Origin of the sequence: Streptomyces sp. NPDC056296, from assembly GCF_042268605.1 — a bacterium.
GTDB lineage: Bacteria > Actinomycetota > Actinomycetes > Streptomycetales > Streptomycetaceae > Streptomyces.
On record NZ_JBHJRX010000011.1, the window covers coordinates 1 to 111,321 of the forward strand.

The following is a 111,321-nucleotide window of genomic DNA, read 5'->3' on the forward strand; positions in this document are numbered from 1 at the left end:
GCAAAACGCTCGGCTGGGATACCCCAGCCGAGCGTCTACGTGATCTACTCACCACCTGAAACCAGGCGGTGTTGCGACGACCCCTTGAACCCAAGGCCGGTGGGGGCCCTTCACGTACGTACGGATGTGGCTCAGACCGTCCGGAACGCCAGCACCACGTTGTGGCCGCCGAAACCGAACGAGTCGTTCAGCGCGGCGATCCGGCCCTCGACGGGCAGCTTCCGGGCCTCGCCCCGGACGATGTCCGCGGCGGCCTCGGCCTGGGGGTCGAGGTTCTCGACGTTGATGGTCGGCGGCGCCACCCGGTGGTACAGGGCGAGCACCGTCGCGACGGACTCCACGCCGCCCGCGCCACCGAGGAGGTGACCGGTCATCGACTTGGTGCCGGAGACCGCCATGTGGTCGACGTCGTCGCCGAGCACCTTGCGCAGCGCCTTCAGCTCGGCGATGTCACCGGCCGGCGTCGAGGTGGCGTGCGCGTTGACGTGCACGATCTCGGCCGGGTCCAGGTCGGTGTTGTCCAGCAGGTGCTGCAGGGCGTGCGAGATGCCGCGGCCCTCCGGCTCCGGCTGCACGATGTCGTGGCTGTCGGCGGAGATGCCCTGGCCGACCGCCTCCGCGTAGACGCGGGCACCGCGTGCCGCGGCGTGCTCGGCGGACTCCAGGACGAGGACGCCGGCGCCCTCACCGAGGACGAAGCCGTCGCGACCGGTGTCGAAGGGGCGGGAGGCGCCCTGCGGGTCGTCGTTGTTCTTGGACATCGCCATCATGTTGCCGAACGCGGCGATGGGCAGCGGGTGGATCGCCGCCTCCGTGCCACCCGCGACGACGACGTCGGCGCGGCCGGTGCGGATCATCTCGATGGCGTAGCCGATGGCCTCGGCGCCCGACGCGCAGGCGGAGACCGGCGTGTGCACGCCCGCCCGGGCGCCCACGGCGAGGCCCACGTTGGCCGAGGGGCCGTTCGGCATCAGCATGGGGACGGTGTGCGGGGAGACGCGGCGGACGCCCTTCTCCTTGAGCACGTCGTACTGGTCGAGCAGGGTCGTCACGCCGCCGATGCCGGAGGCGATGACCGCGCCGAGCCGGTCGGGGTCGACGCTGCCGCCCTCGGCCGCGGCCGCCTCGCCGGCCTTGCCGGTGAAACCGGCGTCCTTCCAGGCCTCCTGCGCCGCGATCAGCGCGAACTGGGCGGAACGGTCCAGACGGCGGGCCTGGGGCCGCGGAATGACCTCGGAGGGGTCCACGGCGACCGGTGCGGCGATGCGGACCGCCTGGTCGGCGGCCCACTCCTGCTCCAGGGGCTTGACGCCGGACTTGCCGGCGACCAGGCCTTCCCAGGTAGAGGCTGCGTCGCCACCCAGCGGTGTGGTTGCGCCGATACCGGTGACGACCACGGTGCGATTGGTCGAGCTCACGGGAATTCTTTCTCCAACGGGATACGGATTCGTACGGCGCCACCGCCGGGTGGCGGGGCAGTCAGCCCAGAGGCAGTGATCGGGTGATCAGCCCTGGTGCTTGAGGATGTACTCGGTCGCGTCGCCGACCGTCTTGAGGTTCTTGACGTCCTCGTCCGGGATCTTGACGTCGAAGCGCTCTTCGGCGGCGACGACGACCTCGACCATGGACAGCGAGTCGACGTCCAGGTCGTCGGTGAAGGACTTGTCCAGCTGGACGTCCTCAACCGGGATGCCGGCGATCTCGTTCACGATCTCGGCGAGACCGGCGACGATCTCTTCCTGAGTGGCGGCCATGATGGCGCTCCTTCGTTGTTTTCAGAGGGTGTGGCGGCCCGCCGCGTCGGCGGCAGGTGTTGCTGGTCTCCGTTCCGGACCGCGTGATCCGGCACGGAGTGCCTAGGGGAGGGTAACGACCGTCGCGGCGTAGACGAGACCCGCCCCGAAGCCGATGACGAGCGCGGTGTCGCCGCTCTTGGCCTCGCCGGTCGCCAGGAGCCGCTCCATCGCGAGCGGAATCGAGGCGGCCGAGGTGTTGCCGGTGGTGCGGATGTCACGGGCGACCATGACGTGCTCCGGCAGCTTCAGCGTCTTCACCATCGAGTCGATGATCCGCACGTTGGCCTGGTGCGGGATGAAGACGTCCAGGTCGTCCGGGCTGATTCCGGCCGCGTCCAGCGCCTGCTGCGCGACCTTCGCCATCTCGAACACGGCCCAGCGGAACACCGCCTGGCCCTCCTGCGTGATCGCAGGAAACTTGACGTTGCCCTCGGAGTCGAGGGGCAGCTCGGAGACGTCGCCGATCCGGAAGCGGTCCCAGGAGACCGTCTGCTTGATCGTCTCGGACTTGTCGCCCTCCGAACCCCAGACCGTCGGGCCGATCGCCGGCTCCTGGGACGGGCCGACCACGACCGCGCCGGCGCCGTCGCCGAACAGGAAGGCCGTGGCCCGGTCCTCCAGGTCGGTCAGGTCCGAGAGCCGCTCCACGCCGATGACCAGGACGTACTCCGCCGAGCCCTCGACGATCATGCCCTTGGCGAGGGTCAGACCGTAGCCGAAGCCCGCGCAGCCCGCCGAGATGTCGAAGGCGGCGGCCTTGTCGGTGCCGAGCTTGTCGGCGATCTCGGTGGCGACGGCCGGGGTCTGGCTGAAGTGCGACACGGTCGAGACGACCACGGCGCCGATCCGCGAGGCGTCGATACCGGCGTCCGCGATGGCCTTGCCGGAGGCCTCGATCGACATCGCCGCGACGGTCTCCTCGGGCGACGCCCAGTGCCGCGTCTCGATGCCGGAGCGCGAGCGGATCCACTCGTCGGACGAGTCGATCTTCTCGAGGATCACCTCGTTCGGCACGACCCGGGTCGGGCGGTAACCGCCGACGCCGAGGATGCGCGCGTACGGGGCGCCCTTGCTGGGCTTGATCTTCGACATGCTCTCGCGCTCCTTGTCAGGCCTGCTGGCCGTGCTCGGCGACGAGCTCGCGAGCCGCGTCGAGGTCGGCGGGTGTCTTGAGGGCCAGCGTCTTCACCCCGGGCAGCGCGCGCTTGGCCAGCCCGGTCAGCGTGCCGCCCGGGCACACCTCGATCAGCGCGGTGACGCCCAGCTCCTTGAACGTCTCCATGCACCGGTCCCAGCGGACCGGATTGGCGACCTGGCCGACGAGGCGCTCCAGCACCTCGGCGCCGGTGGCGACGGCCCGCCCGTCCTTGTTGGAGACGTACGTCACCTTCGGGTCGGCCGGCGTGAGCGCCTTCGCGGCCTCGGCGAGCGCGTCCACCGCAGGCGCCATGTGACGCGTGTGGAACGCGCCGGCCACCTTCAGCGGGACGACCTTGCGCACGCCCTCGGGCTTGTCGTCGTTCAGCGCGGCCAGCTGTTCCATGGTGCCGGCCGCCACGATCTGACCGGCGCCGTTCACGTTCGCCGGGGTCAGACCGAGCTTCTCCAGGTGCGCCACGCTCACCTCGGGGTCGCCGCCGAGCAGCGCCGACATGCCGGTCTCGGTGACCGCGGCGGCCTCGGCCATGGCCAGGCCCCGACGGCGTACGAGGGTCAGCGCGGCGGTGTCGTCGAGGACGCCCGCGAACGCGGCGGCGGTGATCTCACCGACGCTGTGGCCCGCGACCGCGCCCGGCGCGAGGTCCGTCCCCGCCGCGTCAGCGGCAAATGAATACGTACCGAGTGCCGCCGCGGAGAGGATTCCGGCGGCGACCAGCAGCGGCTGGGCGACGGACGTGTCACGGATCTCGTCCGCGTCGGCCTTCGTGCCGAAGTGGGCGAGATCGAGTCCAATGGCGTCGGACCACGCGGCGACGCGGTCCGCGGCACCGGGAAGGGCGAGCCAGTCAGTCAGGAAGCCGGGCGTCTGGGCGCCCTGGCCGGGAGCGACGAGTACGAGCACTCTCACACTCTCTCTTGAGGACGGCCACGACCGCCCGTGAGGACAGGGACGAAGAACACGAGGGGGTTTTGTGGGCCCCCGACAAAAGCTTAGAGTTGCTGATCTCTATCGGCCAGACGCCCCAGGATGAGCGCGATCCGCAGTGTGAACGCAGACCGTACATCAGAGGGTGACCATCCGGTGACGTCAGTCACACGTCGGAGCCGGTAGCGCACGGTGTTCGGGTGAACGAAGAGCATCCGGGCGGCGCCCTCGAGACTGCTCGCCTGTTCGAGATAGACGCTGAGCGTCTCCAGCAGCGCGGCCCCGGCCTCCTCCAGTGGTCTGTAGATCTCCTCCACCAGCTGCACGCGGGCCGAAGGGTCGGAGGCGATCGCGCGCTCCGGCAGCAGATCGTCCGCCAGCACCGGGCGCGGCGCGTCCGGCCAGGCGGTGCACGCCTTGAGCCCGGCCGCGGCGGCCTGCGCGGACCGGGTGGCGGCCAGCAGGTCCGGCACCACCGGACCGGCCACCACGGCGCCCTGCGCGAACGGCCCGATCAGCGACTTCGCGACCGCCAGCGGGTTGTCGCTGCCACCCGCGATCACCACCAGCCGGTCCCCGAGCACCCCGGTCAGCACCTGGAGCTTGGCGTGCCGGGCCGCGCGCCGGATGGCCTCCACGGTCAGCTCGGAGTCACCGTCGGGAGCGGTGCCCAGCACCACGCACACGTGCTCGGGCGAGTTCCAGCCCAGGGCGGCGGCCCGGGAGACGGCCCCCTCGTCGGCCTCCCCGCTGAGCACGGCGTTCACGACCAGGGACTCCAGCCGCGCGTCCCAGGCACCGCGTGCCTCGGCGGCCTGCGCGTACACCTGGGCGGTCGCGAAGGCGATCTCCCGGGCGTACACGAGCAGCGCCTCGCGCAGCACCGACTCGTCGCCCGGGGCGGCGACCTCGTCGATCGCGGACTCCATGACCTCGATCGTGGTCCGCACCATCTCGACGGTCTGCCGCAGCGTGATCGCCCGGGTCAGCTCGCGCGGCGCGGTGCCGAAGACGTCGGTGGAGATGGCCTGCGGGGCGTCCGGGCGCCGGAACCACTCGGTGAAGGCCGCGATGCCCGCCTGGGCCACCAGCCCGATCCAGGAACGGTTCTCCGGTGGCATGGCCCGGTACCACGGCAGCGTCTCGTCCATCCGCGCGATGGCCTGCGCGGCGAGCGACCCGGAGGACTGCTCCAGCCGCTTCAGGGTCGCGGTGTGCGGGTGGACGGCGTGCGCCCCGGGCTCGGGCATGCTGGTTTCGGGTTCGGGCACGTGGACAAGACTGCCTTATCGGGACGGGTGAGCGTGTCGCCGGGTCTACGGTGGACGACGTGATGGACGTACGGCGCGCCGACGAGCGCTATTCCGGAGGCGACGCGGCGGCCGGCATCGAGTCGCGGCACGCCTTCTCCTTCGGACCCCACTACGACCCCGGCAACCTGCGCTTCGGGGCGCTGATCGCCTGCAACGAGGAGCGCCTCGCGCCCGGCGCCGGCTTCGACGAGCACCCGCACAGCCACACCGAGATCGTCACGTGGGTGGCCGAGGGCGAGCTGACCCACCGCGACACCGCGGGCCACGAGACGACCGTGCGGGCCGGGGACGTGCAGCGCCTCAGCTCGGCGGGCGGCGTCCGCCACGTCGAGCGCAACGAAGGCCCCGCGCCCCTGACCTTCGTCCAGATGTGGCTGGCCCCACGCGACCCCGGCGGCGACCCCGCCTACGAGATCGTCCGCGGTATCGCCGACTCCACCCCGTACGCCGTCCCCGAGGCGGGCGCGATGCTCCACGTGCGCCGCCTCACGGCGGGGGAGCGGACGGCGGTGCCGGACGGGGCGTACGTCTACGTCCACGTCGTGCGGGGTGCGGTGCGCCTGGACGGCGAGGAACTGGGCGCGGGCGACGCGGCGCGCGTCACGGACGCGGAGGGGGTGGACGCGGTGGCTGTGGTGGACGGGGAGGTGCTGGTGTGGGAGATGGCGGCGGGGTGACAGGGGGGCCCCGCTGAAGTCGGTACGGCTTCGCTTCGACGGGGCCGTGAAGACGCCGGGCGGTCTCGACCTCAGTCGTCCTGCTGCTGACGCGCCGTCAACCATGGCGAAAGGGCAGCACGGAACTCCTCGTCTGTTATATGCGTGTCTCCCCAGCCGAATCGCTCCCATGCCTGAGCGCGCTGCAATACGGGTAGAGGGATGCCGAACGCGTGACGGAAGGCGGCAACGAATGAGATGACGCCGAACGTCGCTCCCATTTTCTCTCGGGAAAGCAAGGCAAGTTCCACCGCGTCCATCCCTTCGGCGTGGGCCGCTTGCAGCTCGCCTGCAATCTTCTCCAGCTCGTTCATCCTGGACTCAGCCTCTTCTTGTGTGCTCTTGAGTGATTCTAAAGTGTGCCGGGATGGGCTCCATCCGTGTGAAGCCCATCCCGACACATGCGTGGCAGTTTGTGATCGGGTGCTCTCTACCGGAAGGCCGCGCCCACGTTCGTGTAGTGGCCTGGCATGCCCCTGAGCTCAGTTATCTCCACATTGGAGAATCCCGCTCTCTGGGACATCTTTCCGGTGAACGTCGCCAGTGCCGCCTCTTCGAGTGACGCGCCACCTCGGACGGCGGCGTTGAAGGAATCGAGATTATCGCTCAGGTCGCCGCCATTCTGCCAGTACGCCTTGACTCCCTTCACATTGTTGCCGTAGTGGGCGAGTGCAGCGTTGAACATTTCACTACCCCTCGGTGTATCTTTGCCCGCCTTGATCACGAACGAGACGAGTCCGTCCTTGTCGATGTCGGCGACGATCCCAAGTCCGCTCGGATAGACGTCGATGTAGGCGGGACAGTTGACGTTACGAGCGAGGACGGGAGTCTCTCCCGCGGGCACGTGAACGGGCTGGAGACCGCGTGTCTTTGCGGGCAAGCTGCCTTTGAAGCACAGAGTCCTCAGCTGCTGGAAGGACGCTCTGGTGATGCCTGCGACGGCGGCTTCGGGCAGACCGAGTGAACGCAAGGCCTTGTAGGCGTCAGTGAAGCGGATACCGGTCTTCGCGGCGGCGTCGACCGCCTTGACCGCGTCCGCGATGGGCCGGAGGATCTTGCCGGCGAACAGGCTCGCGACGTCCACCAGAGCCCAGGCGCAGCCGCTTCCGCTGCCACTCGCGCCGCCCGGGGCGATCTTCTGGGCGCACTTGATCCAGCTGCCGAAGAGGATGTCGACCGGGTCGACGCCCTTCTGGTACTCGGCGATCGTGATGGTGTGGGTGACCTCGGTGGACAGTTCGTCGGAGGTGTACTCACCGAGGTAGACCGTCGCGCCGGAGGGGCACATGTACTGCGAGGAGTCCAGGTCCTCCGCCGTGCAGAGGTAGAGGTCGAACGTCTGCTTGTAGCGGAGCTTCGTGGTGAGGGTGCAGTCGCCGTTGTAGAAGAGTTCGTCGATCAAGCCCTCGCAGCCGTCCGACTGCTTCACGACCTGCGGCTCGCCGATCTTTTCGATGTGGTCGACCACGTAGAACAAGTTGCCGATGGGAACACCGGCCTGGTCGACGACCGTTCCCTTGTCGATCTGTTCTGCGTTTGCCTCCTTCTCGGCCTGCTCGGCCGCCTGCTGAGCCGACTCGGCGTACTTCTGGGCGTCCTTGGCGGCCTCCTCCGCCGCCGCTGCCTCGGTTGCGGCGTGGTCGGCGGCGTCCCGGGCGTCCTTGGCGGCCTGTTCGGCCTCGGTTGCCGCGGTGCGGGCTGCCTCGGCGTCCAGGGCGGCATCGTCGGCGGAGTCGCGGGCGTCCTTCGCGTGGCCCTCGGCCCGGCCGGCCGCGCCGGCTGCCGCTGCCGCGTCTTTGGTGGCCTGGGTGTCGTAGGCGATGGTGCGGGTGAGTGACTGTGCCGCCTGGGATGCGTAGGAGGCTGCTTCCGCCGAGTACCCCAGAGCCTCCTTGGCGGAGTCGCGGGCGTCCGCCGCGTAGCCGAGGGCCTCGGCGGCCAGCGTGTAGGCGGCCTTGGCGTCACCACTTGCCGCGTTGGCCACGCTCTGTGCCTGGGCGGCCGACTCCTCCGCGTTCTGTGCGTGTGCCTCGGCGACGGCCTGCTGCTGTTCGGCGATCGTCTTCGACGACTGTCCGGTCAGTACAGCGAGTCCGGCGGCCGAGTCGGTGGTGACATACGGCGACCCGAGCTGGATGGCGTCGTTCGCGGGCGCCGCGACTTGGGCGGCCGAGTTGCCGGCGTCCACCGCCGCCTGCGCGGTGGTGTAGGCGTAGCCCGTGGACTCGTTGGCGCCGGCGAGCGCGGCGGCCGCTTCGCCCTTGGCCGCGTCCGCCTCCTTCTTGGCGTCGGCGGCGTGCTGCTCCGCGTCGTCGGCCAATTCCACCGCCGTACGGGCCGCCGTCGCGGCGGTCTTGGACGCCTTGATGGCATCGGCCGCCGCACTGGTCGCGGTCCTGACCGCGGCGTCCGCCGTCAGCTTGGCGGCCTGGGCGGCGTCGGAGTGGGCTCGGGCCCGTTTGGCCGCGGCCTCCGCCTTGGTGGCAGCCGCGTCGGCATCCGCCGCGGCCTGGGTCGCTTTGTCCGCCTCGGAGCGTGCGGCGACGGCCGCCGTCTCGGCGTCGTCGGCGGCGGCATCGGCGTCGTCGGCTGCCTTGCGGGCCTCCGTCGCATTGTCGTCGGCCTCGGAGGCCTGGGCGTACGCCTCCTTGGCGTCGGCCTTGGCGCGGGCGGCGTTCGCCTTCTGCTCGGCGTCCCAGGCGTCGTCGCGAAGGCCCTTCGCCTTGTCGCGGGCCGCCTCTGCGCCCTTGCGCTTCTCAGTGGCGGTGGTGTCGGCGGTCTCCGCCCGTTCCTTGGCGTCCTTGGCCTCGGTCGCGTGCTGCTGGGCCTTGGTCTTGTGCTGCGCGGCCTCGGCCTGCTTCTGCGCCGCGGTCTCCTTCTCCGCCTTGGCGGTGGCCTCTTCCTTCTCGGCGGCGAGTCGCTCGGCGTGGGCGGTGGCCGCGGCGGCCTTCGCGTCGGCTTCCGCGTTCTGCGTCTCGGTGAGCTTGGCCTTCGCGGTGTCGCGGGCGGCCTTGGCGTTGCTCGCCTGGACGGCGGCTGCCTCCGCCGCGGCCTTGGCCTGCTCCTTGGCCGCCTGGGCGGCGGCGGTGCGGAAGGCGGCCTGGGTACCGGCGGCCTGCGTCACTGCCCGTGCGGCGATGGTCGCGCTGTCCCCGGCGGAGGCCTTGGTGGCGGCCAACGCCGTTTCGCCGGCCTTGATCATTGCGTTCAGTGCGGCGGAGGACGCCTTGGTGACCTGGTCCTTCTGCTGGCCGATGAGCAGGGCTCGGCCTCGGGGAGAGCCCGCGCTGTCGGCGATGGCGTATGCGGTGTTCAGGGACTCGCCGGAGTCTGCTGCCGCCATGCCGGCGATCTGAGCCTGCCGCCTGATCAACCCGAGCTGCTCGGCGGCCTTGGTCCGGGCACCAGTGATGCCCTTGGTCGCCTGGGCGAACTGACCGGATGTCGGATAGTCGAGATCGTCCGTGCCGTTGTGCCCGGACGGCACGATGTCGAACTTCTGCGGGTCGGTGCCGTTGCATCGCCACAGCCACGCGTCCTGGCTGTTGGCGTAGGTGTGCAGGTCCAGACACTTGCCACTGCCCGTGTTACGCAGCTGGGTGGTGCGGTTGGGGGTGAACTCCCACCCCTGGGCGCCGTTCTGCTTGCACGTCCACTGCTGGATACGCGTGCCGTCGGCTGTCCCGTCGCGGTTTACGTCCAGGCACTTGCCGGAGTTGACGTTCACCAGTGAGTTGCCGTCGACCCGCCACTTCTGGTTGGCGCCGCCGTTGCAGGTGTACATCTGCACCACGGCGCCGTCGGCCTTCGAGTTGCCCGCGACCTCCAGGCACTTGTCGGAGGCGGCGTGGATGTGGACGATCATCGGGCTGTCACCGATCCAGCCCGCACCACCGGCTGACCAGTAGTCCTGTCAACGGGCCAGGTGGTCGGCGGTCCAGGACTGGCCCAGCATCTCCCCGAGTGCTTTCGCACCCGTCGCCAATGCCTTTGTCGCGTCCCGGTTGGCGTCGACGATCTCACCGCGCTGGACGGACTGTGCGGAGATCTCCTGCTGCCACTCCGCCGACGCCGTGGCCACCACCTTGCCGAGCACCCTGCTCGGGTCGATCGGGTTGCGCCACGCGCAGGCCGCGAACCGCGTCTTGAGGTCCTCGACAGCCAGACGGAACGGCAGACTGCCGGGCTCGGGGGCGGTACGAGGGAAGCCACCGGAGGACAGGAAGAGCCGAGCGTCGTCCGCCCCCATCTCGTAGCGACCGTCGGTCAGTTCGCCGAACGCCTGCTTCTCGGCGTACGCCTGCTGCCACTCGTCACTCGGCAGAGACGGATCGGGGTCGCCGTAGAGCGGGGCTCCGAGCTTCTTCACCGCCTGGACGGTTGCCTCGTCGGCCACCGGGGTCGGATCCTTGTAGAAGAGGCTCTCATCCTTCCAGTACTGCTCCCCGAGCCACTTCGAGTAGCCGACCTGGCCGAAGAAGTCCTCACCGGAGGGCACACCGGGCGGCCAGTAGAAGTCGGCCTCGGACGTGAAGCCGCCTGGGTACGACAGCCCGTCCAAGGGCTCCTGCCAGGCGTTGACCCGTACACCGAGCGCGCTGTTGTTCTGGTCGAAGGCGGTCTTGTCCTTCTGGAAAGCCACTGCCAGCGGAGAGTCGGTCCAGTACTCGCGATTCGCCGCGAGGCGCAACTGTTCCGGCGTCCTGTCCAGCGCGTTTCGCGCCAGGGTGTGCATCTGCGGTCCGCCGAGCCGCAGGGAGTCGGCCATCAGGCACTGGTCCTGCCGCAGTTGCTCGGCGGCATCGGCGTCGAAACCGTCGTAACTGTCGGCGACGGTACTGGAGCCGGGCAGAGGATCGTCGGAAGGGGGTTCCGGGCCGATGAGTCCGGCGAGTACGGCGCCGATCACCGTCAGGGGTACGAGGGGCAGAGACGCAACATGCAATCGCCGGGCGCCGGATCTGCCGGGCGGGCCGTCAGATGGTCTGCGGGGACGTCTGAGACGCACTGGAGCATCCTTCGTCGAGGACAGAGACGGACGAAGACGCCCCGGACGAAGAGACGGAAGGCACGACGAAACTCCCTCACCACGCCTGCGGCGGTCCACGGCCGTCCAGTGACCGCGCACCGGGAGAGAAGGCCTCCCACCCGGCACGCCGGGTTACTTTAGGCACGCGTCATGATCACGTCACAAGATCGCGAGCGGGATCCGACTGAAACGCGACTGTGGAGAAGTGGTGATGGTTACGTGTGGGTCCCGTGTTTCACCTGCGGGAATGCTGTCCCGGTCGGCGGAGTCGACCGATGGAGGTTGTCCGGAACGCGCCTCTCGGTACCGTCGGCCGACAGGCGCTGCCCGGACTACCGCAGGCCGTTGACGAACGCCTGCCAGGCGTGTGCGCCGACGGTGACGACCGGACCGGCCGGGTTCTTGCTGTCTCGCACGGGAACGGAGCGGGTGGGGCAGTTCTCGGCGACCTCGACGCATTCGCCGCCGTTGCTTCCGCTGTACGAGGAGGTGCGCCAGGCGGCACCATCGGTGACGGTGCACTCGACGCAGTCACCGCCGTTGCTTCCGCTGTAACTGGACTTGCGCCACTCAACGTTGCTCAGTGCTGTGCGGGGTCGCATAGCGTTCCTCCATCACGCGGGTGATCAGTCTCGCCGAGTCCTCGGGGGAGAGGGCTGAGGCTTGCAGCCGAGCGTAGCCGAATGAGCGTTCCTTGATCACGTGCGGACTGGCGGTCATGTGCCCACGGTCGTACCCGTCCATGTAGAAGAGGTCGGGGTCGGCGTCGAACCTCAGCAGCGTGAACGTACCCATCATGCCCGCGTGTTGGCCCGTGGCAAGCGGCAGGACCTGGATCTGGACCCAGGGGGCGGCTGCGAAGGTCAACAAGTGCGCGAGTTGCCCGCGCATGACGTCCCGCCCGCCGATCTCCCGCAGCAGGGCGGCCTCGTCCAGGATGGCCCAGAGCGCGGGTGGCTGCTCGCGATGGAGGATGCGCTGGCGTTCCATCCGGGCGGCGACCATCTCGTTGCCGCCTTCCACGCTGAGCACCGCCCGCGCGTATTCCTCCGTCTGTAACAACCCGTACACCAGTTGCGCCTGGTACGTGGAGATGTACGCCGCCTTCGCCTCCATCTCCGCGTACGGCTGGAACCACGTGGGGAGTTGGCTGCGCAGGACCAGACCGATCAGCCGGGAGAACAAGCCGTCCGTGCCCAGGGCGGCGTCCACCCGCTCGGAGAAGTCCCGCGTCGGGACCTTCTTCGTGGTCTCGATCTGGCCGACCAGTGAGCCGGTGCAGAAGATGATCTCGCCGAGCTGCCCCTGCCGGAGGCCGTGCGCCTCGCGCTGGCGGCGCAGTTCCCAGCCGTAGTAGTCGAGCGGGGACGCGGTCGGGTCGAGGGACTGGATGTTGGCCACTGCGGCACCTCACTCCGGGACTGCGGACGGCAACGCCTCACGGCGTTCGCTTCCGTGCGTAGTCGAGCGTACGCAGTGCGTCGCAGCCTTGTGGCGTGAATCACATAACCGGTCCGCAGGCGGACGTTGAGAGTCGGACGCCGCCGAGCCGGCGCCCACGGAGCTGGTCGCCAGGCGGGGCAAGGCGGTGTGCTTCGAGTGCGTCAGCCTCGTACCTCGGCGAGCACCGCGTCCGTGAAGGGCGGCCACACCTCGGCCGCCCAGGGGCCGAACGCGCGGTCGGCCAGTGCCACGCAGGCGAGCTGGGCGTCCGGGTCGATCCACAGGAACGTGCCCGACTGACCGAAGTGCCCGAAGGTGCGCGGCGAGGACGACGCGCCCGTCCAGTGCGGGGACTTGGCGTCGCGGATCTCGAAGCCCAGCCCCCAGTCGTTGGGGTTCTGGTGCCCGTAGCCCGGCAGTACGCCCTTCGTGCCCGGGTACTGCACCGTCATCGCCGCGGCGACCGTGCGCGGGTCCAGCAGCCGCGGCGCCTGCACCTCGGCGGCGAACCGCAGCAGGTCCTCGACCGTGGACACCCCGTCCTTCGCCGGGGAGCCGTCGAGGGCGGTGGCCGTCATGCCCAGCGGCTCCAGCACGGCCTGCCGCGCGTACTCGGCGAACGGGATGTCCGCCGCCTTCGCGATGTGGTCGCCGAGCTGCTCGAAACCGGCGTTGGAGTACAGCCGGCGCTCCCCGGGCGGGGCGGTCACCCGGTGCTCGTCGAAGGCCAGGCCCGAGGTGTGCGCGAGCAGGTGACGGACCGTCGACCCGGCGGGACCGGCGGGCTCGTCCAGCTCGACGGCGCCCTCCTCGTACGCGACGAGTGCCGCGTACGCCGCGAGCGGCTTGGTGACCGAGGCGAGGGGAAACCGCTGCCCGACCGGGCCGTGGGTTCCCAGGATCGTGCCGTCGGCTCGTACGACACCCGCCGCGGCGGTGGGAACCGGCCAGTTCTCGATCAACGCGAGGCTCTTCAAGGACATGCCACCGAGCCTAAGGCTCACAGGTACAGCCTCATCGACGGGGTCGTGTCGCGGGTGAAGCCGAGGGACTCGTAGAGGGGCTCCGCGTCGGGGGACGCGGTGAGCATGACGTGCCCCGCGCCCCGCTCCCGGAACCACTCCAGCAGCTCGTCCATGCAGGCGCGGGCATACCCGCGGCGCCGGGCGTCCGGATCGGTCGCGACGCTGAAGACGTACCCGAGCAGCCCGCCGGGTCTGTTCGGCCCCCCGATCCGGTACTCCAGCGTGCCCACCACCAGCGCCGCCAGCTCCTCCGGCCGCTCGGAGTGGTCGACGACGAACGCCGCGAACTCCCCGTCCGGGTCGGCCAGCCGCGCCCGCAGGGCGGGCAGGGACGCGGCCTGCCAGTCGGTGAGGGAGGCGGGGCTCACCGAATCGATCATCACCTGACGCAGACGGAGCACTTCCTCCGCGTCCTCGGCCACGGCACGGCGTACGAGACTCATGCCGGCACGCTAGTGACCGGCCGCGGCGCGTGTCCTGCGGATTTCCCGCGGTGGCCCGCCCACCTTGCCCGCGGCGGCCCGCTCACCGTCGCTTTCTTACCGTGGCCGCTTGCTTGGAGTGCACTCCAAGGCCATAGCGTGGAGCGCATGACGGTGATGCAGACCACGGCCGAGACCCTCGGGCCGAACGCCACCAGAACAGACATCTGCTCCGCCCCGCCCCGGCGCCACCCGCGCCCCGACGGGCAGGACCACTACACCATCAGCGAGGTCGTCGCCTTCACCGGACTGACGGCCCACACGCTGCGCTGGTACGAGCGGATCGGCCTGATGTCCCACATCGACCGCTCGCACACCGGGCAGCGCCGCTACAGCAACCGCGACCTGGACTGGCTCGACTTCGTCGGCAAACTGCGCCTGACCGGCATGCCGGTCGCCGACATGGTCCGGTACGCGGAGCTGGTGCGCGAGGGCGAGAGCACCTACCTCGACCGGCGGGAACTGCTGGAGTCCACGCGCCGCGACGTGCTGACGCGGATGGCCGAGCTCCAGGACACCCTCGCCGTACTCGACCGGAAGATCAGCTTCTACGGGGACGCCGGACGCACCCGTGAAGAGGAGAGGACCCGATGACCGACAGCAGGATCCCGACGGTACGGCTCGGCGACGACGGCCCGGAGGTGGGCGTCCAGGGCCTCGGCTGCATGGGCATGAGCTTCGGATACGGCCCATCGGACGCCGACGCATCCCGGACGACCCTGGAACGGGCGCTGGAGCTGGGCGTCACGCTCTACGACACGGCCGACGCGTACGCCGCCGGCGAGAACGAGCGGTTCCTGTCGCCGTTCTTCAAGGCCCACCGCGACGAGGTCGTCATCGCGACCAAGTTCGCCCTGGCGATCCCGCCGGACGAGCCGACGAAGCGGATCATCCGCAACGACCCGCCGTACATCCGCCAGGCGGTCGAGGCGAGCCTGCGCCGCCTGGACGTCGACGTGATCGACCTCTACTACATGCACCGGCGCGACGTGAACGTGCCGATCGAGGAGACCGTCGCCGTCATGGCGGACCTGGTCCGCGAGGGCAAGGTCAAGCACCTGGGCCTCAGCGAGGTGACGGGCGACGAGCTGCGGGCCGCACAAGCGGTGCATCCGATCGCCGCCGTGCAGTCGGAGTGGTCGCTGTTCAGCCGGGACATCGAGGCGGGCGTGGTGCCGGCCGCCCGCGAACTCGGCGTGGCCCTCGTCCCGTACTCGCCGCTCGGCCGCGGCTTCCTCACCGGCTCCTTCGCCAACGCCGACCAGGACCTCACGGCCGGCGACTTCCGCCGTCAGCAGCCCCGCTTCACCGGCGACAACGCGGCGGCCAACGCGGCCCTCCTCGACCCGGTCCGCACGGTCGCCGAGGCCCACGACGCCACCCTCGGCCAGGTCGCCCTCGCCTGGGCCCAGCAGCGGGCACGGGTGCACGACCTGCCGGTGATCCCGATCCCGGGCACCCGGAAGCCGGCGCGGGTGGCGGAGAACGCGGGTGCGACGCGGATCGTCCTCACCGAGCAGGAGCTGTCCCTGCTGGAGCCGATCGCGGACAAGGTGGCGGGGGACCGCTACGCGGACATGTCGTTCACGTCCGCCGGACGTGAGTAGTCACAGCTCCGCCAGCAGCTCCGCCTTCTTCGAGGAGAACTCCTCGTCCGTCACCAGCCCCGCCTGATGCAACTCCCCGAGGTGCCGAATCCGCTCGGCGATGTCCGCGGGATCCCGCCGGGGAGCGGGCACCGGAACCGGCACCGCGGGGCCGCGGTCCCGCACCGCCGCCAGCACCGCCGCCGCGAACGGCAGTGACTCGTGCACCGGCCCGTACCCGAGCCCGAACACGACCGAGGCGGGGTCCTGGTCGGCCTGCGGAGCGAGATCCGCGGCGTCCCGCGGCAGCAGCCGCAGATACCCCTCGAACACCTCCGGGGACCGCCACTCCACCCCGCCCAGGTCGGCGACCGGGAAGGTCTGGTCGCCGGCCTTCCACTTCGCCGACGACGCGCCCGTCCAGAACCACCGGAAAGTCACCGACGTCCCGTCGAAGGACGCCTTGCCGTCGTACGCCTTGAAGTGCAGCGGTGCCTCGGGCGCCGGGACCAGGTACCGCTCGGTCTTGCCGGACTCGCTCAGCAGGCCCCGCAGCTCGTCGGCGTAGTACTCCGCGAGCGTCTCCCGCTCGGCGGGCAGCACCAGCCGGTACGGGTCGCTGCCCTCCTTCAGCTGTCCGGCCGCCGCCTCCATCAGCGGATCGGCGCCCGGGCGCGGCTCGACGCGCAGCACGACGGTGCCCCGCCTGCCGGGCGTGAGCGTCACCCCGGCGATCGCCTCCAGGGGGACGCGGCGTTCCCCCAGCGCCTGGAACAGCTTGGGTGTTCGAATCCCCCGTTCGTAGCGGATGAGCACGGAGTCGGACTCGAACTCCCAGGCGGCATGAAATCCGGCCAGTACGTCACCCATGCGGCTCATCGTATGCGGCACGAGCTCCTCCGTCCCTCCCCGTGCAAACCGGAGTTTCTGCGCCTCTACGCGCGTCCGGCCGTCGCTGCTGCGGACAAACCCGCCCGGCATGTGTCGTCCTGTGCGGCGCAGGCCAGCGTGCGGTACGCGCCAACGCCGATCTGCGCGAAGTTCCGCAGGCTCTCCGTGCCCGGTACGAAGTAGCCGCCGTGCCCCTGGGCGCCCCGCGCGGACAGCACCCGCGCCCCGAACGCCGCGGACACGGGATCGGCGCCGTGCCCGAGGCCGCCGACCTCCATGTAAGGCACGTCCTGGATCCAGTCGTCGGCGTCCCGCATCGCCCACACCCGGGCCGAGGTGCGCAGGCCGGTGGCCTTCTCGACGCGCATGCCGGGGCTGCCGGCCACCGCTATGTCGGTCACCCGGCCGGGCAGCGTGTCGGCGGCGAGGCCGCACACCACCGAGCCGTAGCTGTGGCAGAACAGCGAGACGGGGGAGCGGCCGGGCAGTGCGCGCAGCAGCGCGTTCAGCCGGACGGCCCCGTGCTCGGCGCGCGTCGCCGTCGCCGCCTCCATGCCGAGGCCGCTGGGGGAGGTGTAGTCGGCCCAGGCGATCACGGCCGTACGGGTGTCCGGGCTCGCCGTGCGCTCGGCCGTGTACAGCGACTCGGCCATGCCGACGGGCGCCGAGTACTTGCGGTCGGTGCGCTGGAAGGTGAGCAGTTCCGTGTCGACGCCGGGCACGACTACGGAGACGCGCTCGGCGCGGTTCAGGTTCCCGAACACCTCGGCGACCTTGCCCGAGCCCGCCGGGTCGAAGGCGAGGATGTGGCGGCCGGGGTTCAGCAGTGAGTCGTAGCCGTGCGCCCGCCGGCCCGCCTCGCGCTGCCCGGACAGGGACAGGCGCTTGTCATGCATGCGCAGTCGCTCCACGGCCCGTGCCTTGCGGATCGCCGCGCGGTTGGCGAGGTAGCGCAGTTCGACGGGGGCGCCGTTCATGTTGCCGACGGCGAGGGAGTAGCGGCGGGCCAGGCTCGCGCGCTGCCATTGGGTGAGCGAGGCGAAGAAGCGGGTCAGCCGGGCGGGAGCCGCCTGCGCGTCGGGCAGTCGGCGTCCGTCGATCCGGCCGTGCTCCCAGGCCGTGACCGACGCTTCGAGGGCGGTGGGACCCCGCTGGTTGCGCAGGGCGGTCCAGCCGGTGGTCGCCAGCATCACGAACACCACGGCCAGGGCGAGCAGTGCGCGCCAGACGTTCAGCTGCGGGGAGGTGTCGAAGGAAGTCACTGGGAGGACACACTAGGAGAACGGGACGGTCTCGCGTGAATCCAGTGACATGGATCACGTTTCGGTCGTGTGCTACGGGGTTGGATCCGCCCGTCCGGGCTGTTCGGCGCCGCCGGAGCCGGAGCCGGAGCCGGAGCCGGAGCCGGAACCGGAACCGGGGTCGCTCCGCCAGTTCCCGGTGAGCGCGGGTTCCACCTGATCGAGGTAGGAGGCGGTCAGGTCGCGCAGCGCCGCGAGACTGGCGTCGTCCCGCGCCGACCAGATCCGTTCGGTCACCCGCATCACCGCGCCGAAGACGGCCACGACCACGCGCGGCCGCGGGTCCGCGTCCACGTCCAGTCCCTCGCGGTCGGCGACGACGCGCGCGATCTCCTCCTCCAGCTCCGTCGCGCGCCGCAGATGGGCGGCGAGCAGCGCGGGCGTCGACTCGATCACCCGGTAGAAACGCATGTGCAGTTCGAGCGGGATCAGTTGCTCGACGGCCTCGCCGATGGTGTCCCAGCTCGCCACGAGGGCGTGGCGCATCGCGTCCAGCGGCGCCTCGCCGGGCGGTCGGCCGCGTACGGCCTCGACGAAGTGCGACTCGGCGAGCCGCGACACGAAGAAGGCCGCCTCCTCCTTGCTGGCGAAGTAGCGGAAGAAGGTGCGCTGCGAGACGTCGGCCGTCTCGGCGATGTCGTCGACGGTCGTCTGCTCGTAGCCACGCTCGGTGAACAGTTCGAGGGCGGAACGCAGCAGCGTGTCCCGGGTGCGCTGCTTCTTGCGTTCGCGCAGGCCCGGTGGGGTGGCTGTGTCCGCCATGTTCAAGAGGTTCGCTCCTCGGGTCGGCGCCGGCGTGTTGCCTCGCCGTTCGTTTCCGCAGTTCAGGCTATCGGGAGATGTCGTGTCAGTTACTGACTGGTGAAATGGTTTGTCAAGTGTCAGCGGCTGTCATTAGCCTCGAATGTATGACTAGTCAGACCACCATCGACAAGACGGGGGCGGGGGGCGGGGGAGCGTCATCCGGCCCGTTGGGCCCGGCGCCGGCCAGCGGACTGCGCGGCCACCCGTGGCTCACCCTCATCACCGTCGCTGTAGGGGTCATGATGGTGGCCCTCGACGGCACCATCGTGGCCATCGCCAACCCGGCGATCCAGGTCGACCTGAAGGCCAGCTTCGCGGACGTCCAGTGGATCACCAACGCCTACTTCCTCGCCCTCGCGGTCTCCCTGATCACCGCGGGCAAGCTCGGTGACCGTTTCGGGCACCGGCAGACCTTCCTCATCGGAGTGGTCGGCTTCGCCGCCGCCTCCGGTGCCATCGGCCTGTCCGACACCATTCCGCTGGTCGTCGCCTTCCGCGTGCTCCAGGGTGTGTTCGGCGCTCTGCTGATGCCGGCCGCGCTCGGCCTGCTGCGGGCCACCTTCCCGGCCGAGAAGCTCAACATGGCCATCGGTATCTGGGGCATGGTCATCGGCGCCTCCACCGCGGGCGGCCCGATCCTCGGCGGCGTGCTGGTCGAGCACGTCAACTGGCAGTCCGTGTTCTTCATCAACGTGCCGGTGGGCATCCTCGCCGTCGTCCTCGGCGTCATGATCCTGCTGGACCACCGCGCGGAGAACGCACCGCGCTCCTTCGACGTCCTCGGCATCGCGCTGCTCTCCGCGGCGATGTTCTGCCTGGTCTGGGCGCTCATCAAGGCCCCCGAGTGGGGCTGGGGCGACGGCAAGACGTGGTTGTTCCTCGTCGTGTCCGTCGCGGGCTTCGGGCTGTTCGCCTTCTGGGAGACGAGGGTCAAGGAGCCGCTGATCCCGCTGGCGCTGTTCCGTTCCGTCCCGCTGTCGGCGGGTGTCGTCCTCATGGTCATGATGGCGATCGCCTTCATGGGCGGCCTGTTCTTCGTGACGTTCTACCTCCAGAACGTGCACGGCATGAGCCCGATCGACGCCGGCCTGCACCTGCTGCCGCTCACCGGCATGATGATCGTCGGCTCGCCGCTCGCCGGCGCGATGATCACCAAGGTCGGCCCGCGCATCCCGCTCGCGGGCGGCATGGCGTTCACCGCGCTCGCCATGTACGGCATGTCCACGCTGGAGACGGACACCGGCAGCGGCATCATGTCGCTCTGGTTCGCCCTGCTGGGCCTGGGCCTCGCGCCCGTCATGGTCGGCGCCACCGAGGTCATCGTCGGCAACGCGCCGATGGAGCTGTCCGGCGTCGCGGGCGGCCTCCAGCAGGCGGCGATGCAGATCGGCGGCAGCCTCGGTACGGCCGTGCTGGGCGCCGTGATGGCCTCCAAGGTCGACAGCGACCTGGCGGGCAACTGGGCGGACGCCGGCCTGCCGAAGCTGGCGCCGGAACAACTGGACCAGGCCTCCGAGGCGGTCCAGGTCGGCGCGGCGCCGGTGGCCGAGGGTATGCCGGAGCAGATGGCCGCGAAGGTCACGGAGGTCGCGCACGACACCTTCATCTCCGGCATGAGCCTGGCCTCGCTCGTCGCCGCCGGTGTCGCGGCCGTCGCCGTGCTGGTCGCGTTCCTCACCAAGCGTGGTGAGAACGCGGAGGCGGGCGCGGGCGTCGGCCACATCTGACGGAACGCCGGGCGCGTCCGTCCCTCTCCGTGCCGCTCCGTCCCTCTCCGGCCCTGTTCGCCAATCCGGGTGACAGGGCCGGAGAACCCTCCCCTTCGACGGACCTCGCAGGTCACAGTGGGTCAAGTCCTCCGCAGGGCACGGGGGCGAGAAGCTGCGGCGCGCTGCTGGAGGGGGGCAGCGCGCAGGCAGCGCGTTCGCGGCAGGCATAGGGCGCCGCACCGGGGTACCCGAACTCTACGAGGAGTTCAGGGAGTTGACGATGTCGAGCTTCGGACAAGGATCGCGCGGGCACCCCCGCTCACGTGGCCGGACGTGGTCACGGACCGGGCCGGATCGCGCGACGCTCGCGGTCGTCGGAGTCATCTGCGCGGTCGCCGGGTTCTTCGTGCTGGGGATCGTCCTCGGCCCCGTCGCCATAGTCTGCGGCTGGCTCGCCATGGGCCGAAGCTGGGCGGGTTCCCGCCCGGTACCGGCCGTGGTCGCCCTGGTCCTGGGCATCATCGACACGGTCCTGGCGGTGCTCCGGCTCATCGGAGCGGCAACCCCGGGCTACGGCATGTTCTGACGAGCCCGGCCTGACCCGCCTGCCCGCCCCTCGGCGACACGGGGGGCGGCACGCGTGGGCGCCGCGGCACCCCCGTGGCGCCGGGCCGCACCGCGCGCCCCCGCCCCGGCACCGCTCACGCTGCCGCGCCGGGCTGCACCGCGCGCCCCCGCCCCGGCACCGCTCACGCTGCCCACGAAGTCGCCGTGAACAACCGTCCACCACATCACCCGGCGCGAGGATGTTCCTCCGCGGCGGCCGTCCCACCCGCACCGCGGAACCCCGCACGGCCGTCCCACTCGCACTGCGGAACCCCGCACGACGAAGGGCGGGGGCGGCGGAGCCCGCAGCCCCACCGCCCACCGTGTCGCCTGTCCCTACGCGCTACGCGCTACGCGCTACGCGTCGCCACCCGCGACCCCCGGGTCGGCCGCCGCCACATCGAGCAGCCGGTACCGGTCGATAGCCTGCTTGAGCACCGACCGGTCGACCTTCCCCTCACGCGCCAGCTCGCTCAGCACGCCCACCACGATCGACTCCGCGTCGATGTGGAAGAAGCGCCGCGCCGCACCGCGCGTGTCCGCGAAACCGAACCCGTCCGCGCCCAGCGACTGGTACGTCCCCGGCACCCACCGCGCGATCTGGTCCGGAACCGACCGCATCCAGTCGGACACGGCCACGAACGGCCCCTGCGCGCCGGCCAGCTTCCGCGTCACGTACGGCACCTGCTGCTCCTCCTCGGGATGCAGCAGGTTGTGCTCCTCGCACGCCACCGCGTCGCGCCGCAGCTCGTTCCAGGAGGTCGCCGACCAGACGTCGGCGCGCACGTTCCACTCCTCGGCGAGGATCCGCTGCGCCTCGACGGCCCACGGCACCGCGACCCCGGACGCCATGATCTGCGCCGGGATCGAGCCGCCCGTGCCCTCGCTGAAGCGGTGGATGCCCTTGAGGATGCCCTCGACGTCCACGTTCTCGGGCTCGGCCGGGTGGCGGATGGGCTCGTTGTAGACGGTGAGGTAGTAGAAGACGTCCTCGCCGTGCGGGTGCTGCTCGTCCGCGCCGTACATGCGGCGCAGGCCGTCCTTGACGATGTGCGCGATCTCGAAGCCGAAAGCCGGGTCGTACGCCACGCACGCCGGGTTCGTCGAGGCCAGCAACTGCGAGTGGCCGTCGGCGTGCTGAAGGCCCTCACCGGTCAGAGTCGTACGGCCCGCGGTCGCGCCCAGCACAAAACCGCGCGACAACTGGTCGCCCATCTGCCAGAACTGGTCGCCGGTGCGCTGGAAACCGAACATCGAGTAGAAGACGTAGACCGGGATGAGCGGCTCGCCGTGCGTGGCGTACGCCGACCCGGCCGCGATCAGCGAGGCCGTGCAGCCGGCCTCCGAGATGCCGTCGTGCAGCATCTGCCCGGTCGGCGCCTCCTTGTAGGCGAGCAGCAGGTCCCGGTCCACGGACTCGTACTGCTGCCCGAGCGGGTTGTAGATCTTCGCACTCGGGAAGAACGAGTCCATGCCGAAGGTGCGGTACTCGTCCGGCGCGATCAGCACGAACCGCTTGCCGAGCTCCTTGTCCCGCATGAGGTCCTTGAGCAGTCGCACAAACGCCATCGTCGTGGCGATGGACTGCTGACCCGACCCCTTCTTCACGGTCGCGTACGTCTTGTCGTCCGGTAGGGCGAGCGGCTTCGACCGTACGACGCGGGTCGGGACGTAGCCGCCGAGGCCGAGCCGGCGGTCGTGCATGTACTGCATCTCCTCCGTGTCCCGGCCGGGGTGGTAGTACGGCGGCGGGCCGGACTCCAGCTCCTTGTCGGAGATCGGCAGGTGCAGCCGGTCGCGGAAGCGCTTGAGGTCGTCGACCGTCAGCTTCTTCATCTGGTGCGTGGCGTTGCGGCCCTCGAAGTTCGGCCCCAGCGTCCAGCCCTTGATCGTCTTGGCCAGGATGACCGTCGGCTGGCCCTTGTGCTCCAGGGCCGCCTTGTACGCCGCGTAGATCTTCCGGTGGTCGTGACCGCCGCGCCCCAGGTGCAGGATCTGGTCGTCGGTCATGTTCTCGACCATCGCGCGCAGCCGGTGGTCGTCGCCGAAGAAGTGGTCGCGGATGTAGGCGCCGGACTCGGTGGCGTACGTCTGGAACTGCCCGTCCGGCGTGGTGTTCATCCGGTTGACCAGCACACCGTCGCGGTCCTGCGCGAGCAGCGGGTCCCAGGTGCGGTCCCACACCAGCTTGATGACGTTCCAGCCGGCGCCCCGGAAGACCGACTCCAGCTCCTGGATGATCTTCCCGTTGCCGCGCACCGGGCCGTCGAGGCGCTGGAGGTTGCAGTTGACGACGAAGGTCAGGTTGTCCAGGCCCTCGCGGGCGGCGATGGACAGCTGGCCCAGCGACTCCGGCTCGTCCATCTCGCCGTCGCCGAGGTAGGCCCACACGTGGGACTTCGACGTGTCCGCGATCCCGCGCGCGTGCATGTAGCGGTTCATCCGCGCCTGGTAGATCGCGCCGATCGGCCCGAGGCCCATGGAGACCGTCGGGAACTCCCAGAAGTCCGGCATCGACCGCGGGTGCGGATACGACGACAGGGCGTTGGGCGCCGCGGACTTCTCCTGCCGGAAGCCGTCCAGGTGCTGTTCGCTCAGCCGGTCCAGCAGGTACGCGCGCGCGTAGATGCCCGGCGAGGCGTGGCCCTGGAAGAAGACCTGGTCACCGCCGTCGCCCTCGTCCTTGCCCCGGAAGAAGTGGTTGAAGCCCACGTCGTACAGGGAGGCCGAGGAGGCGAAGGTGGCGATGTGGCCGCCGACGCCGATACCCGGCCGCTGCGCGCGCGAGACCATCACCGCGGCGTTCCAGCGGGTGGCGTTGAGGATCTTGCGCTCGATCTCCTCGTTGCCGGGGAAGAACGGCTCGCTCTTGGTCGGGATGGTGTTGACGTAGTCCGTGCTGCGCATCTCGGGCACGGCCACGCGCTTCTCGCGGGCCCGCTCGATCAGCCGCAGCATCAGATAGCGGGCCCGGTCCCGGCCGCGCTCGTCGACGGCGGCGTCGAGGGAGTCGAGCCACTCCTGGGTTTCCTCGGGATCGAAGTCAGGAACCTGACTCGGGAGGCCGCCAATGATGATCGGATTGCGATCACTGCGATCGGATGCGGAAGCCACGCTGTTCCTTCGCTGTCAGAGGGCCACTTTGCCGGTGTCTACGCCGATTCCCCGCCGATTCCCCATCGTGTACCTCGCGGGGGCAAACGTCATCTGTACCGTGGGGTAACCGGTTCCCCCATGGGAATCGGGGGCACGTTCATTCGAGTCTCGTACCCACACGTGGTTCCCAAATACGCAAACGGGGCAGAAAGGTGTGGTGTACGTCACCTTCGGTCTGGACGGCATGGCTGGAGTTGCGGCGACACGGCCGGGATCGTCACCGTTTCGGCGGTCCCAGTCGCCGGGTACTTGCGCGATCCGTCCCGCCCGTGTGGACTACGGCCAATGCTGCGCGCACGCGCGTGGCTGAGATATTCACCAAGACATGATCAGGAGGCAACCCGTGAGCGCGACCGCGGACCACGCGGAGGAGCGGACGAACCCTGCCGTCAGGCTGGGGTTCCAGCCCGGGCAGGTGGTCCAGGAGATCGGCTACGACGACGACGTCGACCAGGAGCTCCGCGAGGCCATTGAGGGCGCCGTCGAGGGCGAGCTGGTGGACGAGGACTACGAGGACGTGGCCGATGCCGTCGTGCTGTGGTTCCGTGACGACGACGGCGACCTGACGGATGCGCTGGTGGATGCCACCACGTACATCGAAGAGGGCGGGGCGATCCTGCTCCTCACGCCGAAGACCGGCCGTTCGGGGTACGTCGAGGCCAGCGACATTTCGGAAGCCGCGACGACCGCCGGACTGACGGCGGCCAAGAGCGTCAGCGTCGGAAAGGACTGGAGCGGCAGCCGGCTGGCTACGCCCAAGGCCGCCAAGTCCAAGCGGTAGCCGGCCAGGCTCCGCACCACACCCGGACCCCGTACGGGCCGACCGCCGTCGGCCCGTCCGCGGACCCGCGATGACTCCTGCGTAGGGTGGTTCCAGCGAACCACCCTACGAAGGGACGAACAGGACATGACGCTCCAGGTCGGCGACAAGGCCCCCGACTTCGAACTCAAGGACAACCACGGCGCGACCGTCCGGCTGTCCGACTTCCGTGGCCGGAAGAACGTCGTGCTGCTCTTCTACCCGTTCGCCTTCACCGGCGTGTGCACCGGTGAGCTGTGCGAGGTGCGCGACAACCTGCCGCAGTTCTCCGACCGCGACACCCAGGTGCTCGCCGTGTCCAACGACTCCATCCACACCCTGCGCGTATTCGCCGAGCAGGAGGGCCTGGAGTACCCGCTGCTGTCCGACTTCTGGCCGCACGGCAACGTCTCGCGCGCGTACGGCGTCTTCGACGAGGACAAGGGCTGCGCCGTCCGGGGCACCTTCATCATCGACCAGGAGGGCGTCGTCCGCTGGACCGTCGTCAACGGCCTGCCGGACGCCCGTGACCTGGCCGAGTACGTGAAGGCGCTCGACACCCTGTGATCGAGACGTGATCGACACCGTGTGATTTGTCGGTTCCAGGGCCTGCGGGGGGCGGGAACCCGTCACTAGGATCGAATCGTTGATCCGATATCCACGCACCACGGGGCTCCCCGCCCCAGGACACCAAATGGAGGACTCGTGGGAGTCAGCCTCAGCAAGGGCGGCAATGTCTCGCTGACCAAGGAGGCCCCCGGCCTGACCGCGGTCATCGTCGGTCTGGGGTGGGACATCCGCACCACGACCGGCACCGACTTCGACCTCGACGCCAGCGCGATGCTGCTGAACAGCGGCGGCAAGGTCTCGAGTGACGCGCACTTCATCTTCTTCAACAACCTGAAGAGCCCGGACGGATCGGTCGAGCACACCGGCGACAACCTCACCGGTGAGGGCGAGGGCGACGACGAGCAGATCAAGATCGACCTCGCCACCGTCCCCGCCGACGTCGAGAAGATCACCTTCCCGGTCTCGATCTACGACGCCGAGAACCGCCAGCAGTCCTTCGGCCAGGTGCGCAACGCGTTCATCCGCGTCGTCAACCAGGCCGGCGGCGCCGAGATCGCCCGGTACGACCTGAGCGAGGACGCGTCCACGGAGACCGCCATGGTCTTCGGCGAGCTGTACCGGCACGGTGCGGAGTGGAAGTTCCGCGCCATCGGCCAGGGCTACGCCTCCGGCCTGCGCGGCATCGCGCAGGACTTCGGCGTGAACGTCTGAGTCACCGATACGTCCGAGGCGACAGCCTCGACCGTCCGGCGCCGCACGGTTTACGTGCGGCGCCGGACGTGCAGGAAACCCGAGAACCATCACCCGGGGAGGGATCACCATGGGCGTCACGCTTGCCAAGGGAGGGAACGTCTCCCTGTCCAAGGCCGCACCGAACCTCACACAGGTACTGGTCGGACTGGGCTGGGACGCGCGTTCCACCACCGGAGCACCCTTCGACCTGGACGCCAGCGCACTGGTGTGCAGCAGCGGCCGGGTGCTCGGCGACGAGTGGTTCGTCTTCTACAACCAGCTCAAGAGCCCGGACGGGTCGGTCGAGCACACCGGCGACAATCTCACCGGCGAGGGTGACGGCGACGACGAGTCGGTACTGGTCGACCTCTCCACGGTGCCGGCTCAGTGTGACAAGATCGTCTTCCCGGTCTCGATCCACATGGCCGACGAGCGTGGCCAGACGTTCGGCCAGGTCAGCAACGCCTTCATTCGCGTCGTCAACCAGGCCGACGGCCAGGAACTCGCCCGCTACGACCTGAGCGAGGACGCCTCCACGGAGACCGCGATGATCTTCGGAGAGCTGTACCGCTACCAGGGCGAGTGGAAGTTCCGTGCGGTCGGGCAGGGGTACGCGTCGGGGCTCCGAGGCATCGCCCTAGACTTCGGAGTCAACGTTTCGTAAAGCCGCGTACGGCGCGGGGGAGCCCCGTACAAACACGATTGGGTAGCCAGTGGTTCTGAAAACCTTCGGGTGGTCGTTCGCGGTCACCGCGCTCGGCCTGGTGGCCGCGATCTTCTACGGGGGGTGGGCCGCTTTCGGCATCGTGGCGATCCTGTCCGTCCTGGAGATCTCGCTGTCCTTCGACAACGCGGTGGTCAACGCCGGGATCCTGAAGAAGATGAATGCCTTCTGGCAGAAGATCTTCCTCACCATCGGCATCCTGATCGCCGTCTTCGGCATGCGCCTGGTCTTCCCGGTCGTGATCGTGGCGGTCAGCGCGTCGCTCGGGCCGATCGAGGCCGTCGACCTCGCCCTCACCGACAAGGACCGCTATCAGGAGCTGGTGACGGACGCCCATCCGTCGATCGCCGCCTTCGGTGGCATGTTCCTCCTGATGATCTTCCTCGACTTCATCTTCGAGGACCGGGACATCAAGTGGCTGGGCTGGCTGGAGCGCCCGCTGGCCAAGCTCGGCAAGGTCGACATGCTGTCGGCCTGCATCGCCCTGATCGTGCTGCTCGTCTCCGCGATCACCTTCGGCGCCCACGCACACCAGCACGGCGGCACGCACGCCGACAAGGCGGAGACGGTCCTGCTCTCCGGTATCGCGGGTCTGATCACCTACCTGGTCGTCGGCGGTCTCTCCGGCTTCTTCGAGGACAAGCTCGAAGAGGAGGAGGAGCGGGAGCACGAGGCCGAGGAGCAGGCCGAGCGCGCCGGCAAGCCCAAGTCGGCCGTCAAGCTGGCCGGCAAGGCCGCGTTCTTCATGTTCCTCTACCTGGAGGTCCTGGACGCGTCCTTCTCCTTCGACGGCGTCATCGGCGCCTTCGCCATCACCAACGACATCGTCCTGATGGCCCTCGGCCTCGGCATCGGCGCCATGTACGTCCGTTCGCTGACCGTCTACCTGGTCCGCGAGGGCACCCTCGACGACTACGTCTACCTGGAGCACGGCGCCCACTACGCCATCGGCGCCCTCGCCGCCGTCCTCCTGGTGACCATCCAGTACGAGATCAACGAGTTCATCACCGGCATGATCGGCGTGGTCCTGATCGGCGCCTCCTTCTGGTCCTCCGTGCGCCGCAACAAGCGGCTCGCCGAGGCCGGGGGAGACGGCGGCAAGGAGAAGGCTGAGGTCTCCTCCGGGGTGTGAAACCCCGCTGTTCCCGGGCCGGGTTCGCTCCCGGTGCGCCTGCTCCTTCGGTGTGAACACGGCCCGGGTGAGGAACGCTCTGTGCGGGGCGGCCGACGAGGACGACTCCTCGGGGCCGCCCCGTCGGCGGTTCACGGTCGGCGGTTCGAGCGAAGGTGGGGGCGGGAATGGGCTTCTTGGACGGTCTGTGGCGCGGTCGCGAGTCCGAGTTCGACTCGGGCAGCGCGGCGACCAACTCCATCCAGCTGACCAAACGGCACAGCCAGGTCTCCCTGACCAAGCAGGGCGCGGCGACCGGCAACCTGCGCGTCAATCTCTCCTGGCGGATGCGGACCTCGGACATCATGGGCACGCAACGCGAGAGCCTGCTGCGGCACCCCTTCAAGGCGCTCAAGCCGCCCGAGGTCGTCGGCCACAGCCAGTCCATGGTCAACGTCGACCTCGACCTCGGCTGCCTCTACGAGCTCCAGGACGGCACCCGCGGGGTCGTCCAGCCACTGGGCGGCTTCCTCGGCGACGTCAACGGCCCGCCGTACGTCAAGCTCAGCGGCGACGACCGGTTCGGCTCGGCCTCCGGCGAGACGATCTACGTCAACCTCGACCACAAGGACGCCATAAAGCGCCTCCTGCTCTTCGCCTACATCTACGACCAGACCCCGGCCTTCGACCGGACGCACGCCATCGTCACGCTCTACCCGAGCAACGGTCCCCGCATCGAGATAGGCCTCGACGAGCGCCATCCGCAGGCCCGGTCCTGCGCCGTGGTGATGATCGAGAACATCAAGGGCGAGATCTTCGTCCGGCGTGAGGTGAAGTTCGTGTACGGCTTCCAGGGAGAGCTGGACCGGCTGTACGGGTGGGGCCTGCAGTGGGGCCGGGGGCACAAGAGCAAGGCGGACCGCTGAGGCTCCGCCCGTACCGCTGAGGCTCCGCCCGTACCGCTGAGGCTGCGCCGTGCCGCCCGGCGCGTCTACCGCCCGACGAACTGCGGCCCCTGCGGTGGCAGCCGGAAGTCCGGGTCGGGTGCCCCGGTGGCCGGCGGCGGATAGCCGTAGCCGGACTGCGCGCCGGTGACCCCCGCCGCGGCGGGCGCCTGCGGATATCCGTACGCGGGCCGGCCGGTCGGCTGCGGGTAGCCGTAGGCCGGCTGTGTCGTCGGCGGCTGCTGCGGATAGCCGTACGCGGGCTGTGCCGGTACTCCGGCGGGCTGCTCCGGGGGCAGCGGCCGCGAGACCTCCGGGAGGGGCTGGACGGTCGTCGGCTGATCGGGGCCGACCGCTGGCGGGGCCGGCGTGGACTGGGCAGGCGTGGACTGAGCGGGCGTGGACTGGGCGGGAGTGTGCGGGACGGGTTCCGGCCGGGGCGCCGACACGGGGTCGTTCGCCCCCTCCGACTCGTCCACCGAGATGCCGAAGTCGGTCGCCAGACCCTTGAGCCCGTTCGAGTAGCCCTCACCCAGCGCCCGGAACTTCCAGCCCTCCCCGCGCCGGTACAGCTCGCCGCAGATCAGCGCCGTCTCCTGGCCCGTTTCCGGCTTGACATCGAAGTAGGCCAGCGGCTCCGCGTCGGCGGCCGCGGCGTCGTGCAACAGGATGCGCAGCGACCGGACCCGGTCGAAGGCGACGCCGTCCGCCGAGGCGACCAGCAGGATCCGGCCCACGGACGGCTCGACCCCGGAGAGATCTGTCTGGATCGTGTCGGTCAGACCCTCGTCGACCCGCTTCTTGCCGAGCCGCCAGACCTGACCCGAAGGATGCCGGGGCTGGTTGTAGAAGACGAAGTCCTCGTCGGAACGCACACGGTCGTCGGGCCCCAGCAGCAGAGCGGAGACGTCGATGTCGGGGACCCCCTGCCCGGGTGTCCAGCGCAGCACGGCGCGTACCGTGGTGGCTTGCAGCGGGACGTTCGACCCCTTCAGCATCGCGTGCGTCATGCCGTCATCCTGCCCTCTCGGTCCTGGTCACGACAACGCGGGGGCGGGTACTCGGGTCGTGCCCGCTCACCTCGGGTCGCCGCCGTCGACACGGCCGGGTTACCTGGAATTCATGCCCAGTGGGAACCTCCGACATGGATACGTACGTACTATTACCGGCCACCTTTGGACAGTTCACAGGTCGCCCAGACACGCGGGGGAGTTTTAATGCGTCATTTTGGACAGATTGCCCCTGATGTGCGGAAGCGTCTCTTCCACCAGGAGCCCTGCGCCTTCACGGCGGACTCTCCGGCCCGGCTGCTGTCCGCGGCGCTGGGCGCCACGCTCTACAGCCCTGCCACCCGCCCCAGACTCGCCGACGACATCCTCAAGCAGGGCGCGAGCGGTGTGGTGTCGATGGTGCTGTGCCTGGAGGACTCCATCGACGACGCCGACGTGCCGGTCGGCGAGGCGAACCTCGTCCGCCAGTTCACCGACCTGGCGGCCCGTTCCGTCGACGACATCCCCCTGCTCTTCGTCCGCGTCCGCACACCCGAGCAGATCCCCGACCTCGTACGGCGCCTCGGCCCCGCGGTGCGGCTGCTGTCCGGCTTCGTGCTGCCGAAGTTCACCGAGGAACGCGGCGTGCCCTTCCTGGAGGCGCTCTCCGCCGCCGAGGCGGCCGTCGGCCACCGGCTCTTCGCCATGCCCGTCCTGGAGTCGCCGGACCTGCTGTACCGGGAGTCCCGCGTGCAGACGCTGGAGGGCATCTTCCGCGCGGTCGACAAGTACCGCGACCGCGTGCTCGCCCTGCGTCTCGGCGTCACCGACTTCTGCTCCTCGTACGGGCTGCGCAGGGGCCCCGACATGACGGCGTACGACGTCCAGATCGTCGCCTCCGTGATCTCCGACGTGGTGAACATGCTCGCCCGGGCCGACGGCACCGGTTTCACGGTGACCGGGCCGGTATGGGAGTACTTCCGCGTCCAGGAGAGGATGTTCAAACCGCAACTGCGGCAGAGCCCCTTCCTGGAGGTGCAGGCCGTCGAACTGCGCCAGAAGCTGATCGCACACGCCATGGACGGTCTGCTGCGGGAGATCTCCCTGGACCGCGCCAACGGCCTGCTGGGCAAGACCTGCATCCACCCCTCGCACGTGCTGCCCGTGCACGCGCTGTCCGTGGTCAGCCACGAGGAGTTCAGCGACGCCCAGGACATCCTGCGGCCGGAACGCGGCGGCGGGGGTGTACTGAGGTCCGCCTACACGAACAAGATGAACGAGGTGAAACCCCACCGCGCCTGGGCCGAGCGGACGCTGCTGCGTGCCGAGGTCTTCGGGGTGGCGAACGAGGACATCGGCTTCGTGGAACTCCTCGCCGCCGGCCTGTCCGACTGACCGCCCTGTCCGACTGAACGCAAGGAATCCATGACCGACGCAAGGGCCCATGCCGCGGTGGACAACGGGAGGCACGAGTACATGACCGAGAGGGCGCGCGCCGAGGGGCGCGCCGGAGTCTGGTCCGGCAGCTGGGTCGCCGAGCGGCTCGGCGTCGAACTCGCCGGCGACGACACACTGACCGGCCTGCTGGGACTCGCCCTGCGCCGCAACCCCAAGCGGGCGCACCTGCTCGTCTCGAACGTGCTGGGCAAGCACGTCCCGCAGTCGCCCGCCGTCGTGTACGGCCACGGCGTCGCCCTCGGCAGGCGCGTCCGTGAACTTCTCGGCGCCGAAGCGGCCGAGCGCGCGGTCGTCCTCGGCTACGCGGAGACCGCCACCGGCCTCGGCCACTCGGTCGCCGACGGCCTGGGCCCGGCCCCGTACCTGCACTCCACCCGCCGTCCGGTAACCGGCGTCGCCCGGGCGGGCGGCTTCGAGGAGTCCCACTCGCACGCGACCTCCCACCTCCTGCTGCCCGAGGACCCGGCGCTGCTGGCCGGCGACGGGCCGCTGGTCCTCGTCGACGACGAGTTCTCCACCGGCAACACGGTGCTCAACACCGTCCGCGCCCTGCACGAGCGCTACCCCCGCAAGCGGTACGTCGTGGTGGCCCTCGTCGACATGCGCTCGCCCGCCGACGCCGGCCGGCTCGATGAATTCGCCCGGGACATCGGCGCCCGCGTTGACCTGGTGACGGCAGCCTCGGGCACGGTCAGGCTGCCGGAGGGCGTACTGGAGAAGGGACAGGAACTGGTCGCCCGGTACGAGACGCGTGCCGCTGAACCGACCCGGGACAGCCCGGTCGGCGAGGCGCCCGCCCCGACTTCCTCCGGCTCCGTCACCCACGTCGACCTGCGGTGGCCCGATGGGGTCCCCGACGGTGCACGGCACGGGTTCACTGCCGCCCAGCGGGACCGGCTGGAGAGCGCCCTGCCCGGCATGGCCGAGCGGATCGCCGAAGCGCTGCCCACAGACACCCGCCGCGTGCTCGTCCTCGGCTTCGAGGAACTGATGTACGCCCCGCTGCGCCTGGCCCACACGCTGGAGCAGACCACCGACGCCGACGTGCGCTACTCCACCACCACGCGTTCTCCCGTCCTCGCGGTCGACGACCCCGGCTACGCGATACGCACCCGCCTGGTCTTCCCCGCACACGACGACCCGGCCGACGGCCCTGGCGAGCGCTACGCCTACAACGTCGCGGGCGCCGGCTTCGACGCCGTCGTCGCGGTCGTCGACTCGGCCGCCGACACCCCCGCACTGCACACGCCCGACGGACTGCTGGCGCGGCTCGCAGCCCACGTCCCGCACGTCCTGCTCGCCGTCGTGCCGTCGTACGTCCCGCACGCCTCCGAAAGGCCTCCCATGCTGCCCGAGCCCCTGCGCGGCCCCGACTTCTCCTCGTACGCGTCCGACGAGGTCGGCTGGCTGCTCCAGGACCTCTCGGACGTGACGCTGGAGGCACCGACCGAGGAGCGCGAGGAGGCGATCCAGAGCGGCGGCGCGCACTACGCGGAGTCGCTCCCCGTCGAGTACCAGCCCAGCGAGCAGTACCAGGAGCTTTTCCACGCGGCGCTGGAGACGTCCGCGACCCGGCTGGCCCGCGCGGTCGGCGCCGTCACCGAGATCGTGCTCGCCGAGCGGTCGCCCCGCCCCGTCCTGGTCTCCCTCGCCCGCGCGGGCACTCCTGTCGGCGTTCTCATACGCCGCTGGGCGCAGTTCCGTCATGGTCTCGACCTCCCTCACTACGCCGTGTCGATCGTCCGGGGCCGCGGCATCGACGCCAACGCGCTGCGCTGGCTGGCCGACCGTCACGACCCCGCCGACGTCGTCTTCGTCGACGGCTGGACCGGCAAGGGCGCCATCACTCGCGAACTCACCGCCGCCCTGCGCGACTTCGAGGTCTCCGACGGCGTCACCGGCTTCGATCCCGAGATCGCCGTGCTCGCCGACCCCGGTTCCTGTGTACGCACCTACGGCACCCGCGACGACTTCCTCATCCCTTCCGCCTGCCTCAACTCCACTGTTTCCGGCCTGATATCCCGCACCGTGCTCCGCGCCGACCTGGTCGGCCCGCACGACTTCCACGGCGCGAAGTTCTACCGCGAACTCGCCGGCGCCGACCTGTCGCCGGACTTCCTCGACGCCGTCTCCGCCCGCTTCCCGGACGTCGCCGACACGGTCGACGCCCAGGCCAAGGAGCTCCTCTCCGCCGACCGCACCCCCACCTGGGAGGGCTGGGCCGCCGTCGAGCGCATCAGCGAGGAGTACGGCATCCACGACGTGAACCTCGTCAAGCCCGGCGTCGGCGAGACCACTCGCGTGATGCTGCGCCGCGTGCCGTGGAAGGTCCTGGCCCGGGCCGGCGCCGGCGCCGACCTCGACCATGTACGCCTGCTGGCCGAACAGCGGGGCGTGCCCGTCGAGGAGGTCGATGACCTCCCCTACACCTGCGTCGGACTGATCCACCCCAAGTACACGCGGGGCGCGACCGGCGCCGACGGCAAGGCGGTGGCGCTCTGATGCCGGTGCTCGTCGCCAGCGACCTCGACCGCACGCTGATCTACTCCGCCGCCGCGCTCGGGCTGACCATGCCCGATCTGCGGGCACCCCGGCTGCTGTGCGTCGAGGTCTACGAGAGCAGACCCCTCTCCTACATGACCGAGACGGCGGCCGGGCTGCTGACCGACCTCGGTGACACGGCGGTCTTCGTGCCGACCACAACCCGGACCCGCAAGCAGTACCAGCGCATCAACCTCCCCGGCCCTCCGTCGAAGTACGCGATCTGTGCCAACGGCGGTCACCTGCTCGTGGACGGTGTCTCCGACCTCGACTGGCATGCGCGGGTGACCGCACGGCTGGCCGACGAATGCGCCTCGCTGGCCGAGGTCCGCGACCATCTGATGAACAACGCCGACCCGCTGTGGGTGCGCAAGCACCGGGTCGCCGAGGACCTCTTCGCCTACCTCGTCGTCGAGCGCGAACTGCTGCCCGAGGACTGGGTGAAGGAACTCGCCGTGTGGGCCGAGAACCGCGGCTGGACGGTGTCTCTCCAGGGCCGCAAGATCTACGCGGTCCCCAAGCCGCTCACCAAGAGCGCCGCCGTGTACGAGGTCGCCCGCCGCACGGGCGCCGATCTCACCCTCGCCGCCGGAGACTCCCTCCTCGACGCCGACCTGCTGCTCGCCGCCGACCGGGGATGGCGCCCCGGCCACGGCGAGCTGGCCGACTCCGACTGGACGGCTCCGGCGATCAGCGCTTTGCCCGAGCGCGGCGTGCTGGCCGGTGAGCGGATCCTTCGGGAGTTCCTGCGCGCGGCGAGCCCGGCTCGCTGACCCCTCCGTCCGGGTCCCCGGCACCGGCCCCGCCCCGGGTGTCGGGGCGGTCGTCGTCCTCGGCCGGCGGCCGTATGTCCTGTCCGCGGTCGCGGCCCCGGCCCCGCCTGCGGTGGCCGGCCCCCGGCCGCATCAGACGCATGCCGATGAAGACCAGCAGCGCCAGGGCGGCGATCGCGAGGATCACCTTCGAGTATGTGGAAGCGATGCCCGAGACCTCGGACCAGTTGTCGCCCAGCAAATAGCCCGCGAGGACGAACACGGTGTTCCAGATCGCGCTGCCCAGCGTGGTCAGAGCGAGGAAGACGGGCAGCCGCATCCGCTCCACACCCGCCGGTACGGAGATCAGGCTGCGGAAGATCGGGATCATCCGGCCGAAGAACACCGCCTTGGTCCCGTGCTTCAGGAACCAGGCCTCCGTCTTCTCTATGTCGGACACCTTCACCAGCGGCAGCTTCCCCGCTATCGCCACCGTGCGGTCCCGGCCGAGCAGCGCGCCTACCCCGTACAGCGCGAGCGCGCCTATCACCGAACCCGCCGTCGTCCACAGCAGGACGGCGATCAGGTTCATCCGGCCGGAACTCGCCGCGAACCCGGCGAGCGGCAGGATCACCTCGCTCGGGAGGGGAGGGAAGAGGTTCTCCAGAGCGATGGCGAGGCCGGCGCCCGGTGCGCCGAGCGCGTCCATGAGGTCGTTGATCCACTGCGGTGCCGCACCGCTGTCCGCGGCCGTCTGCGCTGCGATGGCTGTCATGACGACCACGCTAGAAAATCGCGGCTGAAGGGACCCTGAGGAAGACCGCAGGATCGACTGCGGTGTACCGCAGTCGGGAATTGCGGTTTTCCGCAGTGTGCGCCGCTGCCGCCCCCGGCTAGCCTCGCGATCATGCGAGACATGGCGCGACGCGTAGTGCGGTGCGGGGTGGGCCTCATCATGGGGACCGCCACGGCCACCGTCGAGCTGCTCTTCGCCCTGCTGGCCGGCGCGGCCCTGCTGCCGGTTGCGGCCTGGCCGGTCGGCCGACGTGCCGTACTGCGCCCGGTCCTCGCGGGCGCGCGGAGACTGGCTGAGTTGGAACGGGGCCGGCTGGCGATATGGCTGGACCTCCGTGTCACGCCCGCGTACGAGGATGTGCGGGCACTGCGGTACGTGGCCTGCCACTGGGCCCTGGGCGTCCTGGGCGGGGTGGTGATGCTGACCGCCGCCATCGGCCTCGGGTACGGCACCTTCGGGATATACGGCTGGCTCCTGCTGGACGGCATACGCAACCCCGGTTCGTTCGTCCTCGGCAGTCTCGGTGGCTTCTTCCTCGTGTTCCTCGCCGTGCAAGGAATATTCGGGGTGGTCGGACTGGAAGGGCAGCTGGCGCGTCACTTTCTCGGCCCCCGCCACCAGGAGGAGCTGGAGCGGCGTATCGCCGAGCTGTCCGCCAGCCGCGCCGCCGTCGTCGACGCGGTGAACGACGAACGACGCCGCATCGAGCGAGACCTGCACGACGGCGTTCAGCAGCGTCTCGTCGCCCTCGGCATGCTGCTCGGCCGGGCCCGCCGCAGTCAGGACGCCGGTCGCCGGGACCGGCTGCTGGGCCAGGCCCACGACGAGAGCCGCCGCGCCCTGGACGAGCTCCGTGAGGTGGCCTGGCGGATTTATCCGACCACGCTGGACGAGGCGGGACTGCGCGCGGCACTGGAGACGGTCGCCGAGCGGGCGTCCGTGCCGGTGGGGGTGGAGTACGACCTGGCCGAGGAGCCCGAGCAGGCCGTGGCGACCGTCGCGTACTTCGTCGTCTGCGAGGCGGTCACGAACGCGGTCAAACACGCGGCGCCGACCCGTATAAGCGTCGCCGTCAGAGCGGAGGAGGAACGGATGTACGTGAGCGTCCAGGACGACGGCTGCGGCGGGGCGAACGCCGCCGGCAGCGGACTGTTCGGGCTCGCCCGGCGAGTCGCGGCTCTCGACGGCAACCTCAGTGTGATCAGTCCGCCGGGCGGGCCCACCCTCGTGGCCGCGGAGCTGCCATGCGGGTGATCCTCGCCGAGGACTCCACCCTGCTGCGGGAGGGGCTGGTGCGGCTGCTGGCGGAGGAGGGGCACGAGGTGCTCGGGGCCGTCGGCAATGCCGAGCTGCTGCTGAAGGCGGTCGCCGAGGATCCGCCGGACGTGGTCGTCGCCGATGTCCGGATGCCGCCCACGCACACGGACGAGGGCCTGCGCGCGGCCCTGGAGATACGCGAGCGTTGGCCGGAAGTCGGGGTGCTGGTGCTCTCGCAGTACGTCGAGAAGCGGTATGCGACGGAGTTGCTGACCGGTGAGACGGAAGGAGTGGGTTATCTGCTCAAGGACCGGGTGGTCCAGGTCGACGAGTTCCTGGACGCGCTGGAGCGGGTGGCCGCCGGCCGCGCGGCCTTCGACCCGGAGGTCGTCCGTCAGCTGCTCGGCCGCACGACACACACCGACCTGCTCGCCCGGCTCACCGCGCGGGAGCGGGACGTGCTGGCCGAGATGGCGCAGGGCCACACCAACGCGGCGATCGCGCGGCGGCTGCACATCTCCCAGAGCGCGGTGGAGAAGCACATCAACGCGATCTTCGACAAGCTGGAACTGACCGGGGGTGAGGGCTATTCACGCAGAGTGCTGGCGGTGCTGCGCTATCTGGGGAGCTGAGAGGAGCTGAAGGGCGCCGAAGGGGCCGAAGGCAGCTGGGCAAGGCCGAAGTGCCGGCGCGGTCGCACCGGCACGGCACCGGCAACCACCTGGGCCGGTAGGTCAGCCGCAGCAGCCTCCGCCGCAGCAGCCGCCTCCGCCACCCGACGAGGGTGTCGGGGCCGACGCGGAGGCCGAACCGCCGACCGCGACCGTCGACAGCAGCTTCACCGTGTCGTCGTGGCCCACCGGACAGGCGGCGGGAGCGGAGGACTCGGCCATGGGACGGCTCAGTTCGAAGGTGTCGCCGCAGCTCCGGCAGCGGTACTCGTAGCGAGGCATGCGCACAGGTTAACCGGCCCGGCCCGGCGCCCCGGCCCGACGGCGGAAACCCGGTCGGACCCGGAGCCTGGATCACCGCAGTCGCTCGGCGGTCAGTGACCGGCCCCGCGCTCCTCCCGGATTCGGGTGACCACGCCGGCCACCGTCTGCCGGACCGCTTCGGTCTCCGTCAGGAAGTGCCAGTAGTCGGGGTGGCGGCCCTCCAGCGTGGTGATCGCCCGTTCCAGCCGGGCCACGGCGTCGTCCAGCGGACGCGCGTGACGGGGGTCGGGGGTGTTGCGGCCCGCCATGGCCAGGCGCTGGGCGTCACGGATGGCGAAACGGGTGCGCTCGATCTCCTGCTGAGGGTCCTTCTGCACGGCGTTCAGCTGCCGCAGCCGGTCTCCGGCGGCCGAGACGGCCTCGTCGGTCGCATTCAGCAGCGCTCGCACCGTCGACAGGAGGGCGGTGGCGTCGGGCCAGCGCTGTTCGTCGCGGGCGGTCTGGGCCTCGGTCAGTTTCCGCTCGGCCTGCCGGACCGATTCGGTGGCCTGGTCCGGCACCTGCTGGAGATCCTGCCAGCAGGCGGCGGTGAATCGCCGCCGCAGCTCGCTCAGTACCGGTTCGACCTGTTCGGTGCGGGTGGTCAGGGCCTGGGCGCGGGTACGCAGGGAGACCAGCCGGTGGTCGATCTCGGCGGCGCGCTCGGGCAGCCGCTCGGCCTCGGCGCGGACCGACTCGGCCTCCCGGGTGACCCGTTCGGCCCGCTCGAGGGTCTGGGGCACGCCGTGCTGCCCCGCGCCCTGGTTCAGCCGGGTCAGCTCCGGACCGAGGGCGGCGAGCCGGGCGGCCAGGTCGTCCGCCTTCAGTCCGGCTTCCCGTGCGGCGTCCAGGGCGTTGGAGGCGGCGAGCAGGGCCTGCCGGGCGCGTTCGACGGTGGGCGCCAGCCGGGCCAGCTGGGTCTCGGCCTTGCCGAGCAGAGGGCCGAGGCCGTCGGCGAAGCGGTCCAGTTCCTGCTTGACTCGGCCGAGCTCGTTCTTGGCGGCGGTCAGTTCGCCGCGGGCGCGGGCGGCGGCCGACGCCTCCAGATCGTCCCGGTCCAGGTCGTGGGCGTCGACGGCGCTGATGTACTGGTGACTGACCTCGTCGATCCGCCGGCCGAGCGCCTCGAAGTCGGTGACCGCGCGCCGGGCGGCGGGGGAGGCGTCGACGGCCGCGATCGTCTCTATCGAGATCCGCAGGTCCCGTTGGGCGGTGTCCAGGTCGTAGAAGGCGGCCGCAGCGTCGTCCTTCGCGGCCTGCGCCTCCGCCCGCTGGCTCTCGGCCCGCCCGCCGAACCAGCGCCGGGTGCCGCCCCCGGCGAACGCGGCGGGCAGCGCGAGCACGGCGAGGAGCGGCAGGCCCAAAAGAGTGAGCGCGTCACGGACCGGGCCGGGCGCGCGGCGGCGGTCGGGGCGGTGCGGCAGGCGCTGCGCGCGCGCCACCATCGGCGAGTACGGCTGCGATGGTGTCGCCGTCACATCCCTCTCCCGTGTCGTCCGTCCTGCCCGGGTTCATTCTCCCACCCGTAAGGGACGAACACACGGGCCGGTCAGTTCGCGGTTCGGACCGTGACTTTGCCGTCACCGGTCCGGGCGTTCACCACATGGCTGCTGGCGTCGTCCCGCGGGACGGACACGTCGACCCCGCCGTCACCGGTTTCGGTGGACACCTTGTACGTGGCCCGGGGCAGCGTGATCGTCACGGAACCGTCGCCGGTGCGGGACTCCACCAGGTCGGGCACGGTGCCGAGTTCAAGACGGACCGAGCCGTCGTTGGTGTGCGCGTTCACCCGGCGCGAGGAGACCTCCGCGCGCACGGACCCGTCACCGGTGCGCAGCTCCAGCGGGCCGGTGGAGTCGGTGACGTGCACGGACCCGTCGCCGGTACGGATGTTCAGCGCGTCCCGGAACCCCCGTGCCCGTACGCTGCCGTCCCCGTCCTTCACCTTGACGGCGATGCCGCGCGGCACCTCGATGCGGTGCCTGGCCTCGCAGTCGGCGACCACGCCGGAGCAGTTCATGCGCAGCACCAGCCGGTCGTCGTCCATCTTCCAGGTCACTTCGGGATCCGAACCGACGGCGACCGATCCGGAGAACCACCGGGTGACCTCGACCTTCCCCGACGTGTGGTCGTCCGAGGCGACGATCTCCAGGGCGGAGTCGTCGGAGTCGACGGTGAGGGTGCGGCCCTGAAGGGCGAAGGACCGGTGCTCGGGGTCCTTGTCGTCCGAGGCGGAGGCACAGGCGCTGAGACCCGCCACGAGAACGGCGACGGCGCCGACGGCGGCGAACGTGCGAGCGGAAACGGTGCGGGCGGCCATGACGATCTCCCCCTGGGACGGCTACGAGGTGCCGCGTCCGGCCCTTCCGGAGCGGAAGAGGCCCTTGTTCGACGAGGCTCTTCGACCGTACGGAGCACGGGCCTGCGCCGGGATCCGGGCCGCTACCGGATCGAGGGTGGGGTTAACCCCCGGCCGCCCGGCCGAGGTGGTATGGGCGTCAACACGTTTGCCGGGCAGTGCCCCGGGCCATGTAGGCTGTCGACTCGTCCTGGGTGCGTAGCTCAGGGGTAGAGCGCCTGCCTTACAAGCAGGATGTCGGCGGTTCGAAACCGTCCGCGCCCACCAGGACCGGCGCCGCTGTCGTCGGGCGAGACGCCCCCGGAGATCTCCGGGGGCCTCTCGCGTGTGCGCTTGCCGGCGGCCTCCCCGCTGGTGGTCCCCCCGCTGATGGTCCCCCCTCTGGTGGTCTCCTCGCGGATGAGCCCCGGAACGCCGATATCACTGAGATGAGCGAGTCGTCAGGCGTCCTCGGGCGGGGTGTTTCCGGCCGGGGCCTCGTGGGCGCGTTTCAGCTCCGAGCGGGCGCTCACCTGGTCGGGGCCGGTGATCTCCGACCAGTAGCGATGGGTGCTGACGAACACGGCGAGTTCGCGCTCGCGCTGTCGGAGTTTCTCCACCTCGGCCTGCTCGTCCGCCGACCAGCCGGGGGAGGCCGGCCGTTCGACCTTGCGCCAGCCGTTCTCGTCGCTGAATCCGTCGAGCGGTTCGACGGACCAGGGAAGTCTCTTCAGCAGGGCCGACAGCTCGGCCCGGACCTGATGCAGTTCCTCCTGACCGGCGAGGAGGTCACTGGGGAAATCATAGGTCGTAGCCACGTGCCAATGATACGCCTGTTCGATTTTGAGGCGCGCGTTCCCTTCGATGGTTCACGCGAAAGGGTGGCCGCCGCCACCGGGGCCGACTGTCAGACCCCTGCCCTACCGTGAAGAGCATGGATGGCGTGGACGAGCGGGCGGGAGAAGGCGGGGAGCGGGTGCGCCTGGTCCCCTGGGCGGAGGTGGACCTGTGGCTGCTGCGCAGGACCAACAGCCCCGAGATGACCGCGCACCTGGGCGGCCCGGAGACCGAGGAGCAGCTCGCGGCCCGGCACCGGCGGTACGCCGAGCTGGGGCCGGGGCGGATGTACCGGGTCACCCTGGCGGACGGCGGTGAGACCGTCGGCTCGATCGGGTACTGGCAGCGGACCTGGCAGGGTGCGGAGGTCTGGGAGACCGGATGGGCGGTGCTGCCGGAGTTCCAGGGACGGGGGCTCGCCGTGCGGGCGGCCCGTGCGGTGCGGGAGGCGGCCCGTACCGACGGGACGCACCGCTATCTGCACGCGTTCCCCAGCGTCGACCACGCCGCCTCCAACGCGGTCTGCCGCGGGGCCGGGTTCGCCCTGCTCGGACAGGCCGACTTCGAGTATCCGAAGGGCCACTGGATCAGATCGAACGACTGGCGTGTGGACCTGGAGAGGGGAGACTGACGTCATGTGCCGCAGCATCAAGACACTGCGTCCGCCCGTGCTGGCCGAGGAGGCCACCGAGGACGAGATCAGGGCCGCCGCCCTGCAGTACGTGCGCAAGGTCTCCGGGTTCCGTGCGCCCGCCGCGCACAACCAGGAGGTCTTCGAACAGGCCGTGGAGGCCATCGCCGGGGCCACGGCTGATCTGCTGGCCGGCCTGGAGGTACGGGGAGGCGCGCGGCGGGCCTCGTGACACCGGCAGCGTGACATCCGTGGTCCGTGGTCGTCCGTGGTCCGTGGGTGCGTGCCGGAGGCCTTTCCTCGGGTTGCGGCTCCGCGGGCCTGCGGTTGCCGGATGTGAGGGGGCTTCGCGCGGTTTGCGGCTCCGTGGGCCTGCGGATGCTGGGGGCGAGGGTTCTTTACGCGGTCCGCGACTCCGTAGGGTCTGCGCGTGCCGCGTGCCGCGTGCCGCGTGCCGCGCCGTGTGTGTGCCGTGCGCCGCGCCGTGTGTGTGCCGTGCGCCGCGCTGTGTGGCGTGTGCCGTGTGCCGCGCCGTGTGGCGTGCCGCGCTGTGTGGCGTGTGCCGTGTGCCGCGCCGTGTGGCGTGCCGCGCCGTGTGGGGTGTGCCGTGTGCCGCGCCGTGTGGGGTGTGCCGCGCCGTGTGGGGTGTGCCGCGCCGTGTGGCGTGTGCCGTGTGCCGCGCCGTGTGGCGTGTGCCGCGTGCCGTGCGCCGGGGGTCGTTGCTCGGGTTCGGGGCTCGGTGGGCCTGTGTGCGCGGAGCCGTTGCTCGGGTACGAGGCTCCGTGGGGCCCGTGTGCCGGAGGCCTCCGCTCGGTGCGCTCCCGTGTGCTGTTGCCGCAAGGCCTATGTGCGTGCCGTGCGGTGGACCCGGCGTTCTACGAAGCTTCCGTCGGTCGGGGCTGGCGGCGCATCAGGTACGCGGCCCCCGCCCCCGCGCCGAACAGCGCCACCAGCGACACCCCTGCCGCCAGCCAGGTCGCGCCCAGCCACTGGCCGCCGAAGTAGCCGAGGGCGACGCTGTAGGCGGCCCAGGCCAGTCCGGCGAGGGCGGACCAGGGGAGGAACTCGCGGATCCGGCGGTGGGCGGTGCCGGCGACGAGGGAGACGACCGAGCGGCCGGCGGGGGCGAAACGGGCCAGCACGACGAGGGCGCCGCCGCCTCGGGCGAGGGCTCCGCCGAGACGTTCCTGCGCCGTGGTCAGCCGACGGGAACGGGCGATCGCGCGGTCCAGGCGCGGCCCGCCGCGCCACGCGAGGCGGTAGACCGCGAGGTCGCCGAGGACCGAGGCGGTCGCCGCGCACAGCGTCAGGACCAGGATGTCGGGGACGTCCTGCGGAACCCGCCCGGCAGCCGCCGCGCCCGCGCCCGAGCCCGCGGCCGCCGCCGTGGCCGCCGTGATCACAAGGACACCGCTCGGCAGCACCGGCAGGAAGATGTCGAGGAGCACCGAGACGGCCACCAGCGCATAGATCCATGGGCTGCTGACCAGCGAACCGATACTGCCGAGACTCTCGACCACCACAACTCCCCGTTACTCCCCCGTGGGCCGGGCCATGCCGCGAGACGCGGGGACGGCAGGAGCGGCCGATGACAGCCATACAGCGTACGCCCGGGGTGTGACAGACGATTCACAGGGGCCTCGTGTGTTCGCCACGGAGCGTTCACCCGCGAATGGGCATTCACGCCCGCGTGCGCGTCCCGTGGGATGCGCACTCACGAGGTGCGCACGTGGGATGCGCGCCCACGAGGTGCGCACGCGGGGTGCACGCCGACGGGATGCACGCCGACGGGATGCACGCCCGACGGGATGCACGCCCGAAGGGACGCACACGCGCCACGAGTGGGGCGATCGTCGGCGGAGAGGAGCGTCAGCGGCGCCCCCCGCTTCAGGGAAGGCGCCGTTCCGGTTCGGCTCAGGCCGTGACCGGTGTCTGGCGCTCCACGGCTGCCTTCTCCTGCTCGGACGTGCGCCGGGTGAACAGGCGGTCGAGGCCGAAGGCGCCGGAGCCGGTGAAGGCCAGCAGCAGGAAGGCCCAGCAGAACATGGCGGAGGCCTCGCCGCCGTTCTCCATCGGCCACAGGGCGCCCGGCTGGTGCACCTTGAAGTACGCGTAGGCCATCGAGCCCGAGGAGACGACCGCGGCGGCGCGGGTGCCGAGGCCGAGCATGACGAGGCCGCCGCCGACCAACTGGATCACGGCCGCGTACCAGCCCGGCCAGGTGCCGGTCTCGATGGTGCCGCCGCTTCCCGACGCGCCGCCGAGGACCCCGAAGAGGGAGGCGGCGCCGTGGCAGGCGAAGAGGAGGCCGACGACTATGCGGAACAGGCCGAGAGCGTAGGGCTGGGCGCTGTTGAGGCGTCCGGACATGTGGGGGGAGCTCCTTCGGTCGGGCCGGCCCGTCGAGGCCGGTGGGGGACGAAACCGAGTGGGCCGCCCACATTAGGTGAGCCTAATGAGTACTTGCAAGTTCAACATTTGGCCATGGCTTGACGCGTGGTCACCCTCTCCCCGGGACAGCCACCGCAGGTGGGAGCGCTCCCACAAAAGCGGCGGAGCCCGCCGATGTGACTTGATTCATACCCGGCTCCGCCCCCGGCCTACGCCAGCTCCCTGTCCGCGACCAGCCGCAGGGCGGTCGTCCCGTCGCGCTCCGCCCGCGCCTGCTCCAGGCGCAGCCGGGCCGACCTCCCCCGCAGGGTCAGCGTCATGAGCTGGTTGCCGAACCAGGGCCCGCCGGTCTTGCGCCAGCCGACCGCCGGCGGCGCACAGCGTCCGTGCCGGGCGACGCGCCGCCCGAGGGCACGCGCCGGGGCGCTCCAGCCGAAGCGGAAGCCGAGACGGATGGAGAGCGGCACGGAGTTGTGGACGGGGGAGCAGGTCAGCTGGGCCACCATGGCGTCGGGCGTGCGGCCCGGCCAGGACGGCTCGGCCACGTAGGCGTGGTGGACGTCGCCCGACAGCACGCTCACGGTCGCGGGCGCCCCGGGCCCCGTACCGGCCTCGGCGATCAGGTCCGCGAGGGAGTCGAAGGAGGTCGGGAAGGCCGACCAGTGCTCCAGGTCGGCCCCGCGCCTGATCCGCTCCCCGAGCCTGGCCCAGCGCGCGCCCCGTTCGCCGACGCACATCGCGGCGCTCCATGCCTCCACGTCGTGCACGAGGTGGGGCAGCAGCCAGGGCAGGGAGGTGCCGATCAGCAGATGGTCGTAGGAGTCCCGTTCCTCCAGGAGCTGTTCGCGCAGCCAGGCGGCCTCGCCCGGGTCGAGCATCGTGCGGCTGTCCTCCTTGAGGACGCGGGCCGCGCGGGAGTCCACCATCACCAGCCGTACGCGGCCGAAGTCGCGCCGGTAGCTCCAGCGGACGGCGGCCGGGTCGGCGTCGGCCCGCGCGGCGAACGTACGGAGCGCGTCGGTGCCGTCGGGGGCCTCGCGGACGGCCTGGTAGAGGGGGTCGGCGGCCAGCTCGTCGGGGGAGAGGTTGCCCAGCTGCTGGTACACCCAGTAGGACATCAGCCCGCTCAGCAGCCGCTCACGCCACCAGTCCGTGGCCCGCATGTCGGCGAGCCAGGCGGCGGAGGTGTTCCAGTCGTCGATGACGTCGTGGTCGTCGAAGATCATGCAGCTGGGGACGGTGGACAGCAGCCAGCGCACATGGGGGTCGCTCCACGACTCGTCGTAGAGACGGGTGTACTCCTCGTAGTCCGCGATCTGTTCGCCCGGAGGCTCGGACAGGTCGCGGCGGCCGGCGATCCAGCGGCGTGTGGCGTCGGAGATCTCGTCGGCGTACACCTGGTCGCCGAGCAGGAGCAGTACGTCGGGTCGTGTGCCCTCCGGGTCGGCCGCGATGCGGGTGGAGAGGGTGTCCAGCGCGTCCGGGCCCACCGGGTCCTTCTCGCCGGCCGGCGGCGCTGCCCAGCGGCAGGACCCGAAGGCGACGCGCATGCCCTCGTCCGCCGGGGACGTGGCGATCACCGAGGGAGGGAAGGGCGAGTCGGGCGGCGGCCATACGCGGGCGCCGTCGAGGAGCACCTCGTACTCCGTCGCCGTGCCGGGTGTCAGGCCGCTCACCGGGACCAGGGCGTAGTGGTGGCCCGCGATCTGGAAGGTGCGGGTCGTGCCGCGGGCGCCGTCGGCGCAGCGCACCTCGGTGGTGCAGGGCCGGTTCGTCTCGACCCAGATGGTCGCCGACGAGCCGTCGGTGTATCTCAGCAGTGGTCCCAGGCGCAGTCCGGCCATGGTGATCCCCTCCTCCGTCGCCCCGTACGGTACGGAACGACGGAGGCCGACGGGGAGGCTCCGCGCCGAACACGCGATGGACGGGACGTCAGCAGTTCGCGAGGTTGTTCTGCAGCGTCGACTTCTCGGCGGAGTCGACCGAGAGGTCGTAGTAGTACTTCACCTGTACCCAGGCGCGGACGTATGTGCAGCGGTAGGCGCTGCGCGAGGGCATCCAGGTGGCCGGGTCCTGGTCGCCCTTGGACTGGTTGACGTTGTCGGTGACCGCGAGGAGCTGGGGACGGGTCAGGTCGTTGGCGAAGGACTGGCGCCGGGAGGTGCTCCAGGAGCCGGCGCCGGAGTCCCAGGCCTCGGCGAGCGGGACGAGGTGGTCGATGTCGACGTCGGAGGCGGCGGACCAGGTGGCGCCGTCGTAGGGGGAGTACCAGCTGCCCTTCGTGGCGGCGCAGGAGGAGTCGGTGACGACGCCCGAGCCGTCGCGCTTGAGGACGGTCTCGCGGGTGTTGCAGGAGCCGGACTGCGTGATCCAGTGCGGGAAGAGGTCGCGGTCGTAGCCGGTGCGGCTCTCGGTCTCCACGGTGAGGGAGGCGAGGTAGGAGCGGGCGGTTGCGGCGCTGACCGGGGTGGGGAGGGCGGCGGAGGCGGCCGGGCCGTTGAGGAGCCCGGCGGAGGCTATGAGTCCGGTGAACGCGGCGAGGGTGGCGAGCCGTCGACGCGCGTAGAACTTCGGCATGCGAACTCCCTTGGATTGTGGGGGTGTTGGGACGCGGGCAGGGGAATGCTCGCGACGCCGCATGGCGTACAGGTGTGCGGTCGGTAAGAAGTTAGTGACGTGTGCATGGCACGTCTATGGGCGCGACGGGACTCGTGACGGAACGTCCCGGGACTTTCGCCCCTCGGGCACGCCGGCGGGGCTCGCGTACTATGGACGGCGCAGAAGGGGAGTAGCTCTTCGCCGGACCGTCGACATACTGCTCAGCTCGTCTGAGCCGGCGCCCGGAGGCAGGCCTCGCACGCGGGGCCGGCCAGCGAGACCTTCGGCAAGCAGTGCACGCCCGTGCCGTACGGCGGGGGCGACCGTGTGCTGCCGTGCCGAGGTGTCCGCAGCGCAGGACCAGCACTCTCGGTGGGGCGGCCCCGACCGATAGAGGATCCCTTGATCAGCCTGACCGTGACGGCAGTCGTCTTCGGCGTCGTCTTCCTCGCCGAACTGCCGGACAAGACCGCGCTCGCCGGCCTCGTCCTCGGCACCCGTTACCGGGCCTCGTACGTCTTCGCCGGCGTGGCCGCCGCCTTCCTGCTGCACGTCGTGCTCGCGGTCGCGGCCGGCAGCGTGCTGACCCTGCTGCCGCAGCAGATCGTGCACGCGGTCACCGGTGTGCTCTTCCTGGGCGGCGCCGCCGTGCTGCTGATGAAGAAGGACGACGAGGACGAGGAGATCCGCAAGCCGGAGGACCAGTCCTTCTGGAAGGTCTCCGGGGCGGGCTTCATGCTCATCCTGGTCGCCGAGTTCGGCGACCTCACGCAGATCATGACCGCGAACCTCGCGGCCCGCTACGACGACCCGCTCTCCGTCGGCCTCGGCGCGGTGCTCGCGCTGTGGGCGGTGGCCGGGCTCGGCATCGTCGGCGGAAAGGCCCTGATGAAGCGGGTGCCGCTGGCGCTGATCACGAAGGTCGCGGCGCTGCTCATGCTGGGCCTCGGGGTGTGGAGCCTGTGGGAGGCGATCGCCGGCTGAGTGTCGGCCGGGCGGGTCCGGTGCCGTGCCGGCCGGTGGCGTGTGAACTGAACGGTTCGTGGACGTGTGAACTGAACGGTTCGTGAACGTCGGGCGGTGCGGTGGCGCGATCCCCGGTCTGTTTTGTACCGTGGATGAACAAAGTGGCTCCCACCCGTTCTCCCTGACCGGCGGGCGGGGCCGCCTTGTTCCCTCCCCGCGCCTTGGAGTCTGCCGATGACGGCCACCACCACCGTTCTCACCGCCCGTGCCCTGCTGCTGGACATGGACGGAACCCTCGTCAACTCGGACGCCGCCGTCGAGCGCGTCTGGCGGCGCTGGGCCGACCGGCACGGGCTGGACGGCGACGAGGTCATGAAGGTCGTCCACGGACGGCAGGGCTACGCCTCGATGGCGCTGCTGCTGCCGGACCGGCCCATGGCGCAGAACCACGCCGACAACGCCCGCATGCTCGCCGAGGAGACCGCCGACACCGAGGGTGTCGTCGCGATCCCCGGGGCGCCGGAGTTCCTCGCCTCGCTGCACGGGCTGCCGCACGCCCTGGTGACCTCGGCCGACGTGCCGCTGTCCACCGCGCGGATGGCCGCCGCCGGGCTCGCCCAGCCGGACGTGCGGGTCACCGCCGAGTCGGTCGGCGCCAGCAAGCCCGACCCCGAGGGTTTCCTCAAGGGCGCCGCCGAGCTGGGCATCGCCCCCGGTGACTGCATCGCCTTCGAGGACTCCGGCGCCGGCATCACGGCCGCGCGCGCCGCGGGGATGCAGGTCGTGGGCGTCGGTCCGCGGGCAGGTGTCCACGGGCCCGACGTGGTCGTGGAGGACCTGACGCGGGTACGGGTGGAGGCCGGCGCGGACGGGACGCTGCGGCTGCACATCGGCTGACGGCCGGTGCGGGCCGGGACGACGCGGTATCGCCCCGGCGGACCGTGACTTCCGGGCTGACCGCAACGGCCTTGCTCACCGCAACGGCCTTGCTCACCGCAACGGCCTTGCTCACCGCAACGGCCTTGCTCACCGCAACGGCCTTGCTCACCGCAACGCCCTGGCGGACCGTAGCGGTCCTGGAGGACCGTACGGCTGCCCCGGCGGACCGTAGCGCCCCGGCGGACCGCAACGCCCCGGCGGATGCGCCCGTGAACGTCGCCTACGGCTCCCGTGTCTCCGACTCCAGCCGGCGCCGGGTGTCCTGTCCGTAGACGCCGAGTTCGTCGTCGCGGACGCCGCGGGCCCACTGGTAGGTGCGGACCGAGTCCTCGACCTGACGGTTGTAGTTGCCGTTGATGTCGCCGGTGTAGAGATGCAGCTGGGTCAGACGCTGCTGGAGTTCGACGACCTCGGGTCCCCGGTCGCCGCGGTGCAGGGGCACGCCTCCGTCGGGGGCGCGGTCGTCGTCCTCGGACTCCTGCGTGGGCTCGTCGGCGGGCTTGGTCGTCGTGCTCTGCGTCGGTTCGGCCGACGGGGACGGCGTGGGAGAGGCGCTCGACGCCGACGGGGACGGCGAGGGCGACGGACTGGAGCTGGGGGACGCGGAGGCGGACGGGGGCGGCGACGCGGAGGTCTCCGGGGCCGACGGTGCGCTCGACTCGGGGGTCGCGGAAGCCTCACTGGTCGACGGGTCCGGCACACTCGCCCGGACCTCGTCCGGCAGCGCCCCGTCCCGCGAGGGCGTCTCGTAGGAGAACAGACCGCTCGCGTACCCGGCCGCGCCCACCACGACCACGACCGCTCCCGCGGCACTGAGCAGGGCGCTCCGGCGCCGTCTGCGCGGCGGACGTCCGCCGGTACCGTCCGCACCGGGCTCCACGGGCTGCACGGACACGAAGGGGGCGGCGGACGAGTCGGCAGAGGTCTCGAACAGGCGCAGGTCGTGTGCGCTGGGCGCGCCGGCCGAGGGTGCCAGGGGCGTGGGCAGAGTGGAGGTCGTCTCCGTGGTCGCGCCGGGCGGCTCGGCGCCGACGGCGCGCAGCGTCATGGTGGCGTCCGGGTCGGGCGGAGAGGGCGGCACGGACGCGGACGGGGCCGCCGCGGACGCCGGTTCGGAGGAGGGTGTTCCGGACGTGGGCGTCCCGGACGCGGGTGCTCCGGACGTGGTTGCTCCGGGCGCGGGTGTCCCGGACGAGGAGGCCCCCGAGGGCGCCACCGCCCCCGGCGTCCCGTGCGTCCCCGGCGTCCCGGGCTCCCCGGCCCCGTCCAGGTCGACGTACGGCCGTATGCGCAGCGGATCGAAGTCCTCCGCCGCTGCCGCCTGTGCCGTACGCGCGTCGCGCAGGGCGTCGGACGCCCGCGATCCGCAGGCGCAGGAGGGCGTGTTGTCCGCCTCCCTGGGCGTTCCGCACTCCGGGCACGAGTGCCCCCGGGGCCGCTCCTGCGGCTCCTGTGGCGGCTCCTTCTGCTGTTCCACGTGTTCGTCCCTCCCCTCGCGACTCCCCTCGCGAACTCCAGAGATTATGCAGATCTTCTCCACAGTCCCACGCGCACGCCCCCGGAATGCCGCCTTCCCACAGGACTGAACCGGCCATAACTGGTCACACCGACCCGGCCAGCCTCACCCGCCCAGCCCCACTCGCCCGTCAGGCAGCGCGCGGGAGCTGTTTCACGAACCAGTGCTCGGCATAGGGGTCCTCCTTGTACGCCTCGGTCTCCGTGTAGCCGAGCCGGGTGTACAGGGCGCGGGCCTCGACGAGGTCGCCGCGTGTGTCGAGGACCATGCGCTCGGCCCCGAGGGTCCGTGCGGCGTCCTCGGCGGCCCGTACGAGCAGTGCGGCGCCGCCCCGGCCGCGCATCCGCTCGTGCAGGAACACCCGGGTCAGCTCGGCGGTGGCGTCGTCCCGCAGCCGTACGCCCGAGGTGCCGGCCGGTTCGCCCCCGTACCGCGCGACCAGCAACCGCCCCCGGGGCGGCACGAGGTCGGCGCCGGAGTGTGCGGCGATCTCCCGCTCCAGTTCGCCGGGGTCGGTGGTCCGCCCCTCGTGCAGCAGGTAGTAGCGGTCGCTGACCTCCGTGTAGTACGCGCGCCAGAGGACGGCGGCGACGGGGGAGTCGTACGGTTCCGGGGCGACGGTCCAGGTCATGACCGGCATTGTCGGGACGGCACCCACCCCGTGTGCAAGCGTATTTTCGCACCGATGCGCCGTCGGTGCGCGCTGTGCGCCGTTTGAGGGCGGAGTCCGGGGCAACCCGAACAGCGAACCGGCCCGATCGGAGAGCCGGTAGGGCCGAGAACCCGGAAGGCACTCATGTCCACAGGCGTGATCATCGCTTTGATCGTGATCGTGGCGGCCGTGCTCGTCGTAGCGGCCGTACTGGCCCTGCGCGCGCGGGGCCCCCAGCACGGCGGAAGCCTGAAGCGGCGCTTCGGGCCCGAATACGACCGGGCCGTGGCCCGGCACGACGGCGACACCAAGGCCGCCGAGCGCGAGCTCGCCGAGCGCGTGGAACGGCACGGGTCGCTGCACCAGAAGCCGCTGGACCCGGCCGAGCGCGAGCGCTTCGAGGCGCGCTGGACCGCGGCCCAGGAGCGCTTCGTCGACTCTCCGCGCGAGGCGGTCGGCGAGGCGGACCGGCTGCTCGCGGAGCTGGCCGACGCCCGGGGCTTCCCGGACGGCGGACAGTACGAGGAGCAGCTCGCGGCGCTCTCCGTGCACCACGCCCACCACGTCGACGGCTACCGGCGCGTGCACCGCGTGACGCACGCGCGCGTGGACGGCGCGCAGGACAGCGGCGCGGGTACGGAGGAGATGCGCGAGTCCATGGTCGAGGCCCGCGCGCTGTTCGACGACCTGGTAGGTCCGGACCGCCACGACGCCGGCCGCCACCGGGCCGGAACGGGCGGCGACGGATCCGCGCCCGCCCACACCCGCCCGCACCACTCCTGGTCGCTCAGCAAGCGCCAGCCGAAGGAGAGTTGAGGCACATGTCCGATGTGACCCGAGACCCCGGCGGCATCCCCGTCGAGCGGGACAGGCAGACACCCGACGTCCGCCGTGGCGAGACAGCCCTCGGCACCGACCGAACCCCCGACGCGCAGCCGGCCCCCGGCACACGCGCCGACGAGGCCCCCGGCACACGCGCCGACCTCACCCCCGATCCGCGAACGGAGAGCACCACCACCCCGGCCGCCCGCGGGGGCACGCTCCTCCCGCACGAGGAGTGCGACAAGCTCGGGCAGCGGCTGCAGCACGCGGTGGCCGACTTCGTCGACGCGCCCCGTGCCTCCGTCGAGGAGGCCGACCGCGTCCTGGAGGAGATCACCGCCCGCTTCACGGACGCCGTGACGCATCGCCGCCGCACGCTTCGCACGTCCTGGCAGGACACCGGCGGGGACGACCGCGCGACGAGCATCGACACCGAACAACTCCGCCTGGCCCTGCGGGACTACCGTGAGCTGGCGGACCGCCTGATGCGCCTGTGAACCACGGGCGTCACCGCTCCGCCCGGCGCTCCCGCCACTGCCGTACGACCTCTTCGACGTCGTAGGGCTTCAGACCCAGCGGGGGGCCGGGCGGTGGCTTGAACATGACGTCGCGGATCTTGACGTTGATCTCCTCGACGATGCGGCGGACCACCCGTTCCGACGGGGCCTTCGCCGCCGCCTCCAGAGCGTCCTCCGCCTCCTTGCGCAGGGCCAGGGTGGGCGGCAGCACGGAGAAGCCCTCGCGGGCCATCTTCCGCTTGACCCACCACAGTTCGTCGTAGGTGCTGTCCACTTCGCTCGGCAGGGGCCTGCCCGCGCCGGGCAGTTCCGCGAACTCGCCGCGCGCGTCCGCATCACGGATCTGTTTGTCGACCCAGGACTCGAAGTCGACGCCGGGTGGCTTTCGCTCGGTCATGACCCCATTGTGCCGGACACCGCGCCACCGGCCGATCTATCATTCGGCGGCGACAGCCAACGACGGACGTCTTGAGGTCTGCGAAGGAGCGCACGTGCTCGAACTCACCATGGCCGCCGTCACCGCGGCGGACGCGGGTGCCACGGCCGGCATGCAGATGGCCGACGCGCCCAGCGAGCCCGAAGCGGTGCTGCGGGTCGGCCGGGACAAGTCCGTGTGCCGGCTGTCGACGCCGGACGACTGGCTGTTCGTCTCCCGGGTCCATCTGGAGTTCCGGTGCGGTCCCGACGGCACGTGGCGGCTGACCTGGCTGCGGGGCTCGCAGCCGGACCCCTCCTCCGAGGTCCGGCTCACCGTCGGCGGGCACGCGCAGCCACTGGCCTACGGCGGCACCGTGCCGCTGCCGAGGGGCGGCAGCGGCGAGATAGTGGTCCAGGACCGCGCGGAGCCGCGCAGCGTCAACGTGGGCTTCTACCACGAGGCGTGAGGCCGCGCGCTCGTCCTCGGGCCGGTCTGCCGGTCTGCCGGTCTGCCGGTCCTCAGGCCAGCACCCGGGCCAGCGCGAACCCGTCGTACCCCTTGCTGCCGACGGTCTGGACGGCCGTACCGCTGAGCCGCGGGTGGCTGCCGATCAGCTCGATGGCGGCGCGGGTGCCGCGTACGTCGTCGGCGGTGTCGTCGGCGTCGGCCACGCGGCCGCCGCGGACCACGTTGTCGAGGACGATCAGGCTGCCGGTGCTGGTGAGTCTCAGGGCCCACTCCAGGTAGTGGGGGTTGTTGCCCTTGTCGGCGTCGATGAAGACCAGGTCGAAGGGCGGCGGGTTCTCGTCGGCGAGCTTCGGCAGCGACTCCAGGGCGGGACCCACGCGTACGTCGACGAGGGCGTCGAGGCCGGCGCGGGCGATGTTGCGGGTGGCGACCTCGGCGTGCCGGGCGCTGTACTCGAGCGTCACCAGGCGGCCGTCCGCGGGCAGGGCGCGGGCCAGCCAGATGGTGCTGTAGCCGCCGAGGGTGCCGATCTCCAGGATGGTGCGGGCGCCCTGGATCTGGGCGAGGAGCTGGAGGAGCTTGCCCTGGTTGGCGGCGACGTTGATCCGCGGCAGCTGGGCGGCGTCGCTCTCCCGCAGGGCGGCCTCCAGGGCGTCGTCGGCGGGTGCGAGGTGGGTGGTGAAGTAGGCGTCGACGTCGTCCCAGAGCTGCGACTCGCTCATGCCGGGGCCTCCCGTGTGCGTCGTTAGCTTTTCTAAGTAGATGTGCTAACGAAGATAGCCGGGGTGGCCGGCCGGGGCAGGGCGTTTCAGTCGACGGCGCGGCGGAAGAGTTGCCGGGGGCCGCCTTCCGGGCCCGGGGCGACGGTTTCGGCGGGGGTGAAGCCGAGACGCTCGTAGAAGACGCGTGCGCCGCTCGCCGAAGCGCCGGGGTGGTCGGCTCCGAAGGTGACCACCTCGATGTCGGCCGGTTCCCGCACCCACCTGCGCATCGCGTCCCGCATCAGTTCGCGGCCGACACCGCTCGCCCGGGCCTGCTGCGACACGACGAGCCAGTGGACGTGGTAGACCGGCGCCTCCGCGCCGAACAGGAGCCCGCCGAGGAGTTCGTCGCGGGGGCCGCCGAGAGGGCCCGGCTCCGGGGAAACGGCGACGAGGGCGGTGGACCGGCGTATGTGTTCGTGCACCGCGTCATGGAATCCGGCGTCCTCGACCATCGGCCCGAACCAGTGCTCGACCTGGGCCGCGAGCCCGAGGAAGCCGGGGAAGTCACGCTCTTCCGCGAGTCTGATGATCATCCGAGCAGTCTGGCAGAGCGGAAACGCGAAAACGAGGGGCGGCCAAACGAGGGGCGGCCAAGGGGGGCGGCCAGGGGAGGCCGCCCGTCCGCCTCGCCCGTCCCCGAACCGGCGCCTAACGCCCGTCGACCGCCGGTGCCGAGCCCGGCAGTGGGCGGCCGGCCGACTCCGACATGAACCACACCGCCACGCCGCCGATCACGGCCGCGGCCATCATGTAGTACGCGGGCATCATCATGTCGCCCGTCGCCCCGATCAGCGCCGTCACCACCAGCGGAGTCGTCCCGCCGAACAGGGACACGGACACGTTGAAGCCGATCGACAGTGAGCCGTACCGCACCCGCGTCGGGAACAGCGCCGGCAGCGCGGACGGCATCGACGCCGTGAAGCAGACCAGCAGCAGTCCGAGCGCGGCCATGCCCAGCCCCACCGCCAGCAGGCTGCCCTCGCGGATCAGCAGCAGCGCCGGGACGGAGAGGAGCAGGAACCCCGCACAGCCCGCCGCGATCACCGGCCGCCGCCCGACCCGGTCGGTCAGCGCGCCGGCGAACGGCTGGACGATCATCATCAGGGCCATCACGGCCAGCACCACGAGCAGGCCGTGTGTCTCGTCGTACTTCAGCTCGCTCGTCAGATAGCTAGGCATGTAGGACAGCAGCATGTAGTCGGTGACGTTGAAGACCAGCACCAGGCCGACGCAGAGCAGCAGTGCCCGCCACTGACCGGTGATCATGTCCCGCAGCGGTACCTTCGGCCGCGTGGCCTCCGCCTTGTCCAGCTCGGCCGCGAACGCCGGCGTCTCCTCCAGCCGCATCCGCAGATACAGCCCGATGATGCCCATCGGCCCGGCGATCAGGAACGGGATCCGCCAGCCCCAGGACGTCAGGTCGCCGTCGGACAGCAGCGCCGTCATCAGGGTCACCAGACCCGCACCGCCGATGTACCCGGCCAGCGTGCCGAACTCCAGCCAGCTCCCCAGGAACCCGCGCCGCTTGTCCGGCGCGTACTCGGCGATGAAGGTGGACGCGCCCGCGTACTCACCCCCGGTGGAGAACCCCTGCACCAGCCGCGCGAGAAGCAGCAGCACCGGCGCCCAGACGCCGATCGTCGCGTACGAGGGGATGAGCCCGATGGCGAACGTACCCGCCGCCATCATGATCATCGTGAGGGCGAGGACCTTCTGCCGCCCGACCCGGTCGCCGAGCGGCCCGAAGACCATGCCGCCGAGCGGGCGGACCAGGAACGCCGCCGCGAAGGCGCCGAACGTGGAGAGCAGCTGGGCGGTCGGGTTGCCCGACGGGAAGAAGACCTTGCCCAGCGTCACGGCGATGTAGCTGTAGACGCCGAAGTCGAACCACTCCATCGCGTTGCCGAGCGCCGCCGCCTTCACGGCACGCCTGACGAGCGCGGGGTCGGTGACGGTGGGTGCGCCGGCGGCGCGTGACGGGGACGCGGGGGGCGTGCGGGACGGGTGAGCGGCGACGGGGGCGGCCGACAAAGCTTCGCTCGCCTACCTTTCGACGGGGACGGGGACGCCGCGACCCGCACGGCGGCACTGTCGCCGGGCCGGAAGAAGCCCGCGGCACTCGGCCACGGGCAGAAAAGCGACCATAGGCGCTGATGCGCCGCTTACGCCCGGTATGCTTTTCGTTGCACAGTGCACCAAAAGGGCGTACACGCAGGGACATCCGCGCGCCACGGAGCGCGCTGCTCCCTCGTGACCTGTGATCCTTCTCGCTCCCAGCGGAGGCGTCGACACCGCTCCCGCACTATCGTCGTCCGAACAAACGGCCGGGCGGTCGGGAAAAGACGGGGCGAAGAGCGGGCGGCGGTCAGGTTGAACGGGGGTTGCCTGCGTCTCCCCCCGGGGGTGGTGCGAGCCTCATAGGGTTCGCAAGGACAACACACCGCGTACACGGGCGCGGTACGAACGGGGCGGGAGGCCGACGAGGCGTGGCGAATGCGGAGCACAGTGGGCGACCGGCGGAGACTTTCGGAGCCCCGGCCGTCGATGCGACCAGAGCACGGCTGCGTGTCGCGCGCCTCGGCCTGTGGCTGGTCGCCGCCGTCCTCGCCGTACGGCAGCTGGCCACGGTGCTCAGCACCCCGAGCGGGGAACGGCTGACGGACCTGGAGACCTGGGTCGGGGAACACGGGGTCCTCCACGTGGAGGGGTCCCTCTACGAGTCCACGCAGTTCACCGGCACGCCCTTCGTCGGCCTGGTCCTCAAACCGTTCACCCGCGCCGCCGAACAGGCCCTCGGCTGGGGCTGGACCTTCGGCTCGCTGCTGCTCGTCGTGGCCCTCGGCCTGGTCGCCGCCCGCGCCCTGCCGAAGCCGGTGGGCCGCCGTACGGCACTGCTGGCGGCGCCCGTGGCCGTCAGCCTGCTGATGGTCTCGCTGCCGGTGCGCAACGCGCTGTGGCTCGGCCAGACCAGCATCATCCCGGTCCTCCTCGTCCTGCTCGGCTGCTTCGCCGTACGCGGCCAGCACGGGGACCGGATCGGCGGCGCGCTGATCGGCGTCGCCGCCGCCTTCCAGCCGACCGTCCTCCTCTTCGTCCCCCTGCTGTGGTTCACCGACCGCAGACGCGCGGCCGTGTCCACCGGCGTCGCGTTCCTCGCCTGCACCGCCGTCGCCTGGGCGGCCATGGCGCAGGACTCCTACACCTACTGGGTCCACCACATGGCCGGCGTGGGCCTGGGCGGCGAGGCCGACGACCTCGCCAACCAGTCGCTGCACGGCGTCCTGCTGCGGCTCGGCCTCTCCGGGCCCCTGGAGATCGCCCTCTTCCTCCTGCTCGGCGCGGCCGTCGCCGTCCTCGCCCTGCGCCGCGCCGTGCGCTACGCCCGCGACGGTCAGCTGCTGCTCGCGGTCGCCATCACCGGCTGCGCGGCGGTCGTGGTGTCGCCCGCCACCTGGCAGCACCAGCTGCTGTGGGTGCTGCCCGCGCTCGTCGGCCGGGTCGGCAAGCGGGCCTCCGACCGGTACGTGTGGCCGGTCGCCGTCGTCCTGGTGATGACGCTGCCCGCGAAGATGATCCTGCCGAACATGGCGGCCCTCCACCCCCTGCGCGACAACGTCGTACTGCTCGCGGCGCTGGCCGCCGCCGTCGCCGTGCCGTTCCTGTCCCGCGCGTCGCCGTACTTCGACGCGCCGGTCCCGACGAGCTACGCGCCCCCGGTCCCGGCCCGCTTCAAGCACGTCCCCCTGCTGCCGTTCCTGCGCAGGGTCCTCACCCGCCCCAACCTCCTCCTGGAACTCCTGCTCATCCGGGTCACCTACGCCGCCTACTCCCAGGTCCGCCTCGCGGCGACCGGCGGCAGCAACTCGGCGGGCCGCGCCCGCGCGGAGGAGCACGGCTGGCAGATCCTCGACATCGAACGCTTCCTGCACATCGACATCGAGCACGCGATCAACCACGCGGTGGTGGAGATCGGCTGGCTGCGGGACTTCTTCGACTTCTACTACACGTCGTTCCACTTCATCGTCCCGATGGCCGTCCTCGGCGTGCTGTACTGGCGCCGCCCGGTCGACTACCGCTGGGCCCGCGCGTCCCTCGGCTTCGCCACGCTGCTGGCCCTGGTCGGCTTCTGGCTCTACCCGCTGGCACCGCCGCGCCTGATGCCGGGGTACGGGATCATCGACACGGTGCATGGCGTGCAGGACTTCTCGAAGCCGGACTACGGCACGCTGACGGCCCTCACCAACCAGTACGCGGCGATGCCGTCGCTGCACTTCGGCTGGTCGCTGTGGTGCGGGCTGGTGATCGCGATCATCGCCCCGAAGGCGTGGATGAAGGCGCTCGGCCTCCTGCACCCCCTGTTCACCGTCGCGGCGATCGTGGCGACCGGCAACCACTGGCTGCTGGACGCGGTGGGCGGCGCGGCCGTGGTCGTCGCGGGCTTCGGTCTGGCGTACCTGTTCCAGGGGCCGAGGGCGCGGATGATCACCGCGACCGCGGCCAAGGACCCCACCCCGGCCACGAAGGTCATCCCCGCCCCCGCCCCGCCCCCGGCCGAGGACAACGCCCCGCCCGCCGAGGGGATCAGCAGCGACCCGCCGGCCCCGGCGAAGGACCGTACCGGCCGCTGATCCGGTACTCGCCCGGCGCCTCGACCGTCAGGCGGGTGAACTCGCCGTCCTGGGCGAGGCACCCGCCGTCGGCCCGCAGCCACGGCGACCAGGCGACCCGCACGGTCACCGGGCCGGGCCGGTCCACGCGGAGCACCAGCTCGGCGCTGGTGGTCGTCACGACGGTGCCGGGCTCGGAGACGAGCGGTACGGCGTCCCGCACCCGGTACACCCGCCAGTGCTCGTCCTGCCATACGGGCTCCAGCCACTCGGGCCGCAGGTCGCCGTCCCGCACGAGCCGCGCCTCCTCCTCGGCGGGCCCGTCCGGCTTGCCGAGCGGCAGGACGACGAAGCCGACCGCCCAGCGGTCCAGCCAGTCCCGGTAGGTGGCCGCGGAGAAGGTGCCGTCGTAGAAGAGGCGGGCGCGTTCCACGTCGAGCTGCCGGTTCCAGCCACGGGCCAGATTGACGTGCGGCGCGAGCCCGGCCGCCTCGCGGTGGTCGCGGGCCGGCACCACCTCCACCCGCGTGCGGTCGGCCCCGAGCCCCTCCAGCGCCCGCACGACACCGTCCGTCTCGGTGGCCCAGGCGGGCACCACGGTGTACTCCTTCAGATCGTCGGCGGTCTTCTTGCCCATCCACCCGACGGAGAAGACGAGGGCGACGATCAGCAGATCGCGGGCGATCCGCCGCGTCCGGTCCGTGCCGAGCAGGGCCGCGAGCAGCACGGGGGGTGCGAAGTACTCCGCGAACCGTTCGACGTTCGTGCCGACGGCGGAGGCTATGAGATACGTCAGTACGGTCCCCACCGCGTACACGGCCCCGCTCCACCGGGCGACCCGCCAGTCGCGCGGGGCCAGCGCCGTGACGGCGAGGCCGAGCACGACCGGCGGCCATATTCGGGCCGCCGGCATCGGCTGCTCCCCGGTGAACGGGAACAGCAGCGTGGTCAGCCCGACGACCGCGGCGGGCGGTACGAGGAGCACGAGGGCACGCCCCCAGTCCCGTACGAGCAGGAAACCGGCCCCCACGACGGCCAGGTACAGCCCGGCCACCGGCGACGCCATGGTGGCCAGGGCCGCGTACCCGGCGGCGAGGACGAGCCGCCGCTCCCGGACCAGCACCACGCAGGCGGCCAGCCCGAAGGCGACGCCGAGCGCGAAGGTCGTACGCCCCGAGGCGACGTTGCACCACAGGGCGAGGGAGGCGAGCACGGCGGGCCACAGCGGCCTGCGCACTCCGGCCCGCATGATCAGCACGGCCGCCAGCCAGGAGGCGGCCAGCCCGGACACCACGGTGACCGTGCGCACACCGAGTGCGGCCATCAGATACGGCGAGATCACGCTGTAGTTGGCGGTGTGCGTCCCGCCGTACCAGAACAGCCCGTACGCCGAACCGCCGTGCCGCGAGACGAAGTCGGCCCATGCCTCCTGCGCGGCGAGGTCGCCCCCGCCGGTGGCGAGAAACACCCACCACACCGCGTACAGCGGGATGGTGGGCAGCGTGGCGAGCAGGGGCACGCGATGCCGGTGCGCGAAGGCACGCAGGGCGTCGCTCGGACGTCTCTCCCGACGCCGTTCGGGTCGTCGGGGGACGGTGAGTTCGGCAGGGACCACGGTCGGGGTTTCCGTTCGGCGTCATCGGGGTGCACGGCTGGGGCACGTGCGAAGACGATAATTCGAACAGAAACGTTGACCGGCCCCGGGCCGGATCACCGGGAGGGCATCCCCCGCCCCGGAAGCGGGGGATGCCGGGTCGTCACACCGCCGCGGCGGTGCGCCCGGTGATCGGGCAGGCGCCGGCCGTCGCCGTCGCCGTGCCGAAGGCGGCGGTCTTGGCGGTGGGCGCCGTTCCGCCGATCTGCTGGAGGATCTCGTCGGAGAGCAGGTCCTCCTTGCCCTTGAGGGCGTCGGCGACCTTGAGGTCGGTGTTGAAGACCATCTCGGCGGCGACGTTGTCCTGGACGATGCGCGCCAGGTTGTCCAGGGCCACGAAGATCGGGTCCGAAGGCGTCTCCACGGTCGGCAGGTCGATCAGGTGGGTGTCCACCTTCGCCTGGTTCATGGTGCGGCGGATGATAATGGACGCCTGGTTCAGCTCGGCCGTGGTCCAGATCGACAGCACCGTGACGTAGAGATCGCTCCACGCCTTCTCGCCGATCAGCGTGCGCCACCGCTTCATGAGTCCTTCGATGCCGGTGATCTGCGCGGTGGCGGCGAAGGTCATGTTGACGCGGATGGACGGGTAGACGGTGGCGGCGAAACGGTTGAACGACACCATGTCGAACGACTGAGCCGTGACGGAGGCGTCGATGAACTTGACGGCCTCGCTCAGGATCTTGTCGCAGGAATTCTCCAGGTCGAGGGGGAGGTTCGCGGTGCCGAGCTTGGTGTGCGCCGTCTGGAGCGTGGACTTGAAGGCGTTCAGCGGGGTGATCCAGCCCTTGTCGCCCGGTGCCTTGGTGACGACCATGTCGAGGTCGTGCGGGTCGATGCGGTCCGCGTTGGGGATGTTGGGGACCTGGTCGCTGAGGTAGGCGGCGAGTACCGAGAAGAGGCCCAGGGGGACGTGGGCGATCGACTTGGCCAGTTCGAAGTACTCCGGGACCGGGTCGACGGTCTCGACCTGCTTGCCGCCGTTGATGAGGGTGAAGCGTCCGCCGACCGCGTTGTTCGAGACGACGACGACCGGACTGAGTTGCGTCGTCAGTTCGCTCTTGAGGGTCGCGTAGTTCGCGCGCATTCTCGTGTTGACCGCGCGTATCGCGTCGCGTGCCGCCTTCTCGTCGGTCGCGGTGATCCCCGCGGTCGCCGCCGAGGCGGTGGTGGCCGACTGGCCGGTGAAGAGAGTCGCCGCCCCGACGGCCGACGCGGTACCCAGAAAACCTCTACGTGTTGCCATGCCCCGTTGTCTGCTTTCTTTGGTGAGCGGAAGTGCTCTTGCGATGTGGGGGGGAACAGCGTGGGGGGAGTTCAGGGTGGGGGGACTTCAGTGTGGGGGGAGATCAGTGTGGGGTGGGGTCGGTGGGGTGGAGTCGGTGGGGTGGGGGTGGTCGGTCGGTCTCAGGTCAGGGACTTCTGCGACGGGACCACGACTCCGTAGAGGTCCTGGACCGTGGCGAGGGCGGCCTCGTGGACCTGCTGCGCGGGAATGCCGTTCGGGTTGCCCTTCAGGGGCAGCGGCCGGGTCGCCGATGCGTCGGCGACCACGGTCGGAGCGTTGCCGTTGAGGAACGCGCCCTGGGCGGTGAACAGCGTGCACATGTTGGTCATGAACCCGGCGACGATGACGTTCTTGTTGCCGGCCTTCTTGACCTGCTCGGCGAGATCGGTGCCGTGGAAGGCGTTCGGGACGCTCTTCTCGACGACGGGCTCGCCCTTGGCCGGCTTGAGCGCCGGAATGATCTGGCCCGCCTTCGACTTCAGGTCGTAGCCCTTGTCGACGATGTGGATGACCGGGGTGCCCGCCTCGCGGGCCCGCTTCAGCAGGGCTTCGGCGTTGTCCACCGCCGGCTTCCACCCGTCGAGCTCCATCACGCCCTCGGTGTAGGTGTTCTGGTAGTCGACCAGGATGAGTGTGGCGTCGGAGAGCGTGGCCGGGGTCTCGCCGAGACCGTTGAGCTTGCGCAGAGTCGTCGTGTCCTTCGCGACGTTCTTCTGGGCGGTGGCGGCGGCCGACGGCTTGTCCTCGGAGGTGGCGGCCTCGGAACTCCCGCCGCACGCGGCGACGGTGACCGAGAGGACGGCGGCGGTGGCGAGGGCGACGGCCGGGCGGAGCAGCTTCATCAGGAGATCTCCTTCTGGGACGGGACGACGACCCCGTAGAGGTCGGCGATGGTGGCGAGGGCGCTGTAGTGCACCTGGTGGGCGTCCAGTTCGAGGCCCGCGACCGGTAGCGCGCGGGTGGCGCTGGCGTCGGCCACGACCGTGGGGCGGTTGCCGCGCAGGAAGGCTCCCTGGGCGGTGAAGGCCACGCACATGTGCGTCATGAACCCGGCGATGACGAGGTCGCTGTTGCCCGCGGCGTCGACATGCTCGGCCAGGTCCGTACCGACGAACGCGTTCGGCGCCTCCTTGACGACGACGGGCTCGCCGTCGACCGGTGCGACGCTCGGGTGGATGGCGCCGATCTCGGCGCGGATGTCGTACGGGGTACCCTCGCCGCCGTCGTTGACGACGTGGATGACCTTCGCGCCCTCCTGGCGGGCCCGTGCCAGCAGTTGGGCGGCGGCGTCGAGTGCGGCCTGCCAGCCGTCCAGTTCCATCACGCCGGTCGTGTAGGTGTTCTGGTAGTCGACGAGGACCAGGGTGGACTCAGCGAGCTTCGCGGGGGTGTCGTCGAAGCCGTTGAGTCGGCGCAGCGTCGTTCTGGGCATGGGAAGTCGCCTAACGTGCTTGTCGGGGGAGGTTGTTCACCGGTGCGGTGGCCTGTGCCCATGACGCTATGACCCACCGGCCTGTGTCGGCAATGTCGTCTAACATGCAGAAACCGACATGGCGCCGCTGTCGCCGAGCTAGGGGGTTGGGCTTTCTTGAGCACCGTGAGACGACTGATCGTCATAGTCCTCTTCGAGGACGTCGACCTGCTCGACGTCACCGGACCACCGGAGGTGTTCTCCCTCGCCCGGCGCGAGACGGACGAGGCGGCGGGCTACGAGGTGGTCCTCGCCGCCGAGACCATGGCACCGGTCACCACCGGCGCCGGGGTCCGGGTCCTGCCCGACGCGACCTTCGACGAGCTGTCCGAACCCTCGGCGAGGAGCATCGACACCCTGATCGTGCCCGGCGCCGTCGAGGTGGACGACCAGCGCCGCGTGCACCCGCTCACCGACCCCGCGGTGGTGGAGCGGGTGAGGCAGCTCGCCGGCCGGACCCGCCGGGTCACGTCCGTCTGCGTCGGCGCGCACATCCTCGCCGCCGCCGGACTCCTCGACGGCAAGCGCGCCACCACCCACTGGTCGACCGCGCGGCAACTCGCCGACGACCATCCGGCCGTCGAGGTCGACGCCGATCCGATCTTCATCCGGGAAGGCGACGTGTGGACCGGCGCGGGCATCAGCGCCTGCCTCGACCTCTCACTCGCCCTCATCGCCGACGACCTGGGCGAGGAGGTGGCGCTGCGCGTCGCCCGACAGCTCGTGATGTACCTGAAACGGCCCAGCGGACAGAGTCAGTTCAGCGTCCCTCTGGAGCAGGTCTCCGCGACACGGCGCATCGAGGACCTCCGCCACCACATCATGCGCAACATCGCCGAACCGCTCACCGTCGCCGACCTCGCCGCGTGCGCCCACGTCAGCGACCGGCAGCTCACCCGGATCTTCAAGACCGAACTCGGCACGACCCCCCACGCCTACATCGAGTCGGCCCGCGTCGAGGTGGCGCGCCATCAGCTCGAATCCACCGACGCCACGCTGGAACGGGTCGCCTCCACGTGCGGGTTCGGCACCGTCGACACCCTCGTCAGGGCGTTCCGCCGCAGACTCGACACGACACCGACCGAGTACCGGCGCCGGTTCCGGACCGGTTCTGGCTGAGAACAGGGTCTGGGTACGTCCAGTGGAGGCGTGCGCGTATACACGGACGTATACTGCGGATATGAGCGATGCGATGATTCGGGTTCCCGCCGAGGTCCGGGACAGGCTTGCCGTGATCGCGGAGGCCCGGGGGACGTCGATTCGATGCCTGGTGCAGGAGTTCGCGGAGTCGACGCTGACCGAGGAGGAGCGTCGGGAGCGGGCTGAGCGGGCCCGCACGTACCTGGCCGAGCACTTCGGGGTCGAGGTAGGCGACGAGGAGAGCGCAGCGATGGGGCGCAGGCTCCGGGAGGCGTTCGTCCGGCAGCAGGGTGAGGCGGCGTGATCCTGCACCATCTCGTCCTCGACGCGCCCACGCTGTTGGCGCTGTCGGGTAATCGACAGGTGTCCGCGCTGATCCACCGGGCCCACTTCGAGTCGGAGATCCGCCTGTGGACCCCGACGCTCTCCCTTCTGGAGGCGGACCGCGAGTTCCTCGGGATCGCCGAGCATGTCGGGCAGCAGGAGGTGATTCACACGGTCGACCTCGACTACCCCGCCGCGCTGGCGGTCGCCCGGCTGAGTCGCGATGGTGTGCCGCCGGGTGTCGGAGCCGCGATCCACGCTGCCCGCCACCTGCCCGAGTGGGGCGCGGACGCGCTCGTCGCCACCGTGGACCCGAAGGCGTACGAGGGGCGGGGGCTGCCCGTGCTGGACCTGAACCGCTGACGCCGCACGCACGAAGGCGACGGACTCTGGGATCAGGGGACGCCGCCTTCGGTCGGTGGAGAGCGAACGGAGCGTAGGTGGTCCGGGTCACGCGGAGCGGCCGGTCTCGTCGGTCTTCTCGAACGTGACCGGGGTCTCGAACGCCGCCCGGCGGGTGGCGCGGCGCAGTGCCTTCAGGACCGGGGTGCCGAGCGCGAGGGTCAGTACGACCGTCACGGCGGCGCGGCCGCCGTCCCAGCCGAGGGACGTGGCCAGGCAGTAGGCGAGGAAGCGGGCCAGGTTGTCGGGGATCGACGCGTCCGGGTCGAAGGCGATGTTCGAGGCGAGCGTGTTCATGAAGGTCCAGCCCGCCAGGTTCATCACCGTGCCGTAGGCGAACGCGGCCAGGAAGCCGTACACGGCGAGCACGAGCAGTTCCGGGCGCCCGCGCAGGCGGTCGGGGAAGGGCAGCAGACCCGCCCCCATCGTGAACCAGCCCATCGCCAGCATCTGGAACGGCATCCACGGGCCCACCCCGCCCGTGAGCAGCGCGGACGCGAACATTGTGACCGAGCCCAGGACGAAGCCGAAGCCGGGGCCCAGGACTCGGCCGCTGAGGACCATGAGGAAGAACATCGGCTCCAGGCCGGCCGTGCCCGCACCGATCGGACGCAGCGCCGCGCCCACCGCCGCCAGGACACCGAGCATCGCCACCGCCTTGGGGCCGAGGCCCGACTCCGAGATCGTCGCCGCCACCACGGCCACCAGCAGCACCAGCAGGCCGGCGAACAGCCACGGCGCGTCCTGGGCGTGCGCGTTCAGCGAGGCGTCCGGCGGGGCCAGGAAGGGCCAGCCGAAGCCGGCCACGCCCACCGCGCTGACCAGCACGAGTGCGGCGACGGAGCGGGGGCCGAGGCGGACGGCGCGGGCCTGGCGATCACGTCGGGGACCGGTCATGCCAGCGCCTCCCGGACCTGTGCGACCGTCAGCCACTTCCGCGGGGCCAGCACCTTGGCGACCTGCGGCGCGAAGGAAGGCGAGGCCACCACCACGTCCGCCGCCGGACCGTCGGCGATCACCTCGCCCTCGGCGAGCAGCACGACCCGGTGGGCCAGCTCGGCGGCCAGCTCTACGTCGTGCGTCGCCAGCACGATCGCGTGCCCCTCGGCGGCCAGCCCGCGCAGGATGCCCGCCAGCCGGGCCTTCGCCGCGTAGTCCAGGCCGCGGGTCGGCTCGTCCAGGAGGAGCAGGGGCGGGCGGGCGGTGAGTACGACGGACAGGGCGAGGGTGAGGCGCTGGCCCTCGGAGAGGTCGCGGGGGTGGGTGTCGTCGGTGACGCCGGGGAGCAACTCGGTGAGCAGGGCGCGGCAGGTGCCCTCGGCCGCCTCCGCGTCCCGGTCGGCGGCCGCGCACTCGGCGGCGACCGTGTCGGCGTACAGCAGGTCGCGCGGCTCCTGCGGGACCAGGCCGACCCGGCGTACGAGGTCGCGGGGCGCCGTGCGGTGCGGTACGGCGTCGCCCGCGCGGACCGAACCGGCGGACGGTTCGACGAGGCCGACGAGCGCGGAGAGCAGGGTGGACTTTCCGGCGCCGTTGCGGCCCATCAGGGCGACGGTCTCGCCGGGGGAGACGGTCAGATCGACGTCGCGCAGCGCCTGGATCCGGTCGCGGCGGACGGCGAGGGAGCGGACCTCGGCGGCGTACGGGGTGGGACCCGAAGGGACTTGCGGGGACTTCCCACGGCGGCGCCAGCGGGACGCGGGGGCGGGCCGGAGCGCGGGCAGGGGCGGGAGCGTGGCGGTCGTCGGCGTGTGGTCCGGAATCTCCCGGTCGGCCAGCCGGTCCCGCAGCGGGGCGGCGCGGCGGCGGGCGTCGCGGATCGTCAGCGGCAGCGGGGACCAGCCCGCCAGCCTGCCCAGGCCCACCACCGGCGGGTACACCGGGGACACGGCCATCACGTCCGCCGGAGGCCCGAGGAGCGGCGCCGCGCCCGGGGACGGGAGCAGGACGACCTGGTCGGCGTACTGGATGACGCGCTCCAGGCGGTGCTCGGCCATCAGGACCGTCGTACCGAGGTCGTGGACCAGGCGCTGGAGGACGGCCAGCACCTCCTCCGCGGCGGCGGGGTCGAGCGCGGAGGTGGGTTCGTCCAGGACCAGTACCCGCGGGTGCGGGGTGAGGACCGAGCCGATCGCGACCCGCTGCTGCTGGCCGCCGGAGAGCGTGGCGATGGGGCGGCCGCGCAGGTCGGACAGGCCCAGCAGGTCGAGGGTCTCCTCGACGCGGCGGCGCATCACGTCCGGGGCCAGGCCGAGGGACTCCATGCCGTAGGCGAGCTCGTCCTCGACGGTGTCCGTCACGAAGTGGGAGAGCGGGTCCTGGCCGACCGTGCCGACGACGTCGGCGAGTTCGCGCGGCTTGTGGGTGCGGGTGTCGCGCCCGGCCACCGTGACCCGGCCGCTCAACGTGCCGCCGGTGAAGTGCGGCACGAGGCCGCTGACCGCGCCGAGGACCGTGGACTTGCCGACACCGGACGGGCCGGCGAGGAGGACGAGTTCACCCTCCGGGACCTCGAAGTCGACGCCCCGGACGGTGGGTTCGGCCACTCCGTCGTACGTCACGGAGACATCCTCGAAGCGGATCACGACGGCTCCTTGACGGGTACGGGGTGGGGGGCTGGGGTGATGAACGCCGGGAGCAGGCCCACGAGTACGGCCGCCGCCGGCCACAGGGGCAGCGTGGGGGCGACCAGCGGGACCACGCCCGGGTTCAGCGCCGCCGGGTCGCGCGCGGCGGCCAGGAACAGCAGCGCCGCGACCGCCACGCCCGAGGCGGTGACCAGCCAGGCGCGGGCGTCCCACCGGTCCGGACGGTAGCGGGTGCGGACCGTCCGGCGACCGCCGAGCCACAGCCCCGCGAGCGCGGCGGCGACACCGGCCACGAGGACCGGGATGCCGTACGTGCCGCCCGCCGCGGTCAGCAGCCCGTACGTCCCCGCGCAGACGCCGAGCAGGCCGCCCAGGGTGAGCGCGGCGGTGGTACGGCGGACGGGGGCGGGGACCTGGGCGGTACGGCCGTAGCCGCGGGCGTCCATCGCGGCGGCGAGGGCGACGGAACGCTCCAGGGCGCCTTCCAGCACCGGGAGCCCGACCTGGAGCAGACCCCGTACGCCCTTGTCGGGGCGGCCGCGCAGACGGCGGGCGGCGCGCAGGCGCTGGACGTCGGCGATGAGGCTCGGGGCGAAGGTGAGGGCGACGACGACGGCCACGCCCATCTCGTACAGGGCGCCGGGGAGGGACTTGAGGAGACGGGAGGGGTTGGCGAGGGCGTTCGCGGCGCCGACGCAGATGAGAAGGGTGGCCAGCTTCATCGCGTCGTACAGGGCGAAGGTGAGGCCCTCGGCGGTGACCCGGCCGCCGAGGCGGATGCCCTGCGCCCAGTCGGGGAGGGGGACTTCGGGGAGGATGACGAGGGTGTGCGTGCCGGGGATGGGGGAGCCGAGGATCGTGGTGAAGAGGAGGCGGATGACGAGGACGGCGAGGGCGAGCTTGACGAAGGCGCCGTAGGAGCGGGACCAGGGGGCGTGGGGGCGGCGGGTGATTACCACGTAGGCGGAGACGGCTATGAGGAGGGCGAGGAGGAGGGGGTTGGCGGTGCGGGTGGCGGCGGTGCCGAGGGCTAGTGCCCAGAGCCACCAGGCGCCGGGGTGCAGGGGTGGGCGGTACCGGTGGCGGGGGGCGGGGGTGGGTGCGCTTGCCGGCGCTGACAGGGTGCCGCCTGCGCCCACCCTCCCCCACTCTCGGCTTCGCTCGAGCGGGGGGACCCCCATCGCCCCAGCGGCACGACTGCCCGCAGACGGCGCGGCACGACTGCCCGCAGGCTGGGGCGGCGCGGGGCGGATGCCCGCAGGCTGGGGGCCCGCAGGCTCAGTCGGTGGCATTCCTGCGCCGCCTTGCCTGCCAGGTTGCCGCTCCGGCCAGGGTTGCCACGATGGCGATGCCCGCGTAGAGGCCGACCGAGGGGCCGTCGTCGTCCGACGCGTCCTTCTGGGCGGCCGGGGCCGCGGTGGGCGTCGTCGGGTCCTCCTCCGTCTTCGAGACCTGCTCCCCGCAACCCGACTTCGGGTAACCCGCGATCCCGCACAGCAGGGCGTTGGTGTTGTAGCGCAGCGGGTCCGCCACGGCGGCCAGGGCGTCGGCCGTCGTCGCGTCGGGGGAGACCCGTGCGCAGGCCGTGCGCGGGGCCGGCGGGGTCTCGCCGGACGGGGCGTCGGACGCCGTACCGAAGTCGAGGACCAGGGCGACGCGTTTGCTGCCGTCCTTGGCGGGCGTCTTCGCGCAGATCGACGCGAAGTCCGCGGCGCCGCGCGGCTGGGCCGCGTCGCCCGAGTTCTCGCTCACCGCGAAGCGGAAGCCCTGGACGTCGCCGTCGGAGGGGCGGACGAGGGACGGGCCCTGGGTGGCGTAGACCCAGCGGTCGCCGTCGCGGTCCCAGTAGGACCAGTAACGGTAACCGGCGGCCTGCGCCTGGCCCGCGCTCCCGATCAGCAGGAACGCGGCCAGAAGGACTGGGACGACGCGGACGCCGCGGACGACGCCGCGGGTCACGGCTGCTGCTTCTTGTTGCGGCCGCTCAGCAGGAAGCCGATGCCGATACCGAAGACCAGGCAGACCCCGACGAACCACCAGACGCCGAAGCCGGAGTCGTCCTTGTCGTCGTTCTCCTGCGCGGCGTCCTCGGCGCTCACGGTCGCGCTGTCCCGCACCTCGCCGCCCCGCGGGCTCGGCCCCGTCGCGTTCAGCTGTGCCACGAGGTCGGTGCCGCCGAAGGCACGCGGGTCGGTGCCCGTGGCGTGGGCGGCGAAGATCAGCTGGGCGTAGGCGGCGGGGCCGCTCTGCTCGGCCCACTTCGCGGCGTTCTTCTTCAGCCACGCCAGCGGCTTGGCCGCCTGCTCCGCGCCGCCCTGCGCGGCGAGTGCGACGACGGCGTCGGCGGTGTTGCCGTAGTCGGGCTGGTCGGCGGAGCCGCCGAGGGCCGACTTGAGGTGGCCGTCCTTGGCGACGGCACCGGCGAGATACGCGGCGCCGTTGGCGGCGGCCTGCTCGCGGGTCGGCTTCTTCGCGTCGGCGCAGGTGGCGTCGTCCGTCGCCTTGCCTGCCTCGGTGACCAGGCCCGTGCCGAGCGCGCCGAGGACGCCGGCGGCCGTCGCGTCCGCGTTGGCGAGCAGCTTGCCGTCCTTGTCGGGCTGGAAGGCGAACGCGCCGGAGCCCTTGTCCTCGGCGCAGGGCAGGGCGAACGTCAGCAGGGCGTCGTACGGGGTCTTGCCGCCCTTCTCGACCTGCTCGGGCTTGCTGTCCGTGGCGGTCAGGGCGCCGATGACGATGGAGGTGGAGTTGGCGTCGCTGGGGCCGCCGGGGGTGTAGCCCCAGCCGCCGTCCTTGTTCTGTACGGACTTCAGCCAGGTGAGGGCGGACTCGACGACGTCACCGTGCCCGCCGACGGCCCACAGTGCCTGGATCGCGGCGGCCGTGTTGTTGGTGTCGACCATGGTCTTGGCGTCGCAGGCCTTGGCGGGGTCGGCACGGTACGGGGCGAAGGCGCCGCTCGCGCACTGCTGGCCGGTGAGCCAGTCCACGGCCTTCGACGACGGGGTCACGCCCACCGTCTTCTGCGCGAGCAGGGCGAGGGACTGGCGCCAGACACCGTCGTACTGCGGATCGGCGGTGCCGTACAGCCCGGAGGACTCGGGCGCGGACGGGGCGGACGCGGACGGGGAGGACGACGGATCGGCGGCGACCGCGGGCGCGGCGGCGGCGCCGATCACGGCTATGGCGGCGAGGGCCGCGGCGCTGCTGCGACGGCGGACGTTCATGAGCGGCGGGTGCCTTTCCCTGTGCGGGGCCGGGCAGCACGGGGCACCCCCGGCGGCTCGGCCCCGTATGCCTCGACGGTGCCCGTGCGCCGGCGGGTGCCGGGCACGTGAGCCGGTCACGTCCGCGCGGGGCAGTCCGGCTCACCGTCCGGTGCAGGTCCTCAAGGGGCCATGGTGGACGGCTCACGGTTGCGGGTCAGCGCCGGAATTGCACCGGCTTCCCCCCGTACGGGTGTGATGACGACGTCGCCACTTTACCCGGAGGCTACGGAGCCCGGCCGGGGCGCCTGCCCGTGGGCCCCGGCCTCCGTCACGTCGATCAGCCGGCACACCGTCTCGACGTCCACCCGCACCTGGGCGAGGGAGGCGCGGCCGGCGAGCCAGGTGATCAGGGTCGAGAGCCAGGTGTGCTCGATGACGCGGATGGCGGAGAGCTGCTCGGGGGTGGGATTCTCCAGGCCGCCCATCGCGTCCAGGATGATCGCCGTGGTCTGGCGGGAGACCTGGTCGACCTCCGGGGAGACGGCGCGGTCGGCGAAGGTCAGTGCGCGGGCCATCGCCTCGGCCAGCCGGGGTTCGCGCTGCAGCGCGCCGAAGGCCCGCATCAGGGTCTGCGCCACCCGGTCGGCGGCCGTATCGCCGGTCGGCGGGCTCTTGCGCAGGGTGCCGTGCAGCCGCTCCAGCTGGTCGTGCATGGTCGCCACCAGCAGATGGACCTTGGACGGGAAGTAGCGGTACAACGTGCCGAGGGCGACCTGCGACGACTCCGCCACCTCGCGCATCTGCACCGCCTCGAAGCCGCCCCGGCAGGCCAGCCGGGCGGTCGCGTGCAGGATGCGGCGGCGGCGCTCCCGCTGCCGCGCGGTGAGGGGCGGGGCGGCGGCGCGGGACGGCGGGCCGGACGCGTTCGCTGCCGGGTTGTCCACCTTGGTCACCTTCTCCCCGTTGCCGTGGCGTGAATCACCTGATCCACTCGTCACGGCGCCCCTACCTGCCGGTAGATTCGGAGCCTCCGAACGATCAAGTCTGAAACTTGTTCTAGATTAACGTCCCGGCGTAGTGTCGCGGGACAGCGCAGTGAGAAGGGGGCCCTGAGTGACCGCTGAGGCCAGTCAGACGGGTCCCCGTCCGGAGCCCGCCGCCGACGGCTTGCGACCGCTCCGTATCGCACTCCTCACCTACAAGGGAAACCCGTTCTGCGGCGGCCAGGGCGTCTACGTCCGCCATCTCTCCCGCGAACTGGCCCGCCTCGGCCACCGCGTCGAGGTCATCGGCGCCCAGCCCTACCCCGTCCTCGACGAGGGCCTCGACGAGGGCCACGACGAGCGGCTGTCCCTCACCGAGCTGCCCAGCCTCGACCTCTACCGCCAGCCCGATCCCTTCCGCACCCCGAAGCGCGGCGAGTACCGCGACTGGATCGACGCGCTCGAGGTCGGCACGATGTGGACCGGCGGTTTCCCGGAACCCCTGACGTTCTCGCTGCGCGCCCGCCGCCATCTGCGCGCCCGCCGCGGCGACTTCGACGTCGTGCACGACAACCAGACCCTCGGGTACGGACTGCTCGGTGACGTCGGCGCGCCCCTCGTCACCACCGTCCACCACCCCATCACCGTGGACCGGCAGCTCGAACTCGACGCCGCCGACGGCCGCAAGCGGCGGTACTCCGTGCGCCGCTGGTACGCCTTCACCCGCATGCAGAAGCGCGTCGCGCGCCGCCTGCCCTCCGTGCTCACCGTCTCCGGCACCTCCCGCCAGGAGATCATCGACCATCTCGGCGTACGGGACGACCGCATCCACGTCGTCCACATCGGCGCCGACACCGACCTGTTCTCGCCCGACCCGTCGGTGCCACGGGTGCCGGGCCGGATCGTGACGACGTCCAGCGCGGACGTGCCGCTCAAGGGCCTGGTCTTCCTCGTCGAGGCGCTGGCGAAGGCCCGCACCGAGCACCCCCGGGCCCACCTCGTCGTTGTCGGGAAGCGGCCCGCCGAAGGCCCTGTCGCCCAGGCGATCGAGCGGTACGGCCTCGAAGGCGCCGTCGAGTTCGTCAAGGGCATCTCGGACGCCGAACTGGTCGACCTGGTGCGTTCGGCCGAGGTCGCCTGCGTGCCGTCCCTGTACGAGGGCTTCTCGCTGCCGGCCGCCGAGGCCATGGCGACGGGCACCGCGCTGCTCGCCACCACCGGCGGGGCCGTCCCGGAGGTCGCCGGGCGCGACGGCGAGACCTGCCTCGCGGTGCCGCCGGGCGACGCGGGAGCGCTGGCCGCCGGACTGAACCGGCTGCTCGGCGACCGTGAACTGAGGGCCCGGCTCGGCGCGGCCGGACGCGAGCGCGTGCTGCGGCACTTCACCTGGGCCCGCGCCGCCGAGGGCACGGCCGCCCGCTACCGCGAGGCCATCGGACCCTCCGCGACCACCCCGAGGACCGTCCCCGCGACCCCGACGACCCCGACCAGTGACACCGGCGTCTACCCCGAAAGCAGGGCCACGTGCTGACCGTCGACTTCTCCCGGTTCCCGCTCGCCCCTGGCGACCGCGTGCTGGACCTCGGCTGCGGGGCCGGCCGGCACGCGTTCGAGTGCTACCGGCGCGGCGCCCAGGTCGTCGCGCTGGACCAGAACGCCGAGGAGATCCGCGAGGTCGCCAAGTGGTTCGCGGCGATGCAGGAGGCCGGTGAGGCCCCGGCCGGCGCCACCGCCACCGCCATGGAGGGCGACGCGCTGGCCCTGCCCTTCCCGGACGAGTCCTTCGACGTCGTCATCATCTCCGAGGTGATGGAGCACATCCCCGACGACAAGGGCGTCCTCGCCGAGATGGTCCGCGTCCTCAAGCCCGGCGGACGCATCGCGATCACCGTGCCGCGCTACGGCCCCGAGAAGGTCTGCTGGACACTGTCCGACGCCTACCACGAGGTCGAGGGCGGCCACATCCGCATCTACAAGGCGGACCAGCTCCTCACCCGCATCCGCGAGGCCGGCCTCAAGCCGTACGGCACCCACCACGCGCACGCGCTGCACTCGCCGTACTGGTGGCTGAAGTGCGCGTTCGGCGTCGACAACGACAAGGCGCTGCCGGTGCGGGCGTACCACAAGCTGCTGGTCTGGGACATCATGAGGAAGCCGCTGGCGACGAGGGTCGCCGAGCAGGCGCTGAACCCGCTGATCGGCAAGAGCTTCGTGGCGTACGCGACCAAGCCCCACCTCCCGCGGGTGGACGCCGCGTGACCACGTCCCGCACCGAACACCTGGTCCTGCCCGGCGTCCTCACCGACACCGAGGCGGCCGCCACCGTCCGCGGCATCCTCGCCGTGCAGCGGGAGGACGGCGCGATCCCGTGGTTCCGCGGGCACCACCTCGACCCGTGGGACCACGTCGAGGCGGCGATGGCCCTGGACGCGGCCGGCGAGCACGAGGCCGCCGAGCGGGCGTACGAGTGGCTGGCCCGGCACCAGAACCAGGACGGCTCCTGGTACGCCGCCTACGCCGACGGCGACTTCGCCGACGTCACCGACCGCGGCCGGGAGACCAACTTCGTCGCCTACGTCGCCGTGGGCGTCTGGCACCACCACCTCGCCACCGGCGACGACACGTTCCTCGACCGGATGTGGCCCGTCGTCCACGCGGCGGTCGAGTTCGTACTGCGCCTCCAGCAGCCGGGCGGGCAGATCGGCTGGCGGCGCGACGACGACGGCACGGACACCACGGACGCGCTGCTCACCGGCAGTTCCTCCGTCCACCACGCGCTGCGCTGCGCGCTCGCCATCGCCGAACAGCGCGAAGAACCGCAGCCCGACTGGGAGTTGGCGGCGGGCGCGCTGCGGCACGCCATCCGCCGCCACCCGGAGCGGTTCCTGGACAAGGGCCGCTACTCGATGGACTGGTACTACCCGGTCCTGGGCGGCGCGCTGACCGGCACCGAGGCCAGGTCCCGCATCGCGGAGAGCTGGGACCGTTTCGTGGTCCCGGGCCTCGGCGTGCGCTGCGTCGTCCCCAACCCGTGGGTGACGGGCGGCGAGTCCGCCGAACTCGCCCTCGCCCTGTGGGCGGTGGGCGAGTCCGACCACGCCCTGGAGATCCTCCAGTCGATCCAGCACCTGCGCGACCCGGACAGCGGCCTGTACTGGACGGGCTACGTCTTCGAGGACGAGGCGATCTGGCCGCGCGAACTGACCACCTGGACGGCCGGCTCCCTGCTCCTCGCCGTCGCCGCGCTCGGCGGCCACGAGGCCACCTGCCAGGTCTTCTCCGGCGACCGCCTGCCGCGCGGCCTCGACCCGGACTGCTGCGTCTGAACGGTCAGCGGCGGCCGAGGCGGTTGGCCACGGCGTGGCCCACGAAGAGGTAGACGACGGCCGCCAGCCCGTAGCCGGCCACCACGCGGGCCCAGGCCTCGTCGAAGGTGAACAGGTCACGTGACCAGCCGGCGAGCACGTTGGCCACTTCATGGACGAACTGCACCAGGTCGTTGGCCCGGTTGGCGTCCAGCAGATACATCAGGATCCACAGCCCGAGGATGACGGCCATGATGTCCGCGATCACCGCGATGGCCGTCCCGGCGCTGGATCCGCTGCGACTTCTAGGGGACATGACTTCCGTCTGGCCCCGGATGTGTGTTTGAAACCTGCGACCGGCCCGGCGTACGCCGACGGCCCCTCGCCCGGAAGTCCCGGTGGGCGAGGGGCCGTTGACGTCGAACGGTCGGGCGGGCGCGGTCAGCCGCGCTGGATGCCCGAGGTGTCCTGCAGCACGCCACGGCGGCCGTCCTGCGTCTGGGCGACCAGGTTGGCGCCGCGCTGCTCGACGGCCAGGTACCAGGTGCCCGGCGCCAGCTCGGCGATCGGCGTGGGGGAGCCGTCCTCCGCGAACAGCGGACGCGGCACCGGCACGGCGAACCAGAACGGCGAGAAGTCCCCGGCCGGCTGAGCCTGCGCCTGCTGCGGCTGCGGGGCCTGCGGCTGGGGCTGCGGCTGCCCCTGCTGCGGCTGACCGCCGAAGGACGGACCCGGCTGACCCGGCTGACCGGGCTGACCGGGCTGACCGGGGCCGGGCTGCCCCGGCTGGCCGCCGTACGGCTGCTGCTGGGCGCCCGGGTAGCCGTAACCACCCTGGGGCTGGCCGCCGTAGGGCTGCGGAGCGGCCGGACGGGAGGCCGGGATCAGGGTGCCCTTGAGGGCGGGGACCAGCGGGGTGGCGATGGCCGCGGCGGCCATGATCAGCGTGGCGACGAGCGCGAGGATCAGGCCCAGGCCCGCACCGAGGTCATTGGTGAAGCCCCCGTCGCCGTCGAACGCGCCGGCGGGATCGAAGATGTTGCCGAGCGCGCTCCAGGCTGCGAAGACCGTGAACGCGACGCCGAACTGGCCGAGGTCGAGGCCCGCCACCTTCTTGGGCTGCGGCAGAGCGCGGGCCATGATGACGAGCGCGGCGCCGATGATGCCCGCCAGGACCACACCGAGCACGACCGGCCCACTGCCCCACAGGCTGGGGATTTCGGCGTCGTCCGGTGCGCCGTCGAACGAGTAGATGTCGAGGAACGACGCGATCAACAGCAACACCGCTGCTCCGATCACCACGCCGTCGCCTCGAGTGAGGGAGCGGATATTCACTTCAGGTCCTTCGTAGGTCGTCTCGTCGTCAGTAGAGGCGTCGCTGTCACCATGTCGCCGTCAGGTTCCGGAGTGAAGCGCGGGGGTGGCCCCTCATCGTACGGACGACACTATCGTCCGTACGTCGGGGCTGTCCGCAGGGATCAGCGCGCTGATCACTACCCGCGCAGGAAACTCACGATTCCCTCAGACATCCCTTGCGCCGCTTTCTGCCGCCAGGCGCCACTGGTCAGCAGCGCCGCGTCCTTGCTATCGCGCATGTTGCCGCACTCGATGAACACCTTGGGAACCGTTGACAGATTGAGACCGCCCAGGTCCGTGCGCGTGACGAGACCGGTGCCGCCACCGACGTAGTTGGAGGGCGCGCTGCCCGTGGCGCGGACGAAGTTGCCCGCGATGCGCTGCCCCAGCTCGGCGGACGGGGCGACGATGGCGCGGGTGTCGGCGGCGCCGTCGTGCACCGAGCCCGGCAGGATGACGTGGAAGCCGCGGTTGCCGGCCCCGGACCCGTCGGCGTGGATCGAGATCGCGGCGTCGGCCTCCGCCTCGTTGCCGATCCGGGCCCGCTCGTCCACGCAGGGCCCGTACGGACGGTCGTCGTCCTGCGTCAGCTTCACCGTGGCGCCCTGCTCCTCCAGGAGCGTGCGCAGCCGGTGGGCCACGTCGAGGGTGAACTTCGCCTCGGGCCAGCCTGCGTTGGTGGCCGTGCCCGTCGTGTCGCACTCCTTCCAGTGCGTGCCGACGTTCACCTTGCGGTTGATTTCGGAGGCGTGCTGGAAGTTGCTCGGGTTGTGGCCCGGGTCGATGACGACGACCTTGCCCTTGAGGGGGCCGGACGCCGCGGCGGGCGCGGACTTCGACGGGGACGCGGAAGGCTTCCCCGCCGTGGCGGAAGGGGAGGCGCCGGTGGGCCGCTTGGCGTCGTCGGTGGGAGACGCGGGGCCACCGGAGGACGGTGAGGACGGTGCCTGCGACGTCCGCACGCCGCCCGCGCGGTCCGCACCGCTCCCGCCGCCGCTGCCGCCGTCGTCCGAGCCGCCGACCGCCGCGTACACCCCCCACCCGAGCAGCGCCCCGGGCACGAGCGCGGCGATCGCCACGGTCAGCGGGCGGCGCAGCGGGGAACGGCGGGGCTGGGGAGGATCGAAGTCCGGGCCTGTGTACGACACGCAGCGACTCTAGACCGCGCCCTCAGATCCCCGCGCCCGTTCGCCGCAGGACGCGCAGCGAGTCGGTCACGGAGACCTCGGTGAACGCGCCGGACGCGAGTGCCCTGAGGTAGACGCGGTACGGGGCCTGGCCGGTGAACTCGTCGGCCGGGTCCGGGAAGACGTCGTGGATGACCAGGAGGCCGCCGTCGGCCACGTGCGGCGCCCAGCCCTCGTAGTCGGCGTTCGCGTGCTCGTCGGTGTGGCCACCGTCGACGAAGACGAGGCCGAGGGGCGCGTTCCAGATCGCCGCGACCTGGGGCGAGCGGCCGACGAGGGCCACCACGTGCTCCTCCAGGCCGGCCCGGTGAAGGGTGCGGCGGAAGGCGGGGAGGGTGTCCATCACGCCGAGTTCGGGGTCGACCGTCTCCGGGTCGTGGTACTCCCAGCCCGGCTGCTGCTCCTCGCTGCCCCGATGGTGGTCCACGGTGAGCGCGGCGACCCCGGCCCGGCGGGCCGCGTCGGCGAGCAGGACCGTGGAGCGCCCGCAGTAGGTGCCGACCTCCAGCAGCGGCAGCCCGAGCCCGCCCGCCTCCACGGCCGCCGCGTACAGGGCGAGGCCCTCGTGCGCGGGCATGAACCCCTTCGCTGCCTCGAAGGCGGCGAGGATGTCGGGGGCGGGTGCCGCGGACATGCGGGGGTCCTTTCGGTGGTGCGGGTGTGCCAGTGGTGCAGGGGGTGCCGGTGGCGCGGTGGCGCGGGTATGCCGGCGCACCATGCTGCCGCACCCCCCGCCGCGCGGTGCGACAGGGGGTGCGGGAGAGCTGGGACGGTACGGGTCAGGCGGAGACCGTCTCGCCCGGCAGGGCCAGGTCCAGGTCGACCGGGCGGTCGCCGCCGGTGTGGGTGGCCGAGTGGGCGAGCGGGCCGTGGCCGATGGCACGTGCGGCCAGTACGTACGGGCCCTCGGCGGGGACGGCGAGGGCGTAGCTGCCGTCCCCGGCGGACAGGGTCGCGCCCGCCTGGCGGCCGTGCCGGTCGATCAGGGTGACCTTGGCACGGGCGACGGGTGCCCCGTCGGCGGCCAGCACCCGGCCGCGGAAACCGCGCGGCGCCTCACCGGCCACGCCCTCCCCGGCCATGCTCTCCCCGGCCAGTGCCTGCTCGGCGCGGGCCAGGTTCGCGTCCTCCTCGCTGCTCGCGCGCAGCTGCGTGGTCGTCGCCGGGCGGCGGCGGGGGAGGAAGAAGGCCAGCGCCAGGCCGACGGCGACCGCGGCGGTCGCGATCAGGAAGGAGACGCGGAAGCCGTGCATGGTGGGGACGGCGACGCCGCCGACGTCGTTCGCGGAGTTGGCGAGCACCATGCCGATGACGGCGCTCGACACCGACGTACCGATGGACCGCATCAGGGTGTTGAGGCCGTTGGCCGCGCCCGTCTCCGAGGCCGGGACCGCGCCGATGATCAGCGCCGGCAGGGAGGAGTAGGCGAGGCCGATGCCCGCGCCGATCAGCACCGAGGTGACGACGGTCTGCCAGGCGGCGCTCATCAGGCCGAGGCCGCCGGCGTAGCCGACCCCGATGATCAGCAGACCGAGGATCAGCGTCGTCCGCGGGCCGTAGCGGGCGGACAGACGGGCGTACACCGGCGCGGTGAACATCATCGTCAGGCCCAGCGGGGCCACGCACAGGCCCGCGACGACCATCGACTGCCCGAGGCCGTAGCCGGTCTCGGAGGGCAGCTGGAGGAGCTGCGGCAGGACGAGTGAGATGACGTAGAAGGAGACGCCGACCATGATCGAGGCGAGGTTGGTGAGGAGTACCTCGCGGCGGGCCGTGGTGCGCAGGTCGACCAGCGGGGCCGCGAGGCGCAGCTCCATCAGGCCCCACAGGAGCAGCACCACGACGGCGGCGGCGAACAGGCCGAGCGTGGTCGGCGAAGACCAGCCCCAGTCGCTGCCCTTGGTGATCGGCAGGAGGAAGAGGACCAGGCCGGCCGCCAGCCCGAGCGCGCCCGGCAGGTCGAAGGAGCCCTTGGCGCGCAGCGGGGACTCCGGTACGACGGCGAGGGTCAGGGCGATGGCGAGGACGCCGAGGCCCGCGGCGCCGTAGAACAGGGCGTGCCAGTCGGTGTGCTGCGCGACCAGGGCCGCGGCGGGCAGCGCCAGGCCGCCGCCGACGCCGATCGAGGAACTCATCAGCGCCATCGCCGAGCCGAGCCGCTCGCGGGGCAGCATGTCGCGCATCAGGCCGATGCCGAGGGGTATCGCGCCCATCGCGAAGCCCTGGAGGGTACGGCCGACGATCATCGGGACCAGGGCGTCGGTGAACGCGCTGAGCAGCGCGCCCACCACCATCACCGACAGGCTGGTGATCAGCATGCGGCGCTTGCCGAAGAGGTCGCCGAGCCGTCCCATGATCGGCGTGGCGACGGCTCCGGACAGGAGCGTCGAGGTCAGTACCCAGGTGGCGTTGCCGGGCGTGGTGTCCAGGAGTCGGGGCAGGTCCTTGATGACCGGGACGAGCAGGGTCTGCATCACCGCGACGACGATGCCCGCGAAGGCGAGCACCGGGACGGTGGCCCCGCTCGCTTTCCGGGCGGGCTCGTCGGTCGTCGTGTGGGACATGGGGTGAGGCCTCCAGGCCGGGGAGCCGGCGGGTGCGATGCGGATGTGCGATGCGGGATGTGTGCAGGCTGAACCTCGTGCGCCGGGGCAACTATTCCGTTGTTTCGAGCCGCTAACGAATTCTTGACCTTTCCTTGGGAGACGGCCGGGCCCAGGGACCGGAATCCCGGGACCGGAGACCTAGGACCGTCCGGGGACCAAATACCGATGCCAGGGGCACGCCCGGGTTGAGACCATGACACCCATGCTCGAAACCACCGGCACCGCCACAGCCCGAATATCCCCGCGCCACACGCCGCCCACCTGGCTGGTCGTGGCGCTCGCGTGCGCCGGACAGTTCCTGGTCGTACTCGACGTGTCCGTCGTCAACGTCGCCCTGCCGTCGATGCGGGCCGACCTCGGACTGAGCGCGCAGGGACTCCAGTGGGTGGTCAACGCCTACGCCATCGCCTTCGCGGGCTTCATGCTGCTCGGCGGGCGGGCCGGCGACCTGTACGGGCGCAAGCGGATGTTCCTGGTCGGGCTCGGACTGTTCACGCTGGCCTCGCTGGGCGGCGGACTCGCCCAGGAGGGCTGGCAGCTGCTGGCCGCGCGGGCCGTGCAGGGACTGGGGGCGGCGGTACTCGCACCCTCGACGCTGACGATCCTGACCGCGGCGGTGCCGGAGGGCGCGGCGCGGGCCCGGGCGATCGCGACCTGGACCGCCGTGGGAGCGGGCGGCGGCGCCGCGGGCGGCCTGGTGGGCGGCGTCCTGGTGGACGGGCTGTCGTGGCGCTGGGTACTGCTGATCAACGTGCCGGTGGGCGCGGTGGTACTGGCCGGCGCCGTGCTGTGGCTGACCGAGAGCCGCGCCGGTGAACGACGGCGCCTCGACCTGCCCGGCGCGCTCCTGGTCACCGCCGGTCTGGCCACCCTGGCCTACGGCATCTCGCAGACCGAGTCCGAGGGGTGGGCCGCGCCGGCGACGCTCGTGCCGCTGTTCGCCGGGCTCGCGCTGCTCGCGCTGTTCCTCCTCGTCGAGGCGCGGACGGCGGCGCCGCTGATGCCGCTCGGGCTGCTGCGGCTGCGGTCGGTGGCGTCGGCGAACGTGGCGATGCTGGTGTCCGGCTCGTCGATGTTCGCCATGTGGTTCTTCATGACCCTGTACGCGCAGAACGTGCTGGGCTACTCCCCGCTGGAGGCCGGTCTCGCCCTCGTACCCAGCTCGCTGGCGGTCGTTCTCGGTTCGAAGGCGGCGCCGCGTTTCATGCCGAGGATCGGGGCGCGGAACGTGGCCGTGCTGGGCACGCTCGTGGCGGCGGTCGGCTTCGGCTGGCAGTCGACGATGACGGCGGACGGCGGGTACGTGACCGCGATCATGATTCCCGGGGTGCTGATGATGCTGGGCGCGGGGCTGGCGGCGACTCCGCTGGCGTCGCTGGCCATCTCGGGGGCGGCGGCCGGGGACGCCGGACTGGTCTCCGGGCTGATCAACACCTCCCGGACGATGGGCGGTTCGCTGGGACTCGCCGTGATGTCGACGATCGCGGCGGCCCGGGCCGGGGGAGAGGGCGCAGGACCGGAGGAGCTGACGGACGGGTACGCGCTGGTGTTCCGTACGGCGGCGGCGGTGCTGGTCGCCGGAGCGGTGCTGATGCGGGTGTGGCTGCCGGCGGGGGAGCGGACGGAGCGCGGGCTACGGGGGTAGCCGCGCCCCGCCCCGAACCACCCCGATCAACCCCGCACGCACGCACCGGCCGGCGGCCGCCTCAGAGCCACCCCTGCCGCCGGGCCTCGCGGAGCGCCTCCGCGCGGTTGCGGGTGGCGGTCTTGCCGATGGCCGCGGAGAGGTAGTTGCGGACCGTGGACTCGGAGAGGTGCAGGGCCGCGGCGATGTCGGCGACGGTCGCGCCGTCCGCGGACGCCCTGAGGACGTCGCACTCACGGGCGGTGAGCGGGCTGGGGCCAGCACTGAGCGCGGCGGCGGCGAGCGCGGGGTCGACGACCGTCTCGCCGTCCAGCACCCGGCGGATCGTGCCGGCCAGCTCCTCCACGGGGCCGTCCTTCACCAGGAAACCGGCGGCGCCCGCCTCCATGGCCCGCCGGAGGTACCCGGGGCGGCCGAACGTGGTCAGGATCAGCACCCGGCACCCGGGCGCCCGCTCACGCAGCTCGGCGGCGGCGTCCAGGCCGCTCCGGCCCGGCAGCTCGATGTCCAGGAGGGCGACGTCCGGACGGTGCGTGAGCGCGGCGCCGACGATCTCGTCCCCGGCGGACACCTGCGCCACCACCTCGATGTCGTCCTCCATCCCGAGCAGCAGCGCGAGCGCCCCGCGCATCATGCCCTGGTCCTCGGCGAGGAGGACACGGATGGGACGGGTGCGTGGGGTCTCGTCGGTCACGGGGCCAGGTTAGGGGGCGGGCTCGGGCACGCCCGCTACGTCGGCCGCACGCCCGCTACGTCGGCCGCACGCCCGCTACGTCGGCCGCACGCCCGCTACGTCGGCCGCACGCCCGCTACGTCGGCCGCACACCCGCCACGCCGGCCGCACACCCGCCACGCCCGGCAGCACACCTGTCATGCCGCCGCACACCCGCTATGCCGGTGCCCCCACCACCCCCACCGGCGCGGCCCCCTGCGCCGCCACCGGCAGTTCCGCCGTCACCGCGAAGCCGCCCCGGGCCTCCACACCCGCGCTCAGTGAGCCCCCGGCCGAGGCCAGGCGTTCCGTCAGGCCGGTCAGGCCCGTGCCCGGCCCCTGGGCGGGGCCGTCGCCGCCCGTGCCGTTGTCCGTGACCGTCAGCCGGACCCGTTCCGTGCCGCCCGACACCGCGATCTCGCAGCGGCTCGCCCCGCTGTGCCGTACGACGTTGGTGACCGCCTCCCGCACCACCCACCCCAGCAGCGCCTCGGTCTGCGGCGGCAGCGGCGGGCCGGAGCGGCGGACCACCGGCTCCACGTCCGCCGCGGTCAGCGCCGAACGGGCCCGGTCCAGCTCGGTGCCGAGGCTGCCCTCGCGGTAGCCCGTGACCGCCTCGCGGACCTCGGTCAGCGCCTGGCGGCCGACCGACTCGATGTCGGTGATCTGGGTCAGCGCCGCGTCCAGGTCGCGGGGCGCCAGCCGCCGGGCCGCCTCCGACTTGACCACGATCACCGACAGGGTGTGCCCGAGCAGATCGTGCAGGTCGCGGGAGAAGCGCAGCCGCTCCTCCGCCACCGCGCGGGTGGCCAGTTCCTCACGGGCGGCGCGCAGTTGCCGTACGGCGTCGGACAGGCCGAGGATCGCGGCCGTCACCATCGTCGACAGGAAGGTCCCGTAGGCGATGTTGAGGCCGTTCCAGCCGTCCTTGAAGCCGGCCACGGCACCCGCCAGCGCCGCCAGCGACCAGCCCCACCGGCCCAGCCACCGGCCGCGCAGCGCCGCACCCGCGGCCAGCCCGAGCAGCGGGAAGAACAGCAGCCAGTTGCCCCCGTACGCCAGCGACAGTCCGCAGGTCACCAGGGCCATGACGGCGAGGGCCACCCGCGTGGACGGCGACCGGCGGCGCTCCTCGTCGAAGGAGCGCATGGCCACGTAGATGTAGAGCGAGTTGAAGACGAGCAGGCCGAGCCCGCCGATCCAGGGGTTGGAGGTCCGGCCCTGGAAGATGTTCGCGAGGCTGCCCAGGCCCATCAGCAGCCAGGGCAGGAGCGTGAAGCCGGTGGGCGGCGGTCCGATCCGCTCCGGTCGCTCGCCGGCTTCGGACGGTGCGGACTGCCGAGCCAGTTGCCACGCGTCCAGGCGGCACGAGATCCCGCGCAGCCGCCCTCGTGTCCGGGTCATGGCCATCGGCCCCTTTCCGTTTCCGCTTCCGTTTCCGCTTCGTGTCCGCTTTCCGTCCGTCTCGCTCAGGTGTTTCCCGCGCCGCGTCGGTAGGACAGGACGGCATACGCCCCGAACGCCAGCAGCCACGCCGTCAGTACGAGAATCGCACCCGGGGGCGGCGCGTGCCCCGTGGCGACCGACGTGCCCAGCTCGGCGAAACGATGGGTCGGGGTGTACGCCGACACCGCGCGCAGCCACTCCGGGAACAGCGCGAGCGGGAACCACAGGCCGCCGAGGACGGCCAGGCCCAGGTTGGCCACCATGTTGGCCACGCCCGTGGTCTGCCCGGTCAGCCGGTAGCCGTTGCCCAGACCGAGCAGCGTGAAGGGGACCGACCCCAGCCAGAGCAGCAGCGCCAGCGCCGCCCACTGCCAGGCGTCCAGCCGTACGCCGTTGAGCAGGCCGCCCGCGGCGAGTACGGCCGCGATGGCGGGCAGCACGGTGACCGACGCGGTCAGGGCGCGGCCCACCACCACCTGGTGCGGGGGCATCGGAGTCACCCTCAGCTGCCGCAGCCAGCCGATCGCCCGGTCCTCGGCGACCCCGCCGCCGGTGTTGAGGGCCGAGCCGACCGCGCCGTAGGCGGCCATGCCGACCATCGCGCCGGTCTTCCAGCCGCCCGAGTCGCCGTCCCCGAGGTTGGTGAAGAGCAGGTACATGAGGACGGGCATGGCGACACCGCCCACGACGAAGCCGGGGTCGCGCAGCGTACGGCGCGTCTCCAGCCGCAGATAGTCCCTCATCGCACGGTCTCCCTCTCCGCGGTCGTCGCCGCCGCCGTCGTCAGGGCCAGGAACGCGTCGTCCAGGGACGCCGGGACCACCTCCAGGCCGCGTATCGCGCCGAGTTCCGCGAGGGCGACGACAGTGGCGTCGGAGTCCTCGGTGCGCAGCAGCGCGCGGTCTCCCCGTACCTCCAGCGCGCGCACGCCGGGCAGCGGCGTCAGGTCCCCGGTGGACCGGCCGGCCAGGTCGAAGGAGACGCGGGCGCCGCCCGCCGCCCGGCGCAGTTCGTCGCCCGTGCCGTCCGCGACGATCCGCCCCCGGTCCACGACCAGGATCCGGTCGGCGTGCGCGTCGGCCTCCTCCAGATAGTGCGTCGAGAAGAGGACCGTGCTGCCGCGCCGGGCGTACGCCCGCATCGACTCCCAGAAGGCGCGCCGGGCCTCCACGTCCAGGGCCGCCGTGGGTTCGTCCAGGACGAGCAGGTCGGGGTTGCCGGCCAGCGCGACGGCGAACCGTACGCGCTGGGTCTGCCCGCCGGACAGCCGGTCCACGCGCCGCCCGGCCAGCCCGGCGAGGCCGGCCAGCTCCAGGGCCCGCTCGACGGGCATCGGCGCCGGATAACGCCCGGCCACGAAGGCGACCAGCTCGCCCACGGTGACCCGGGGGACCGCCCGCGCCTCCGGGAGCATGGCCCCCACCCGGCCGGCGCGTACGGCCCCCTCGGGCGGCCCGCCGAACAGCTCCACGGTGCCCTCGTCGGGCGGGCACAGCCCGAGCAGCAGCGCGATCGCCGTCGACTTGCCCGCGCCGTTGCGTCCCAGCAGCGCGACCGTCTCGCCGCGCGCGATCTCCAGGTCCACACCGTCGACGGCGCGGACGTCGCCGTACGCCTTGACCGCTCCGGCGAGGGAGACGGCGGGAGCGGTGCGGGGTGTGGTCGTGAGCGGTGTGGTCATGAGCGGTGCTGTCGTGGTCGGTGCGGTCGTGGTCGTGGTCGGGGTGTTCGGTGGCATACGGGCGACGCTACGGAGAGGGCGGGGGCGGGCGGCAGATGCGGTTGTCCGGAGTTCGGCGGGACAAATGTCATGGGCGTGCGGCGTCCCGTACGGTCATGGCTGTCCATGGTTTCGCAGGGTTTCGGGTACCGGGGAGAGTCATGCCCATCGACGCAGCCGAGGCGCTCGCCGCCGCACCCCGCGTCCGCGAGATCGCCTGGGACCACAAGGACGTCCAGCTCTACCACCTCGGCATCGGCGCCGGTCTCCCCGCCACCGACCCCCGCGAGCTGCGCTACACCTTCGAGTCCCAGCTGCACGTCCTGCCGAGCTTCGCGACGGTCGCGGGCGGCGGCCCCCCGGGCGTCATCGGCGGCCTGTCCATGCCCGGCGTCGACGTCGACCTCGCCCACGTCCTGCACGGCGGACAGCATCTGCGCCTGCACCGGACCGTGCCGGTGCGGGGACGGGCCAGCGCCGCCTCCCGCGTCGTCGCCGCGTACGACAAGGGCACGGCGGCCGTCCTCGTGCTGCGCACCGAGGTCACCGACGCGGACGGGCCGCTGTGGACCGACGAGGCCGAGATCTTCGTACGCGGGGAGGGCGGGTGGGGCGGTGCGCGGGGACCGTCCGGGCGCCCGGCGCCGCCGCCCACCGAGCCACCCGACCACGTCGTCGACCGCCCCGTACGCGAGGACCAGGCCCTGCTCTACCGGCTCTCCGGCGACTGGAACCCCCTGCACGCCGACCCGGAGTTCGCGGCGCGCGCCGGCTTCGACCGGCCCGTTCTGCACGGGCTGTGCACCTACGGCGGCACGCTCAAGTCGGTCGTCGACACGCTGCTGGACGGTGACGTGACCCGGGTGCGCGAGTACCGCGCGCGGTTCGCCGGGGTCGTGTACCCGGGGGAGACGCTGCGGGTGCGCATGTGGCGGCCTGCGGTGGCGGACGGCGGCGGCTCGGCTGACGGCGGCGGCTCGGCTGACGGCGGCGGCCCGGTGGCGGGCGGCGGAGGCTCCGTGCGGGTGGCCGTGAGTGCGGTCGAGAGGGACGACGCCCCGGTCCTCGCCGACACCGTCGTCCGGTACGGATGACGTCGTCCGGTACGGATGACGACGCCGGCCCCGTCCGTCGCGGTGACGAACGGGGCCGGAGCCGCTTGCCTGCTGCTTACTTCGTGTTACTTGTTGTTACTTCGCGTGCCTCTGCCTTGCCTCTCGACGTGCCGTCAGGCCGCCGATTCGGACTCCTCGGCCGGCTTGCGGTGGCGGCCCCGTGGAGTCGCCGCGTCGTCCTGACTGGAGACCGGTCCTCGGTGCCGGCCGTGGCCGGTGTCGGTCTCGCGAACGTCGGCACCGTCGGCCTGCATCGGCTGGGTCGTGCTGGCGTCGTTCATCGGAAGGAATTCACCCCGTCAACATGATCTTTCCTACAGCCGGGCGAGTGTAACCGGCACACCTCGGCCCGAATCCAGGCGGCCACGCCAACCGGCACTACTTCGTTACAAGCCGTGCCAGCGGGGCCTGTTGCAGGGGTACGGGGCGCTGCGGAGCGGGCGTCGGAGTGTCCGTTTCACCGGGTTCGCCAGGCTCGCCCGGAGCCGATTCCTCCGCATCCCGCGCGTCATCCCGCGCGCCCTCCGCCCGCTCGCCGCCCGCGTCCCGTGCGCTCAACCGCGCCACGCCGCACGGCAACCGAGGGGAGGAGCACGGCAGACGCAGCTCCCCGTCCGCGGTCCACAGCCCGGCGCCCGTCAACCACCCCTCGGGGGCCGGAAGATGACGCACCCGCCGCTCGGCGGGCCGCCACACCCCGAGCCAGCTGCCGAACGCGCCGTCCACGCGAAGCGCCACCGCGCAGCGCTCCGGCGTCAGCGCCTGGCCGGGCTGGATCGCGAACGGCGTCACGACGCAGTCCGGCAGTCGCAGACACTCGGGGAAGCGCACCGGCAGCGTGCTGCCCAGCACCCCCCAGCCGAGCCGGTCCTGTCCCGGCGAGGGCGCGTCCGAGCGGATCAGCACCAGCCCGCTGTCCGGGTCGGCCAGCAGTATCCGGTCGTCGCTGTCCGCGGCGATCTGCAGCAGCGGCGACACCTCGCCGTCCCGCTCCAGGTCCACCACGACCGCCTTGGTGCGGCCGCCGGTCTCCCGGTCCACGGCCAGTATCCGGCCCGTGCGGTCCAGCCAGGCCCCGCCCGAACAGCGGCCGGGGATCTCGGCGACCCGCTCGGGCCCGCAGGCACCGCCCGCGACCTGCCACAGCGCCGTCGCACGCGGGCCGACGGCGAGGGCGTACGCCCGCTCGCCGCCCGGAACCGGCGGCAGCAGCCGCAGCACGGTGGTGTCCTCGGGGCACTCGACCGCGCCGAGCGACAGCTCGCCGGTGCCGGGCCCGGTCGGGTACAGCAGCGCGAAGACGTGCCGCCCGGCCGCGACGCGGTGGACCAGGACCCGCCCGTCGCCCATCGGCTGCACCTCGGTGCCGGGCTCCTCCGGCTGGTTGCCGGGCAGCGGTACCGCGTACGGCTCGGGGCCGTCCAGGGTCCAGCGCTCCGGGTACCAGGAGTCCCCGCTCAGGGCGAGTCGCGCGGCGTAGGCGCCCTCCGCGGTGATGGTGCAGCCCGCCCGCGGGGGGCCGCCGTTCCCGGGGCCCGCCGAAGGCTCGATCGCACAGGCTGTCATCGTTCGGTCACCTCCGGCGACGAAGCTAGTTTCGTACGCACGGGCGGGGGACCGGCCGCCTCACCCATCACACGTACGTGTGGGACAGGAACGATTCGCCTGAGGGGAGTGCGTGGTGTGTGCTGTGCCGGAGCGGGGCGGCGACCGGGGGCCCGCTGCGGGTACAACGGCACAGATCAGCCAGGTAGCCTTGCCTATGTGCCCCGTCTGTCAGAAGTCATCGCCGCGCTGGAGAACCTGTGGCCCGCCGAGCGGGCCGAGTCCTGGGACGCGGTCGGCACCGTCGTGGGCGAGCCCGACCAGGAGGTTTCCCGGGTCCTGTTCGCCGTCGACCCGGTCCAGGAGATCGTCGACGAGGCGGTGAAGCTGGGCGCCGACCTGCTCGTCACCCACCACCCGCTGTACCTGCGCGGGACGACGACGGTCGCGGCCTCCACCTTCAAGGGCCGCGTGGTGCACACGCTCATCAAGAACGACATCGCGCTGCACGTCGCCCACACCAACGCCGACACCGCCGACCCGGGCGTCTCCGACGCGCTGGCCGGCGCCCTCGACCTCCGCGTCGTACGCCCCCTGGTGCCGGACCCGAACGACCCCGAGGGCCGCCGCGGCCTCGGCCGGATCTGCGCCCTGGACCACCCGCTGACCGTCCGCGAGCTCGCCGCCCGCGCCGCCCAGCGGCTGCCCGCCACCGCGCAGGGCATCCGCGTCGCCGGCGACCCGGAGGCGACCGTCCGCACGGTGGCCGTCAGCGGCGGCTCCGGCGACAGCCTCTTCGACCACGTACGGGCGGCCGGCGTCGACGCGTTCCTCACCGCGGACCTCCGCCACCACCCCGCCTCCGAGTTCACCGCGGATCGCGCCCACAGTCCCCTCGCGCTGCTCGACGCGGCGCACTGGGCCAGCGAGTGGCCCTGGTGCGAGCTGGGTGCTGCCCAGCTCGACGAGATCTCCGACCGGCACGGCTGGGACCTCAGGGTCCACGTCTCCAAGACGGTCACCGACCCCTGGACCGCCCACGCGGCGTCCGCCCCGACCTCCGACACAATGGGAGCCCCCAACTGAAAGCCGCGCCCGCCGACCAGATCCGACTCCTCGACGTCCAGGGCCTCGACGTGCGGCTCCAGCAGCTCGCGCACAAGCGCAGGTCCCTGCCCGAGCACGCCGAGATCGAGTCGCTGACCAAGGACCTCACCCAGCTGCGCGACCTGCTCGTGGCCGCGCAGACCGAGGACAGCGACTGCGCCCGCGAGCAGACCAAGGCCGAGCAGGACGTGGACCAGGTGCGTCAGCGCGCCACCCGCGACCAGCAGCGCCTGGACTCGGGCGCCGTCACCTCCCCGAAGGACCTGGAGAACCTCCAGCGCGAGATCGCCTCCCTCGCCAAACGGCAGGGCGACCTCGAGGACGTCGTCCTGGAGGTGATGGAGCGCCGCGAGTCCGCGCAGGAGCGGGTCGCCGAGCTGACCGAGCGGGTCGGCGCGGTGCAGGGCAAGCTCGACGACGCCGCCGCGCGCCGGGACGCGGCCGTCGAGGAGCTGGACGGCGACGCGGCCTCGGTCACCAAGGAGCGCGAGGTCATCGCGGGCTCGGTCCCCGACGACCTGCTGAAGCTCTACGGCAAGCTGCGTGAGCAGCAGGGCGGCGTCGGCGCGGCCAAGCTGTACCAGCGCAGCTGCCAGGGATGCCGCCAGGAGCTGGCGATCACCGAGCTGAGCGAGATCCGCTCGGCGGCGCCCGACACGGTCGTCCGCTGCGAGAACTGCCGCCGCATCCTGGTGCGCACGGCCGACTCCGGGCTGTAGGGGCGGTCCGGTGGCAGCTTCGGTGGCGGCTTCGGCGGCCGGTCCGGTGCGGGAGTTCGTCGTCGAGGCCGACGGCGGGTCGCGGGGCAACCCGGGGCCCGCGGGCTACGGGGCCGTGGTGCTGGACGCGGTGACGGGGGAGACCCTGGTCGAGGCCGCGGAGTACCTCGGGGTCGTCACGAACAACGTGGCCGAGTACCGGGGCCTGCTGGCCGGCCTGCGCGCGGCGAAGGAGCTGGACCCGGACGCGACGGTCCACGTCCGCATGGACTCCAAGCTCGTCGTCGAGCAGATGTCGGGCCGCTGGAAGATCAAGCATCCCGGCATGAAGCCGCTGGCGGCCGAGGCGGCGCGCGTCTTCCCGCCGGGGCGGGTGACGTACGAGTGGATCCCCCGCGCGAGCAACAAGCACGCCGACCGCCTGGCCAACGAGGCGATGGACGCGGGGGCGCGCGGCGAGCAGTGGTCGCCGTCCCTGTCGACGGCGGAACTGGACGCGGCCGACGCCCGTGCCGCGGCTGCCACGCACGCGGAGCGCGGGGCCCTTGGGGCCGGTGACGGTGCCGCCGTGGGCGAACGCATCGCGCAGTCGGCCCGGACGGACCCCGAGACCACCACCCGTGCCCCTCGCCCCTCCGCCGACGCAGCGGCTGACGCCGACGCTGCGGCTGACGCCGAGGTACGGGCCACGAAGGCCGTGGCTGCGCCACGGACGGGCCCCGGTCCCGAGATCGCCGGTGTCCCGCGCCCCTCCGTCGCCGTCGCGGCCGACGCCGACGCTGCGGCCGACACGGCCACCGACACCGCGGCCGACGCTGCGGCTGACGCCGACGTACGGGCCACGAAGGCCGTGGCCTCGCCACGGACGGGCCCCGGCCCCGAGACCACCGGTGTCCCGCGCCCCTCCGTCGCCGTCGCGGCGGACGCCGACACCGCGGCCGACGCCGACGTACGGGCCGCGAAGAACGTGGCCTCACCCGGCTGGGGGCCGCCCGACATGGGTGCCCCCGCCACCTTCGTCCTGCTCCGGCACGGCGAGACGCCCCTCACCCCGCAGAAGCGGTTCTCCGGAAGCGGCGGCAGCGACCCGTCCCTGTCGTCCGTCGGCCGGGAGCAGGCCGAGAGGGTCGCCGAGAGCCTCGCCCGGCGCGGCACGATCCAGGCGGTCGTCGCCTCGCCCCTGGCCCGCACCCGCGAGACCGCCGGCATCGTCGCCGCCCGCCTGGGCCTGGAGGTGACGGTCGAGGAGGGCCTGCGGGAGACCGACTTCGGTGCCTGGGAGGGGCTGACCTTCGGCGAGGCGCGCGAGCGCTACCCCGACGACCTGGACGCCTGGCTGTCCTCCCCGGACGCGGAGCCGACCGGCGGCGGCGAGAGCTTCGCGGCGACCGGCGCGCGGGTCGCCGCGACCCGCGACAAGCTGGCCACGGCCTACGCGGGCCGCACGGTGCTGCTGGTCTCCCACGTGACGCCGATCAAGACGTTCGTACGGCTGGCCCTGGGCGCCCCGCCCGAGTCGCTGTTCCGCATGGAACTGTCGGCGGCGTCGCTGTCGGCGGTGGCGTACTACGCGGACGGCGGCGCCAGCGTGCGGCTGTTCAACGACACGTCCCACCTGCGCTGAGCCCCGCCGCCTCGCGGGCCAGCGCCTCCACGCGCCCCCAGTCACGGTCGGCCACCGCGTCCTTCGGAAGCATCCAACTGCCCCCGACACAGCCGACGTTGGGCAGCGCCAGGTACTCCGGCGCCGAGCCCGGCGTGATGCCGCCGGTCGGGCAGAAGCGGGCCTGCGGCAGCGGAGCGGCGAGTGCCTTGAGGTAGGCGGTGCCGCCCGCGGCCTCGGCCGGGAAGAACTTCATCTCCCGCACCCCGCGCTCCAGCAGCGCCACCACCTCCGAGGTGGTCGACACCCCCGGCAGGAACGGCACCCCGGACGCCCGCATCGCCTCCAGCAGCGCGTCCGTCCACCCCGGGCTCACCAGGAACCGCGCCCCGGCCGCGACGACGTCCCCGACCTGGCCCGGCGTGATGACGGTGCCCGCGCCGACGACCGCCCCCGGCACCTCACCGGCGATCGCGCGGATCGCGTCGAGGGCGACCGGCGTCCGCAGCGTCACCTCGATCGCGGGCAGCCCACCGGCGACGAGCGCCCGGGCGAGCGGCACGGCGTCCGCGAGATCGTCGACGACCACGACGGGCACGACGGGGGCGAGGTCCAGGACCGAGGCGGCGGAGGAGGAGGGCAGCGCGGAGGAGGCGGGCAGCGGTGAGCTCATGGCTTCATCGTGCCGCCGCAAAGCAGTCTGCGCAACGACCGTTGCGATACATGCAACGAACGCATCGATCCGCTCAGTGGATATCCGCCACCAGCACGTCCAGCGACCACGGCTTCCCCGCCTTCGCGGGCGCCTCGGCCTCCACCTCGTACCCCAGGTCCCGCAGCGCCTCCACCAGCTCCGCCGGCCCCTCGGGCGCGGTCCCGGACGCCAGCAGACTCCGTACGATCCGCCCCTTGGTCGCCTTGTTGAAGTGGCTGACCACCTTGCGGGTCGGCGCGTGCAGCACCCGCACGGTCGCCGTCCGCCCGGCGACCTCCCCCTTCGGCTTCCACGCCGCCGCGTACGCCGACGAGCGCAGGTCCAGCACCAGCCGGTCCCCGGCCGCCTCGGGCAGCACCTCGGCCATCGGCGCCCGCCAGTACGCGCCCAGCGCCCCGAGCCCGGGCAGCTTCACGCCCATCGAGCACCGGTAGGACGGAATCCGGTCGGTCACCCGCACCGCGCCCCACAGTCCCGAGAACACCAGTAGCGAACGGGCGGCCCGCTTCTTGGCGGCCGGGTCCAGCGAGGCCAGGTCCAGGGCGTCGTACAGCACACCGGTGTAGATCTCCCCGGCCGGACGCGCCCCCGCCGTCCGTAGCTCCGTGTTCTTGGCGACCTCGCCGCGCAACCCCTCGCTGAGCCCGAGCACCTCGCGTGCCTTCTCCTCGTCACCGGCGCACAGCTCGACCAGTTCGCCGAGCACGGTCTCCCGGGCCGGGGTCAGCCCCGGCAGGGACAGCGACTCCGGCTTCAGCGGGGCGCCGCGACCGGACGCGGCCTTCCCCTCCGACGGGGGCAGCAGGACAAGCACACGCACTCCTTCACTCCGAGCTCCCAAGCTCCCGGGGGCTCCTGGTCAGGGTACGGCGTGCCCCTCCCGCGCCCGCTCGACGGCCCGTACGAGACCGCCGGGATCGTCGGCGTGGCAGCGCACGACGCGCACCTCGCGCCGCCGCCCGAAGAAGGTCACGTGGGTGACGGGCTCGGTGAGACGGACCGTCACGGAGGTCTGGGCTCCGACGGCGAGATCGAGTTCACCGTCCACCCGCTCCTGCGTGGTCCGCAGCTCGCGGCGCACGGAGGCGATCCGCTCCAGCGGTATCCGTACGTCGACGTGCACGCCCCGGCGTATCCGCAGCGTGCCGCCGCCCGGATCCAGGACGTGCGGACGGACCACGGACGCGGCGTGCAGCCCGACGACGAAGACGATGGTGTACACGTCCAGCACCAGCACCACGTGGTGCACGGTGGGCCAGTCCCGCAGCAGCACGGACATCATCACGGACTCGATCACGCACACGAACCCGAAGCCGAACATCATCGCGCCCTGCCCCCGCGAGTACCCGAAGACGGACCCGCCGGCCGCCGCCCCGTGGGTCCGCCGTGCCGCCCACAGCCACAGGCCGGCCAGCAGCCGCAGCTCGTGCCGGACCATGAGGAACGGAACGGTGGCGAGGTACGGAGCCTTGGTGCGGCACGGGCCCTTCATGACCGCCGCCCCTTCGCCGCGATCTCCATGGCCCGCCGGATCGCCTCCGCCTGCCCGGGCGCGAAGTCGGCGTACAGGGCGCCCAGGAAACCGCCGCCGGAGTCCAGTACGACGTCCTCCTCGGGCAACAGCTCAGCGGGCAGGCAGTCGGCGAGCACCCGGGCCGCCTCCGCCACCCGCGGATCGTCGACGCCGGCGTCCGCCAACTCGTCGAGCAGCGTATAGGCGGCATGAGCCCGCGCCACCGCCTCCGGCGAACCCAGGGCGCCACGCAGCGTGGCCAGCAGCCCCTCCCGGTCCTCCGGCGCCATCGTGCTCTCCAGGAGGGCCAGCATCTCCCGGTCCCGAAGGGCCATCGGCGAGCCGGAGACGTCCCCCATCCCGGCGAACAACTCGGCCAACTCCGGCGAGACCGGCCCCTCGGCCGGCAGCCCGCCCTCCGCCTCCAGCAGCGCCCGCAGCCGCACCCGGCGCTCCCGGATCGCAACCTCCTGCCGCGCGAGATCCGCGTCCAGTTCCTCCAGAACCTCGGCCAGATCCTTCCCGGCCTCGTCCGCGAGCACGTCCCGCACCTCCGCCAGCCCGAGCCCCAGCTCGGTCAGCCGCCGGATCCGTGCCAGCACGACGACGTGCCGCAGGGTGTACGTCCGATAACCGTTGGCCAGCCGTTCCGGCTCGGGCAGCAGGCCCTGGTGGTGGTAGTGCCGCACGGTCCGCGTGGTGACGCCGACGGCGTCGGCGAGTTCTCCGATCCGCATGACCTCAGTAGAAACGTTGACGTTGCGGCAGGGTCAAGCAGCCACGATCGAGGGACGGTCCACCGGTTCACGTGCGGGGGCGGGGATGTGGGCCCAGCATGGTCGACGCTCATCGAGGGCCAGATCCTCCTGACACCGCCGCAGGACGGAGACCACGAGCATTGCATCAGCCGGGTCGTGAGCCAGGTCTACGGGCGATCCCGGACGAGCATGCAGTTCTCCGGGTACAAAGGCCTGACCCTGAAGGCTGCGGAAGGCTGTCCGCGAGGCCATGCCATCCCGGACGGTACCTTCGCCCCCAGCCATCTTCGGTTGTTCCGCGGGGCCGCTCCCTGGATGCCGTGCGAGGGTGTCACATTGGCGACACCCAGGACCGACCGCGAGGCCAAACGCCATGCGTACGCGCGCGGCGGTATCTCGTTCTACCTGCTCGTCGACCGTCAGGAGTCGTCGATCACGTTGTTCAGCGACCGCGACCGTCCTGGCCGCCTTCGCCCTGATTCTCACCGGCTCGGTCCTGGCCACGGCCACCACGTCGAAGCCGCGCTCACGCCGGGTACCATGGTCGACACGGCAGACGAGCCGGGCGGGCGGCCGCGTGGAGTCCCTCACGGGACTTCCCGAGGAACGTCCGGGCTCCACAGGGCAGGGTGATGGCTAACGGCCACCCGGGGTGACCCGCGGGACAGTGCCACAGAAAGCAGACCGCCGGAGGCTTCGGCTTCCGGTAAGGGTGAAACGGTGGTGTAAGAGACCACCAGTGCCCAGGGCGACCTGGGCAGCTAGGTAAACCCCACCCGGAGCAAGGTCAAGAGGAGCGCCGTGAAAAGCGCTCTGCGCGGACGATCGAGGGCTGCCCGCCCGAGTCCGCGGGTAGACCGCACGAGGCCGGTGGCAACGCCGGCCCTAGATGGATGGCCGTCGCCGGCGGGCCCGCGAGGACCCGCCGGAACAGAACCCGGCGTACAGCCCGACTCGTCTGCCGCCACCTGCGTTTTTGCCTCGGAAAGGGCCTCTGATCTGCGACGGAGACCCTTTCCGGTCTTTCGGGGACGTCTCGGCACCGGACTGGTCATGCCGCACCGCCGCCGCGCGGGCAAGGAACTGCCGGTCTGGCAGCAGGCCCACAACAAGAGCCACAATCGGGTCCGCGCCCGTGTCGAGCACGCCTTCGCCCGCATGAAGACCTGGAAGATCCTGCGCGACTGCGGCTTGCGCGGCGACGGCGTCCATACCGCCATGCTCGGCATCGCCCGGCTGCGCAACCTCGCCCTAACGGGATGACTCCCGCCCCGTACGCTCAGTCGATACAGAACTCGTTGCCCTCGATGTCCTGCATCGGGATGGTCGACTCGTTGATGCCATCGGCAAGGAGCGTTCGCACGTGAACCGCGCCGAGCGCGACCAGTCGCGCGCACTCGGCCTCAAGTGCGGCGAGGCGCTCTCTTCCCACCAGCCCGGTGCCGACCCGCACATCAAGATGCACCCGGTTCTTGGCGGCCTTCCCCTCGGGGACGCGCTGGAAATACAGCCGCGGGCCCACACCTGAAGGATCAATGCAGGCGAACCAAGAATCCCGCTGTTCAGGCAGCTGCGAGCGCCAGTAGTCGTCCCAAGAGGCAAACCCTTCCGATGGCGGCGGTACGACGTACCCCAACACCTCACACCAGAATCGAGCGAGACGCTCAGGTTCTGCGCAGTCAAAGGTGACCTGGAACTTCTTGATCTCTGACATCGGTGCACCGTAGCAAGGGGACTTGGGTTCTGCCGTTCGCTTCCTTCGAGGGGCTGCCCGCAACCCCATCAGACGCTGGGCCATCTCGGATATCAAGCGATCAAACCGGACATCCCGCGAGGACGACGCGATCCTGGCTGCGCAGCCCACTGTGGCCATCAGGATTCAGCCCTGCCTCACTCAAGGGGGCGGCTGCGAGTTTCAAGCACGGACAGGGCGCCGCTACTGCCGGCGCCCGGTTGGGGCAGCGTTCCCCTCGTCCGGTAGAGCGATGCGGGCGGTGATGCGCTTACCGGCTATCTCTTGCTGGATGTCGAACTCCGTGGTCACGGCTTTGACGATTTCCAGACCGTGTTGGCCGATCCTGCCCGGGTCAGGAGCGCGGGCCGTCGGCACCGTAGGGTTCCGGTCCCGCACGATGACTTCTACGGTGTCGGCATCAATGCGTAGTTCCATCATGACCGGGCCGGGGGCGTACTTGCGGGCGTTGGTGACCAGTTCGCTGACCACCAGCTGGGACACTTCCGTCGCTCGCGCGGACACCAGCAACGCATCTCGGGTGTGGGCCTGGTCGAGGAAGGCTGCCACATGGCGGCGGGCCTCGGCGATGCAACCGTCGTCTCCGCTCAGGACGTAGCACTCATGACCAGCATTGGATCCCACCACAATCGTCCTCATTCCGGTTCTTCGCCGCGTACCCAGCAGACCGCCACGCACGCCGGGGTGCTCGTCGGCACAGCCATTGGGGCGTGGCGGAGCCGACGATGAACTGTCGGCCGCCGCGGCCGGCGTCGGTGGTCCAGAACGTGCCCGCGGTGCACCGACGTGGGTCCGGACGACGGTACAGCGACCCCCACGGTGGGTCCTTCGGCTGGTCTCCGTCCTCCGGGTGCTCGACCAGGCAGAGGTCGTGTGGTCGCCGGTCAGCCAGTGGTGGGGGGCCAGGCGGCTTCGGCGTCCTGAGCGGTGGGATGGGTGGGGAAGACGTGTTCCAGGCCGACGATGCGGAAGATCCGGCTGACGCGGTCGGGGACCGCGGCCAGCGCGATGGTCGCTCCGGCTGCGAGGGCGTGGTTGCGTGCGGCGATCAGCACGGTGATGCCGCTGGAGTCGCAGAAGGTGAGACCTGCGAGGTCGAGGACGAGCTGTTGGCCGACGCGCAGTTCGAGGTCGGGCAGCGCGGCGCGGACGTCGGGCGCGGTGTTGTGGTCAAGCTCTCCGGCGAGTTCGATGACCGCTCCGGCAGCGGTGGCGTGAGTGTGGAGGGTCAGTTGCTTGGTCACTGCTGCTCTTCACTGGTGGGTCGGGGGCACGTGGATGGCGAGGACGGCTGTGTCGTCGTCCACGCCGGTGCCGAGGGTGTCGAGCAGGTCGCGGACCGCGCCGATCGTGTCGGATGCGGTGGTGGGAGCCAGGGCGCGGCCGAAGTCGAGGAGGGCGTCATCACCGTACCGGTCGTCCTCGCCGCCGTCGGCGGTGTGGGCTTCGGTCAGGCCGTCGGTGTGCAGGAGCAGCGTGTCGCCGGGGGCGAGGTGGACGGTTGTGGTGGCGATCTGGGCGTCGGGCAGTACGCCGATGAGCTGCCCGCCGGGGGTGTGCAGGAAGTCGGCGGTGCCGTCCGCACGCATCAGCAGGGCCGGAGGGTGCCCGCCGCTGGCGAGGGTGATGTGGAAGCCGCCCCGGTCGGTGTCGGGGGTGAGCAGGCCGAAGATGACCGTGCAGAAGCGGGGGTCGGTGCCGTTGTACTCGTGGTTGAGGACTGTGTTGAGGTTGGCGAGGACAGCGGCCGGGTCGGAGTCGTAGACGGCGGCGGCGCGCAGGGTGTAGCGCGCCAGGGAGGTGACGGCCGCGGCGGCGGCACCCTTGCCGCACACGTCCCCCAGAAACAGCCCCCAGGTGCCGGCAGCCAGGGGAAACAGGTCGTAGAAGTCGCCACCGACCTCATCGACCGAGGCGATGTGGTAGTGCGCGGAAACATCGAGGCCGGGCACGTTCGCCAGGGTCGGTGGCAGCAGTGTCTTCTGCAGGGTGGCGGCCAGGCGCTTCAGGCGGTCGCGTTCCTCGTCGGCTGCTTTGCGGGCGCGCAGCAGCTCCGTCTCGTAGGCACGACGGTCGCGGGCGTCGAAGACGGTGGTACGAATCAGCAGCGGCTGCCCGTCGCCGCCTGTTTTCACCGTCGAGGTGACCATGACCGGCAACCGGCTCCCATCGGCTGCCTTGAATTCCAAGGCGATACCGCTGATCTCGCCCTGCATCCGCAGCAGCGGCGCGAAGTGGGTCTCGTGGTAGAGCCGACCACCGACCGTGAGCAGGTCGGAGAAGTGCTTGCCGCCCACCAGGTCGTCCGCCTCGTACCCGAGCCAGTCCAGCAGCGTGGCGTTGACCTTCGCGATCCGCCCGTCCAGCAGGGTGGACAGGTAACCGCACGGCGCGTGCTCGTACAAGTCCTCGGCACTGTCCTCCAGCAGTGCCGAGAACTCCGCCTGCTCACCCGTCGGCTCATGGCCCTCTTTCGGGCTGTCCCCTTTTTCGTCGTTGGTCTTGCACATCATCCGGCGGCTCCCGCGAACGCGGCGATCGTCGCGGCGGTCTCCTCGGGAGCGGCAAGCTGGGGGCAGTGTCCCGTCGCGTTCAGGGTGACCAGCTTGCTTCCCGGTATCTCCGCATGCACGAAGGCGCCCACCTCCGGCGGCGCGATCGCGTCACTGGAGCACTGCGCGACCAGCGTGGGAACTCCAACCCCGGCCAGGTCCGCCCGGTTGTCAGAAAGGAACGTCACTCGGGCGAAGACCCGTGCGATGTCCGGATCCGTACGGCAGAAGCTGTTGGTCAGCTCCTCGCCCAGCTCCGGCCGCTCCGGATTGCCCATGATCACCGGGGCCATGGCGCCCGACCAGCCCAGGTAATTGGCGTCCAGCGACTCCAACAGCTCATCGATGTCCTCGGCACTGAACCCGCCCCGGTAATCGGCCTCCGGGTAGTCGATGAAACAGGGCGAGGGAGCGAGCAGCACCAGTCCGGTGAACGCCTGGGGCTCCCGGGCAGCGGCAAGTACGCCCATCATCGCGCTCACAGAATGTCCCACGAACGTGACGGGGCCCAGCGCCAGCTCGCGGCACAGCTGCAGCACGTCGTCGGCGTAACCGTCCAGCGACGAGTACCGCTCACGGCTCCACGCCGACAGTTGCGAATTCCCCGAGCCCACGTGATCGAAGAGGACCACGGTGAAGTCACGTTCCAGCGCGGGCGCCACCAGGCGCCACATGTTCTGGTCGCACCCGAACCCGTGCGCCAGCATCACCACCGGCGCACCGGCCCGCCCGGTCACCCTCACGTGGTTCCTGCTCAGCACGTCCATATGGAACATTCTCGCAGACGGGCAGATCAGCCGTCCGTGTACTCACCTCTTCCGGCACGATCCTCCCTCGAGGCAGCGACGGCCGCACGCGGGACCAGCAATAGTCACACGAGCCTGCCCAGGGGGATGACTGCCCAAGAGCTCCAGGGGCAGGGGGCCTGTATCCCGCGGCCTCAGAACGGCATGCGGCCTCGGGTGCGTCGGCCGGCGGATCCGCTGCGTCCGACAGCCTTCGAGCTGCTGCGGAAGGGCTTGCTGAAGATCCGACCGAGGATTCCCGGGGCTTTACCGCCGGCGCGTGATCCGGCTCCCAAGGTGCGTTGGGTGCCGCGTTCGGGATGCCGGGACAGGCGGGGGACGAAGAAGGCGAGGACTGCCAGGACGATACAGACGGCGACTATGCCGACAACCATCATGAGGGGCTCCTTGGGTTGAGGTGTGTCCTTGCCACTTGCCCCGGCGATGCGGGCGCATGCGCCGGGCCCGGTTCGTCGACCGCGTCGCCGCCGCGTCACGCCTGCGTGTCCGCCGGGTCGACGATCTCGTCCTGGGGCGGCTGCTGCACCTTGACCTTCTCGCCGTAATTGTCGAAGGTCATGCTGCTGCTCTCGGAGCCCTCGGTCACGGTCTTCAGGATGTAGGGCTCGCCGTTGGTGGCGACATGCATGCTGATCCGCTCGCCCTTGTGTTCCTTCTTCAGGATGAGCGCCTCCTCGTCACCCACTTTGGCGGTCTCTCCACGCTTCATGCCCTGGCGTTCGGTCTTGTCCTGGTCCATGGCGGCCAGGAACTGCTTCTTGTCGCAGAACGCCGCGTCCTGGCTGTCCGCGGGAGCCGTGACCCACTTGCCCGCCAGCTTCTCGGCGAGCTGCTCGCCCTGTTTGCCGTCACCACCGCTCGCGCGCGCGGAGTTGGTCCAGAAGGTGCGGTCGCCCTTGATCAGAACGTCCCCACCCTCGCTTCGCAGCAACTGGGCCTTGGCGCCGTCGCCGCTGATGGTCCCGGTGCAGTTGCCCTGGTTGTCCACTCGGACATCGAGTTCGATGGTGTTCCCGCCCTTGACGTGAGCGGTCCCCTTCATGTGGACAGAGGACGCCTTGTCGGTGGCAGCGACCGCCTTGGCCGCGATGTCATCGGCCTTCTGCCCCGAGAACGGCTTATCGGAGGAATCACCTCCACACCCGGAGACGAGCAGTACTCCCGAGCAGAGCGTGCCGAGCACCAAACTGGTCCGTGTCCTGGCCGTCATCATGTCCCCGCCCCTTTCGGCCCGGCACGTGGGCCCGGCCATGCCGTCACTCCAACGCCCGTGACTTCCGGGCTCAGGACCCGGCTACCCCCAAGTCGCGGAATTTGGCTGTGATTTCACAGAAAGAGCGCCCCGCCATGCGACGCAAGGGCCGGACCTTCCTGAAGCCCCCGTCCGCGGCGCTTGGCTGAGGTGGTCGGCCAGCTCGCGTGCGCCCCAGGGCAGGGCACAACAGCCTTGATCGGTAGATGCTCGCCGCGAGCCCCGCGCGGTCACACCGCAGTCTTCGGCGCGATGCGAGTGGCCCTGAACCGCGCGCATCAGATGTTCACGAGAACTGGCAATGCGGGATACGCGGAGCAGACCTCCGAAAATGCCCACCCTGGGTTACCGAGCCTCTCCAAGACGCCGAACAGAACTCAGCGCACCGACCCGAAGCATCCGAATGGCATTTCCGACGCATACGAGCCGCGTGCGTGATGGTCCGCTGGGTACGCGTTGAGGGACGGGAAGGAGGGCGATTCCAGTGGGATCCGATGGTGGTTATGAGTGCTACACCCTGAGCGGAGACAACGGATGCATTGCCGAGGCCCGCCACCGGGTTGCGGTCTTCCTCGACCAGGCGCGTGCCCGACATGGACCGCTGATCTCGGCTCGTGCGACGGATTTGTCCCAGCTGGTGGTCAGCGAACTGGTCACCAACGCCCACAAATACGCGCCCGGACCAGTCGAAATGGAGTTGCGTATGGATGCCGACACTTTGACAGTCGCCGTCCGGGACGGCGACCCCACGGTTCCGACGGCCCGCACCTCCGACCCGGGCAGGATCGGCCAGCACGGCCTGGAAATCGTCAAAGCCGTGACCAAGGATCTCGACATCCAGCGGGAATCGGCCGGTAAACGCATCACCGCCCGCATCGGCCTCTTGGACTACTGACCGCATGCGCACTGCGTGACTCGCGCGCCGACGGGTAACCGGGCATGAGGTGTCGGACAACTCACTCCATCCGGGGGGCCCGCCGCAATCCCCGTAGTTGAGGAGAATGCAGATGACAACCGGCAACGCCCAGATCCTGAACAGGCTCAGCGATTCCCAGCAGGCAGTGGAAACGCCCGAGCAAGATGTCCGAGACCGCAAGGTGGTGGACGCGGACGCCAACGACATCGGGACGGTGGATGACCTTCTGATCGACGAACCCGAACGCAAGGCCCGGTTTCTCCTCGTGGCTCACGGTGGCTTTCTCGGCTTCGGCGAGACCAAATCATTCATCCCCGTCGAAGCGGTCACCCACATCACTGACGACCAGGTTTTCATCGATCAGTCGCGCGAGCGGGTCGCTCAGGCGCCTGCTTACGATCCCGACCTGACCGATGAACCGGACTACTACAGCAACGTTTACGGTTGATCAGACGACGCTGTCACAGGACGGCTGACCCAGGTGCGCTGCCACCGTGAGCCTCTTCCAGCCTGAAGTGCCGTCTCAGTGACGTCATCTGACATAGGGTCAGCCCCGAAAAAGCCTCCGTGGATGGCCTCATCGTTGGGGGTCGCCATCGCACACACCCGTCCGGTTGTGTTGGTGTGCGTCAGACGCTCTGGCAGGGTGACGCTGCAAACCGGGCAGGGAGTTCGATCTTGAGCAGGGCCAACGACCCAGTACCGGTCAAAACGCGGCCTGATCCACCAGAGTGAGTTGCTCGAGAACAACACCGTTGTCGTGCATGGCAGGGACGGCGTGCTGTTGTCGAACACGGACTGGAAGGCCGGCGTCGCCGAGGGGCTGCCGCCGGAAATCGCCGAGGACACACCGCTGGCCTTGTACGGCCTCATCACTGGTCTGCCTGCTGAAACCGCGCAGCTTCCTTGGGATGGCCCCAAGGTGCGGGTCATTGAGCATACGGCGCATGCCCCGGGCCATGCGGCGCTGTTGATCGAAAACGCCGAGTTCTCATCGCCGGCGACATGCTCTCCGATGTCCTCATCCCCGGACACGGATCCGTCGCCAGGGACGAGGAGGTACGCGCAAGGATCAAACTGGATCGAGCGTACGTGGAGGACCTACGTGACGCCCGGGTCTCCAGCGACCCACGGGTCGTATCGCCCAAGCCCGGCTGGGAGTGGGCAAGCGACATTCACGAAGGGCAGGCCCGAAGCCTCGCCCGAGGAAGCGAGCGCGAGGGGACGCCTGACCAGAGATCCGCTTCCGCCGCAGGACGACCCTGCCAGTGAACCGTTGCCAAGATGGCGTCACTGACCGCGAGTTGGATAGTCCTGCGCATTGAAGAAGCTCCTGTTAGACGGGTCCTCGATGGATCTGTCCAGCCGTACCTTGCGGTTTCTGACCGGACAACTGACGGCCAGGCGGCAGGAGATCGGGACGCGGTGGCGACGTCCTTCCGCTTCGCGTCAGGCCCTCCTCGCCCTGGCTCATCTGCGGTGCGGTGACACCTACGCCCAACTCGCCGCCGGGTTCGGCATCGGGATCGCTGAGGCGGTGAGGGCGATACGAGCGAAGGCGTTCGTCATCCTCGACGGCACCCTGCTCCCCATCGACCGCACCGCCGCGCGACAACACGGGATCATCGAAGCCGTTGCTGATGCGGGACTCAAATGCTGGGCCGACAAGGCCTGTCAAGGCGCTGGCGCCCTTGTCCGGGTGCCGTTTCGGGGCCGCCGTCTCAAGCGATGGAAGCGCCGGCACAACACCACTCACGCCAAGATCCGCTGTGTCCGGTGAGCTGGCGATGGCCACGCTGAAGGGCTGGCGCCTCCTGCGGACGCTCAGTGTGCCTTCGCCGTATGCCTTCGGAACGGGCGCCCGCGTCACTGGGCCTCACCGTAACGTGCCGCTCGTGCTCTGGTCCCTGATTCCGGCCTGTGTGTTGTTCCAGTCGAGCCGGAGGATCGCGAGGTCGTCGGTGTGGCGGTCGGCGTTGAGTTCCCGCGCGTCCGCGATGAGCTGGTCGAGCTGTGCGCCGGGGTCGGAGCTCGGCGGCGTGCCGAGAAGCCGCAGGAGACCCTCGGTGCCCAGCCGTTCGCGGGCGGGGCCCGCATGACCCTCGACGAGACCATCCGTGTACATCATGAGCGCTCCGGCCGCCGGCAGCGGCACGGTGGTGGCGGGCCACATCTCGAGGCCGGGGGCGATACCGAGTGCGATGCCGTGCTGGGCCTCGACCTCGCGTGTCCTCCCGTTGTCGGTGATCAACGGTTCGTGATGGCCGGCGAGGTGAAAGGTGAACGTCGAGGCTTCCAGGTCCAGGGTGGCGATGGTCAGCGTGGTGAACATGTCCGGTCGGACCCGCTCGGCCACCAGCATCTGTTCGATCAACCGCAGGAGCTCCGTTCCGCGATGGCCCCCGAGGACCAGGGACCGCCACGCGATACGCAGACAGACGCCGAGAGCGGCCGCGTCCGGCCCGTGACCGCTGACGTCACCGACCACGGTGTGCACCAGGTTGTCGTCGGTCTGGACGACGTCGAGGAAATCGCCTCCCAGCAGGGCGCGTTCCCTCCCGGGGAGATAGCGGGTGGTGGCCACCAGCGTCGTGGTCGCGAGCATCGGGGGCGGGAGAAGGCCACGCTCCAGGCGCGCGTTCTCCTGCGCCCGCAGCTCGCCGGCCTGCAGATCGGCCTTCGCGCGTTCGGCCTGCTTTCGCTGTACGGCGTAGCGTACGACGCGCTGCAGGAGGTCTGCTTCGACCTTCCCTTTCACCAGGTAGTCCTGGGCACCGGTGGCGAGGGCCTGGACACCGGCGTGTGACTCGGACAGACCCGTCAGGACGATGACGGCGGCGTCGCGGTCCGACTTCTGGATCGCGGTGACCGCGCTCAGTCCCGTCGCGTCGGGCAGGTGCAGGTCGAGCAGCACACAAGAGGCCGGATACGCGGTGAGCTCCGCGCAGGCTTCCGTCAGGCTCTTCGTCCAGACCAGGGAATGCGAGAGGCCGGTGTCGCTGAGCAGCTCTTCGACCAGGAGTGCGTCCCCCGCGTCGTCCTCGACCAGCAGGATGCGGTAATGCGGGTTGGTTTCGGGTGTGCTCAACGTCTCTCCCCTTCGACGTCGACGTCCTCGGGCTGTTCGGGATGGTGAACCGGCAGCGTGAAGGTGATGCGAGCGCCGGGGCGATGGCCGGGATCCACCTGGATCGTGCCGCCGTGGAACTCGACCACCTTCTTGCACATGGCCAGGCCGATGCCGTTACCCGGGTACGCGTCCTTGGTGTGCAGCCGCTGGAAGATGACGAAGATCTTCTCCGAGAACTCCGGAGCGATGCCGATGCCGTTGTCGCTGACGCTGAAGATCCAGTCGTCGTCGGCGCGTTCTGCTTCCACCCGGATCCTGGGGGTCCGCTCGGCGCTGCGGAACTTGATGCCGTTGGAGATCAGGTTCTGCAGCAGCATGCCCAGTTGCGTGGCATCACCGACGACTGTCGGCAGGTCGCCCACGGTGACCTCGGCTCCGGCCTCCTCGATGGTGACGCTCAGGGAATTGAGGACGCCCGCCGCGATACCGTCGAGGTCCACGGTGTTCTGCTCATTGTGGACGCGGCCGACGCGGGAGAACTCCAGCAGGTCGTTGATCAGGGTCTGCATGCGGTTCGCGCCGTCCACGGCGAAGCCGATGTACTGGTCGGCCCGCTCGTCGAGCTGGCTGCCGTACCGGCGCTGAAGCAGCTGGGTGAAGCTCGAGACCTTGCGCAGCGGCTCCTGCAGGTCGTGCGAGGCGACGTACGCGAACTGCTCCAGCTCGGCGTTCGAACGCTTCAGGTCGGCCGTCTGCTCGTCGAGAAGACGGCGGCCCGCCTCGGCCGCGGCAAGCTCCTCGACGAGACGGCGTCGCATCGCCTCGACGTCGTCGCCCAGTCTGCGCAGGTCCGCCGGGCCGCCGATCTCCACGGGGTTCCCGAACCGGCCGCTCGCCACCAGCCTCGCCCTCGCGCCGAGGAGCCCCAAAGGCTTCGTGATGCCGCGCCGCAGGCTCTCGAAGGCCAGGACGGCAAGCGCGAGGATCAGGGCGACGGCTGACCACAGAACCCAGGTGCGCAGGGTCGAGGCCCGCTTGAGATCCGCGTCGACCGCGTCGCGCGCGTCCTCCAGGTGACTCTGCTGCGTCGAGAGCGCCTTGCGGACCTCGTCGAATGCCGCCTTGCCCTCGTCCGCCCGACCTTCCGCCGCGGGCACCGGTGAACCGGCCGGGGACTCGACGACGGGAGTCGCGAACTGCCGCTGCCAGGATTCCACCGACTTCACCACCGCCGACAGGTCCTCGCGGGCCCCCGCGTCGTCACGCACCAGGGGACGAAGGCGGGCCAAAGCCGCTTCCTGGTCCGCCACCCCCTGTGTGTAAGGAGCGAGGAACTCCTCCTGCCCCGTCATGCCGTACCCGCGTACTCCCGTTTCCTGGTTGAGCAGCGCCGTCTCCACGCGCACCGCGTTGATCAACGCGGGCGACTGCACCTCCACCAGCTCGTCCGTGAGGTCCGAGGTACGGGCCATCGCCCAGCCGGCCACGGCCCCCAGCACGGTCAGAACGGCCAGGGCCGCGCTCATACCCATGAGGAGCCACTGGTTGGACGTCCACGCCCTGCGGGCCGGTCCTGCGGTGGGCACGCCTGCGCCTCTGTCGACCTCCACCAGTGATGCCCCTTTGCTCCTCAACGGCCTCCCAGCGTGGCCAGCGAACCACTGTACCGCCCCGACAACCCTCGTTGTCAGGTGCGGAGGCAGCCAGTAAGCTACGGCCATGACGGACACGCGCACCACTCAGAGGGAAATCTCTCCCCTCGCGGTCGCCGCCGTCGAAGACGTGGCCCGACGTCTCGCTCAGACGGCCGTGGGAACATCTGGTGCGGACAGCCGAGGCGACGAAGTCACCATGTGCGACGAGGCCTTGGCCTACTTGCGCGCACTGGTCCAGCTTCGACGCGCGGCCGAGTCATTGGAGTACGCCGCCGCCATGGCAGCTGCATCGGCGGGAGCCGGGTACCCGCAGCTCGGCGCAGCCGGCGACATCAGTCGGCAGGGCGCCCGCCGTCGCTGGCCGGGCCTGGCCGAGCTGATGCCTCCCGCTACCCGCCCCACCCATGCGAACGATACGAATCCGGAGCCGAAAATGGCCGCCACAGTACGCCCCTACGATGTGCTCCTGGTCGAGGACGACATCGCCGATGCCATGCTCATCGAGGGTGCGCTCACCGCCCACGGTGCCCGCAACCTGACCAAGGTCGAGGACGGGGTGGCCGCACTGGAATACCTGCGCGACCAGGGCAATCCCCGTCCTGACCTGATCGTGCTCGACCTCAACATGCCGCGTATGAACGGCCGTGAGCTGCTGGCCATCGTCAAGGCCGACGAGAACCTGCGGACCATTCCCGTGGTGGTACTCACCACGTCCGCGGCACCGGACGACGTGACCGGCGCCTACCACCAGCATGCGAACGCCTACGTCACAAAGCCGGTCAACCTCGACGACTTCGAACGCGCGGTGCAGAGCATCGACGCCTTCTACCTCGACACGGCCACGAAGGCTCCCCGGTAGGGCGCTCCCTCCTCGCCCGACACGGACCGAGCCTTCTTCTCGCGAATGCGGGCGCGGAGAACTGCGCCTCCGGTGCGGCGGCGCCCGACCACCCGTGGTCACTCCACGACCACCGCGGATACCGGCGCGGTCGCCAGGCTCGGTCTGGTGTGCATGGCGTATCGAGACGGTGAGCGCCCCAGTCGACTCCGCTGCCACCGCTGTCAGTGCGGTCACTTTCGCGTCAGGGCGGAACGGCCCGAGGCTGGACGGGTACGTACCCGTACCCGTACCCTGTAAGCTCGCAGCGAGGAGGCAGCCATGTCCGACGCCAACGTACGCATTCCCACCGAGGCCCGCGATCGGCTCGCGCGGATAGCTTCTTCCGAAGGCATGTCATTGCGGGGGTACCTCTCCCATCTCGCCGAGACGCTGCTCACCCCCGAGGAGCGGGCAGAGAGGGCCGAGCAGGCCCGAGCCGCCCTGTGTGAGTGGAACGGCTACGACCCGAGCACGAGTGAACAGGCGGCTCTCGACGCAGAGCTCGACCGGCGGTTGAGTGAGGCCGACGCCAGGTGACGACTGAACCACTACACATCGTCCTGGACGACTCGGCGATGGTTGCGGCCGGAAAGGGCAACGTGCTCGCTTCCCGGCTGATTCATCGCGCCCATGCCGAGCCGGGCTGGTTCCTCTACGCGCCGGCCTGTGCCCTGGTCGCGGCGGACCGCGTGCGGCCCGGTACCGCAGAACATCTCGCCGCGCTTCCGGGCCTCACGGTTCTCGAACTGGACCTGTCCGCCGTGCTCGCCGTGGCCCGCGAGACCTCCTGGGCCCCGGCCCACACGCGCTACGCCGCCGAGCCGACGGCAGAGCGGCCGAGCGGGGCAGTGATCGCGACGACCGAGCCCGAGAACTGGCAGGGTCAGCCCGTGCGCGTCATCGACCTCGGGCCCTGACCCCCGGCTGCCGTCACTCAGGCGAACGCCGGCATCACCCGCTCCGCGATCAGCCGCAGCTGCGTGTCCACATCCGCCGCCTCCGCCAGATCCCGCCCCGTGAACGCCTTCACCAGCGTGCGGTCCGTGATCGCGCAGATCATGTGGTTCACGCCGCTGGGAGCGATGTCCCGCTCGATCTTCTCCAGGCACTCCTCAGGCGTGCCCGCGACCGAGAGGCGGTCGGCGATCTCCGGGGTGGTCAGTTCGATGCAGTGGGCCAGGTCGCCGGCGCCGATCGCGTCGATGACCGGCTTCAGCTCGGCCGGGTCCACGCCGTTGCGGAGCAGTTGTTCCTCGGGCATGGAGGACGCGTAGATGCCGACCATGCTGCGTGCCGCCTCCTTGGCGGCCGCCGAGGAGGGGCCGGTCGCGAAGACCACCCAGGCGCCGATGTCCAGGGAGCGCCAGTCCTTGCCGGCCCGCTCGGCGCCCGCCCGGATGTGGTCTACGGCGTAGTCGTAGGCCTCGCGGGTGTAGCTCAGGGCGTGGTGGCAGCCGTCCGAGAGCTCACCGGCTGCCTCGAAGGACTTCGGTCCGCGCATCGCGCCGAGCTTCAGCGGCAGCCGGCTCTGCACGGGCCGGCCGAACGTGAACAGGCCGTCGTAGGAGAAGAATTCGCCGTCGTGCGTGACAGGACGCCTTCGGCGCGGCCGTCGGAGAGTTCGTCGAGCGTGGCGAGGGCCTGGGCTATCAGGGTCGGCTCGCGCAGCGTCACCGGGGAGACGCTCGGGCCGAGGCGGATGCGGCTGGTACGGTCGGCGGCCGCGGCGAAGAGGAGCCAGAGGTCCTTGTGCCAGGTCTCGTCGGCGGCGTAGCAGGCGTGGAAGCCGAGTTCGTCGGCGAGCTGGATGGATGCCAGGGACTCGGCCAGGGGGTAGTCGGGGAGCATGGCGTAGCTGAACTTCACGGGCGCACCTTCCGGTGTGGGAAACGGTGTGCGGCTCTCTGGTGTTCTGCCTCCCCGAGGATGTGAGGTCCCGTCCGCCGTGTCCAGAGGACCTCGGCTCGGCGAAACATTCGGTAAGTCGTACTGTGATTTCTGATCATGTCGTCGCGGGTCATTCCGCCGGATGGCTTTTCCTGTGCGCGTAGTTCGGTTGACCTGCTCATGTGGGCGAGTTGTGGGCGCCGAGGGGGAATCGAAGGTTTCGAAAGATTTACCGAAACTGTTGACGCCCGACGGGTGCGGACCAACACTGGCGCCGTCGTCACACCCCACGGAACCCCCACGGAGAGGAAGCACCCGCCATGAACGTGCTCGTCCGACCCGGGCGTCGCAGAAGCGGCTCCGTCACGCTGCTCGTCAGAAGTGCGTGGGCCTTCGCGCTGGCCGCCCTGGCCGCGCTGATGCTGCCGGGCACCGCCCACGCCGGCACGGTCGTCACGACCAACCAGGAGGGCACCAACAACGGCTACTACTACTCGTTCTGGACCGACAGCCAGGGCACCGTCTCCATGGACATGGGGTCCGGCGGCCAGTACAGCACCTCGTGGCGCAACACCGGCAACTTCGTCGCGGGCAAGGGCTGGAGCAACGGCGGACGCAGGACCGTGCAGTACTCGGGCAGCTTCAACCCGTCCGGCAACGCGTACCTGACCCTCTACGGGTGGACGTCGAACCCGCTCGTCGAGTACTACATCGTCGACAACTGGGGCACCTACCGGCCCACGGGCGAGTACAAGGGCACCGTGACCACCGACGGCGGCACCTACGACATCTACAAGACGACGCGGTACAACGCCCCGTCCGTCGAAGGCACCCGCACCTTCGACCAGTACTGGAGCGTGCGGCAGTCCAAGCGGACCGGTGGCACCATCACCACCGGCAACCACTTCGACGCGTGGGCGCGGGCCGGAATGCCGCTGGGCAACTTCAGCTACTACATGATCATGGCCACCGAGGGCTACCAGAGCAGCGGCAGCTCCAACATCACCGTCGGCGGTACGGGTGGCGGCGACAACGGTGGTGGTGGTGGCGGTGGCGGCGGGTGCACCGCGACGCTTTCCGCCGGGCAGAAGTGGGGGGACCGGTACAACCTCGACGTCTCGGTGAGCGGGGCGAGTGACTGGACCGTGACGATGAACGTGCCGTCACCGGCGAAGGTGCTGTCGACCTGGAACGTCAACGCGAGTTATCCCAGCGCCCAGACGCTGACCGCCAAGTCCAACGGCAGCGGCAACAACTGGGGCGCCACCATCCAGGCCAACGGCAACTGGACCTGGCCCTCGGTCTCCTGCAGCGCGGGCTGACACACCTGACACGAGGAGAGGAGGACCCACTCCTATGCGCACCGGACCACGCCCGTCACCGCGTTCCCTCGTCACCGGGGTAGCCGTCGCCGCGCTGGCCGCCGCGGGCACCGTCGCCGCCGACGCCGCCCCGGCGCGGGCCGCAGTCTGCAACGGCTACGTCGGACTCACCTTCGACGACGGACCCTCCGGAAACACCCAGGCCCTGCTCAACGCGCTCAAGCAGAACGGGCTGCGGGCCACCATGTTCAACCAGGGCCAGTACGCGGCCCAGAACCCGTCCCTCGTCCGGGCCCAGGTCGACGCCGGCATGTGGGTCGCCAACCACAGCTACACGCACCCGCACATGACGCGGCTCAGCCAGTCGCAGATGGACTCGGAGATCTCCCGGACGCAGCAAGCCATCGCCAGCGCCGGTGGCGGTACGCCCAAGCTGTTCCGGCCGCCGTACGGCGAGACCAACGCCACGCTGCGGTCGGTCGAGGCCAAGTACGGGCTGACCGAGGTGATCTGGGACGTCGACTCGCAGGACTGGAACAACGCCAGTACCGACGCGATCGTGCAGGCCGTCTCCCGACTGGGCAACGGCCAGGTCGTCCTCATGCACGACTGGCCGGCCAACACGCTCGCGGCCATCCCGCGCATCGCGCAGACCCTGGCGGACAAGGGCCTGTGCGCCGGCATGATCTCGCCGCAGACCGGCCGCGCGGTCGCCCCCGACGGCGGCAGCGACGGAGGCGGTGGTGGCGGTGGCGGTACGTGTACCGCGACGCTGTCCGCCGGGCAGCGGTGGGGGGACCGGTACAACCTCAACGTCTCGGTCAGCGGGGCGAGTGACTGGACGGTGACCATGAACGTGCCGTCCCCGGCCCGGGTCATGTCCACCTGGAACATCAACGCCAGTTATCCCAGTGCCCAGGTACTGACCGCCAAGTCGAACGGCAGCGGCGGCAACTGGGGTGCCACCATCCAGGCCAACGGCAACTGGACCTGGCCGACGGTCTCCTGCACCGCGGGCTGACCGGCACACGGAGGTCCGGGCCCGGGGCGTCCCCGGGTCCGGTA

Annotated in this window: 106 protein-coding genes, 1 tRNA gene, 1 other RNA gene, 5 pseudogenes and 1 riboswitch; of the genes and pseudogenes, 47 read left to right on the forward strand and 66 right to left on the reverse strand. The window is 71.2% G+C overall.

Annotated features, from left to right (window positions below):
- Nucleotides 1-131: 131 nt before the first annotated feature.
- From ACFCZF_RS10165 to fasR, 5 genes are all read right to left on the reverse strand, one after another.
- Nucleotides 132-1,418 carry a beta-ketoacyl-[acyl-carrier-protein] synthase family protein gene (locus tag ACFCZF_RS10165; protein ID WP_375919904.1) on the reverse strand — a complete coding sequence of 429 codons (1,287 nt, stop codon included), beginning with the start codon at nt 1,416-1,418 and terminating at the stop codon, nt 132-134.
- 87 nt (nt 1,419-1,505) lie between these two features.
- On the reverse strand, nt 1,506-1,754 hold the full coding sequence (locus tag ACFCZF_RS10170; RefSeq protein ID WP_073951948.1) for an acyl carrier protein: 249 nt from the start codon (nt 1,752-1,754) through the stop codon (nt 1,506-1,508).
- Between the two features lie 102 nt (nt 1,755-1,856).
- Nucleotides 1,857-2,888 (reverse strand): ketoacyl-ACP synthase III, encoded by a 1,032-nt coding sequence (locus ACFCZF_RS10175; RefSeq protein WP_376671283.1) that lies wholly within the window; start codon nt 2,886-2,888, stop codon nt 1,857-1,859.
- A gap of 16 nt (nt 2,889-2,904) precedes the next feature.
- Nucleotides 2,905-3,858, reverse strand: coding sequence for an ACP S-malonyltransferase (locus ACFCZF_RS10180; protein WP_376671284.1), 954 nt, complete (start codon nt 3,856-3,858; stop codon nt 2,905-2,907).
- 89 nt (nt 3,859-3,947) lie between these two features.
- Nucleotides 3,948-5,153, reverse strand: coding sequence for a fatty acid biosynthesis transcriptional regulator FasR (gene fasR, locus ACFCZF_RS10185; protein WP_376671285.1), 1,206 nt, complete (start codon nt 5,151-5,153; stop codon nt 3,948-3,950).
- Nucleotides 5,154-5,215: 62 nt separating this feature from the next.
- Here fasR and ACFCZF_RS10190 point away from each other — a divergent pair, with 62 nt between their 5' ends.
- A complete protein-coding gene (locus tag ACFCZF_RS10190) occupies nt 5,216-5,872 on the forward strand; it encodes a pirin family protein (protein ID WP_376671412.1) in 657 nt (218 codons plus the stop codon).
- 71 nt (nt 5,873-5,943) lie between these two features.
- On the opposite strand, the gene ACFCZF_RS10195 is transcribed toward ACFCZF_RS10190, so the two are convergent.
- The 6 genes and pseudogenes from ACFCZF_RS10195 to ACFCZF_RS10220 form a co-directional block, all read right to left on the reverse strand.
- A complete protein-coding gene (locus ACFCZF_RS10195; protein WP_376671286.1) occupies nt 5,944-6,225 on the reverse strand; it encodes a hypothetical protein in 282 nt (93 codons plus the stop codon).
- A 116-nt stretch (nt 6,226-6,341) separates the two neighbouring features.
- A pseudogene (locus tag ACFCZF_RS10200) lies at nt 6,342-10,919 on the reverse strand (RICIN domain-containing protein).
- 353 nt (nt 10,920-11,272) lie between these two features.
- Nucleotides 11,273-11,542 (reverse strand): DUF397 domain-containing protein, encoded by a 270-nt coding sequence (locus ACFCZF_RS10205; protein WP_376671287.1) that lies wholly within the window; start codon nt 11,540-11,542, stop codon nt 11,273-11,275.
- On the reverse strand, nt 11,511-12,341 hold the full coding sequence (locus ACFCZF_RS10210; protein ID WP_376671288.1) for a helix-turn-helix domain-containing protein: 831 nt from the start codon (nt 12,339-12,341) through the stop codon (nt 11,511-11,513). Before ACFCZF_RS10210 ends, ACFCZF_RS10205 begins: the two co-directional genes overlap by 32 nt.
- Before the next feature lie 203 nt (nt 12,342-12,544).
- On the reverse strand, nt 12,545-13,366 hold the full coding sequence (locus ACFCZF_RS10215; RefSeq protein ID WP_376671289.1) for a serine hydrolase domain-containing protein: 822 nt from the start codon (nt 13,364-13,366) through the stop codon (nt 12,545-12,547).
- Between the two features lie 17 nt (nt 13,367-13,383).
- Entirely contained in the window at nt 13,384-13,851 is a 468-nt protein-coding gene (locus ACFCZF_RS10220) for a GNAT family N-acetyltransferase (RefSeq protein WP_376671290.1), read from the reverse strand.
- 147 nt (nt 13,852-13,998) lie between these two features.
- On the opposite strand from ACFCZF_RS10220, the gene ACFCZF_RS10225 reads away from it, so the two are divergent.
- Both ACFCZF_RS10225 and ACFCZF_RS10230 read left to right on the forward strand, forming a co-directional pair.
- Nucleotides 13,999-14,484 carry a MerR family transcriptional regulator gene (locus ACFCZF_RS10225; RefSeq protein WP_375919885.1) on the forward strand — a complete coding sequence of 162 codons (486 nt, stop codon included), beginning with the start codon at nt 13,999-14,001 and terminating at the stop codon, nt 14,482-14,484.
- Complete coding sequence (locus ACFCZF_RS10230) at nt 14,481-15,497, forward strand: aldo/keto reductase (RefSeq protein WP_376671291.1); 1,017 nt, start codon at nt 14,481-14,483, stop codon at nt 15,495-15,497. The genes ACFCZF_RS10225 and ACFCZF_RS10230 overlap by 4 nt, the downstream gene beginning before the upstream one ends.
- Here the strand turns inward: ACFCZF_RS10230 and ACFCZF_RS10235 are convergent, their stop codons facing one another.
- The 3 genes from ACFCZF_RS10235 to ACFCZF_RS10245 form a co-directional block, all read right to left on the reverse strand.
- Complete coding sequence (locus ACFCZF_RS10235; RefSeq protein WP_376671292.1) at nt 15,498-16,346, reverse strand: DUF4429 domain-containing protein; 849 nt, start codon at nt 16,344-16,346, stop codon at nt 15,498-15,500. It lies immediately after the preceding gene.
- 65 nt (nt 16,347-16,411) lie between these two features.
- Nucleotides 16,412-17,629 (reverse strand): alpha/beta hydrolase, encoded by a 1,218-nt coding sequence (locus ACFCZF_RS10240; protein WP_376671293.1) that lies wholly within the window; start codon nt 17,627-17,629, stop codon nt 16,412-16,414.
- Between the two features lie 72 nt (nt 17,630-17,701).
- Entirely contained in the window at nt 17,702-18,430 is a 729-nt protein-coding gene (locus tag ACFCZF_RS10245) for a TetR family transcriptional regulator (RefSeq protein ID WP_376671294.1), read from the reverse strand.
- A 146-nt stretch (nt 18,431-18,576) separates the two neighbouring features.
- Here ACFCZF_RS10245 and ACFCZF_RS10250 point away from each other — a divergent pair, with 146 nt between their 5' ends.
- Both ACFCZF_RS10250 and ACFCZF_RS10255 read left to right on the forward strand, forming a co-directional pair.
- On the forward strand, nt 18,577-20,199 hold the full coding sequence (locus ACFCZF_RS10250; protein WP_375919871.1) for an MFS transporter: 1,623 nt from the start codon (nt 18,577-18,579) through the stop codon (nt 20,197-20,199).
- Nucleotides 20,200-20,461: 262 nt separating this feature from the next.
- A complete protein-coding gene (locus ACFCZF_RS10255) occupies nt 20,462-20,767 on the forward strand; it encodes a small hydrophobic protein (protein WP_376671295.1) in 306 nt (101 codons plus the stop codon).
- A 377-nt stretch (nt 20,768-21,144) separates the two neighbouring features.
- On the opposite strand, the gene aceE is transcribed toward ACFCZF_RS10255, so the two are convergent.
- Nucleotides 21,145-23,901 (reverse strand): pyruvate dehydrogenase (acetyl-transferring), homodimeric type, encoded by a 2,757-nt coding sequence (aceE, locus tag ACFCZF_RS10260; RefSeq protein WP_376671296.1) that lies wholly within the window; start codon nt 23,899-23,901, stop codon nt 21,145-21,147.
- Nucleotides 23,902-24,286: 385 nt separating this feature from the next.
- Here aceE and ACFCZF_RS10265 point away from each other — a divergent pair, with 385 nt between their 5' ends.
- The 6 genes from ACFCZF_RS10265 to ACFCZF_RS10290 all read left to right on the forward strand — a co-directional run bounded on the left by ACFCZF_RS10265 (nt 24,287) and on the right by ACFCZF_RS10290 (nt 28,805).
- A complete protein-coding gene (locus tag ACFCZF_RS10265; RefSeq protein ID WP_279563571.1) occupies nt 24,287-24,724 on the forward strand; it encodes a DUF3052 domain-containing protein in 438 nt (145 codons plus the stop codon).
- 126 nt (nt 24,725-24,850) lie between these two features.
- Nucleotides 24,851-25,309 carry a peroxiredoxin gene (locus ACFCZF_RS10270; RefSeq protein ID WP_375919862.1) on the forward strand — a complete coding sequence of 153 codons (459 nt, stop codon included), beginning with the start codon at nt 24,851-24,853 and terminating at the stop codon, nt 25,307-25,309.
- A 138-nt stretch (nt 25,310-25,447) separates the two neighbouring features.
- Nucleotides 25,448-26,023, forward strand: a complete 576-nt coding sequence (locus tag ACFCZF_RS10275; protein ID WP_310873586.1) for a calcium homeostasis/redox stress adaptation protein — start codon at nt 25,448-25,450, stop codon at nt 26,021-26,023.
- 109 nt (nt 26,024-26,132) lie between these two features.
- Entirely contained in the window at nt 26,133-26,708 is a 576-nt protein-coding gene (locus ACFCZF_RS10280) for a TerD family protein (RefSeq protein ID WP_375917304.1), read from the forward strand.
- 49 nt (nt 26,709-26,757) lie between these two features.
- Entirely contained in the window at nt 26,758-27,900 is a 1,143-nt protein-coding gene (locus ACFCZF_RS10285; protein ID WP_376671297.1) for a DUF475 domain-containing protein, read from the forward strand.
- 167 nt (nt 27,901-28,067) lie between these two features.
- Nucleotides 28,068-28,805 carry a Tellurium resistance gene (locus ACFCZF_RS10290; RefSeq protein ID WP_376671298.1) on the forward strand — a complete coding sequence of 246 codons (738 nt, stop codon included), beginning with the start codon at nt 28,068-28,070 and terminating at the stop codon, nt 28,803-28,805.
- Nucleotides 28,806-28,870: 65 nt separating this feature from the next.
- Here ACFCZF_RS10290 and ACFCZF_RS10295 read toward each other — a convergent pair whose 3' ends face one another.
- Complete coding sequence (locus ACFCZF_RS10295; protein WP_376671299.1) at nt 28,871-29,833, reverse strand: TerD family protein; 963 nt, start codon at nt 29,831-29,833, stop codon at nt 28,871-28,873.
- Nucleotides 29,834-30,040: 207 nt separating this feature from the next.
- Here ACFCZF_RS10295 and ACFCZF_RS10300 point away from each other — a divergent pair, with 207 nt between their 5' ends.
- The 3 genes from ACFCZF_RS10300 (at nt 30,041) to ACFCZF_RS10310 (ending at nt 34,584) form a co-directional block, all read left to right on the forward strand.
- Nucleotides 30,041-31,207, forward strand: coding sequence for an HpcH/HpaI aldolase/citrate lyase family protein (locus ACFCZF_RS10300; protein WP_376671300.1), 1,167 nt, complete (start codon nt 30,041-30,043; stop codon nt 31,205-31,207).
- Nucleotides 31,208-31,288: 81 nt separating this feature from the next.
- Nucleotides 31,289-33,772 carry a phosphoribosyltransferase gene (locus ACFCZF_RS10305; RefSeq protein WP_376671413.1) on the forward strand — a complete coding sequence of 828 codons (2,484 nt, stop codon included), beginning with the start codon at nt 31,289-31,291 and terminating at the stop codon, nt 33,770-33,772.
- A complete protein-coding gene (locus ACFCZF_RS10310; RefSeq protein WP_376671301.1) occupies nt 33,772-34,584 on the forward strand; it encodes an HAD family hydrolase in 813 nt (270 codons plus the stop codon). Before ACFCZF_RS10305 ends, ACFCZF_RS10310 begins: the two co-directional genes overlap by 1 nt.
- On the opposite strand, the gene ACFCZF_RS10315 is transcribed toward ACFCZF_RS10310, so the two are convergent.
- Nucleotides 34,502-35,338, reverse strand: coding sequence for a DedA family protein (locus ACFCZF_RS10315; RefSeq protein ID WP_376671302.1), 837 nt, complete (start codon nt 35,336-35,338; stop codon nt 34,502-34,504). The genes ACFCZF_RS10310 and ACFCZF_RS10315 overlap by 83 nt on opposite strands.
- 132 nt (nt 35,339-35,470) lie before the next feature.
- Between ACFCZF_RS10315 and ACFCZF_RS10320 the strand changes: the two genes are divergently transcribed.
- Together ACFCZF_RS10320 and ACFCZF_RS10325 are read left to right on the forward strand one after the other, a co-directional pair.
- Nucleotides 35,471-36,613, forward strand: coding sequence for a histidine kinase (locus ACFCZF_RS10320; RefSeq protein ID WP_376671303.1), 1,143 nt, complete (start codon nt 35,471-35,473; stop codon nt 36,611-36,613).
- Complete coding sequence (locus ACFCZF_RS10325) at nt 36,604-37,248, forward strand: response regulator transcription factor (protein ID WP_193776226.1); 645 nt, start codon at nt 36,604-36,606, stop codon at nt 37,246-37,248. Before ACFCZF_RS10320 ends, ACFCZF_RS10325 begins: the two co-directional genes overlap by 10 nt.
- 102 nt (nt 37,249-37,350) lie before the next feature.
- On the opposite strand, the gene ACFCZF_RS10330 is transcribed toward ACFCZF_RS10325, so the two are convergent.
- The 3 genes from ACFCZF_RS10330 to ACFCZF_RS10340 form a co-directional block, all read right to left on the reverse strand.
- Nucleotides 37,351-37,569, reverse strand: a complete 219-nt coding sequence (locus tag ACFCZF_RS10330) for a zinc ribbon domain-containing protein (RefSeq protein ID WP_376671304.1) — start codon at nt 37,567-37,569, stop codon at nt 37,351-37,353.
- Nucleotides 37,570-37,661: 92 nt separating this feature from the next.
- Nucleotides 37,662-39,068, reverse strand: a complete 1,407-nt coding sequence (locus ACFCZF_RS10335; RefSeq protein ID WP_375917328.1) for a hypothetical protein — start codon at nt 39,066-39,068, stop codon at nt 37,662-37,664.
- A 71-nt stretch (nt 39,069-39,139) separates the two neighbouring features.
- Complete coding sequence (locus ACFCZF_RS10340; protein WP_376671305.1) at nt 39,140-39,910, reverse strand: DUF4097 family beta strand repeat-containing protein; 771 nt, start codon at nt 39,908-39,910, stop codon at nt 39,140-39,142.
- A gap of 231 nt (nt 39,911-40,141) precedes the next feature.
- On the opposite strand from ACFCZF_RS10340, the gene ACFCZF_RS10345 reads away from it, so the two are divergent.
- Nucleotides 40,142-40,216 (forward strand) — tRNA-Val (locus ACFCZF_RS10345).
- Between the two features lie 173 nt (nt 40,217-40,389).
- On the opposite strand, the gene ACFCZF_RS10350 is transcribed toward ACFCZF_RS10345, so the two are convergent.
- The gene (locus ACFCZF_RS10350; protein ID WP_375917333.1) at nt 40,390-40,746 is read right to left on the reverse strand and encodes a hypothetical protein; all 357 of its coding nucleotides are present in this window, start codon (nt 40,744-40,746) and stop codon (nt 40,390-40,392) included.
- Nucleotides 40,747-40,862: 116 nt separating this feature from the next.
- On the opposite strand from ACFCZF_RS10350, the gene ACFCZF_RS10355 reads away from it, so the two are divergent.
- Together ACFCZF_RS10355 and ACFCZF_RS10360 are read left to right on the forward strand one after the other, a co-directional pair.
- Entirely contained in the window at nt 40,863-41,396 is a 534-nt protein-coding gene (locus ACFCZF_RS10355) for a GNAT family N-acetyltransferase (RefSeq protein WP_376671306.1), read from the forward strand.
- Nucleotides 41,397-41,400: 4 nt separating this feature from the next.
- Nucleotides 41,401-41,628 carry a DUF2277 domain-containing protein gene (locus ACFCZF_RS10360; RefSeq protein ID WP_375917339.1) on the forward strand — a complete coding sequence of 76 codons (228 nt, stop codon included), beginning with the start codon at nt 41,401-41,403 and terminating at the stop codon, nt 41,626-41,628.
- Nucleotides 41,629-42,271: 643 nt separating this feature from the next.
- Here the strand turns inward: ACFCZF_RS10360 and ACFCZF_RS10365 are convergent.
- The 4 genes from ACFCZF_RS10365 to ACFCZF_RS10380 all read right to left on the reverse strand — a co-directional run bounded on the left by ACFCZF_RS10365 (nt 42,272) and on the right by ACFCZF_RS10380 (nt 46,364).
- Nucleotides 42,272-42,916, reverse strand: a complete 645-nt coding sequence (locus ACFCZF_RS10365) for a DedA family protein (RefSeq protein ID WP_376671307.1) — start codon at nt 42,914-42,916, stop codon at nt 42,272-42,274.
- Between the two features lie 394 nt (nt 42,917-43,310).
- Nucleotides 43,311-43,766, reverse strand: coding sequence for a DoxX family protein (locus ACFCZF_RS10370; protein WP_376671308.1), 456 nt, complete (start codon nt 43,764-43,766; stop codon nt 43,311-43,313).
- A gap of 230 nt (nt 43,767-43,996) precedes the next feature.
- The gene (locus ACFCZF_RS10375; protein WP_376671309.1) at nt 43,997-45,631 is read right to left on the reverse strand and encodes an alkaline phosphatase D family protein; all 1,635 of its coding nucleotides are present in this window, start codon (nt 45,629-45,631) and stop codon (nt 43,997-43,999) included.
- A gap of 88 nt (nt 45,632-45,719) precedes the next feature.
- Nucleotides 45,720-46,364, reverse strand: coding sequence for an HNH endonuclease family protein (locus ACFCZF_RS10380; protein ID WP_376671310.1), 645 nt, complete (start codon nt 46,362-46,364; stop codon nt 45,720-45,722).
- A 423-nt stretch (nt 46,365-46,787) separates the two neighbouring features.
- Between ACFCZF_RS10380 and ACFCZF_RS10385 the strand changes: the two genes are divergently transcribed.
- Entirely contained in the window at nt 46,788-47,369 is a 582-nt protein-coding gene (locus tag ACFCZF_RS10385; RefSeq protein WP_376671311.1) for a TMEM165/GDT1 family protein, read from the forward strand.
- Nucleotides 47,370-47,585: 216 nt separating this feature from the next.
- Complete coding sequence (locus ACFCZF_RS10390; protein ID WP_376671312.1) at nt 47,586-48,248, forward strand: HAD family hydrolase; 663 nt, start codon at nt 47,586-47,588, stop codon at nt 48,246-48,248.
- A 262-nt stretch (nt 48,249-48,510) separates the two neighbouring features.
- Here the strand turns inward: ACFCZF_RS10390 and ACFCZF_RS10395 are convergent, their stop codons facing one another.
- Both ACFCZF_RS10395 and ACFCZF_RS10400 read right to left on the reverse strand, forming a co-directional pair.
- Nucleotides 48,511-49,767, reverse strand: coding sequence for a peptidoglycan-binding protein (locus tag ACFCZF_RS10395; RefSeq protein WP_376671313.1), 1,257 nt, complete (start codon nt 49,765-49,767; stop codon nt 48,511-48,513).
- 169 nt (nt 49,768-49,936) lie between these two features.
- Nucleotides 49,937-50,437 (reverse strand): GNAT family N-acetyltransferase, encoded by a 501-nt coding sequence (locus ACFCZF_RS10400; protein WP_375917361.1) that lies wholly within the window; start codon nt 50,435-50,437, stop codon nt 49,937-49,939.
- 165 nt (nt 50,438-50,602) lie between these two features.
- Here ACFCZF_RS10400 and ACFCZF_RS10405 point away from each other — a divergent pair, with 165 nt between their 5' ends.
- Together ACFCZF_RS10405 and ACFCZF_RS10410 are read left to right on the forward strand one after the other, a co-directional pair.
- Complete coding sequence (locus tag ACFCZF_RS10405; protein WP_376671314.1) at nt 50,603-51,274, forward strand: hypothetical protein; 672 nt, start codon at nt 50,603-50,605, stop codon at nt 51,272-51,274.
- A 5-nt stretch (nt 51,275-51,279) separates the two neighbouring features.
- Nucleotides 51,280-51,777: a hypothetical protein gene (locus ACFCZF_RS10410; protein ID WP_376671315.1), complete on the forward strand. Its 498-nt coding sequence runs from the start codon at nt 51,280-51,282 to the stop codon at nt 51,775-51,777.
- 10 nt (nt 51,778-51,787) lie between these two features.
- On the opposite strand, the gene ACFCZF_RS10415 is transcribed toward ACFCZF_RS10410, so the two are convergent.
- On the reverse strand, nt 51,788-52,195 hold the full coding sequence (locus ACFCZF_RS10415; protein ID WP_376671316.1) for a DUF1992 domain-containing protein: 408 nt from the start codon (nt 52,193-52,195) through the stop codon (nt 51,788-51,790).
- Nucleotides 52,196-52,289: 94 nt separating this feature from the next.
- Here ACFCZF_RS10415 and ACFCZF_RS10420 point away from each other — a divergent pair, with 94 nt between their 5' ends.
- Nucleotides 52,290-52,682 carry an FHA domain-containing protein gene (locus tag ACFCZF_RS10420; RefSeq protein ID WP_376671317.1) on the forward strand — a complete coding sequence of 131 codons (393 nt, stop codon included), beginning with the start codon at nt 52,290-52,292 and terminating at the stop codon, nt 52,680-52,682.
- Between the two features lie 52 nt (nt 52,683-52,734).
- Here ACFCZF_RS10420 and ACFCZF_RS10425 read toward each other — a convergent pair whose 3' ends face one another.
- From ACFCZF_RS10425 to proP, 3 genes are all read right to left on the reverse strand, one after another.
- On the reverse strand, nt 52,735-53,406 hold the full coding sequence (locus tag ACFCZF_RS10425) for an O-methyltransferase (protein ID WP_376671318.1): 672 nt from the start codon (nt 53,404-53,406) through the stop codon (nt 52,735-52,737).
- 86 nt (nt 53,407-53,492) lie between these two features.
- Nucleotides 53,493-53,981: a GNAT family N-acetyltransferase gene (locus ACFCZF_RS10430; RefSeq protein ID WP_375917375.1), complete on the reverse strand. Its 489-nt coding sequence runs from the start codon at nt 53,979-53,981 to the stop codon at nt 53,493-53,495.
- 115 nt (nt 53,982-54,096) lie between these two features.
- Complete coding sequence (proP, locus tag ACFCZF_RS10435; RefSeq protein WP_376671319.1) at nt 54,097-55,479, reverse strand: glycine betaine/L-proline transporter ProP; 1,383 nt, start codon at nt 55,477-55,479, stop codon at nt 54,097-54,099.
- 455 nt (nt 55,480-55,934) lie between these two features.
- Here proP and ACFCZF_RS10440 point away from each other — a divergent pair, with 455 nt between their 5' ends.
- A complete protein-coding gene (locus ACFCZF_RS10440; protein ID WP_376671320.1) occupies nt 55,935-58,076 on the forward strand; it encodes a bifunctional glycosyltransferase 87/phosphatase PAP2 family protein in 2,142 nt (713 codons plus the stop codon).
- On the opposite strand, the gene ACFCZF_RS10445 is transcribed toward ACFCZF_RS10440, so the two are convergent.
- The 4 genes from ACFCZF_RS10445 to ACFCZF_RS10460 form a co-directional block, all read right to left on the reverse strand.
- Nucleotides 58,030-59,670, reverse strand: coding sequence for a hypothetical protein (locus tag ACFCZF_RS10445; RefSeq protein WP_376671321.1), 1,641 nt, complete (start codon nt 59,668-59,670; stop codon nt 58,030-58,032). The genes ACFCZF_RS10440 and ACFCZF_RS10445 overlap by 47 nt on opposite strands.
- Nucleotides 59,671-59,812: 142 nt before the next feature.
- A complete protein-coding gene (locus ACFCZF_RS10450) occupies nt 59,813-60,955 on the reverse strand; it encodes a hypothetical protein (RefSeq protein WP_376671322.1) in 1,143 nt (380 codons plus the stop codon).
- 161 nt (nt 60,956-61,116) lie between these two features.
- Nucleotides 61,117-61,839 carry a cysteine hydrolase family protein gene (locus tag ACFCZF_RS10455; protein ID WP_376671323.1) on the reverse strand — a complete coding sequence of 241 codons (723 nt, stop codon included), beginning with the start codon at nt 61,837-61,839 and terminating at the stop codon, nt 61,117-61,119.
- A complete protein-coding gene (locus ACFCZF_RS10460; RefSeq protein ID WP_376671324.1) occupies nt 61,839-62,429 on the reverse strand; it encodes an isochorismatase family protein in 591 nt (196 codons plus the stop codon). The genes ACFCZF_RS10455 and ACFCZF_RS10460 overlap by 1 nt, the downstream gene beginning before the upstream one ends.
- 156 nt (nt 62,430-62,585) lie before the next feature.
- On the opposite strand from ACFCZF_RS10460, the gene ACFCZF_RS10465 reads away from it, so the two are divergent.
- From ACFCZF_RS10465 to ACFCZF_RS10475, 3 genes are all read left to right on the forward strand, one after another.
- On the forward strand, nt 62,586-63,587 hold the full coding sequence (locus ACFCZF_RS10465; RefSeq protein ID WP_376671325.1) for a GlxA family transcriptional regulator: 1,002 nt from the start codon (nt 62,586-62,588) through the stop codon (nt 63,585-63,587).
- 61 nt (nt 63,588-63,648) lie between these two features.
- A complete protein-coding gene (locus ACFCZF_RS10470) occupies nt 63,649-63,912 on the forward strand; it encodes a hypothetical protein (protein WP_376671326.1) in 264 nt (87 codons plus the stop codon).
- Nucleotides 63,909-64,295, forward strand: coding sequence for a hypothetical protein (locus ACFCZF_RS10475; RefSeq protein ID WP_376671327.1), 387 nt, complete (start codon nt 63,909-63,911; stop codon nt 64,293-64,295). The genes ACFCZF_RS10470 and ACFCZF_RS10475 overlap by 4 nt, the downstream gene beginning before the upstream one ends.
- An 87-nt stretch (nt 64,296-64,382) precedes the next feature.
- Here the strand turns inward: ACFCZF_RS10475 and ACFCZF_RS10480 are convergent, their stop codons facing one another.
- The 6 genes from ACFCZF_RS10480 to ACFCZF_RS10505 all read right to left on the reverse strand — a co-directional run bounded on the left by ACFCZF_RS10480 (nt 64,383) and on the right by ACFCZF_RS10505 (nt 71,072).
- Nucleotides 64,383-65,231, reverse strand: a complete 849-nt coding sequence (locus tag ACFCZF_RS10480; RefSeq protein ID WP_376671328.1) for an ECF transporter S component — start codon at nt 65,229-65,231, stop codon at nt 64,383-64,385.
- Nucleotides 65,228-66,919 (reverse strand): ABC transporter ATP-binding protein, encoded by a 1,692-nt coding sequence (locus ACFCZF_RS10485; protein ID WP_376671329.1) that lies wholly within the window; start codon nt 66,917-66,919, stop codon nt 65,228-65,230. Before ACFCZF_RS10485 ends, ACFCZF_RS10480 begins: the two co-directional genes overlap by 4 nt.
- A complete protein-coding gene (locus ACFCZF_RS10490; RefSeq protein ID WP_376671330.1) occupies nt 66,916-68,061 on the reverse strand; it encodes an energy-coupling factor transporter transmembrane component T in 1,146 nt (381 codons plus the stop codon). Before ACFCZF_RS10490 ends, ACFCZF_RS10485 begins: the two co-directional genes overlap by 4 nt.
- A gap of 139 nt (nt 68,062-68,200) precedes the next feature.
- A complete protein-coding gene (locus ACFCZF_RS10495) occupies nt 68,201-68,881 on the reverse strand; it encodes an SCO2322 family protein (RefSeq protein WP_376671331.1) in 681 nt (226 codons plus the stop codon).
- The gene (locus ACFCZF_RS10500) at nt 68,878-70,146 is read right to left on the reverse strand and encodes a prenyltransferase/squalene oxidase repeat-containing protein (RefSeq protein WP_376671332.1); all 1,269 of its coding nucleotides are present in this window, start codon (nt 70,144-70,146) and stop codon (nt 68,878-68,880) included. The genes ACFCZF_RS10495 and ACFCZF_RS10500 overlap by 4 nt, the downstream gene beginning before the upstream one ends.
- A 129-nt stretch (nt 70,147-70,275) precedes the next feature.
- Nucleotides 70,276-70,370: riboswitch (cobalamin riboswitch) on the reverse strand.
- A gap of 30 nt (nt 70,371-70,400) precedes the next feature.
- Entirely contained in the window at nt 70,401-71,072 is a 672-nt protein-coding gene (locus tag ACFCZF_RS10505; RefSeq protein ID WP_376671333.1) for a TetR family transcriptional regulator, read from the reverse strand.
- Between the two features lie 169 nt (nt 71,073-71,241).
- Here ACFCZF_RS10505 and ACFCZF_RS10510 point away from each other — a divergent pair, with 169 nt between their 5' ends.
- From ACFCZF_RS10510 to ACFCZF_RS10520, 3 genes are read left to right on the forward strand one after another with little or no spacing between them, the layout of a single operon-like run.
- Nucleotides 71,242-72,642 (forward strand): glycosyltransferase family 4 protein, encoded by a 1,401-nt coding sequence (locus ACFCZF_RS10510; RefSeq protein WP_376671334.1) that lies wholly within the window; start codon nt 71,242-71,244, stop codon nt 72,640-72,642.
- Nucleotides 72,636-73,370 carry a class I SAM-dependent methyltransferase gene (locus ACFCZF_RS10515; RefSeq protein WP_376671335.1) on the forward strand — a complete coding sequence of 245 codons (735 nt, stop codon included), beginning with the start codon at nt 72,636-72,638 and terminating at the stop codon, nt 73,368-73,370. Before ACFCZF_RS10510 ends, ACFCZF_RS10515 begins: the two co-directional genes overlap by 7 nt.
- Nucleotides 73,367-74,437, forward strand: a complete 1,071-nt coding sequence (locus ACFCZF_RS10520; RefSeq protein WP_376671336.1) for a prenyltransferase — start codon at nt 73,367-73,369, stop codon at nt 74,435-74,437. The genes ACFCZF_RS10515 and ACFCZF_RS10520 overlap by 4 nt, the downstream gene beginning before the upstream one ends.
- Before the next feature lie 4 nt (nt 74,438-74,441).
- Here ACFCZF_RS10520 and ACFCZF_RS10525 read toward each other — a convergent pair whose 3' ends face one another.
- The 5 genes from ACFCZF_RS10525 to ACFCZF_RS10545 all read right to left on the reverse strand — a co-directional run bounded on the left by ACFCZF_RS10525 (nt 74,442) and on the right by ACFCZF_RS10545 (nt 79,523).
- Nucleotides 74,442-74,732 carry a hypothetical protein gene (locus ACFCZF_RS10525; RefSeq protein WP_310873627.1) on the reverse strand — a complete coding sequence of 97 codons (291 nt, stop codon included), beginning with the start codon at nt 74,730-74,732 and terminating at the stop codon, nt 74,442-74,444.
- A 125-nt stretch (nt 74,733-74,857) separates the two neighbouring features.
- The gene (locus tag ACFCZF_RS10530) at nt 74,858-75,751 is read right to left on the reverse strand and encodes a hypothetical protein (protein ID WP_376671337.1); all 894 of its coding nucleotides are present in this window, start codon (nt 75,749-75,751) and stop codon (nt 74,858-74,860) included.
- Nucleotides 75,752-75,909: 158 nt separating this feature from the next.
- The gene (locus tag ACFCZF_RS10535) at nt 75,910-76,920 is read right to left on the reverse strand and encodes an N-acetylmuramoyl-L-alanine amidase (RefSeq protein ID WP_376671338.1); all 1,011 of its coding nucleotides are present in this window, start codon (nt 76,918-76,920) and stop codon (nt 75,910-75,912) included.
- Nucleotides 76,921-76,942: 22 nt separating this feature from the next.
- The gene (locus tag ACFCZF_RS10540; protein WP_376671339.1) at nt 76,943-77,593 is read right to left on the reverse strand and encodes a class I SAM-dependent methyltransferase; all 651 of its coding nucleotides are present in this window, start codon (nt 77,591-77,593) and stop codon (nt 76,943-76,945) included.
- Between the two features lie 145 nt (nt 77,594-77,738).
- On the reverse strand, nt 77,739-79,523 hold the full coding sequence (locus ACFCZF_RS10545; protein ID WP_376671340.1) for an MFS transporter: 1,785 nt from the start codon (nt 79,521-79,523) through the stop codon (nt 77,739-77,741).
- Nucleotides 79,524-79,767: 244 nt separating this feature from the next.
- Between ACFCZF_RS10545 and ACFCZF_RS10550 the strand changes: the two genes are divergently transcribed.
- The gene (locus ACFCZF_RS10550) at nt 79,768-81,210 is read left to right on the forward strand and encodes an MFS transporter (protein ID WP_376671341.1); all 1,443 of its coding nucleotides are present in this window, start codon (nt 79,768-79,770) and stop codon (nt 81,208-81,210) included.
- Between the two features lie 61 nt (nt 81,211-81,271).
- Here the strand turns inward: ACFCZF_RS10550 and ACFCZF_RS10555 are convergent, their stop codons facing one another.
- The 4 genes from ACFCZF_RS10555 to ACFCZF_RS10570 all read right to left on the reverse strand — a co-directional run bounded on the left by ACFCZF_RS10555 (nt 81,272) and on the right by ACFCZF_RS10570 (nt 85,049).
- Nucleotides 81,272-81,904: a response regulator gene (locus ACFCZF_RS10555; RefSeq protein WP_375924115.1), complete on the reverse strand. Its 633-nt coding sequence runs from the start codon at nt 81,902-81,904 to the stop codon at nt 81,272-81,274.
- A 195-nt stretch (nt 81,905-82,099) separates the two neighbouring features.
- Nucleotides 82,100-83,326 carry a sensor histidine kinase gene (locus ACFCZF_RS10560; protein ID WP_376671342.1) on the reverse strand — a complete coding sequence of 409 codons (1,227 nt, stop codon included), beginning with the start codon at nt 83,324-83,326 and terminating at the stop codon, nt 82,100-82,102.
- 65 nt (nt 83,327-83,391) lie between these two features.
- Nucleotides 83,392-84,111 (reverse strand): ABC transporter permease, encoded by a 720-nt coding sequence (locus ACFCZF_RS10565; protein WP_376671343.1) that lies wholly within the window; start codon nt 84,109-84,111, stop codon nt 83,392-83,394.
- On the reverse strand, nt 84,108-85,049 hold the full coding sequence (locus ACFCZF_RS10570; RefSeq protein ID WP_376671414.1) for an ABC transporter ATP-binding protein: 942 nt from the start codon (nt 85,047-85,049) through the stop codon (nt 84,108-84,110). Before ACFCZF_RS10570 ends, ACFCZF_RS10565 begins: the two co-directional genes overlap by 4 nt.
- A gap of 200 nt (nt 85,050-85,249) precedes the next feature.
- On the opposite strand from ACFCZF_RS10570, the gene ACFCZF_RS10575 reads away from it, so the two are divergent.
- A complete protein-coding gene (locus tag ACFCZF_RS10575) occupies nt 85,250-86,182 on the forward strand; it encodes a MaoC/PaaZ C-terminal domain-containing protein (protein ID WP_376671344.1) in 933 nt (310 codons plus the stop codon).
- A 134-nt stretch (nt 86,183-86,316) separates the two neighbouring features.
- On the opposite strand, the gene ACFCZF_RS10580 is transcribed toward ACFCZF_RS10575, so the two are convergent.
- Both ACFCZF_RS10580 and ACFCZF_RS10585 read right to left on the reverse strand, forming a co-directional pair.
- Nucleotides 86,317-86,484 carry a hypothetical protein gene (locus ACFCZF_RS10580; protein WP_375924123.1) on the reverse strand — a complete coding sequence of 56 codons (168 nt, stop codon included), beginning with the start codon at nt 86,482-86,484 and terminating at the stop codon, nt 86,317-86,319.
- A 97-nt stretch (nt 86,485-86,581) separates the two neighbouring features.
- Nucleotides 86,582-87,769 carry a hypothetical protein gene (locus ACFCZF_RS10585; RefSeq protein ID WP_376671345.1) on the reverse strand — a complete coding sequence of 396 codons (1,188 nt, stop codon included), beginning with the start codon at nt 87,767-87,769 and terminating at the stop codon, nt 86,582-86,584.
- Nucleotides 87,770-87,967: 198 nt separating this feature from the next.
- On the opposite strand from ACFCZF_RS10585, the gene ACFCZF_RS10590 reads away from it, so the two are divergent.
- Genes ACFCZF_RS10590 through ACFCZF_RS10600 form a run of 3 tightly spaced genes read left to right on the forward strand, consistent with a single transcriptional unit; the run spans nt 87,968 to nt 91,198 of the window.
- Nucleotides 87,968-88,834, forward strand: a complete 867-nt coding sequence (locus tag ACFCZF_RS10590; protein WP_376671346.1) for a Nif3-like dinuclear metal center hexameric protein — start codon at nt 87,968-87,970, stop codon at nt 88,832-88,834.
- Nucleotides 88,831-89,574, forward strand: coding sequence for a zinc ribbon domain-containing protein (locus ACFCZF_RS10595; protein ID WP_375924139.1), 744 nt, complete (start codon nt 88,831-88,833; stop codon nt 89,572-89,574). Before ACFCZF_RS10590 ends, ACFCZF_RS10595 begins: the two co-directional genes overlap by 4 nt.
- 46 nt (nt 89,575-89,620) lie before the next feature.
- Nucleotides 89,621-91,198 (forward strand): bifunctional RNase H/acid phosphatase, encoded by a 1,578-nt coding sequence (locus ACFCZF_RS10600; protein WP_376671415.1) that lies wholly within the window; start codon nt 89,621-89,623, stop codon nt 91,196-91,198.
- Here ACFCZF_RS10600 and eda read toward each other — a convergent pair.
- From eda to ACFCZF_RS10620, 4 genes are all read right to left on the reverse strand, one after another.
- Entirely contained in the window at nt 91,173-91,850 is a 678-nt protein-coding gene (eda, locus tag ACFCZF_RS10605; RefSeq protein ID WP_376671347.1) for a bifunctional 4-hydroxy-2-oxoglutarate aldolase/2-dehydro-3-deoxy-phosphogluconate aldolase, read from the reverse strand. The genes ACFCZF_RS10600 and eda overlap by 26 nt on opposite strands.
- Before the next feature lie 73 nt (nt 91,851-91,923).
- On the reverse strand, nt 91,924-92,706 hold the full coding sequence (yaaA, locus tag ACFCZF_RS10610) for a peroxide stress protein YaaA (RefSeq protein ID WP_376671348.1): 783 nt from the start codon (nt 92,704-92,706) through the stop codon (nt 91,924-91,926).
- 45 nt (nt 92,707-92,751) lie between these two features.
- Nucleotides 92,752-93,384 (reverse strand): hypothetical protein, encoded by a 633-nt coding sequence (locus tag ACFCZF_RS10615; protein WP_376671349.1) that lies wholly within the window; start codon nt 93,382-93,384, stop codon nt 92,752-92,754.
- Nucleotides 93,381-94,142, reverse strand: coding sequence for a MerR family transcriptional regulator (locus ACFCZF_RS10620; RefSeq protein WP_376671350.1), 762 nt, complete (start codon nt 94,140-94,142; stop codon nt 93,381-93,383). The genes ACFCZF_RS10615 and ACFCZF_RS10620 overlap by 4 nt, the downstream gene beginning before the upstream one ends.
- 108 nt (nt 94,143-94,250) lie before the next feature.
- On the opposite strand from ACFCZF_RS10620, the pseudogene ACFCZF_RS10625 reads away from it, so the two are divergent.
- The 3 genes and pseudogenes from ACFCZF_RS10625 to ACFCZF_RS10635 all read left to right on the forward strand — a co-directional run.
- A pseudogene (locus ACFCZF_RS10625) lies at nt 94,251-94,613 on the forward strand (Uma2 family endonuclease); the annotation flags it as partial.
- A gap of 107 nt (nt 94,614-94,720) precedes the next feature.
- Nucleotides 94,721-95,124, forward strand: an RNA gene (rnpB, locus tag ACFCZF_RS10630) — RNase P RNA component class A.
- Between the two features lie 68 nt (nt 95,125-95,192).
- Nucleotides 95,193-95,426 (forward strand): annotated as a pseudogene (locus ACFCZF_RS10635) (transposase family protein); the annotation flags it as partial.
- 16 nt (nt 95,427-95,442) lie between these two features.
- Here ACFCZF_RS10635 and ACFCZF_RS10640 read toward each other — a convergent pair.
- The 7 genes from ACFCZF_RS10640 to ACFCZF_RS10670 form a co-directional block, all read right to left on the reverse strand.
- A complete protein-coding gene (locus tag ACFCZF_RS10640; RefSeq protein ID WP_376671351.1) occupies nt 95,443-95,877 on the reverse strand; it encodes a VOC family protein in 435 nt (144 codons plus the stop codon).
- A 222-nt stretch (nt 95,878-96,099) separates the two neighbouring features.
- On the reverse strand, nt 96,100-96,555 hold the full coding sequence (locus ACFCZF_RS10645; RefSeq protein WP_376671352.1) for an ATP-binding protein: 456 nt from the start codon (nt 96,553-96,555) through the stop codon (nt 96,100-96,102).
- 245 nt (nt 96,556-96,800) lie between these two features.
- On the reverse strand, nt 96,801-97,160 hold the full coding sequence (locus ACFCZF_RS10650) for an STAS domain-containing protein (RefSeq protein WP_376671353.1): 360 nt from the start codon (nt 97,158-97,160) through the stop codon (nt 96,801-96,803).
- A gap of 9 nt (nt 97,161-97,169) precedes the next feature.
- Entirely contained in the window at nt 97,170-98,426 is a 1,257-nt protein-coding gene (locus ACFCZF_RS10655) for a PP2C family protein-serine/threonine phosphatase (protein WP_376671416.1), read from the reverse strand.
- Entirely contained in the window at nt 98,426-99,235 is an 810-nt protein-coding gene (locus tag ACFCZF_RS10660; RefSeq protein WP_375924554.1) for an alpha/beta fold hydrolase, read from the reverse strand. Before ACFCZF_RS10660 ends, ACFCZF_RS10655 begins: the two co-directional genes overlap by 1 nt.
- A gap of 173 nt (nt 99,236-99,408) precedes the next feature.
- Complete coding sequence (locus ACFCZF_RS10665) at nt 99,409-99,651, reverse strand: DUF6411 family protein (protein ID WP_375924556.1); 243 nt, start codon at nt 99,649-99,651, stop codon at nt 99,409-99,411.
- A 95-nt stretch (nt 99,652-99,746) separates the two neighbouring features.
- Nucleotides 99,747-100,316 carry a hypothetical protein gene (locus ACFCZF_RS10670; RefSeq protein ID WP_376671354.1) on the reverse strand — a complete coding sequence of 190 codons (570 nt, stop codon included), beginning with the start codon at nt 100,314-100,316 and terminating at the stop codon, nt 99,747-99,749.
- A 694-nt stretch (nt 100,317-101,010) separates the two neighbouring features.
- Here ACFCZF_RS10670 and ACFCZF_RS10675 point away from each other — a divergent pair.
- The 3 genes and pseudogenes from ACFCZF_RS10675 to ACFCZF_RS10685 form a co-directional block, all read left to right on the forward strand.
- On the forward strand, nt 101,011-101,421 hold the full coding sequence (locus tag ACFCZF_RS10675; RefSeq protein ID WP_376671355.1) for an ATP-binding protein: 411 nt from the start codon (nt 101,011-101,013) through the stop codon (nt 101,419-101,421).
- 112 nt (nt 101,422-101,533) lie between these two features.
- Nucleotides 101,534-101,890, forward strand: a complete 357-nt coding sequence (locus ACFCZF_RS10680; RefSeq protein ID WP_376671356.1) for a PRC-barrel domain-containing protein — start codon at nt 101,534-101,536, stop codon at nt 101,888-101,890.
- Between the two features lie 903 nt (nt 101,891-102,793).
- Nucleotides 102,794-103,268: pseudogene (locus ACFCZF_RS10685) on the forward strand (transposase family protein); the annotation flags it as partial.
- A gap of 50 nt (nt 103,269-103,318) precedes the next feature.
- Here the strand turns inward: ACFCZF_RS10685 and ACFCZF_RS10690 are convergent.
- Both ACFCZF_RS10690 and ACFCZF_RS10695 read right to left on the reverse strand, forming a co-directional pair.
- Complete coding sequence (locus ACFCZF_RS10690; protein ID WP_375924564.1) at nt 103,319-104,530, reverse strand: PP2C family protein-serine/threonine phosphatase; 1,212 nt, start codon at nt 104,528-104,530, stop codon at nt 103,319-103,321.
- Entirely contained in the window at nt 104,527-106,038 is a 1,512-nt protein-coding gene (locus ACFCZF_RS10695; RefSeq protein ID WP_375924574.1) for an ATP-binding protein, read from the reverse strand. Before ACFCZF_RS10695 ends, ACFCZF_RS10690 begins: the two co-directional genes overlap by 4 nt.
- A gap of 193 nt (nt 106,039-106,231) precedes the next feature.
- Here ACFCZF_RS10695 and ACFCZF_RS10700 point away from each other — a divergent pair, with 193 nt between their 5' ends.
- From ACFCZF_RS10700 to ACFCZF_RS10710, 3 genes are all read left to right on the forward strand, one after another.
- Nucleotides 106,232-107,026, forward strand: coding sequence for a response regulator (locus ACFCZF_RS10700; RefSeq protein WP_375924566.1), 795 nt, complete (start codon nt 106,232-106,234; stop codon nt 107,024-107,026).
- A gap of 300 nt (nt 107,027-107,326) precedes the next feature.
- Entirely contained in the window at nt 107,327-107,584 is a 258-nt protein-coding gene (locus tag ACFCZF_RS10705; RefSeq protein WP_375924568.1) for a hypothetical protein, read from the forward strand.
- Nucleotides 107,585-107,622: 38 nt separating this feature from the next.
- The gene (locus tag ACFCZF_RS10710; RefSeq protein ID WP_376671417.1) at nt 107,623-107,964 is read left to right on the forward strand and encodes a hypothetical protein; all 342 of its coding nucleotides are present in this window, start codon (nt 107,623-107,625) and stop codon (nt 107,962-107,964) included.
- Nucleotides 107,965-107,981: 17 nt separating this feature from the next.
- On the opposite strand, the pseudogene ACFCZF_RS10715 reads toward ACFCZF_RS10710, so the two are convergent.
- Nucleotides 107,982-108,913, reverse strand: a pseudogene (locus tag ACFCZF_RS10715) (LLM class flavin-dependent oxidoreductase).
- Nucleotides 108,914-109,254: 341 nt separating this feature from the next.
- Here ACFCZF_RS10715 and ACFCZF_RS10720 point away from each other — a divergent pair.
- Both ACFCZF_RS10720 and ACFCZF_RS10725 read left to right on the forward strand, forming a co-directional pair.
- Entirely contained in the window at nt 109,255-110,256 is a 1,002-nt protein-coding gene (locus ACFCZF_RS10720) for a glycoside hydrolase family 11 protein (RefSeq protein WP_376671357.1), read from the forward strand.
- Nucleotides 110,257-110,290: 34 nt separating this feature from the next.
- The gene (locus ACFCZF_RS10725; protein ID WP_376671358.1) at nt 110,291-111,277 is read left to right on the forward strand and encodes a polysaccharide deacetylase family protein; all 987 of its coding nucleotides are present in this window, start codon (nt 110,291-110,293) and stop codon (nt 111,275-111,277) included.
- The last annotated feature ends 44 nt before the right edge of the window (nt 111,278-111,321 follow it).

Bases quoted from the DNA above. Each gene is read 5' to 3' on its own strand.
- ACFCZF_RS10195 (WP_376671286.1), bottom strand. From the start codon at position 6,225: ATGAACGAGCTGGAGAAGATTGCAGGCGAGCTGCAAGCGGCCCACGCC.
- ACFCZF_RS10660 (WP_375924554.1), bottom strand. From the start codon at position 99,235: ATGGACGTGCTGAGCAGGAACCACGTGAGGGTGACCGGGCGGGCCGGT.
- ACFCZF_RS10460 (WP_376671324.1), bottom strand. From the start codon at position 62,429: ATGCCCAGAACGACGCTGCGCCGACTCAACGGCTTCGACGACACCCCC.
- ACFCZF_RS10310 (WP_376671301.1), top strand. From the start codon at position 33,772: ATGCCGGTGCTCGTCGCCAGCGACCTCGACCGCACGCTGATCTACTCC.
- ACFCZF_RS10305 (WP_376671413.1), top strand. From the start codon at position 31,289: ATGACCGAGAGGGCGCGCGCCGAGGGGCGCGCCGGAGTCTGGTCCGGC.
- ACFCZF_RS10480 (WP_376671328.1), bottom strand. From the start codon at position 65,231: ATGACCGGTCCCCGACGTGATCGCCAGGCCCGCGCCGTCCGCCTCGGC.
- ACFCZF_RS10340 (WP_376671305.1), bottom strand. From the start codon at position 39,910: ATGGCCGCCCGCACCGTTTCCGCTCGCACGTTCGCCGCCGTCGGCGCC.
- ACFCZF_RS10570 (WP_376671414.1), bottom strand. From the start codon at position 85,049: ATGACCACACCGCTCACGACCACACCCCGCACCGCTCCCGCCGTCTCC.
- eda (WP_376671347.1), bottom strand. From the start codon at position 91,850: ATGAGCTCACCGCTGCCCGCCTCCTCCGCGCTGCCCTCCTCCTCCGCC.
- ACFCZF_RS10325 (WP_193776226.1), top strand. From the start codon at position 36,604: ATGCGGGTGATCCTCGCCGAGGACTCCACCCTGCTGCGGGAGGGGCTG.
- ACFCZF_RS10710 (WP_376671417.1), top strand. From the start codon at position 107,623: ATGGTTGCGGCCGGAAAGGGCAACGTGCTCGCTTCCCGGCTGATTCAT.
- ACFCZF_RS10705 (WP_375924568.1), top strand. From the start codon at position 107,327: ATGTCCGACGCCAACGTACGCATTCCCACCGAGGCCCGCGATCGGCTC.
- ACFCZF_RS10540 (WP_376671339.1), bottom strand. From the start codon at position 77,593: ATGTCCGCGGCACCCGCCCCCGACATCCTCGCCGCCTTCGAGGCAGCG.
- ACFCZF_RS10405 (WP_376671314.1), top strand. From the start codon at position 50,603: ATGTCCACAGGCGTGATCATCGCTTTGATCGTGATCGTGGCGGCCGTG.
- ACFCZF_RS10370 (WP_376671308.1), bottom strand. From the start codon at position 43,766: ATGTCCGGACGCCTCAACAGCGCCCAGCCCTACGCTCTCGGCCTGTTC.
- ACFCZF_RS10300 (WP_376671300.1), top strand. From the start codon at position 30,041: ATGCGTCATTTTGGACAGATTGCCCCTGATGTGCGGAAGCGTCTCTTC.
- ACFCZF_RS10175 (WP_376671283.1), bottom strand. From the start codon at position 2,888: ATGTCGAAGATCAAGCCCAGCAAGGGCGCCCCGTACGCGCGCATCCTC.
- ACFCZF_RS10455 (WP_376671323.1), bottom strand. From the start codon at position 61,839: ATGAAGCTGCTCCGCCCGGCCGTCGCCCTCGCCACCGCCGCCGTCCTC.
- ACFCZF_RS10670 (WP_376671354.1), bottom strand. From the start codon at position 100,316: ATGAAGGGGACCGCTCACGTCAAGGGCGGGAACACCATCGAACTCGAT.
- ACFCZF_RS10245 (WP_376671294.1), bottom strand. From the start codon at position 18,430: ATGGCGGACACAGCCACCCCACCGGGCCTGCGCGAACGCAAGAAGCAG.
- ACFCZF_RS10320 (WP_376671303.1), top strand. From the start codon at position 35,471: ATGCGAGACATGGCGCGACGCGTAGTGCGGTGCGGGGTGGGCCTCATC.
- ACFCZF_RS10415 (WP_376671316.1), bottom strand. From the start codon at position 52,195: ATGACCGAGCGAAAGCCACCCGGCGTCGACTTCGAGTCCTGGGTCGAC.
- ACFCZF_RS10720 (WP_376671357.1), top strand. From the start codon at position 109,255: ATGAACGTGCTCGTCCGACCCGGGCGTCGCAGAAGCGGCTCCGTCACG.
- ACFCZF_RS10375 (WP_376671309.1), bottom strand. From the start codon at position 45,631: ATGGCCGGACTGCGCCTGGGACCACTGCTGAGATACACCGACGGCTCG.
- ACFCZF_RS10585 (WP_376671345.1), bottom strand. From the start codon at position 87,769: ATGACAGCCTGTGCGATCGAGCCTTCGGCGGGCCCCGGGAACGGCGGC.
- ACFCZF_RS10550 (WP_376671341.1), top strand. From the start codon at position 79,768: ATGCTCGAAACCACCGGCACCGCCACAGCCCGAATATCCCCGCGCCAC.
- ACFCZF_RS10230 (WP_376671291.1), top strand. From the start codon at position 14,481: ATGACCGACAGCAGGATCCCGACGGTACGGCTCGGCGACGACGGCCCG.
- ACFCZF_RS10215 (WP_376671289.1), bottom strand. From the start codon at position 13,366: ATGTCCTTGAAGAGCCTCGCGTTGATCGAGAACTGGCCGGTTCCCACC.
- ACFCZF_RS10645 (WP_376671352.1), bottom strand. From the start codon at position 96,555: ATGAGGACGATTGTGGTGGGATCCAATGCTGGTCATGAGTGCTACGTC.
- ACFCZF_RS10615 (WP_376671349.1), bottom strand. From the start codon at position 93,384: ATGAAGGGCCCGTGCCGCACCAAGGCTCCGTACCTCGCCACCGTTCCG.
- ACFCZF_RS10400 (WP_375917361.1), bottom strand. From the start codon at position 50,437: ATGACCTGGACCGTCGCCCCGGAACCGTACGACTCCCCCGTCGCCGCC.
- ACFCZF_RS10290 (WP_376671298.1), top strand. From the start codon at position 28,068: ATGGGCTTCTTGGACGGTCTGTGGCGCGGTCGCGAGTCCGAGTTCGAC.
- ACFCZF_RS10725 (WP_376671358.1), top strand. From the start codon at position 110,291: ATGCGCACCGGACCACGCCCGTCACCGCGTTCCCTCGTCACCGGGGTA.
- ACFCZF_RS10330 (WP_376671304.1), bottom strand. From the start codon at position 37,569: ATGCCTCGCTACGAGTACCGCTGCCGGAGCTGCGGCGACACCTTCGAA.
- ACFCZF_RS10695 (WP_375924574.1), bottom strand. From the start codon at position 106,038: ATGAGCGCGGCCCTGGCCGTTCTGACCGTGCTGGGGGCCGTGGCCGGC.
- ACFCZF_RS10580 (WP_375924123.1), bottom strand. From the start codon at position 86,484: ATGAACGACGCCAGCACGACCCAGCCGATGCAGGCCGACGGTGCCGAC.
- ACFCZF_RS10655 (WP_376671416.1), bottom strand. From the start codon at position 98,426: ATGTGCAAGACCAACGACGAAAAAGGGGACAGCCCGAAAGAGGGCCAT.
- ACFCZF_RS10225 (WP_375919885.1), top strand. From the start codon at position 13,999: ATGACGGTGATGCAGACCACGGCCGAGACCCTCGGGCCGAACGCCACC.
- ACFCZF_RS10500 (WP_376671332.1), bottom strand. From the start codon at position 70,146: ATGAACGTCCGCCGTCGCAGCAGCGCCGCGGCCCTCGCCGCCATAGCC.
- ACFCZF_RS10680 (WP_376671356.1), top strand. From the start codon at position 101,534: ATGACAACCGGCAACGCCCAGATCCTGAACAGGCTCAGCGATTCCCAG.
- ACFCZF_RS10235 (WP_376671292.1), bottom strand. From the start codon at position 16,346: ATGGGTGACGTACTGGCCGGATTTCATGCCGCCTGGGAGTTCGAGTCC.
- ACFCZF_RS10250 (WP_375919871.1), top strand. From the start codon at position 18,577: ATGACTAGTCAGACCACCATCGACAAGACGGGGGCGGGGGGCGGGGGA.
- ACFCZF_RS10640 (WP_376671351.1), bottom strand. From the start codon at position 95,877: ATGTCAGAGATCAAGAAGTTCCAGGTCACCTTTGACTGCGCAGAACCT.
- ACFCZF_RS10410 (WP_376671315.1), top strand. From the start codon at position 51,280: ATGTCCGATGTGACCCGAGACCCCGGCGGCATCCCCGTCGAGCGGGAC.
- ACFCZF_RS10620 (WP_376671350.1), bottom strand. From the start codon at position 94,142: ATGCGGATCGGAGAACTCGCCGACGCCGTCGGCGTCACCACGCGGACC.
- ACFCZF_RS10425 (WP_376671318.1), bottom strand. From the start codon at position 53,406: ATGAGCGAGTCGCAGCTCTGGGACGACGTCGACGCCTACTTCACCACC.
- ACFCZF_RS10190 (WP_376671412.1), top strand. From the start codon at position 5,216: ATGGACGTACGGCGCGCCGACGAGCGCTATTCCGGAGGCGACGCGGCG.
- ACFCZF_RS10470 (WP_376671326.1), top strand. From the start codon at position 63,649: ATGAGCGATGCGATGATTCGGGTTCCCGCCGAGGTCCGGGACAGGCTT.
- ACFCZF_RS10545 (WP_376671340.1), bottom strand. From the start codon at position 79,523: ATGTCCCACACGACGACCGACGAGCCCGCCCGGAAAGCGAGCGGGGCC.
- ACFCZF_RS10360 (WP_375917339.1), top strand. From the start codon at position 41,401: ATGTGCCGCAGCATCAAGACACTGCGTCCGCCCGTGCTGGCCGAGGAG.
- ACFCZF_RS10700 (WP_375924566.1), top strand. From the start codon at position 106,232: ATGACGGACACGCGCACCACTCAGAGGGAAATCTCTCCCCTCGCGGTC.
- ACFCZF_RS10390 (WP_376671312.1), top strand. From the start codon at position 47,586: ATGACGGCCACCACCACCGTTCTCACCGCCCGTGCCCTGCTGCTGGAC.
- ACFCZF_RS10315 (WP_376671302.1), bottom strand. From the start codon at position 35,338: ATGACAGCCATCGCAGCGCAGACGGCCGCGGACAGCGGTGCGGCACCG.
- ACFCZF_RS10430 (WP_375917375.1), bottom strand. From the start codon at position 53,981: ATGATCATCAGACTCGCGGAAGAGCGTGACTTCCCCGGCTTCCTCGGG.
- ACFCZF_RS10255 (WP_376671295.1), top strand. From the start codon at position 20,462: ATGTCGAGCTTCGGACAAGGATCGCGCGGGCACCCCCGCTCACGTGGC.
- ACFCZF_RS10665 (WP_375924556.1), bottom strand. From the start codon at position 99,651: ATGATGGTTGTCGGCATAGTCGCCGTCTGTATCGTCCTGGCAGTCCTC.
- ACFCZF_RS10170 (WP_073951948.1), bottom strand. From the start codon at position 1,754: ATGGCCGCCACTCAGGAAGAGATCGTCGCCGGTCTCGCCGAGATCGTG.
- ACFCZF_RS10205 (WP_376671287.1), bottom strand. From the start codon at position 11,542: ATGCGACCCCGCACAGCACTGAGCAACGTTGAGTGGCGCAAGTCCAGT.
- ACFCZF_RS10280 (WP_375917304.1), top strand. From the start codon at position 26,133: ATGGGCGTCACGCTTGCCAAGGGAGGGAACGTCTCCCTGTCCAAGGCC.
- ACFCZF_RS10565 (WP_376671343.1), bottom strand. From the start codon at position 84,111: ATGAGGGACTATCTGCGGCTGGAGACGCGCCGTACGCTGCGCGACCCC.
- ACFCZF_RS10575 (WP_376671344.1), top strand. From the start codon at position 85,250: ATGCCCATCGACGCAGCCGAGGCGCTCGCCGCCGCACCCCGCGTCCGC.
- ACFCZF_RS10450 (WP_376671322.1), bottom strand. From the start codon at position 60,955: ATGGCAACACGTAGAGGTTTTCTGGGTACCGCGTCGGCCGTCGGGGCG.
- ACFCZF_RS10380 (WP_376671310.1), bottom strand. From the start codon at position 46,364: ATGCCGAAGTTCTACGCGCGTCGACGGCTCGCCACCCTCGCCGCGTTC.
- ACFCZF_RS10560 (WP_376671342.1), bottom strand. From the start codon at position 83,326: ATGACCCGGACACGAGGGCGGCTGCGCGGGATCTCGTGCCGCCTGGAC.
- ACFCZF_RS10295 (WP_376671299.1), bottom strand. From the start codon at position 29,833: ATGACGCACGCGATGCTGAAGGGGTCGAACGTCCCGCTGCAAGCCACC.
- ACFCZF_RS10355 (WP_376671306.1), top strand. From the start codon at position 40,863: ATGGATGGCGTGGACGAGCGGGCGGGAGAAGGCGGGGAGCGGGTGCGC.
- ACFCZF_RS10525 (WP_310873627.1), bottom strand. From the start codon at position 74,732: ATGTCCCCTAGAAGTCGCAGCGGATCCAGCGCCGGGACGGCCATCGCG.
- ACFCZF_RS10270 (WP_375919862.1), top strand. From the start codon at position 24,851: ATGACGCTCCAGGTCGGCGACAAGGCCCCCGACTTCGAACTCAAGGAC.
- ACFCZF_RS10220 (WP_376671290.1), bottom strand. From the start codon at position 13,851: ATGAGTCTCGTACGCCGTGCCGTGGCCGAGGACGCGGAGGAAGTGCTC.